This is a genomic window from Micromonospora sp. WMMD737 (assembly GCF_049179055.1).
In the GTDB taxonomy this organism is placed as follows: domain Bacteria; phylum Actinomycetota; class Actinomycetes; order Mycobacteriales; family Micromonosporaceae; genus Micromonospora; species Micromonospora reichwaldensis.
Genome location: NZ_JBMHMH010000001.1, coordinates 4,819,658 through 4,931,653, shown reverse-complemented (window position 1 = coordinate 4,931,653; position 111,996 = coordinate 4,819,658). Strand labels below are relative to the sequence as shown.

At 73.1% G+C, this 111,996-nt stretch carries 108 protein-coding genes and 2 pseudogenes (2 of these 110 only partly in view); 40 read left to right on the top strand and 70 right to left on the bottom strand.

What is annotated here, in order from left to right:
• Both ACN27A_RS21715 and ACN27A_RS21710 read right to left on the bottom strand, forming a co-directional pair.
• Positions 1-651, bottom strand: the start of a protein-coding gene (locus ACN27A_RS21715) for a flotillin family protein (protein WP_101413437.1). It extends 867 nt beyond the left edge of the window; 651 of the gene's 1,518 nt are visible here — the first part of the coding sequence; the start codon lies at positions 649-651; the stop codon falls past the left edge of the window.
• 28 nt (positions 652-679) lie between these two features.
• Complete coding sequence (locus tag ACN27A_RS21710) at positions 680-1,201, bottom strand: hypothetical protein (protein ID WP_225852283.1); 522 nt, start codon at positions 1,199-1,201, stop codon at positions 680-682.
• Positions 1,202-1,294: 93 nt separating this feature from the next.
• On the opposite strand from ACN27A_RS21710, the gene ACN27A_RS21705 reads away from it, so the two are divergent.
• Positions 1,295-1,774 carry a methylated-DNA--[protein]-cysteine S-methyltransferase gene (locus tag ACN27A_RS21705; protein ID WP_421456368.1) on the top strand — a complete coding sequence of 160 codons (480 nt, stop codon included), beginning with the start codon at positions 1,295-1,297 and terminating at the stop codon, positions 1,772-1,774.
• Between the two features lie 26 nt (positions 1,775-1,800).
• Here the strand turns inward: ACN27A_RS21705 and ACN27A_RS21700 are convergent, their stop codons facing one another.
• The 3 genes from ACN27A_RS21700 to ACN27A_RS21690 form a co-directional block, all read right to left on the bottom strand.
• The gene (locus tag ACN27A_RS21700; protein WP_421456366.1) at positions 1,801-2,535 is read right to left on the bottom strand and encodes a hypothetical protein; all 735 of its coding nucleotides are present in this window, start codon (positions 2,533-2,535) and stop codon (positions 1,801-1,803) included.
• 143 nt (positions 2,536-2,678) lie between these two features.
• Positions 2,679-3,758 (bottom strand): inositol-3-phosphate synthase, encoded by a 1,080-nt coding sequence (locus ACN27A_RS21695; RefSeq protein ID WP_357577722.1) that lies wholly within the window; start codon positions 3,756-3,758, stop codon positions 2,679-2,681.
• Between the two features lie 23 nt (positions 3,759-3,781).
• Positions 3,782-4,420 carry a PadR family transcriptional regulator gene (locus tag ACN27A_RS21690; RefSeq protein ID WP_121397428.1) on the bottom strand — a complete coding sequence of 213 codons (639 nt, stop codon included), beginning with the start codon at positions 4,418-4,420 and terminating at the stop codon, positions 3,782-3,784.
• Between the two features lie 174 nt (positions 4,421-4,594).
• Here ACN27A_RS21690 and ACN27A_RS21685 point away from each other — a divergent pair, with 174 nt between their 5' ends.
• From ACN27A_RS21685 to ACN27A_RS21670, 4 genes are all read left to right on the top strand, one after another.
• Positions 4,595-5,062 (top strand): DUF5318 domain-containing protein, encoded by a 468-nt coding sequence (locus ACN27A_RS21685; RefSeq protein ID WP_311409953.1) that lies wholly within the window; start codon positions 4,595-4,597, stop codon positions 5,060-5,062.
• Between the two features lie 197 nt (positions 5,063-5,259).
• Positions 5,260-8,199, top strand: a complete 2,940-nt coding sequence (locus ACN27A_RS21680; RefSeq protein WP_421456363.1) for a transglycosylase domain-containing protein — start codon at positions 5,260-5,262, stop codon at positions 8,197-8,199.
• Between the two features lie 117 nt (positions 8,200-8,316).
• Positions 8,317-9,870, top strand: coding sequence for a glycosyltransferase family 87 protein (locus ACN27A_RS21675; RefSeq protein WP_421456360.1), 1,554 nt, complete (start codon positions 8,317-8,319; stop codon positions 9,868-9,870).
• Positions 9,871-9,915: 45 nt separating this feature from the next.
• Positions 9,916-10,083 (top strand): hypothetical protein, encoded by a 168-nt coding sequence (locus tag ACN27A_RS21670; protein ID WP_421456357.1) that lies wholly within the window; start codon positions 9,916-9,918, stop codon positions 10,081-10,083.
• 12 nt (positions 10,084-10,095) lie between these two features.
• Here the strand turns inward: ACN27A_RS21670 and ACN27A_RS21665 are convergent, their stop codons facing one another.
• Together ACN27A_RS21665 and ACN27A_RS21660 are read right to left on the bottom strand one after the other, a co-directional pair.
• Positions 10,096-12,465 carry a hypothetical protein gene (locus tag ACN27A_RS21665; RefSeq protein ID WP_421456355.1) on the bottom strand — a complete coding sequence of 790 codons (2,370 nt, stop codon included), beginning with the start codon at positions 12,463-12,465 and terminating at the stop codon, positions 10,096-10,098.
• A complete protein-coding gene (locus tag ACN27A_RS21660; protein WP_421456354.1) occupies positions 12,462-13,253 on the bottom strand; it encodes a deoxyribonuclease IV in 792 nt (263 codons plus the stop codon). Before ACN27A_RS21660 ends, ACN27A_RS21665 begins: the two co-directional genes overlap by 4 nt.
• Positions 13,254-13,893: 640 nt before the next feature.
• Here ACN27A_RS21660 and rpsF point away from each other — a divergent pair.
• The 4 genes from rpsF to rplI all read left to right on the top strand — a co-directional run bounded on the left by rpsF (position 13,894) and on the right by rplI (position 15,544).
• Entirely contained in the window at positions 13,894-14,184 is a 291-nt protein-coding gene (rpsF, locus tag ACN27A_RS21655) for a 30S ribosomal protein S6 (RefSeq protein WP_121397433.1), read from the top strand.
• 81 nt (positions 14,185-14,265) lie between these two features.
• The gene (locus tag ACN27A_RS21650; protein WP_172896610.1) at positions 14,266-14,802 is read left to right on the top strand and encodes a single-stranded DNA-binding protein; all 537 of its coding nucleotides are present in this window, start codon (positions 14,266-14,268) and stop codon (positions 14,800-14,802) included.
• A 41-nt stretch (positions 14,803-14,843) separates the two neighbouring features.
• Positions 14,844-15,083, top strand: a complete 240-nt coding sequence (gene rpsR / locus ACN27A_RS21645) for a 30S ribosomal protein S18 (protein ID WP_007073789.1) — start codon at positions 14,844-14,846, stop codon at positions 15,081-15,083.
• 14 nt (positions 15,084-15,097) lie between these two features.
• The gene (gene rplI / locus ACN27A_RS21640; RefSeq protein ID WP_421456350.1) at positions 15,098-15,544 is read left to right on the top strand and encodes a 50S ribosomal protein L9; all 447 of its coding nucleotides are present in this window, start codon (positions 15,098-15,100) and stop codon (positions 15,542-15,544) included.
• A gap of 208 nt (positions 15,545-15,752) precedes the next feature.
• Here rplI and ACN27A_RS21635 read toward each other — a convergent pair whose 3' ends face one another.
• Positions 15,753-17,378 (bottom strand): hypothetical protein, encoded by a 1,626-nt coding sequence (locus tag ACN27A_RS21635; protein ID WP_421456347.1) that lies wholly within the window; start codon positions 17,376-17,378, stop codon positions 15,753-15,755.
• 377 nt (positions 17,379-17,755) lie between these two features.
• Between ACN27A_RS21635 and ACN27A_RS21630 the strand changes: the two genes are divergently transcribed.
• Entirely contained in the window at positions 17,756-20,458 is a 2,703-nt protein-coding gene (locus ACN27A_RS21630; protein WP_421456344.1) for a replicative DNA helicase, read from the top strand.
• Between the two features lie 15 nt (positions 20,459-20,473).
• Here the strand turns inward: ACN27A_RS21630 and ACN27A_RS21625 are convergent, their stop codons facing one another.
• The 5 genes and pseudogenes from ACN27A_RS21625 to ACN27A_RS21605 form a co-directional block, all read right to left on the bottom strand.
• The gene (locus ACN27A_RS21625; RefSeq protein ID WP_421456341.1) at positions 20,474-21,154 is read right to left on the bottom strand and encodes a maleylpyruvate isomerase N-terminal domain-containing protein; all 681 of its coding nucleotides are present in this window, start codon (positions 21,152-21,154) and stop codon (positions 20,474-20,476) included.
• Between the two features lie 119 nt (positions 21,155-21,273).
• Entirely contained in the window at positions 21,274-21,690 is a 417-nt protein-coding gene (locus tag ACN27A_RS21620) for a zf-TFIIB domain-containing protein (RefSeq protein ID WP_421456338.1), read from the bottom strand.
• A 22-nt stretch (positions 21,691-21,712) separates the two neighbouring features.
• On the bottom strand, positions 21,713-22,345 hold the full coding sequence (locus tag ACN27A_RS21615) for a phosphoribosyltransferase (RefSeq protein WP_132235514.1): 633 nt from the start codon (positions 22,343-22,345) through the stop codon (positions 21,713-21,715).
• Positions 22,335-23,659: pseudogene (locus tag ACN27A_RS21610) on the bottom strand (glycosyltransferase 87 family protein); the annotation flags it as partial. The pseudogene ACN27A_RS21610 and the gene ACN27A_RS21615, both read right to left, overlap by 11 nt.
• 65 nt (positions 23,660-23,724) lie before the next feature.
• Positions 23,725-26,196 (bottom strand): putative bifunctional diguanylate cyclase/phosphodiesterase, encoded by a 2,472-nt coding sequence (locus ACN27A_RS21605; protein ID WP_421456335.1) that lies wholly within the window; start codon positions 26,194-26,196, stop codon positions 23,725-23,727.
• On the opposite strand from ACN27A_RS21605, the gene ACN27A_RS21600 reads away from it, so the two are divergent.
• The 6 genes from ACN27A_RS21600 to ACN27A_RS21575 all read left to right on the top strand — a co-directional run bounded on the left by ACN27A_RS21600 (position 26,150) and on the right by ACN27A_RS21575 (position 32,912).
• Complete coding sequence (locus tag ACN27A_RS21600) at positions 26,150-26,281, top strand: hypothetical protein (protein ID WP_421458749.1); 132 nt, start codon at positions 26,150-26,152, stop codon at positions 26,279-26,281. The genes ACN27A_RS21605 and ACN27A_RS21600 overlap by 47 nt on opposite strands.
• A gap of 496 nt (positions 26,282-26,777) precedes the next feature.
• Positions 26,778-29,852, top strand: a complete 3,075-nt coding sequence (locus tag ACN27A_RS21595) for an AfsR/SARP family transcriptional regulator (RefSeq protein ID WP_421456332.1) — start codon at positions 26,778-26,780, stop codon at positions 29,850-29,852.
• A 313-nt stretch (positions 29,853-30,165) separates the two neighbouring features.
• Positions 30,166-30,657, top strand: a complete 492-nt coding sequence (moaC, locus tag ACN27A_RS21590) for a cyclic pyranopterin monophosphate synthase MoaC (RefSeq protein WP_357577733.1) — start codon at positions 30,166-30,168, stop codon at positions 30,655-30,657.
• Positions 30,654-31,124 carry a MogA/MoaB family molybdenum cofactor biosynthesis protein gene (locus ACN27A_RS21585; protein WP_421456329.1) on the top strand — a complete coding sequence of 157 codons (471 nt, stop codon included), beginning with the start codon at positions 30,654-30,656 and terminating at the stop codon, positions 31,122-31,124. Before moaC ends, ACN27A_RS21585 begins: the two co-directional genes overlap by 4 nt.
• Positions 31,125-31,206: 82 nt before the next feature.
• The gene (locus ACN27A_RS21580; protein WP_421456326.1) at positions 31,207-32,466 is read left to right on the top strand and encodes a molybdopterin molybdotransferase MoeA; all 1,260 of its coding nucleotides are present in this window, start codon (positions 31,207-31,209) and stop codon (positions 32,464-32,466) included.
• Positions 32,463-32,912, top strand: coding sequence for a molybdenum cofactor biosynthesis protein MoaE (locus tag ACN27A_RS21575; RefSeq protein ID WP_421456323.1), 450 nt, complete (start codon positions 32,463-32,465; stop codon positions 32,910-32,912). The genes ACN27A_RS21580 and ACN27A_RS21575 overlap by 4 nt, the downstream gene beginning before the upstream one ends.
• A 16-nt stretch (positions 32,913-32,928) precedes the next feature.
• On the opposite strand, the gene ACN27A_RS21570 is transcribed toward ACN27A_RS21575, so the two are convergent.
• On the bottom strand, positions 32,929-34,371 hold the full coding sequence (locus tag ACN27A_RS21570) for a glycosyltransferase 87 family protein (protein WP_132235524.1): 1,443 nt from the start codon (positions 34,369-34,371) through the stop codon (positions 32,929-32,931).
• Between the two features lie 215 nt (positions 34,372-34,586).
• A complete protein-coding gene (locus ACN27A_RS21565) occupies positions 34,587-35,132 on the bottom strand; it encodes a DoxX family protein (RefSeq protein ID WP_357577737.1) in 546 nt (181 codons plus the stop codon).
• 125 nt (positions 35,133-35,257) lie between these two features.
• Between ACN27A_RS21565 and ACN27A_RS21560 the strand changes: the two genes are divergently transcribed.
• Positions 35,258-35,812: a GNAT family N-acetyltransferase gene (locus ACN27A_RS21560; protein ID WP_421458559.1), complete on the top strand. Its 555-nt coding sequence runs from the start codon at positions 35,258-35,260 to the stop codon at positions 35,810-35,812.
• A gap of 65 nt (positions 35,813-35,877) precedes the next feature.
• Here ACN27A_RS21560 and ACN27A_RS21555 read toward each other — a convergent pair whose 3' ends face one another.
• The 3 genes from ACN27A_RS21555 to ACN27A_RS21545 all read right to left on the bottom strand — a co-directional run bounded on the left by ACN27A_RS21555 (position 35,878) and on the right by ACN27A_RS21545 (position 38,798).
• The gene (locus ACN27A_RS21555; protein WP_421456320.1) at positions 35,878-37,119 is read right to left on the bottom strand and encodes an AAA family ATPase; all 1,242 of its coding nucleotides are present in this window, start codon (positions 37,117-37,119) and stop codon (positions 35,878-35,880) included.
• A gap of 141 nt (positions 37,120-37,260) precedes the next feature.
• Complete coding sequence (locus tag ACN27A_RS21550) at positions 37,261-37,746, bottom strand: LppU/SCO3897 family protein (RefSeq protein WP_421458558.1); 486 nt, start codon at positions 37,744-37,746, stop codon at positions 37,261-37,263.
• A gap of 509 nt (positions 37,747-38,255) precedes the next feature.
• Positions 38,256-38,798 (bottom strand): LppU/SCO3897 family protein, encoded by a 543-nt coding sequence (locus ACN27A_RS21545; protein WP_421458557.1) that lies wholly within the window; start codon positions 38,796-38,798, stop codon positions 38,256-38,258.
• 227 nt (positions 38,799-39,025) lie between these two features.
• Here ACN27A_RS21545 and ACN27A_RS21540 point away from each other — a divergent pair, with 227 nt between their 5' ends.
• Together ACN27A_RS21540 and ACN27A_RS21535 are read left to right on the top strand one after the other, a co-directional pair.
• A complete protein-coding gene (locus ACN27A_RS21540) occupies positions 39,026-40,054 on the top strand; it encodes an EamA family transporter (RefSeq protein ID WP_421456317.1) in 1,029 nt (342 codons plus the stop codon).
• A 9-nt stretch (positions 40,055-40,063) separates the two neighbouring features.
• A complete protein-coding gene (locus ACN27A_RS21535) occupies positions 40,064-40,786 on the top strand; it encodes a prepilin peptidase (RefSeq protein ID WP_421456314.1) in 723 nt (240 codons plus the stop codon).
• Positions 40,787-40,919: 133 nt separating this feature from the next.
• On the opposite strand, the gene ACN27A_RS21530 is transcribed toward ACN27A_RS21535, so the two are convergent.
• The 6 genes from ACN27A_RS21530 to ACN27A_RS21505 form a co-directional block, all read right to left on the bottom strand.
• The gene (locus ACN27A_RS21530) at positions 40,920-44,114 is read right to left on the bottom strand and encodes a UvrD-helicase domain-containing protein (protein ID WP_421456311.1); all 3,195 of its coding nucleotides are present in this window, start codon (positions 44,112-44,114) and stop codon (positions 40,920-40,922) included.
• A 100-nt stretch (positions 44,115-44,214) separates the two neighbouring features.
• On the bottom strand, positions 44,215-45,459 hold the full coding sequence (locus ACN27A_RS21525) for a metallophosphoesterase (protein ID WP_421456308.1): 1,245 nt from the start codon (positions 45,457-45,459) through the stop codon (positions 44,215-44,217).
• A 13-nt stretch (positions 45,460-45,472) separates the two neighbouring features.
• Positions 45,473-45,712, bottom strand: a complete 240-nt coding sequence (locus ACN27A_RS21520; protein ID WP_151454019.1) for a MoaD/ThiS family protein — start codon at positions 45,710-45,712, stop codon at positions 45,473-45,475.
• 134 nt (positions 45,713-45,846) lie between these two features.
• Positions 45,847-46,860, bottom strand: a complete 1,014-nt coding sequence (gene moaA / locus ACN27A_RS21515; RefSeq protein ID WP_421456305.1) for a GTP 3',8-cyclase MoaA — start codon at positions 46,858-46,860, stop codon at positions 45,847-45,849.
• Positions 46,857-47,771: a fructosamine kinase family protein gene (locus tag ACN27A_RS21510; RefSeq protein WP_421456302.1), complete on the bottom strand. Its 915-nt coding sequence runs from the start codon at positions 47,769-47,771 to the stop codon at positions 46,857-46,859. The genes moaA and ACN27A_RS21510 overlap by 4 nt, the downstream gene beginning before the upstream one ends.
• A gap of 97 nt (positions 47,772-47,868) precedes the next feature.
• Positions 47,869-50,028: a sigma-70 family RNA polymerase sigma factor gene (locus tag ACN27A_RS21505; RefSeq protein ID WP_421456299.1), complete on the bottom strand. Its 2,160-nt coding sequence runs from the start codon at positions 50,026-50,028 to the stop codon at positions 47,869-47,871.
• A 495-nt stretch (positions 50,029-50,523) separates the two neighbouring features.
• Here ACN27A_RS21505 and ACN27A_RS21500 point away from each other — a divergent pair, with 495 nt between their 5' ends.
• Positions 50,524-51,861 (top strand): RICIN domain-containing protein, encoded by a 1,338-nt coding sequence (locus tag ACN27A_RS21500; protein ID WP_421456296.1) that lies wholly within the window; start codon positions 50,524-50,526, stop codon positions 51,859-51,861.
• A gap of 167 nt (positions 51,862-52,028) precedes the next feature.
• Positions 52,029-53,069, top strand: a complete 1,041-nt coding sequence (locus ACN27A_RS21495) for a DUF4192 domain-containing protein (protein ID WP_421456293.1) — start codon at positions 52,029-52,031, stop codon at positions 53,067-53,069.
• 146 nt (positions 53,070-53,215) lie between these two features.
• Here the strand turns inward: ACN27A_RS21495 and ACN27A_RS21490 are convergent, their stop codons facing one another.
• Entirely contained in the window at positions 53,216-54,058 is an 843-nt protein-coding gene (locus ACN27A_RS21490; protein ID WP_421456290.1) for a helix-turn-helix domain-containing protein, read from the bottom strand.
• A gap of 25 nt (positions 54,059-54,083) precedes the next feature.
• Between ACN27A_RS21490 and ACN27A_RS21485 the strand changes: the two genes are divergently transcribed.
• Positions 54,084-54,590 (top strand): VOC family protein, encoded by a 507-nt coding sequence (locus ACN27A_RS21485; protein ID WP_421456287.1) that lies wholly within the window; start codon positions 54,084-54,086, stop codon positions 54,588-54,590.
• Between the two features lie 70 nt (positions 54,591-54,660).
• Here ACN27A_RS21485 and ACN27A_RS21480 read toward each other — a convergent pair whose 3' ends face one another.
• Together ACN27A_RS21480 and coaD are read right to left on the bottom strand one after the other, a co-directional pair.
• Positions 54,661-55,911 carry an MFS transporter gene (locus ACN27A_RS21480; protein ID WP_421456284.1) on the bottom strand — a complete coding sequence of 417 codons (1,251 nt, stop codon included), beginning with the start codon at positions 55,909-55,911 and terminating at the stop codon, positions 54,661-54,663.
• A 154-nt stretch (positions 55,912-56,065) separates the two neighbouring features.
• Entirely contained in the window at positions 56,066-56,512 is a 447-nt protein-coding gene (gene coaD, locus ACN27A_RS21475) for a pantetheine-phosphate adenylyltransferase (protein ID WP_421456282.1), read from the bottom strand.
• A 53-nt stretch (positions 56,513-56,565) separates the two neighbouring features.
• Here coaD and ACN27A_RS21470 point away from each other — a divergent pair, with 53 nt between their 5' ends.
• Complete coding sequence (locus ACN27A_RS21470) at positions 56,566-57,354, top strand: class I SAM-dependent methyltransferase (protein WP_421456279.1); 789 nt, start codon at positions 56,566-56,568, stop codon at positions 57,352-57,354.
• A gap of 117 nt (positions 57,355-57,471) precedes the next feature.
• Here ACN27A_RS21470 and ACN27A_RS21465 read toward each other — a convergent pair whose 3' ends face one another.
• The 3 genes from ACN27A_RS21465 to ACN27A_RS21455 all read right to left on the bottom strand — a co-directional run bounded on the left by ACN27A_RS21465 (position 57,472) and on the right by ACN27A_RS21455 (position 59,669).
• Entirely contained in the window at positions 57,472-58,347 is an 876-nt protein-coding gene (locus tag ACN27A_RS21465) for an alpha/beta hydrolase family protein (RefSeq protein WP_421456276.1), read from the bottom strand.
• A 396-nt stretch (positions 58,348-58,743) separates the two neighbouring features.
• Positions 58,744-58,938 (bottom strand): DUF397 domain-containing protein, encoded by a 195-nt coding sequence (locus ACN27A_RS21460; RefSeq protein WP_421456273.1) that lies wholly within the window; start codon positions 58,936-58,938, stop codon positions 58,744-58,746.
• A complete protein-coding gene (locus ACN27A_RS21455; protein ID WP_421456270.1) occupies positions 58,926-59,669 on the bottom strand; it encodes a Scr1 family TA system antitoxin-like transcriptional regulator in 744 nt (247 codons plus the stop codon). Before ACN27A_RS21455 ends, ACN27A_RS21460 begins: the two co-directional genes overlap by 13 nt.
• Before the next feature lie 208 nt (positions 59,670-59,877).
• Here ACN27A_RS21455 and ACN27A_RS21450 point away from each other — a divergent pair, with 208 nt between their 5' ends.
• From ACN27A_RS21450 to ACN27A_RS21440, 3 genes are all read left to right on the top strand, one after another.
• Positions 59,878-60,186: a hypothetical protein gene (locus ACN27A_RS21450; RefSeq protein ID WP_421456267.1), complete on the top strand. Its 309-nt coding sequence runs from the start codon at positions 59,878-59,880 to the stop codon at positions 60,184-60,186.
• Positions 60,183-60,428 carry a flavin reductase gene (locus ACN27A_RS21445; protein ID WP_421456264.1) on the top strand — a complete coding sequence of 82 codons (246 nt, stop codon included), beginning with the start codon at positions 60,183-60,185 and terminating at the stop codon, positions 60,426-60,428. Before ACN27A_RS21450 ends, ACN27A_RS21445 begins: the two co-directional genes overlap by 4 nt.
• Positions 60,429-60,569: 141 nt before the next feature.
• Positions 60,570-61,265, top strand: coding sequence for a GAP family protein (locus tag ACN27A_RS21440; RefSeq protein ID WP_421456263.1), 696 nt, complete (start codon positions 60,570-60,572; stop codon positions 61,263-61,265).
• 5 nt (positions 61,266-61,270) lie between these two features.
• On the opposite strand, the gene fdhD is transcribed toward ACN27A_RS21440, so the two are convergent.
• Entirely contained in the window at positions 61,271-62,125 is an 855-nt protein-coding gene (gene fdhD, locus ACN27A_RS21435) for a formate dehydrogenase accessory sulfurtransferase FdhD (protein ID WP_421456260.1), read from the bottom strand.
• A gap of 132 nt (positions 62,126-62,257) precedes the next feature.
• Between fdhD and ACN27A_RS21430 the strand changes: the two genes are divergently transcribed.
• Positions 62,258-62,875 (top strand): LuxR C-terminal-related transcriptional regulator, encoded by a 618-nt coding sequence (locus ACN27A_RS21430; protein WP_421456258.1) that lies wholly within the window; start codon positions 62,258-62,260, stop codon positions 62,873-62,875.
• A 17-nt stretch (positions 62,876-62,892) separates the two neighbouring features.
• Here ACN27A_RS21430 and ACN27A_RS21425 read toward each other — a convergent pair whose 3' ends face one another.
• Positions 62,893-63,150 carry a hypothetical protein gene (locus ACN27A_RS21425; protein WP_421456255.1) on the bottom strand — a complete coding sequence of 86 codons (258 nt, stop codon included), beginning with the start codon at positions 63,148-63,150 and terminating at the stop codon, positions 62,893-62,895.
• Between the two features lie 143 nt (positions 63,151-63,293).
• On the opposite strand from ACN27A_RS21425, the gene mobA reads away from it, so the two are divergent.
• The 3 genes from mobA to ACN27A_RS21410 all read left to right on the top strand — a co-directional run bounded on the left by mobA (position 63,294) and on the right by ACN27A_RS21410 (position 65,430).
• Positions 63,294-63,980, top strand: coding sequence for a molybdenum cofactor guanylyltransferase (gene mobA, locus ACN27A_RS21420; RefSeq protein WP_421458555.1), 687 nt, complete (start codon positions 63,294-63,296; stop codon positions 63,978-63,980).
• Positions 63,977-64,243 (top strand): DUF6457 domain-containing protein, encoded by a 267-nt coding sequence (locus ACN27A_RS21415; RefSeq protein WP_132240493.1) that lies wholly within the window; start codon positions 63,977-63,979, stop codon positions 64,241-64,243. Before mobA ends, ACN27A_RS21415 begins: the two co-directional genes overlap by 4 nt.
• A gap of 80 nt (positions 64,244-64,323) precedes the next feature.
• Positions 64,324-65,430 carry a T3SS (YopN, CesT) and YbjN peptide-binding chaperone 1 gene (locus ACN27A_RS21410; RefSeq protein ID WP_421456251.1) on the top strand — a complete coding sequence of 369 codons (1,107 nt, stop codon included), beginning with the start codon at positions 64,324-64,326 and terminating at the stop codon, positions 65,428-65,430.
• A 106-nt stretch (positions 65,431-65,536) separates the two neighbouring features.
• Here the strand turns inward: ACN27A_RS21410 and ACN27A_RS21405 are convergent, their stop codons facing one another.
• Both ACN27A_RS21405 and ACN27A_RS21400 read right to left on the bottom strand, forming a co-directional pair.
• Positions 65,537-67,420, bottom strand: a complete 1,884-nt coding sequence (locus ACN27A_RS21405) for a beta-propeller domain-containing protein (RefSeq protein WP_421456249.1) — start codon at positions 67,418-67,420, stop codon at positions 65,537-65,539.
• 78 nt (positions 67,421-67,498) lie between these two features.
• Positions 67,499-67,957, bottom strand: coding sequence for an Lrp/AsnC family transcriptional regulator (locus ACN27A_RS21400; RefSeq protein WP_421456246.1), 459 nt, complete (start codon positions 67,955-67,957; stop codon positions 67,499-67,501).
• A gap of 59 nt (positions 67,958-68,016) precedes the next feature.
• Here ACN27A_RS21400 and ddaH point away from each other — a divergent pair, with 59 nt between their 5' ends.
• Entirely contained in the window at positions 68,017-68,850 is an 834-nt protein-coding gene (gene ddaH / locus ACN27A_RS21395) for a dimethylargininase (protein WP_421456243.1), read from the top strand.
• 216 nt (positions 68,851-69,066) lie between these two features.
• Here ddaH and ACN27A_RS21390 read toward each other — a convergent pair whose 3' ends face one another.
• Positions 69,067-70,260: an ABC transporter substrate-binding protein gene (locus ACN27A_RS21390; protein WP_421456241.1), complete on the bottom strand. Its 1,194-nt coding sequence runs from the start codon at positions 70,258-70,260 to the stop codon at positions 69,067-69,069.
• Positions 70,261-70,339: 79 nt separating this feature from the next.
• On the bottom strand, positions 70,340-71,137 hold the full coding sequence (locus tag ACN27A_RS21385; protein ID WP_421456238.1) for an alpha/beta hydrolase family protein: 798 nt from the start codon (positions 71,135-71,137) through the stop codon (positions 70,340-70,342).
• Between the two features lie 82 nt (positions 71,138-71,219).
• Between ACN27A_RS21385 and ACN27A_RS21380 the strand changes: the two genes are divergently transcribed.
• Positions 71,220-71,828 (top strand): bacterial proteasome activator family protein, encoded by a 609-nt coding sequence (locus ACN27A_RS21380; protein ID WP_132240499.1) that lies wholly within the window; start codon positions 71,220-71,222, stop codon positions 71,826-71,828.
• 33 nt (positions 71,829-71,861) lie between these two features.
• On the opposite strand, the gene ACN27A_RS21375 is transcribed toward ACN27A_RS21380, so the two are convergent.
• On the bottom strand, positions 71,862-72,674 hold the full coding sequence (locus ACN27A_RS21375; RefSeq protein ID WP_421456234.1) for an HAD family hydrolase: 813 nt from the start codon (positions 72,672-72,674) through the stop codon (positions 71,862-71,864).
• A complete protein-coding gene (locus ACN27A_RS21370; RefSeq protein ID WP_421456231.1) occupies positions 72,674-73,495 on the bottom strand; it encodes an HAD family hydrolase in 822 nt (273 codons plus the stop codon). The genes ACN27A_RS21375 and ACN27A_RS21370 overlap by 1 nt, the downstream gene beginning before the upstream one ends.
• A gap of 195 nt (positions 73,496-73,690) precedes the next feature.
• On the opposite strand from ACN27A_RS21370, the gene ACN27A_RS21365 reads away from it, so the two are divergent.
• Positions 73,691-74,212 (top strand): GNAT family N-acetyltransferase, encoded by a 522-nt coding sequence (locus ACN27A_RS21365; RefSeq protein WP_421456228.1) that lies wholly within the window; start codon positions 73,691-73,693, stop codon positions 74,210-74,212.
• Between the two features lie 97 nt (positions 74,213-74,309).
• Here ACN27A_RS21365 and ACN27A_RS21360 read toward each other — a convergent pair whose 3' ends face one another.
• Positions 74,310-75,095, bottom strand: coding sequence for a hypothetical protein (locus ACN27A_RS21360; protein ID WP_421456225.1), 786 nt, complete (start codon positions 75,093-75,095; stop codon positions 74,310-74,312).
• Between the two features lie 112 nt (positions 75,096-75,207).
• On the opposite strand from ACN27A_RS21360, the gene ACN27A_RS21355 reads away from it, so the two are divergent.
• The 3 genes from ACN27A_RS21355 to ACN27A_RS21345 all read left to right on the top strand — a co-directional run bounded on the left by ACN27A_RS21355 (position 75,208) and on the right by ACN27A_RS21345 (position 77,011).
• Entirely contained in the window at positions 75,208-75,639 is a 432-nt protein-coding gene (locus ACN27A_RS21355) for an OsmC family protein (protein ID WP_121397474.1), read from the top strand.
• Between the two features lie 239 nt (positions 75,640-75,878).
• Positions 75,879-76,223: a metallopeptidase family protein gene (locus ACN27A_RS21350; protein WP_172896728.1), complete on the top strand. Its 345-nt coding sequence runs from the start codon at positions 75,879-75,881 to the stop codon at positions 76,221-76,223.
• A gap of 65 nt (positions 76,224-76,288) precedes the next feature.
• Positions 76,289-77,011, top strand: a complete 723-nt coding sequence (locus tag ACN27A_RS21345) for an AIM24 family protein (RefSeq protein WP_421456222.1) — start codon at positions 76,289-76,291, stop codon at positions 77,009-77,011.
• A gap of 126 nt (positions 77,012-77,137) precedes the next feature.
• Here ACN27A_RS21345 and pheA read toward each other — a convergent pair whose 3' ends face one another.
• The 5 genes from pheA to ACN27A_RS21320 all read right to left on the bottom strand — a co-directional run bounded on the left by pheA (position 77,138) and on the right by ACN27A_RS21320 (position 80,768).
• The gene (gene pheA, locus ACN27A_RS21340) at positions 77,138-78,091 is read right to left on the bottom strand and encodes a prephenate dehydratase (RefSeq protein WP_327029996.1); all 954 of its coding nucleotides are present in this window, start codon (positions 78,089-78,091) and stop codon (positions 77,138-77,140) included.
• A 9-nt stretch (positions 78,092-78,100) separates the two neighbouring features.
• Positions 78,101-78,580 carry a hypothetical protein gene (locus ACN27A_RS21335; protein ID WP_421456219.1) on the bottom strand — a complete coding sequence of 160 codons (480 nt, stop codon included), beginning with the start codon at positions 78,578-78,580 and terminating at the stop codon, positions 78,101-78,103.
• 347 nt (positions 78,581-78,927) lie between these two features.
• Positions 78,928-79,317 (bottom strand): ACT domain-containing protein, encoded by a 390-nt coding sequence (locus ACN27A_RS21330; RefSeq protein WP_121397477.1) that lies wholly within the window; start codon positions 79,315-79,317, stop codon positions 78,928-78,930.
• 75 nt (positions 79,318-79,392) lie between these two features.
• A complete protein-coding gene (locus tag ACN27A_RS21325; RefSeq protein WP_421456217.1) occupies positions 79,393-79,851 on the bottom strand; it encodes a hypothetical protein in 459 nt (152 codons plus the stop codon).
• Positions 79,852-80,027: 176 nt separating this feature from the next.
• Positions 80,028-80,768: a hypothetical protein gene (locus ACN27A_RS21320; RefSeq protein ID WP_327029993.1), complete on the bottom strand. Its 741-nt coding sequence runs from the start codon at positions 80,766-80,768 to the stop codon at positions 80,028-80,030.
• A 163-nt stretch (positions 80,769-80,931) separates the two neighbouring features.
• On the opposite strand from ACN27A_RS21320, the gene ACN27A_RS21315 reads away from it, so the two are divergent.
• Positions 80,932-82,167, top strand: coding sequence for an arginine deiminase (locus ACN27A_RS21315; RefSeq protein WP_421456214.1), 1,236 nt, complete (start codon positions 80,932-80,934; stop codon positions 82,165-82,167).
• 96 nt (positions 82,168-82,263) lie between these two features.
• Here ACN27A_RS21315 and ACN27A_RS21310 read toward each other — a convergent pair whose 3' ends face one another.
• The 18 genes and pseudogenes from ACN27A_RS21310 to ACN27A_RS21225 form a co-directional block, all read right to left on the bottom strand.
• A complete protein-coding gene (locus ACN27A_RS21310; protein ID WP_421456211.1) occupies positions 82,264-83,148 on the bottom strand; it encodes a DUF5926 family protein in 885 nt (294 codons plus the stop codon).
• Positions 83,149-83,208: 60 nt separating this feature from the next.
• On the bottom strand, positions 83,209-83,658 hold the full coding sequence (locus ACN27A_RS21305) for an ATP-binding protein (RefSeq protein ID WP_421456208.1): 450 nt from the start codon (positions 83,656-83,658) through the stop codon (positions 83,209-83,211).
• A gap of 36 nt (positions 83,659-83,694) precedes the next feature.
• Positions 83,695-85,152: a PAS domain-containing sensor histidine kinase gene (locus tag ACN27A_RS21300; RefSeq protein WP_421456207.1), complete on the bottom strand. Its 1,458-nt coding sequence runs from the start codon at positions 85,150-85,152 to the stop codon at positions 83,695-83,697.
• A gap of 73 nt (positions 85,153-85,225) precedes the next feature.
• Entirely contained in the window at positions 85,226-86,017 is a 792-nt protein-coding gene (locus ACN27A_RS21295; RefSeq protein WP_421456204.1) for a glycerophosphodiester phosphodiesterase, read from the bottom strand.
• A 10-nt stretch (positions 86,018-86,027) separates the two neighbouring features.
• Positions 86,028-86,363: a rhodanese-like domain-containing protein gene (locus ACN27A_RS21290; RefSeq protein ID WP_132240515.1), complete on the bottom strand. Its 336-nt coding sequence runs from the start codon at positions 86,361-86,363 to the stop codon at positions 86,028-86,030.
• Between the two features lie 53 nt (positions 86,364-86,416).
• On the bottom strand, positions 86,417-87,355 hold the full coding sequence (locus ACN27A_RS21285; protein ID WP_421456201.1) for an LCP family protein: 939 nt from the start codon (positions 87,353-87,355) through the stop codon (positions 86,417-86,419).
• Positions 87,356-87,635: 280 nt separating this feature from the next.
• Positions 87,636-88,850, bottom strand: a complete 1,215-nt coding sequence (locus tag ACN27A_RS21280) for an LCP family protein (protein WP_421456198.1) — start codon at positions 88,848-88,850, stop codon at positions 87,636-87,638.
• A gap of 232 nt (positions 88,851-89,082) precedes the next feature.
• Positions 89,083-90,321 (bottom strand): LCP family protein, encoded by a 1,239-nt coding sequence (locus ACN27A_RS21275; RefSeq protein WP_421456195.1) that lies wholly within the window; start codon positions 90,319-90,321, stop codon positions 89,083-89,085.
• 75 nt (positions 90,322-90,396) lie between these two features.
• On the bottom strand, positions 90,397-91,374 hold the full coding sequence (locus tag ACN27A_RS21270; protein ID WP_132240518.1) for a UDP-glucuronic acid decarboxylase family protein: 978 nt from the start codon (positions 91,372-91,374) through the stop codon (positions 90,397-90,399).
• 104 nt (positions 91,375-91,478) lie between these two features.
• Positions 91,479-93,152, bottom strand: a complete 1,674-nt coding sequence (locus tag ACN27A_RS21265; protein ID WP_421456192.1) for a cation acetate symporter — start codon at positions 93,150-93,152, stop codon at positions 91,479-91,481.
• On the bottom strand, positions 93,130-93,501 hold the full coding sequence (locus tag ACN27A_RS21260) for a DUF485 domain-containing protein (protein ID WP_357580133.1): 372 nt from the start codon (positions 93,499-93,501) through the stop codon (positions 93,130-93,132). Before ACN27A_RS21260 ends, ACN27A_RS21265 begins: the two co-directional genes overlap by 23 nt.
• Positions 93,502-93,698: 197 nt before the next feature.
• Positions 93,699-94,250, bottom strand: a pseudogene (locus ACN27A_RS21255) (flavin reductase family protein); the annotation flags it as partial.
• A 98-nt stretch (positions 94,251-94,348) separates the two neighbouring features.
• The gene (locus ACN27A_RS21250) at positions 94,349-94,756 is read right to left on the bottom strand and encodes a protease complex subunit PrcB family protein (protein WP_421456189.1); all 408 of its coding nucleotides are present in this window, start codon (positions 94,754-94,756) and stop codon (positions 94,349-94,351) included.
• Between the two features lie 119 nt (positions 94,757-94,875).
• Positions 94,876-95,370 (bottom strand): SRPBCC family protein, encoded by a 495-nt coding sequence (locus ACN27A_RS21245; protein WP_421456187.1) that lies wholly within the window; start codon positions 95,368-95,370, stop codon positions 94,876-94,878.
• Positions 95,371-95,393: 23 nt separating this feature from the next.
• Positions 95,394-97,094, bottom strand: coding sequence for an ABC transporter permease (locus ACN27A_RS21240; RefSeq protein ID WP_421456184.1), 1,701 nt, complete (start codon positions 97,092-97,094; stop codon positions 95,394-95,396).
• A complete protein-coding gene (locus tag ACN27A_RS21235) occupies positions 97,079-97,843 on the bottom strand; it encodes an ABC transporter ATP-binding protein (RefSeq protein ID WP_311409885.1) in 765 nt (254 codons plus the stop codon). Before ACN27A_RS21235 ends, ACN27A_RS21240 begins: the two co-directional genes overlap by 16 nt.
• A gap of 154 nt (positions 97,844-97,997) precedes the next feature.
• Positions 97,998-99,638: a cation acetate symporter gene (locus ACN27A_RS21230; RefSeq protein WP_421456180.1), complete on the bottom strand. Its 1,641-nt coding sequence runs from the start codon at positions 99,636-99,638 to the stop codon at positions 97,998-98,000.
• Position 99,639: 1 nt separating this feature from the next.
• A complete protein-coding gene (locus ACN27A_RS21225) occupies positions 99,640-100,029 on the bottom strand; it encodes a hypothetical protein (RefSeq protein ID WP_421458554.1) in 390 nt (129 codons plus the stop codon).
• Positions 100,030-100,330: 301 nt separating this feature from the next.
• Here ACN27A_RS21225 and ACN27A_RS21220 point away from each other — a divergent pair, with 301 nt between their 5' ends.
• Positions 100,331-100,852 (top strand): RNA polymerase sigma factor, encoded by a 522-nt coding sequence (locus tag ACN27A_RS21220; protein WP_421456176.1) that lies wholly within the window; start codon positions 100,331-100,333, stop codon positions 100,850-100,852.
• On the top strand, positions 100,839-102,071 hold the full coding sequence (locus ACN27A_RS21215; protein WP_421456173.1) for a hypothetical protein: 1,233 nt from the start codon (positions 100,839-100,841) through the stop codon (positions 102,069-102,071). The genes ACN27A_RS21220 and ACN27A_RS21215 overlap by 14 nt, the downstream gene beginning before the upstream one ends.
• A gap of 56 nt (positions 102,072-102,127) precedes the next feature.
• Here the strand turns inward: ACN27A_RS21215 and ACN27A_RS21210 are convergent, their stop codons facing one another.
• From ACN27A_RS21210 to ACN27A_RS21190, 5 genes are all read right to left on the bottom strand, one after another.
• A complete protein-coding gene (locus ACN27A_RS21210) occupies positions 102,128-102,790 on the bottom strand; it encodes a DUF5701 family protein (protein ID WP_421456171.1) in 663 nt (220 codons plus the stop codon).
• Positions 102,791-103,358: 568 nt separating this feature from the next.
• On the bottom strand, positions 103,359-104,120 hold the full coding sequence (locus ACN27A_RS21205; RefSeq protein ID WP_421458553.1) for a LytR/AlgR family response regulator transcription factor: 762 nt from the start codon (positions 104,118-104,120) through the stop codon (positions 103,359-103,361).
• 17 nt (positions 104,121-104,137) lie between these two features.
• Positions 104,138-105,388, bottom strand: a complete 1,251-nt coding sequence (locus ACN27A_RS21200) for a sensor histidine kinase (protein WP_421456168.1) — start codon at positions 105,386-105,388, stop codon at positions 104,138-104,140.
• Positions 105,389-105,427: 39 nt separating this feature from the next.
• Positions 105,428-106,999 (bottom strand): sugar transferase, encoded by a 1,572-nt coding sequence (locus ACN27A_RS21195; RefSeq protein ID WP_421458552.1) that lies wholly within the window; start codon positions 106,997-106,999, stop codon positions 105,428-105,430.
• 264 nt (positions 107,000-107,263) lie between these two features.
• On the bottom strand, positions 107,264-108,124 hold the full coding sequence (locus ACN27A_RS21190; RefSeq protein ID WP_421456166.1) for an Fpg/Nei family DNA glycosylase: 861 nt from the start codon (positions 108,122-108,124) through the stop codon (positions 107,264-107,266).
• A gap of 24 nt (positions 108,125-108,148) precedes the next feature.
• Between ACN27A_RS21190 and ACN27A_RS21185 the strand changes: the two genes are divergently transcribed.
• Complete coding sequence (locus ACN27A_RS21185) at positions 108,149-109,408, top strand: glycosyltransferase (RefSeq protein WP_421456164.1); 1,260 nt, start codon at positions 108,149-108,151, stop codon at positions 109,406-109,408.
• 321 nt (positions 109,409-109,729) lie between these two features.
• On the opposite strand, the gene ACN27A_RS21180 is transcribed toward ACN27A_RS21185, so the two are convergent.
• The 3 genes in view from ACN27A_RS21180 to ACN27A_RS21170 are tightly spaced (each overlapping or abutting the next) and all read right to left on the bottom strand, a layout consistent with a single transcriptional unit that may run on beyond the window.
• Positions 109,730-110,452: a CDP-alcohol phosphatidyltransferase family protein gene (locus ACN27A_RS21180; RefSeq protein ID WP_421456161.1), complete on the bottom strand. Its 723-nt coding sequence runs from the start codon at positions 110,450-110,452 to the stop codon at positions 109,730-109,732.
• The gene (locus ACN27A_RS21175) at positions 110,427-111,494 is read right to left on the bottom strand and encodes an iron-containing alcohol dehydrogenase family protein (protein ID WP_421456159.1); all 1,068 of its coding nucleotides are present in this window, start codon (positions 111,492-111,494) and stop codon (positions 110,427-110,429) included. Before ACN27A_RS21175 ends, ACN27A_RS21180 begins: the two co-directional genes overlap by 26 nt.
• On the bottom strand, positions 111,482-111,996 hold the 3' portion of the coding sequence (locus ACN27A_RS21170) for a phosphocholine cytidylyltransferase family protein (protein WP_132240563.1). 217 nt of this gene lie beyond the right edge of the window; 515 of the gene's 732 nt are visible here — the last part of the coding sequence; the start codon falls outside the window, past its right edge; the stop codon is at positions 111,482-111,484. The genes ACN27A_RS21175 and ACN27A_RS21170 overlap by 13 nt, the downstream gene beginning before the upstream one ends.

Genomic DNA, 111,996 nt, shown 5'->3' with positions numbered 1-111,996 from the left:
CCGCGCCTCGGCGATGGCCGCGTCCTTGAGCACCCGGGCGGCCTCCGGCCGACCCAGGTCCTGGAGGTAGGAGCCCTCGGCCAGGATGTCCTGGAGCTGGAAGGTGTCCAGCACGAGGCCCTGGTTGGTCATCGAGTGCTCGGCCTCCTCGGCGACCGCGCTGGCGAACGCCGCCCGGTCCCGGATGACCTCCTCGACGGTGAGCCGGCCGACGATCGAGCGCAGCGCGCCGGCCAGCACCTCCCGGGTGAAGTCCTCGATCTCGTCCTGCTGGTGCAGGAAGCGCTGCGCGGCGGCGCGGATGGCGTCCTCGGTGCCGCCGACCTTGACGATCGCGACGCCGTGCAGGTCGGCGCGGATGCCCTGCTTGCTGACCGCGCCCTTGATGCCGACGTCGATGCGCCGGCTGGACAGGTCGAGCGACTGGAGCTTCTGCACCACGGGCAGGACGAAGACGGACGCGCCGAGCACGACCTTCTGCCCGGAGTTGTCGGTCGACCGGCCACCGTCGGCGGTCTGCGTGGTGCGGCCCTTGCGGCCGGTGACGATGAAGGCCTCGTTCGGCCCGGCGACCTTGATGCGGGAGAGCACGAAGAGCACGAGCACGAGGACGAGGAGGACCGCGCCGCCGATGGCGATGAGAAGGGGCATGTGACCGTCCTGTTTCTATGAGGGGGGTTCAGTAGGTCTCGACGTGCACGCTGGTCTCGCTGAGCGCCTCGACCACGAAGATCTGGGCGCCGACCGGGATCGGTCGGTCGGCGCGAGCGTTGAGCTTGACCGGCTGGCCGGCCACCCGGACGCGGACCTCGCCGTAGCCGTCGGCGGGCACGGGGGTGACCACCAGGCCGAGCGCGCCGACGAGGTGGTGGCGGGTGGGGGTGGGGTCGGTGCGCATGTCGCGCGCCGCCCGGCTCAGCCGGGCCGCGGCCCAGGCGGTGGGCACGGCCGCGACGACGCCGCCGGCCAGGGCCACGGCGATCATGCCGGGCGTACGCCCACCTACCAGCTCGTTGACGATCGCGGCGCCGAAACCGAGCGCTCCGGTGAACCCGGCGACCGCCTCCACCGACACCGGACCGTCGAAGTCCGGGTTGCCGAAGTGGAGCAGCTCGCCGCCGAGCAGGGCGAGCGCCAGCACCGCTACGCCCGCGCCGCCGATGATGAGGAAGATCAGCGTCCCCGTGGCCACGGCCTGCACGGTATCGGTGCCCCGCAACGTCGGCCGGCAGGCAAAGGGCTCAGCGGGACCGCGACGTGGGGCAGTTCACCGGGCACCGGGGACAATGGGCGGATGCGCTGGACCGTGCTCGACTCCCCGATCGGCGAGTTCTCCGTCGCCACCGACGGCACCCGCGTGTGCCGGGCCCACTTCGGCCGGGTCGACGCCGCCGCCGAGGAGCCGGGCGACGAGGCGGCCCGACAGGCGTTGGCGGAGCTGCGGGCGTACTTCGCGGGCGAGCTGACCGGGTTCGCGGTGCCGCTGGCCGCGCCGGGCGGGTCCGACTTCGAACGGGGCGTCTGGCGGGAGATGACCCGCATCCCGTACGGGGAGACGCTCACCTACGGCGAGGTGGCCCGCCGGCTCGGCGACCCGGGTGCCGCCCGCGCGGTCGGGGTGGCCTGCAACCGCAACCCGATCCCGGTGCTCGTGCCGTGCCACCGGATCGTCGGCGCCGGCGGCAAGCTTGTCGGTTTCGGCGGCGGCCTGGACCGGAAGGTGAAGCTGCTGGAGTTGGAGGCCGGGGTCGCCCTGCGTCGCGCCTGGTCCTGACGGGTTGCCGTCCGAGCCCGCCCGGTTCAGCCCGGGGCAGGCAGACAGCCGCCGTCGGCGATGCGGGCGCCGATCTCCACGGTGACGTCGCCCGCCCGGACGCTGCCGAAGACGCACGCCCGGCCGGTCCAGCCCGCGAAGACGAGCCCGTCGGCGGGGCCGAGGTCGAGCCGCCCCGGCGTCCGCACGGTGACCTCGGTCAGCCCGATCGCCGCGACCATCCGACGGACTGCCTCCTGTCCGGGCTGGTCCCGGCCGCCGGCGGTCAGCAGGTCGAGATCCCTGCTGAGCTTCGCCGCGCAGGCCCGGGCGCCGCTGGCCGCCTCCTCGTCGAGCGTGCCGCGCTGCCGGAAGCCGTCGTTGGCCGCCTGCTGGCGGAGGAACTCCGCCGCGCGGCGCTGCTCGTCGGTCAGCGGCTGTCCGGTGCCGGGTGGACGCGACGTGGCGGCCGGGACCCCGCCAGCGGACCGGGCGGCCTGCCCGGGGCGCCTGACCGGCGTGCCCGCCCTGGCGCAGCCGGCCTCGGGCTGCGCTGTGGAGGCGGCCGGGCGGGCCGAGCCGACGCCGCCGTCCGGTGCCGTGCTGGCTACCGGTGCCGTGCCACCGGCTGTCGTGGTGCCGTCGGCCGGTGCCACGCCGCCGGCCGGCGCGGTGGTCGGGTCGGATCCAGGTGCCGCGCAGCTGACGAGGACGGGAAGGAGCACCGCGACGGCGAAAGCCCCGACGGCCCGTCGCGCGCCGCCGTGAGGGAGGAATGCCACGTCGGTCAGCGTAACGGCGCGTCGCCGTCCGTTCGACCCCGTGTGAGGCCGGTGGCCTGTGCGCGTACGGCTGCGGAAGGGCCGGACGCGGCGAGGGCCGGATCCGTGCGGACCCGGCCCTCGACGGTGCTGCTGTCGGCGCGTCAGCGCTCGGCGTCACCGGCGATGAACGCCTCGACGGCGGCGTGCGCGTCGTGGTCGGCGTACTGCACCGGCGGGGACTTCATGAAGTACGACGAGGCCGACAGGATCGGGCCGCCGATCTTCCGGTCCAGCGCGATCTTCGCGGCGCGGACGGCGTCGATGATGACACCGGCCGAGTTCGGCGAGTCCCACACCTCGAGCTTGAGCTCGGCGTTGAGCGGGGTGTCGCCGAAGGAGCGGCCCTCCAGGCGGATGTACGCCCACTTGCGGTCGTCCAGCCACGGCACGTGGTCCGACGGGCCGATGTGCACGTCGCTCTTGCTCATCTCGTGCGGGATCTGCGAGGTGACCGACTGGGTCTTCGAGATCTTCTTCGAGACCAGGCGGTTGCGCTCCAGCATGTTCATGAAGTCCATGTTGCCGCCGAAGTTGAGCTGGTACGTGCGCAGCAGCTCGACGCCCCGGTCCTCGAACAGCTTCGCCAGCGCGCGGTGCACGATGGTGGCGCCGACCTGGCTCTTGATGTCGTCACCGACGATCGGCAGGCCCGCGTCCTCGAACTTCTTGGCCCACTCCGGGTCGGAGGCGATGAAGACCGGAAGCGCGTTGACGAACGCGCAGCCGGCGTCGATCGCGGCCTGGGCGTAGAACTTGTCGGCCTGCTCCGAGCCGACCGGCAGGTACGAGACCACGACGTCGACCTGCGCGTCGCGCAGCGCCTGGGCGACGTCGACCGGCTTGGCGTCGGACTCCTCGACGATCTCGCGGTAGTACTGGCCCAGACCGTCGAAGGTCGGACCGCGCTGCACGGTGACGCCGGTCGGCGGCACGTCGCAGAGCTTGATGGTGTTGTTCTCGCTGGCGACGATCGCCTCGGCGAGGTCCATGCCCACCTTCTTGGCGTCCACGTCGAACGCCGAGACGAACTGCACGTCCGAAACGTGGTAGTCGCCGAAGGTGACGTGCATGAGACCCGGGACGCGGTCGTTCGGGTCGGCGTTCCGGTAGTACTCCACGCCCTGTACGAGGGACGAGGCGCAGTTACCCACACCGACGATGGCGACGCGGACGGAGCCCATAGCGTCTGCCTCCTTCTTCTTCATCACGGCCGCTCTTTCCTGGACTCTCCAGGCGGAGGCGGGCTGTTGTCTTCTCGTCGGCCGCCGGCCGTCCCGGTTGACGGGACCGTCGGGGCACGGCCGGAGCGCTCGTTGGCGATGAGCTCCTCCAGCCAGCGGACCTCGCGCTCACAGGCGTCCAGGCCGTGGCGCTGCAGTTCCAGCGTGTAGGCGTCGAGCCGCTCGGCCGCCCGGCCGAGCACGTCGCGAAGCCCTTCACGGCGTTCCTCGATCTTTCGCCGGCGACCCTCGAGGATGCGGAGTCGGGTCGCCTGGTCGGTCCGGGCGAAGAACGCGAAGTGCACGCCGAAACCCGTGTCGTCGTACGTCTCCGGCCCGGTCTGCGCGATCAGTTGGGCGAAGCGTTCCTTGCCCTCCGCGGTGATCTCGTAGACCACCCGACCTCGTCGGCTGGTGAGCGCGGGAACCTCCTCGACCGTGGCGGGTGCCTCCGCGGCCTCGGTGATCCATCCCGCCGCCTGCAACCTGCGCAGCGTGGGATAGAGCGAGCCGTAGCTGATCGCCGCCCTGATCGCACCGAGCTTGGCGGTCAGCTCCTTGCGCAGCTCGTAGCCGTGCATCGGAGACTCCTGCAGGAGGCCGAGGATGGCGAGCTCGAGCACGGGCCATCCTCTCTGTACCCTCTACGCGGAGCGGTAACCGCCGCGATGTATCGGACCGATACATCGCACGCTAGCGGATCGCCGTGATCAGGGCAAACCCCCGCTCCGAGGTTCTTCGGTCACGCATCGTCACCGTGGTCGCCCCGTCCGACGAGACCGCGTACCCTTCTCCGCATGCGTACGCAGCGCCAGGTAGTCGACTACTCGCTCCGGAAGCGAGCGGTGCTGCGTGAGCTCCTCGCGGGCCGGGTCGGCACGTACGACGTCTGCGACGCCTCGCCCTACCTGAAGAACGCCGCCCGCTTCCACGGTGAGCCGACCGACGAGCGGTGTCCGATCTGCCGGAGCGAGAACCTGACCCACGTCCACTACATTTACGGCGACGAACTCAAGCAGTCCGCCGGCCAGGCCCGGACACTGGCCGAGTTGCCGGTGCTGGCGATGACGGTGCGTGAGTTCCAGGTCTTCGTGGTGGAGGTGTGCCTCGGCTGTGACTGGAACCATCTCGTCGAGCAGTACCTGCTCGGCCGGGACGGCCTGGCCGGGAGCCCGGAGGGTGGGCAGGAGCAGGACGCGGTGGGCGGCGCGGCCGCCTCGGGCAACGGTGCGGGCAGTCGACGGAGGCGAGAGGCGCAACGGTGATCTTCGCTCGATCGGCCGACCCCGGCCAGCGCACGCACGCCTGGGGAGACCGACGGATCGTTGGTCTGATTGGCCCGATTGATTCGCAAGTGGCACCGGTCGACCGGCACGCACGTGCCGCCCTCGACAGGTGTCCCATCTCACGGCAAACCGGTGGCGGCGCAGTCGCGTCCCACCGCGACGGCAGGGTGTGAGGAATGAACTCGTACGGCGATTCCAGTTCCCCGCGCGGGCGGGCCCAGATTCCGGGCCAGCACGGCGACCCTGGCGGTGACGCCTCCGGGGGCGGCTGGTCGGCTGCACAGGACGGTACGGCACCCGCGGGCCGCGCCTCGGTCGCGCCCCGCGCCGCCGGCGGGCGGGCCTCGGTCGGCGGCTCGGCCGCCGTTCCGCCGCGCGGCGGTTCCGTCCCCGGTTCGGCGTCCGCAGCCGTCCCGCCGCGCGCCGGAACAGCCTCGGTGGGCTCCGCCTCGGTGGGTTCGGCCTCGGTCGGTCGGGCGGCGCCGGGCCGGGCCGTGCCGGTCCCGCCCGCACCCGGCGCCGGCCGGGCGGCGGGCTCGGGTCGCGCTTCGGTGCCGGTCTCCCCGGCCGGCGGGCCGGCGGGTCGCGCCTCGGTGGGCTCCGCCGCCGTCGGCGCCGCCCCGGCCGGACGGGCCAGCGTCGGATCGGCGGCGGTCGGCGGCGTCAGCGGTCGTGCCTCGGCCCGGGCGAGCGTCTCCCCGGCCGCGGGCGGCCCGGGTGGGCCCGGCGGGCCGACCGGCCCCGGTCGGCGCGCACGCGGCGCGGGCGACCCGGCCGGTTCGTCGCGGGCGAAGAAGCGCAAGCGGGTCAACATGCTGATCGCCGCCTTCGCCGTGTTCATCATGCTCGCCGGGCTCGGCGTCGTCGGCTTCACCTACTACTCGACGAACGTGGTCCTTCCGGAGGACACCACGCCGCCGCAGGCGACCACCCTCTACGCCTCCGACAACAAGACGATCATCGCGAAGGTCGGCACGCAGAACCGGACCCTGGTCACCATCGACCAGATCCCGAAGTGGGTGCAGGACGCCGTCGCCGCGGCCGAGGACCGCAACTTCTACGAGCACTCGGGTGTGGACTACAAGGGCATCGTCCGGGCCGCGTGGAACAACGTCTCCGGTGGCAGCAAGCAGGGCGCCTCGACGATCACCCAGCAGTACGCCCGCAACGCGTTCGACAACCTGAAGGACGACACCTACGCCCGGAAGGTCAAGGAGGCGATCCTCGCCTCCAAGCTGAACGACGAGTACACCAAGCCGCAGATCATGCAGCACTACCTGAACATCATCTACTTCGGGCGGGGCGCGCACGGCATCGAGGCGGCGGCGCAGACGTACTTCGGCAAGCCGGCGAACAAGCTGAGCGTGGCCGAGGGCGCGGTCCTCGCCGCGCTGATCAAGCAGCCGGAGGCCGGCGCGGGCCACAAGGGCTACGACCCGGCGGTGAACCTCGCCGAAGCCAAGTCCCGCTGGGAGTACGTGATCGGCGGCATGGTCGCCGAGGGCTGGCTGAACGCCCCGGGCAAGCCGGCCGCGCCCACCCTGGCCGAGTACCCGACCAAGACGCTGAAGAAGCCGAGCCAGGGCGGCGCCGGCATCGACTTCGGCGTCAACACCCCGTACGGCAACGTGATCAACTACGTCAAGCAGGAGATGCGGGACAAGGGCCTCTGCGTCGACAAGGAGGAGCAGGTCACCGACGCCAAGCCGCTCTGTTCCCAGGCGCTCATGTCGGGTGGCTACAAGATCCGTACCACGATCGACACGAAGATCCAGGAGGCGGCGGTCGAGACCGCCCAGCGCAGCAAGAAGGGGTCGGAGCTCTCCGACCAGCCGCCGAACCTGATGGCGGCGGTGGTGGCCATCGATCCGAAGAACGGTCGTGTGCTCGCCTACTACGGCGGTGACAACGGCACCGGCACCGACTACGCCGGCAAGAACATCGACTCCTCCGGTAACCCCTACGGCGGTCACCCGCCGGGCTCGAGTTTCAAGATCTACACCCTGGCGGCGGCGCTCAAGGCGGGCAAGGCCCTCGAGTCGCGCTGGAAGGGCAAGGCCTTCACGCCCGAAGGCACCAAGTTCAAGGTCAGCAACGCCGGCGTGGACAACCCCGAGTGCGGCAACTCCTGCACCCTGACGGTCTCCACCCTGAAGTCACTGAACGTGCCCTTCTACCACGTCAGCCAGGACATCGGTCCGGACAAGGTCGTCGACATGGCGGCAAAGGCCGGGGTCAGCATGATGTGGCGGTCGGACACCAACCCGCCGAAGGGCTACGACCTCACCAAGACCGACCCGAAGGACATCGCGCCGAACCCGTTCTTCCACGTCGTCGGCTACGGCCAGTACCCGATCACCGTCCTGGACCACGCCAACGGCGTCGCCACCTTCGCCAACCAGGGTCGCTACCACAAGGCCCACTTCCTCTTCTCCGTCGAGAAGCGGGACGAGGTGACCGGCAAGTGGAAGAAGATCGCCGACGAGGGTTCGCTCAAGGGTGAGCAGCGCATCGACAAGGACGTCGTGGCGGACGTGACCTCGGTGCTGGAGCAGTACCCGGCGCGGGTCAACCACAAGCTCGACGACGGCCGGAAGGCCGCCTCCAAGACCGGCACCTGGGAACTCAAGGCGAAGAGCGACGACAACGGCGACGCCTGGATGATCGGCTACACCCCGCAGATCGCCACCGCCGTCTGGGTCGGCAACGTCAAGGACCGCAAGCCGCTCAAGCTGAAGAACGGCGACAAGATCAGTGGCGGCAACCTGCCGGGCACCATCTGGGAACGGTTCATGGACGAGGCACACAAGGTCAAGAAATGGGAGAAGAAGGACTTCCCGCCCGCGGCGAACGTCGGCGACCCGAACACCGGCAACGGTGAGGCGCCCCCGCCTCCGCCGCCTCCGCCGGGCCAGTCGAACTGCGGTCCGCTGGACCTGCTCTGCCCGCCCGGCGGCAACAACGGCGGTGGAAACAACGGCGGCGGCACCCCTCCCGGCGGCCCTGGTGGCCCCGGTGGCCCCGGCGGACCCACCCCGATCGACCCGCGCCCGGGTCGGGACGGTGGCGGCGGTGGGCTGCTACCGAGCCTGACACCCAGGCCGGACAACGACTGATCGACGAACGCCGCCGGCGGCCGGAGCAACTCTCCGGCCGCCGGCGGCGTTCCACGTATCGACATGTCGTGAGAGGGAGGGGACGCGGAGGCCCGATGTACGGCAGGATGCACCCTCATGAGCACGCAGTCGACGCGAGGCATCGACGACGCCGGTGCCCCTGACCATCCGTCCCGCTCCGACGGCTTCGTCCGGGGCGTCTCCGGCGCGATCGGCGGGCCGCTGGGCGACCACGCCGTCGCCCTGGACCGGCCCGCCGGGCGGGAGAGCCGGTTCTGGACCGCGACCCGCATCGTCCTGGCCCTGGTCTGCCTGACCCTGGCGTTGCACTGGGTGCAGAAGTCGCCCTGCCAGGACGGCGCCTGGCAGAACAACGTGCAGTACACCCGCTTCTGCTACACCGACGTGCTGGCGCTCTACTACGCTGAGCGGCTCAACGAGGGTGCGGTGCCCTATCAGGACCATCCCGTCGAGTATCCGGTGCTCACCGGGTACTTCATGGGCGCCCTCGGCCTGCCCGTGCACGCCCTCGGCCAGAACGACCCGGGAATCAACCAGGGCATGTGGTTCTACAACCTCAACGCGCTGGTGCTCGGCGCGCTGGCGGTCGCCACCGTGGCGGTGCTCCTCGCCCTGCGCCGCCGTCGACCATGGGACGCCGCGCTCTTCGCGTTGGCCCCCGCGCTGATGCTCACCGCCACGGTCAACTGGGACCTGCTCGCCATCGGCCTGGCCGCGTTCGGCCTCTTCGCCTGGGCCCGCAGCCGACCACTGGTGGCCGGCGTCCTGCTCGGTCTCGCCGGGGCAGCCAAGATGTGGCCGCTGTTCATCCTCGGCCCGATCCTGGTGCTGGGGCTGCGCGCCGGGCGGCTCCGCGCCGCCCTCACCGCCTTCGGCGCGGCCCTCGTCTCCCTGGTCCTCGTGAACCTTCCGGTCGCCATTCCCTACCGGGAGAACTGGGACCGCTTCTTCGAGCTGAACTCGACCCGGCCCATCGACTGGGGCACCCTCTGGTACATCGGCCGCTACCTGGACGGGAAGTTCGGCAACGCCGACCCCGCCGACCTCGGGCCGTTCGAGTGGCTGAACGCCAACATCCCGACGCTGAACACCCTGTCGTACGCCCTCTTCGGGCTGGCCTGCCTCGGGGTGGCCGCGCTGGGGCTGCTGGCCCCGCGCCGGCCCCGGCTCGCCCAGCTCGCGTTCCTGGTGGTCGCTGCCTTCCTGATCTTCAGCAAGGTGTGGTCGCAGCAGTTCGTGCTCTGGCTGCTGCCGCTGGTGGTGCTCGCCCGCCCGAAGTGGGGCGCCTTCCTCGCCTGGCAGGTTGCCGAGGTCTGCTACTTCGTGGCCTTCTACGGCGAGCTGCTCGGCGCGGCGACCAGCCGGCCGGTCTTCCCGGAGGGCGTCTTCGTGCTGGCCTCGACGCTGCGCCTGGCCACCGTCGTGCTGCTCTGCGTGCTGGTCGTCCGGGAGATCCTGAACCCCGAACTGGACGCGGTCCGCAAGACCTATCCGGACGATCCGGACGGTGGCGTGTTCAACGGCACCAGGGACGCACCCTGGGTGGCTCGCTGGCGTCGACCAGCCCCGGCCTCGCCGCAACCGACAAAGCTGGCGGCCAGCCCGGCCCCGGCCGGCGGCGGGGGCGGGCGGACGGTGGCCGGCGAGTGACGTCCTGATGGCGTCCTGTCGGAAGTCCCTGACCCGTCGACCGGTGTGAGCGCCGTCGACGCGATCCTGCCCCGCGCTGCTCGTCACGGTCTGGCTCGGCGGTTGAACGGGCTGTTCGGGCTGTTCACGGTCGTCGTGTTGGCGATCCTCTCCGCTGCCCGCAAGCTCTACGGGAGACTGGACGACCGGGAGGCTGCTTCGAGGCCGACGTGAGGATGACGAGGGTCACAGGCGGTAGACCACGATGTTCCCCATCTCCTCGCGGGTGATGCCGAGCCCGTCGACCGGCGCGTCCACCGTGACCTCCCACGGCGTGCCGGCGATGTGCTCCCGCATCAGCAGCACGTTGCGTACGCCGAGGACGCGCAGGTAGTCGACGCTGGTCTGGTCGGGGAAGGCCAGCGTCACCCGGCGCACGTCGTCGAGTTGGCGCGGGGTGAAACCGCTGCCCCCGTTGACCACGTCCTGGAACCTGCTGGTGGACCAGAGCATCACCGGCTGGTCGAGGCTCTGGCTGCTCGGCAGCACCAGCAGCGGCCCGTCCACGGTGCGCATCGCGGCCGGCTGCGGCGGCACGACCGGGTGCGGCGTGGCGTTCAGCCCCTCGCCCAGCACCAGCACCAGCGGCAGCAGCGTGGCCAGCCGCAGCCACGGGCTCGGCCAGGAGGGGATCCGCTCGGCGTAGACCTCCCGGACCCGGGTGGCGAACGCGCTGACCGCGCCCGCCGCGAGCAGCCCGAGCAGCAGCGTGGTCCAGAGCATCAGCCGGCCCGGGGTGCGGATGCCGTTCCAGCCGGGCAGGTGGTCGAACAGCGGCACGTAGGTGAAGGTGCCGTCGAAGAACCGGGTGCCCATGGCGAGCACCATCGTCACCACCACCCCGACGAGCAGCAGCAGCCGGTGGCGCAGCTTCCACACCGAGAAGAAGAGCCCGCCGGCGGCGAGCGCGTAGAGCACGAAGCCGGGCAGCAGGGTCATCTCCGGGTGCCAGGGCAGCGCCGCCCGCGCGCCCTCGTGCAGGGCGCCCCAGACCCGCGACTCGGCGGGTGCCGTGAAGAAGCCGGCCGCTGGCGGCGAGTAGACGCCGATGTCGCCGATGGAACGCTCCGCCTGCGGGTGCGCCCCCGCCACCTTGAAGTACGGGATGGCCAGCAGGCCGCCGACACCGGCGAAGAACAGGCCGCCGACCAGGTCCGCGATCAGCAACCGGCGGCCGAACGGGCGCTTGACCGGCCGGACGACCCACCGCCGCAGGAACCAGGTGACGGTCGCGACCAGCACGGTCCCGGCCAGGAAGTACGCGAACGGCAGCCCGATGCCGAAGCCGAGACTGAGTTGCCAGGCCGCCACGAACCAGCCGGCGTAGACCCAGCCGTCGTGCCGGCGCTCGGGACGGTACCCGTGCCGCAACGACCAGCCGTGCCCCCGGGCGAGCATCGCCAACGCCAGCGGGATGCCGCCGTTGGAGATCACGTGCAGGTGCCCGGCCTGGGCCAGCAGCCACGGCGCGTACGCGAAGCTCGCCCCGGCCACCGCGGAGCCGATCCGGCCGGCGCCGAGCTGACGGGCCAGCGCGTACGCCCCGAGCATGGCGAGCGCGTGGGCCAGCACGAACATGATGTTGTAGCGGAGCACGGCGGCTTCGGGACCGGTGCCGATCATGCCCGCCGGGGCGTAGCCGAGCAGGGTGTCGGAGAAGGCGAAGCTCCAGGACTCCGGGAAGAAGGTGTTCGACTGCCACAGCTGCCCCGGGTTGGTCAGCAGGATGTGCCCCGACCAGGCCATCTGCCACGCCTGGAGGCTGGGGTCCCAGTAGTCCTGCGGCAGGGTGTGTCGCGGGTAGCGCAGCGTGGGCCAGGTCAGCAGCACGGCCAACGCCAGCGAGGCGAGCGTCGCGAGCGTCCACTCGTGGATCAGCAGGCGGCCCACCGCCCGCGCGGCGCGCCCGATCCGGGAGGGCACCGGTTCGGGGGCGGACGCGAAGGCATCCCACCGGTCCGGCTTCCCCTCCTTGTCACCCCCGTCCTGATCCTTGCCGGCCGCCTTGTCGCCGCCCTTGCCCGCGCCATCGGCCCCGGCCACACCGGCTGAACCCGCCTTGGCGTCCGGCTTGTCGGCTACACCCGCCTTGGCGCCGTCCTTGTCGGTTCCGCTGGCCTTGGCGTCGTCCTTGTCGGCTGAGCCGGCCTTGGCGTCGTCCCTGCCCGCCTTTGTTGCGGTCTTGTCGGCCCCGCCCGCCGTGGCGTTGGTCTTACCGTTTCCCGTCTCGGTCGCGCCGGTCCCGGCGGCCCCGACCGTCCTGGCTTGTGCCCCTGCCTCGGCCTGGGCCTCGGCCCCGGCCTGGGCCGTGCCGGCACCGGGCAGGGCTCCACCAGCTTTGGGTTCGGCCGCTCCGGGCTTGGGCTCGGCTACTTCAGCTCTGGATTGGGTCCCGCCGGTCCTGGGTTCGGCCCCGGCGGTCCCGGTGGCGGCCGAGCCGGGCGTGGCGCCGGTCGTGCCGGTCTTTCCGGCGGCTTCCGTCTTCCCGGCAGTGTCGGCCTTCTCGGCGGCTGCGTCGGGACGGGGACTGCCGGAGGCGGACTGCTCGGTCGTCATGCCGCCGGGCTCCCCGCGCCCAGCCGGTCGCGCAGGAAGGCGATGTCGGCGCCCTGACCGTCGACCCCGCCCGGGGTCTCGACGATGACCGGTGCGCCGGCCGCGCGGATGACCGCCACCACCAGCTCCGGGTCGATCGTGCCGCCGTCGAGGTTGTCGTGCCGGTCCTGGCCGGAGTTGAACGCGCCCTTGGAGTTGTTGGCGTGCACCAGGTCGATCCGGCCGGTGATCGCCTTGACCCGGTCGACGAGCCCGAGCAGCTCCTCCCCGCCGGCGTGGGCGTGGCAGGTGTCCAGGCAGAAGCCCACCTCGTGATCGCCGACGGCGTCCCAGAGGCGGGCGAGCGCGTCGAGCCGCCGGGCGCAGGCGTTGTCACCGCCGGCGGTGTTCTCGATCAGGACGGGCACGCCGAAGCCGCCGGAGTCCGCCGCGTACGCGAAGGTCTTGCGCCAGTTGTCGAAGCCGACGGCCAGGTCGTCGCCGGCGTTGACGTGCCCGCCGTGCACGATGAGCCCCTTGGCGCCGATGGCGGTGGCCGCCTGGGCGTGCCCGAGCAGCAGCTTGCGGCTGGGGATCCGGATCCGGTTGTTCAGTGTCGCGACGTTGATGACGTACGGCGCGTGCACGTAGAGGTCGACGCCCGCGGCCCGCAGCCGGTTCGCGTCCTCGCGCGGCTTCGGCGCCTTCCACCCCTGGGGGTCGGAGAGGAAGAACTGCACGGCCTCGGCCCCTCGGGCGGTCGCCTCCGCCACCGGGTCGGTCGAATCGACGTGGGCTCCGATACGCATGCAGGGGAGCCTACGTCGCGTCGCCGACAGCCGGGATGACGGCGGTGGCGGACTCGCCGTTCCTCGCGTCACCTCCCGGCGGCGGTGGTCGTTGATGCGAGTGGGATCCACGGTTGCCGCAGCCGGCCCGGAACGGCCGCTGGTCGGCCTGTCCCGGAGGCGCGTCGAACCGCCCGAGAGCGGGGGCACCCCCGTCGCGCGGCCCGGCGCGGCGGGGGCCCGCCCCGACAGAACCGGGCTCATCGGGGAATTTGTCGGAGAATTCCGCCATTTCCCCCGACAAGGGGCAAGAGCCGTTGTAACGTCAGGTAACAACACGATAAAGCTCCGCGGGGCGTCCCCGGTCCAACCTCATCGGTGTGGTCGTTCCTCCCCAGGTCCCACCCAAGGAATGCGGACGGGACGCCCCGCGGCCTCGTGTACGGGGGCTCGCATCGACAGCGACGTCGATGCGGGCCCCCGTCGCCTCGCCCGGTGGAAGGGCGCCGCCGACCACCCCGGGCATGATCGTCGGGACCGGGTATCCTGGTCCGGTTGTCCGCGTACGGCCGGGTTCCCCCGGAACCGGCGCGGGCCACGACGCACGACCTCCTGCCACGGAAGGACCGTGGCCGCTTAGCCCACAGGAGGTGAGCACGTCTTGCGTCATTACGAAGTCATGGTGATCCTCGACCCCAGCCTCGAGGAGCGCACCGTCGCCCCGTCCCTCGACACGTACCTGAACGTGATCCGGACTGCGGGTGGCTCGGTCGAGAAGACGGACGTGTGGGGCCGCCGGCGCCTCGCGTACGAGATCAACAAGAAGGCCGAAGGCATCTACGCCGTCATCGACCTGCAGGCGACGCCCGCAGCGGTGGCCGAGCTGGACCGTCAGCTGCGGCTCAACGAGTCCGTGCTGCGCACCAAGGTCATCCGGCCGGAGATGCGCTAAAGCATTCAACCCCGGTCCACCCGGATCAGCCTCATCGGCACTGTCGGAGGGCTCTGAGAGCCTGTACGGCAGAACTGATGAGTGCGCGAGGAGATGGTCATGGCAGGAGACACCACCATCACGGTCATCGGCAACCTGACCGATGACCCCGAGTTGCGGTTCACCCCGTCCGGTGCGGCGGTCGCCAAGTTCCGGGTCGCTTCGACGCCCCGGTTCATGGACAAGGCCTCCGGCGAATGGAAGGACGGCGAGCCGCTCTTCCTGGCGTGCACCGTGTGGCGGCAGGCGGCGGAGCACGTCGCCGAGTCGCTCCAGCGGGGCGCCCGCGTGATCGTCTCGGGCCGGCTGCGTCAGCGGTCGTACGAGACGCGCGAGGGCGAGAAGCGCACCGTCATCGAGCTCGAGGTCGACGAGATCGGCCCGTCGCTGCGCTACGCCACGGCGAAGGTGCAGAAGATGTCCCGCTCCGGCGGCGGTGGCGGCGGCTTCGGCGGTGGTGGTGGAGGCGGCCAGGGCGGCGGCGGAGGCAACTTCGACGACCCCTGGGCCTCGGCTGCACCGGCACCCTCGCGCGGTGGTTCGGGTGGCGGCAACTTCGACGAGGAGCCCCCGTTCTAATGGCGCCGAGCGCCCGCGATCGCAAACCAGGAGCACGAGCAATGGCCAAGGCCGCTGCACTTCGCAAGCCGAAGAAGAAGGTGAACCCGCTCGACAAGGACGGGATCACCTACATCGATTACAAGGACACCGCGCTGCTGCGCAAGTTCATCTCCGACCGCGGCAAGATCCGCGCTCGGCGGGTGACCGGCGTGACCTCGCAGCAGCAGCGGCAGATCGCCCGTGCGGTCAAGAACGCCCGTGAGATGGCGCTCCTGCCGTACACGGCCACGGCCCGCTGAGAGGAGGCACCGATATGAAGATCATCCTGACTCAGGAGGTGTCCGGCCTCGGTGCCCCGGGCGACATCGTCGAGGTCAAGAACGGCTACGGCCGTAACTACCTGCTGCCGCAGGGCTTCGCGATCGCCTGGACCAAGGGTGCGGAGAAGCAGGTCACGGTCATCAAGCGGGCCCGTTCGGCCCGCGAGATCCGCGACCTCGGCCACGCCAACGAGGTCAAGGGCCAGCTCGAGGGCCTCAAGGTCAACCTGAAGGCCCGCGCCGGCGACGGCGGTCGGCTCTTCGGCTCGGTCACCCCGGCCGAGATCGTCGACGCCGTCAAGGCGGCCGGTGGTCCGGCCCTCGACCGTCGTCGGCTGGAGCTGTCCGGTCCGATCAAGTCGACCGGCTCCTACCCGGTGCAGATCAAGCTGCACCCCGAGGTGAGCGCCAAGTTCGACCTCAACGTCGTTCAGGGCTGACACCTCACCCGAGCACCACGACAGGGCCCGCACCGACCGGTGCGGGCCCTGTTCGTGTACGACCTGCGGCGTACGCTCCCGCTCGTGCCGTCGCGGTGCGGACCGACCAGGGCGGCCGTGCGCCAGCCATCGGGCGGCCACGCTGATCACCAGCCGACAAGCCGGCCGGCGCCTTCGGCGAGCAGCGGCACCATGGTCGCGCTGATCGTCAGCCGATCGGCTGGCCCGTCACCGCGCTGATCATCACCGTCGAGAGGCCGCCGCCGACCACGGCCGCCGCCAGCGCGACGCTGGCCGAACGCCACGTCGTCCCGACCCGGCGCAGCAGCAGCGCCACGACCAGGCTGCTGGCCAGCGCCAGCCCGAAGCGCGGCAGGCCCGCTGCCAGCGAGCCGAGCGCCCGCGCCCGGGGCGAGTCGCAACCCCCTCCGCTGATGTCGGTGACACACCCCGCCGGCACCTGCCCGTCCAGGGTCAGCAACCAGACGAAGATCAGCACCGCCGGCACCAGGTAGCACGCGACCGTGTAGAGCAGCGACCGCCACGGCCCGCCCGGATCGGGATCGAGCAGGTCGTCCTCGATACGACGGCCCCACGCCCCGGCGGTCCCGGCCCGACGGCGTACGGCCGACGCCGTCGCGGCATCGACCGGCTCGGCCACGCGCCGACGCGGCGCCGCACGCGGCCGCGGCGCGGAGTAGGGCACCACGGGTGACCGGGGCGCCGACGCCGGCGGGTCCATCCAGCGGGGATCGTCGCCCGCCAGCCGGGTGCCCGACCAGAAACCCTCGCTCCGCTCGTCCCGGCCCGGCCATGGCCATTCCTGCACGGCGCCCTCGCCGGAACCCGGCGCGGTCCTGTCCCACCCATCGTCGTCGGAACACCGCTCCCACGCGCCGGTGTCGTCGGACCGGCGCCACTCACCGGTACCGTCGGTCCGGTCCCACTCACCGGTGCCGTCGGTTCGGTCCCACCGACCCGCGCCGTCGCTTCGGTCCCAACTGCCGGTGTCGTCGGACCGGTCCCACCGGCCAGTGCCGGTGTGGTCCCAGCGGTCGACCTCACCGGCCGGGTGCCACGCGTGCACACCCGACGCGTCCCACGCGTCCACCGCCGGAGGCGAGGGCGCGCTCTCGGACGCGGCGAGGTGCGACTCCCGGTCCCAGGGATCGACGGCGGGGCGGTCCTCCGCCGCCCGCCGGCCCCGGCGGGCCGGCCGCTCGGCCTCCCCATCCGGTACGGGCCCGGACGCGTCCGCCTGCTCCAGGCCGGACCAGACGACCTGCGGGCGTTCCGACGGCAGGCGCCTCGGCCGGCTCGGCGGCGCCGACCCCGAGACGGGGTCGTCCTCGGCCCGCCGCCGCCCGGAGTATCCCCGCTCCTGCGGACGGTCGAACGTCCACTCCCCGGTGTGCTCCGACTGCGGGACAGCGCCTGACGTCCACTCCCCGGTCTGCTCCGACTGCGGCGCCGCGCCGATCGCCGGGGACTCGTGCCAACTCGTCTCGCTGACCCGGTGCCAGCTGCTCATGGTCTCCGTGGCCCGCCAGGCACCGGGGTGCGGTTGCTCGGCCTCGGTCCCCACTTCGTCGGGCGCGGCGTGGCGGCCACCGCCGTCGGCGCTGCGGATCCCCGACTCCAGGGCCCAACGCGGCAGGTAGCTGTCGACCGGCTCCCGCTGCCCGCGCTCGACGGCCCGGCGCCGGCTCGGCGTGCGGTGCCGCGCGGGAGCGCGCTCGTACGAATCGACCGGTGCCGGGTCGGCGGGATCGTCCCAGGGGGCGACCGGCTCGCGCGGACCGCCATCTCCGCGTCCCCAGTCCCGGTTACTCACGGCCGGAGCGTGACCCTTCTCAACCGATGGCGCAATCCGCTGTGCAGGTGTAGCCGTTCGCTGGAGATAGTACGGGACGTTCGACCGCGCAGTTCGACCGAAAACTTGCCGTCCACAGGCTGGGGATTGTGTTTCCGCAGTTCAGCGCCTTGCGGCGGAGAATTCCCCAGCCGTTGTCCACAGGCTGTGCACACCCTGCGCACATGCTTGTCCCCCGGCGTCCACAGGTTGTCCCGAGGCTCGTCCACCGACGTGGTTGAGGGGCTGACCTCGGGTTCCGTATGGTTGGCCCCCGACCGGTCGTGCGATGACCCCCGATCGACCGGCAGGTCGAGGTTGTCCATCCCGGCGACAGGGCTGGATCCGGATCCGACGCAGTGGAGGGGGGACCCGTGTCGGTCACCGACGACATGCGGGCGGACTCGCGATCGGGCGGGGGGCAGGCGTTCCCGCCACCGCAGCGCGACGGCCAGTTCGACAAGACCCCGCCGCAGGACGTCGCCGCCGAGCAGTGCGTCCTCGGCGGCATGCTGCTCTCCAAGGATGCCATCGCCGACGTCGTCGAGATCCTCAAGACCAACGACTTCTACCGGCCGGTGCACGCCACCATCTTCGACACCATCCTGGAGATCTACGGCCGGGGCGAGCCGGCCGACTCCATCACCGTGGCGGCGGCCCTGGCCGACTCCGGCGATCTGGTGCGGATCGGCGGCGCCCCCTACCTGCACACGCTGATCGCCAGCGTGCCGACCGCCGCGAACGCGGCGTACTACGCCCGGATCGTCAGCGAGCGGGCGGTCCTGCGGCGCCTGGTCGAGGCCGGCACCAAGATCGTGCAGCTGGGCTACGGCACGAGCCAGGGCGGCAGCCGCGACGTCGACGACATCGTGGACCTCGCCCAGCAGGCGGTCTACGACGTCACGGAGCGCCGCGTCAGCGAGGACTTCGCCGTACTCGCCGACATGCTCCAGCCGACTCTGGACGAGATCGAGGCGGTGGGCGCCCAGGGTGGCGTCATGACCGGCGTCCCCACCGGCTTCACCGACCTGGACCGGCTGCTCAACGGCCTGCACGCGGGGCAGCTGGTGATCGTTGCCGGACGCCCTGGGTTAGGCAAATCGACAGCAAGTATGGATTTCGCCCGAAACGCTGCAATTCGGGCAAATCAAGCGTCTGCCATCTTCTCGCTGGAAATGAGCAAGGTCGAGATCGTCATGCGGCTGCTGTCGGCCGAGGCGCGCGTGCCCCTGCACGTCTTGCGCAGCGGCCAGCTCTCCGACGACGACTGGACCAAGCTCGCCCGCTGCATGGGCGAGATCAGTGAGGCGCCGCTCTTCGTCGACGACACGCCGAGCATGAACCTGATGGAGATCCGGGCCAAGGCGCGCCGGCTCAAGCAGCGGCACGACCTCAAGCTGATCGTGGTCGACTATCTCCAGCTGATGACCTCTCCGAAGCGCACCGAGAGCCGGCAGCAGGAGGTCGCGGACCTGTCCCGTGGCCTCAAGCTGCTCGCCAAGGAGGTGGAGTGCCCGGTGATCGCGGTCAGTCAGCTGAACCGTGGCCCGGAGCAGCGCACCGACAAGCGCCCACAACTGTCCGACCTGCGTGAATCAGGTTGCCTGACGGCGGAGACCCGGCTGATCCGGGCCGACAACAACTCCGAAGTGACCCTCGGCGAGCTGCTTGCCGAGGGTGCCAGGGAAATCCCGGTATGGGCGCTGGACGAGACTCTTCGCTACACCCCGCGAACGATGACGCACGTATTTCCGAGCGGCAATCGGGAAGTGTTCCGCCTGACGCTGGCATCGGGTAAGCAGATTGACGCGACGTCGAACCATCCCTTCCTCACCTTCGCTGGATGGGTGCCGCTCGGAGAGTTGGCGCCGGGAATGCGCCTTGCCACACCCCGGCATGTGCCACCTCCATTCGCGATCCGACCGTGGGCGGAGGCCGAGGTCGTCCTGCTGGCGCACCTTCTGGGCGACGGCTCGTTCGTACGCCGTCAGCCGATTCGGTACGCGAGCCGCGACGAGGACAATCTGCAGGCCGTGGCGGAGGCAGCCAAGCATTTCGGCATAACCGCCATTCGTGACGACTACGAAGTGGCCAGAGTCACCACCCTGCGGCTTCCCGCTCCCTACCGTCTCGCTCGCGGCCGGCGCAATCCGGTCGCCGAGTGGTTGGACGGTCTGGGGCTGTTCGGCCTGCGGTCGCACGAGAAGTTCATCCCGGCGTCGGTCTTCGGCATGCCCAAGGAGCAGATCACCCTCTTCCTCCGGCACCTGTGGGCCACAGACGGCTCGGTGAGCGTGAACAAGTCCGGTCGCGGTGGTCGTGTCTACTTCTCGTCGACAAGTCGCCGGATGCTTGAGGACATCTCCCGGCTGCTGCTGAGGTACGGCATCACCACCCGCCTCAGGGTGGTGCCTGTCGAACGTCACCGGCCTCAGTACACTCTCGACGTCTCCGGGCGAGATGACCAGTTGCGGTTCCTCCGGGAGATCGGCGTGCACGGCGACAGGGCACGCAACTGTGCCGACCTGCTCGCATCCCTCGCGGCGATGCAAAGCAACACCAACGTCGACACGGTGCCGCGCGAGGTGTGGAGTCGGGTCCGGGAGATCCTGGCGGAGAACGGCATGACCCACCGGGAGTTCGCGACGGCGATCGGTTCCCAGTTCTGTGGCAGCGCCCTGTGGAAGCACGCACCCAGTCGATCCAGGCTTGCGAAGATCGCTTCGGTTCTCGACGCCGCCGATCTGGACCTGCACGCCACGAACGACATCTTCTGGGATGAGATCGAGTCCATCGAGTCGATCGGCGAGCAGGATGTCTTCGACGCCACTGTCCTCGGTACCCACAACTTCATCGCCAACGGCATCGCCACCCACAACTCGATCGAGCAGGATGCCGACGTCGTGATCCTGTTGCACCGCGACGACTACTACGACAAGGAGTCGCCGCGTGCCGGGGAGGCGGATTTCATTGTTGCCAAGCACAGAAATGGTCCGACCGACACGGTGACGGTGGCCGCGCAGCTCCACCTGTCGCGCTTCGTGGACATGGCCATCGTCTGAGGACGGCCGCGCCGGTCAGCCCAGCAGCGGGAACCAGCCGGCGACCTCGCCGAGTTCGAGCTGGTCGCGGTCGGTGAGCGGCAGCCGGCCGGTGGCCTTGAGCAGGTACTCCGCGTCGCTCCACGAGGCCGGTCGGACGGCGTCGTCGCTGAGCAGGCCGTCCATGGTGGTCACGGCGACCCGCGTGGCCAGCACCCCGGGCAGGGGCGCGTCGGGCAGGTCGAGGACCAGGTCCAGGTGGTGCACGACAGCCTCGGTGGTCAGGGTGGCGAGCAGGTCCGGAACCCGCAGCACGTGCCCCTGGGTGGTCACGTGGCCGTCGGGGTCGGCCGCGCCCGCGGCGCGTACGGCGGCGGGCGCGGTGTCGGTCCAGAGCCGGACGATCCCGCCGGGGCGGTCGAAGGCGGCTGCGGAGCGGCGGGCCCACCAGGCGTGCCGCGCGCCGTCGCCGTTCCCTTCGGACGGGAACGCGCGCCAGTAGGTCACGTCGTCCACGTCGGCCGGGCCGTCGGCGGGGCTGGCCAGCGCGACCAGCGCTCGCTGGGCGTCGCAGAGGACGTGGAACAGCAGGTCCGCGACGAGCCAGCCCCGGCACCGGGTGGGCCGTTGCAGGTCCGCGTCGTCGAGGTCGGCGACGACGCGGGTGATTCCGTCGTACGCCTGCGCCAGCGCGAGGTGTCGTCCGCGGTGCGTCATGGAGCGCAGCGTCGCACGGCCGCCGCCGCTCGGCACGGCGAACGGCGGTGGCGCGGGGCGTGGAACAGAACCACGGGTGACCGGGCCGGTCGAGGCGCCGGCCCGGTCGACGGGGTGGCTCAGCCGAACATCTCGTCCAGGAAGCTCTTGTGCTTCTTGCGCTTGTAGTGCCCGTGGTAGCCGTGGTGCTGCTGGCCGTAGGCGGGGGCCGGCGGGTAGCCGTGCACCGGCGGGGGCGGCGGCGGGACGGCGCCATAGCCGGGCTGGTGCGGGGCGGGAGCGGGCGGCGGGGGCGGCGGGGGCGGGTAACCGCCCTGCTGGTGGCTCGGCTGGCCGGGGTAGCCGCCCTGCTGGTGGGTGGGCTGTGCCGGGGCCGCGCCCTGCTGGCGACTCCAGTTGGCCTCCGCCTCGAACAGCTTCTCCAGCTCACCGCGATCGAGGAAGATCCCCCGGCATTCGCCGCACTGGTCGATGGTGACGCCGCTGCGCTCGTACTGGCGCATTTCTCCGTGACACTTGGGACAGGTCAGGCTCATCCTCCGACCGTACCCGGTCAGGTCACGCAGTCGCTGTCAGCGCTTCCGTGACTTCGGAGTCGGCGACCTCGTGGAAGTCCTCGTAGTAGGTGCTCACCGCCATGAACTCCGGCGGGTGCTGGGCGCAGACGACCTGGTCGGACTCGGCGGCCAGCATCTCGTAGGCCTCCTGGGAGCCGACCGGGACGGCGACCACGACCCGGCGGGCGCCGAGGTGACGGGCGACCTGGACGGCGGCGCGGGCGGTGGCCCCGGTGGCCAGGCCGTCGTCGACGATCACGGCGGTGCGCCCGGTCAGGTCGAGCGGCGGCCGACCGGCGCGGTAGAGCCGTTCCCGTCGTTCGAGCTCGGCCTCCTCGCGGCGGACGACCTCGGCGACGTCGTCCTCCGTGAGCCGACTGGCGACGACGTCGTTGAGGACGCGCACGCCGCCGGGGCCGAGCGCGCCGAAGGCCACCTCGGGCGCCCACGGCATGCCGAGTTTCCGGACGACCAGCACGTCGAGGGGTGCGCCGAGCCGCTCGGCGACCACCCGGGCCACGGGCACGCCGCCGCGTACCAGCCCGAGGACGATGACGTCCGGTGCGCCGATGAGTGCGGTGAGCCGTTCGGCGAGCGTCCGGCCCGCCTCTTCGCGGTCGCGGTAGGTGGTCATGCCTCAGGTCTACGCCGTGTCGCCGGCCTCCGCCCGCCGGTTCGCGGAAACCGGGGGGTGCAGGGCGGGGGCCCACGCGAGGAGGGCGAGCGGGTAGAGCAGGTAGCCGAAGCGGGTCGTGGGCATCAGCAGGATCGCGGCGAGCAGGCCGTACCCGCAGATCAGGGCGGTGGCGGCGGCGGTGCGGGGCGGGCGGCGGGCGAGCCGGACGGCGATGGCCAGGCCGGCGGCGAGCAGGAGGGCGACGGCGACGGCGCGGCCGGCGGGCAGCGCGGTGGCGATCAGGTGGCCGGGGAACGGAGACTGGGCGGGGCTGGTCACCAGGCCGTGCCCGAGCGGGAAGCGGAGCACGTTCTCGACCAGCGCGTCGCGGTCGACGAGCAGGGCCGGCAGCAGCGCGGCGGCGGGCACGCCGATCGCGCCCGCGGCGACCCGCAGGCCGGCCCGCCGGGTCAGCCCCCAGATGATCAGCACGAGGGCGACCGGCCAGGCGAAGAGCTTCAGCGCCCCGGCCAGGCCGACGGCGAGACCGGCCCGGCCCGGCCGGCCGGCGGCGGCGAGGGCGAGGGCGAGCAGGCAGAGCGCGAGTACGGGCAGGTCGTCGCCGCCGGTGGCGAGGGTGAGCGCGCAGATCGGGAGGACGGTGGCGGCCTGTACGCCCCGGAGCAGGGCGGCGCCGGTGTGGTCGTCCGCCCTGCGGCGTATGCCGCGGGTGAGGGCGCGGACGGCCAGGGCGAGCGCCAGCGCGGTCCCGACGGCGAACCAGACGCGGGCGTCGGTCCACCAGGCGTCGACGGCCGCCCGGGGCAGCCCGAACAGTGCCATTCCCGGCTGGTAGGGGGTGTAGCCGAGCAGTTGTTCGCCGGATGGCAGGGCGGCGATCGCGTCGTGCCCGAGGTACGGCGTGCCGGTGTCGACGAGCCGCCGGCCGGACTCCTCGACGACCAGCACCTCCTCCTGCGCCCGGTCGGTGCGTCCGCCGGCCCGTTGGATGCTCTGCCAGGCCAGCGGCAGCAGGGCGGTGGCGAACCAGGCGAACCCGGTGACCGCCCAGCGGGCCCGCAGCCCGGCCGCCGGCGTTGCGGGCTCGCGCCGCCGCAGCAGGAGCTGGCCGGTCGCGGCGAGGGCCGCGAGGAGGTATCCGATGGCGGCGACGGCGCCCCAGGCCCGGTGCGGGAGCAGGGTGGACGTGGCGGCGGTGATCGCGGCGAACGCCGCCGACCCGGCGTACAGGCCGAGGTCGAGGGCGAGGCCGCCGGCGGCGGAGTCGAGGCGCTGCCAGCCACGGCGGCGGGCGGTCGGGGCGGCGGTCACGCGGGCCAGTCTGGCAGCAGGTGCGCGTCGCCGCGTCAGGTGGGCGGACGGCGCCTGCCGCCGCGTCAGGCGGGCAGGTGGCGGTCGGTGCGGCCGCGCCCGCCGGGCCGGCGGCCCGGGGCGAGCCGGATCACGGCTCCGGCGTCGTGCAGTGGAGGGGCGAGGGTGCCGGGGCTGCCCCCGGAGCCGCGCCGGAACGCCGCGAGGAGCGTGCCGGCGGGCACCGGCCGGGCGAAGAGGTGCCCCTGGCCGGCCGTGCAGCCCAGCTCCCAGAGGGCCCGGCGCTGCGGCTCGCTCTCCACGCCCTCGGCCACCACGTCGAGCCCGAGGCTGCGGCCCAGGTCGAGGGTGGAGCGGATGACGGCGGCGGCCTCGGCGGAGGTCTCCATGGCGGTCACGAAGCTGCGGTCGATCTTCAGCTCGTGCACGGGGATGCGGGAGAGCAGCGACAGGGAGGAGTAGCCGGTGCCGAAGTCGTCGAGCGCCAGCCGGACCCCCTCGTCGCGCAGCCGGCTGAGCACCCGGTCGACCACGTCGAGCTGGCTGAGGGTGAGCGTCTCGGTCAGCTCCAGCACCAGCCGGTCGGGGGGCAGGTCGTGGGCCCGCAGCCGGGCCAGCACGGAGCCGGGGAAGCGGGCGTCGAGGAGGCTGCGCGGCGACACGTTGACCGCCACGGGCACGTCGAAGCCGGCGTCCCGCCAGCTGCCCGCCGCGAGCAGGGCCTGGTCGAGGATCGCCTCGGCGAAGGCGGGGAGCAGGCCCGAGCGTTCCACCGCCTCCAGGAAGCGCAGCGGGTCGATCATCCCGTGGGTGGGGTGGTGCCAGCGGGCGAGTGCTTCGGCGCCGGTGACCCGGCCGGTGCCCAGGTCGACGATGGGCTGGAAGTTGACGGTGAACTCGTGGTCGGCGACGGCGCGCGGCAGTTCGCCGCCGAGGGTGAGCCGGCCGAGGTCGGCGGTGTCGCGGGTCGGTGCGTACGTCGAGGTCCGCTGACCGGCCCGTTTGGCCTGATACATCGCCACGTCCGCGCGGCGCAGCAGCTCCGGCATGCCCCCGGTGGCGGGTGCGGCGGCGATCCCGCCGCTCGCCTCGACGCTGATCCGCATGCCGTCGAGGTCGAACGGCTCGTGCAGCGTGGCGAGCAGGGTCTCCGCGCGGTGCGCGGCCACCGCGGGGGCCGGCAGGCCCCGCAGGAGTACGGCGAACTCGTCGCCGCCGAGCCGGGCCACCAGGTCCCCCTCCTGGGCGGCGTCGCGCAGCCGCTCGGCGACCTGCACCAGGACGTGGTCCCCGGCGGCGTGCCCGAGGGTGTCGTTGACCTCCTTGAAGTGGTTGAGGTCGATCAGCACCAGCGCGGTCACCCCGTCGGCGTGCCGGGTGTCGAGCTGTTCGGTGCCCTGGTCGAGCAGGTGTCGACGGTTGGCGAGCCCGGTCAGCGCGTCGTGGGTGGCGGCGTACGCGTGCTCGTCGGCGACCCGGGCCAATTCGGCGTACGCCTGCGCGTTGCGCACCGCCGTGCAGAGCGCCGAGGCGAAGGTGCGCAGCGTGTACTGCTCCCGCTCGGAGAGCTGCACGGGCCCCCGGAACCGCAGCCGCAGTATGCCCACGTCGACCGTCCGGTCGTGCCCCTCCAGGGCGGCGGGGACCACGGTGCCGTCCACGGCGGTCGGCTCGCCGGCCGGCCCGTCGTACGTGATGGCGACGGCACCGCCGCGTACTGTCCGGCCGCCGTCGCGCAGCTCGATCTCCACCTCGTCGGCGGAGAACAGCTCGGCGGCCTGGGTGACCGCCGTGGTGAGGACCTTGTCCAGGTCGACCACGTTGAGCGCGTCGGTGGTGCGGGCCAGCCGCTGCCACGCCTGCTGCTCGGTGCGTCCGCGGACCCGGGTCGAGTAGGCGAGGTGCAGGCTGAGGACCAGGGGCGGTACGGCGAGCAGCATCAGCGGGTCGGCGCGGAGGATCAGCAGGGTGGCGAGGGCGACGAGGAACCGCACGCCGATGCCAGCCAGCCGCAGGTCGAGGTCAGTGCGGAACTGGTCCCAGGGCCGGGTGCCCGTGGCGACGGCGATCACCGGGATCGCGAGTACGTCGTCCAGGAGGGCGGCGACCACGTAGACGAAGCCGAGCTGGACGACCAGGCCCCCCAGGTCGGGTGCGGGCCAGCGGTCGGCCAGCAGCACGATCATCGCCGCGGCACCGCCTGCCACGAGGGTGTGTTTCGCGACTCCGAAGACGGTCTTGATGGGCGGCAGCCGGGTGACGGACGCGCAGGCCACTCCCGCTCCGGTCGCCAGGATCACCCAGGGCGCCGGGGCCACCGCCAGTCCGATGATGATGGCGGTCTCGACCCACGCGATCGCGAGGGTGTTCGATCGGATCCGGATCGGTGCCTTGACGACCGCGCCAAGGGCGGTCATCAAGGTGATGGCGACAATCGTCGCAGCGTCGCCTACGGAACGCGGTGGTGTGCGTAGGGCTGCGGAGAAGGCGATGATCGCGACGACGCTCGCTGCCGTCACCGCCGCGCTCACGAGCATCAGTAGGCGCGTATCGGTGTTCCGGCGACGATTCGTGGTCCTGCTCACCCCGCCTCACCTGTCGCTGACCGTCATTCCTCAATGACCGGCAGCGTACCCGGTGGGTTCTCTCCGCGGTAAGGCTCAGTTCCATTCGGTGCTGCGCATCGGACACTCCTCCTCGGGAGATCGGGCACCTGGATGCCGTTCCTGTGTTGAGGAGGAGCTTAAGAGCGTAAGGAGCCATTGCGAAGGAATAAATGTCGGTATGCGCGATATTAGCCAAGGCTGGTACGTCTTGTAACGTTCTGTCCATCCCGTCTGGACGGAGCGCGCAGGTGGAGCGTCCGCGAGGGGCGAGGGTTGCCGGCCTGTGCCTGATCATCCCAGCAGGGAAGGCGGATGTCTTCCGCTGGTCGAATTGCTTGGCGGTCCCACTCGTTCAGAGCCGCGCGAGCCGCGACCGACAATGGTCACGTCTACCACCTGTTGTGGCCGCGTTACGGTCATGGGCGGCAAAGCGGCGAATCGCTCGATATGCTGTGCCCTGCTCACCGACTTCTGATTGATCATTTGGATACGGAATCAGTCACGGGGGACTGGTGCGGATTTGCGTCCTGGGTGGCCTGACGGCTTGGCGACCCGAAGGGACCCTGCGTCTGGGCACTCCCAAACAGCAGGCGGTCCTCGCCATGTTGGCCGTGCAGCCTGGACGGCTGGTCACCACCGACGAGCTGATCGACGAGCTGTGGGTGGACGACCCACCACGTTCCGCCGTGCCGAACCTGCGTACCTATGCCGCCACGCTGCGCCGGACTCTGGGCTTGACCGGAGAGGGGCGGCCGTTCATCGTCCGGTCAGGCAGTGGCTACCGCTTCGACCTCGCGACGGACCGGGTTGACCTCATCTGTTTCAGTGCTGAGTACCACCAGGCCCGGACTCTGGCCCGGGCGGGAGAGCTGGCCGACGCGGATGCCCTATTGCGTCGATCCCTGGCCAGGTGGCGGGGATCGATGCTTGCCGGAGTCCCTCTCGGACCCGTACTTACCGCCCGGGCCGCCGCCGCCGAGGAGGAACGGCTCCTCGCGGGGGAACTGCTCGCCGAGGTACGCCTCAAGGCGGGGCAGCCGGAGCAGGCAATCCCGCTTCTGCGGGAGTCCATCGCCGCCAACCCCCTGCGGGAGCCGGCTCAGCTTCTCCTCATGCGGGCACTTCGGGAGCACGGCGATGCCGCCGGTGCGATCGCCGCGTACCACGCCGCAGCCCGTGCGTTGCGTCAGCAGCTCGGTGTCGGGCCCAGCTCGGCACTCCAGCGTCTCCATCAGGCGATCCGGCGCGGCGCCACGAACGAGGAGTCTCGACCGTTGCGGGTGGCACGGCTGCGCGGCGTCTCCATCGGGCAGGCCCGACTGGGCGGAATCCCGCCAGACGGAAGACACGGCTCGCGCGACTGGTTGCCCCGGTCCGTCGCCGACTTCGTCGGACGGCGGGACGTGGTGACGCGGCTGATCGAGGAAACCTGCCGCCCGCGGCCGGACAGCGCGGTGCACCTCATCGACGGTATGGCGGGTAGCGGTAAGACCACCCTCGCGGTTCATGTCGCGCGGCTCCTGTCGAAGGACCACCCGGACGCGCAACTCTTCGTGGATCTTCGTGGACACGGAGACCACAGTCCGGTGGATCCCACCTCGGCCCTCGTGACCCTTCTCCGGCAGCTCGGTGTCCCCGACGGACGTATCCCTTCCGACCTCGACCAGCGGGTGGAACTCTGGCGTGGTGAACTGGCCGTCCGCCGAACGGTCGTCGTGCTCGACAACGCCGCGGACAGCCAGCAGGTGAGTTCGTTGCTTCCCACAGCCGGCGGGTCCGTCGTGCTCGTCACGTCCCGTCGTCGGCTTACCGGCCTTGACCTGGGACCACCACAGTCGCTGTCGGTCATGTCGCTTCAGGAAGGGTTGGCCCTGTTGGCTGCCAGCGCGGGCGCCAAGCGGGTCGTGGAGGAACCGGAGGCAGCCGCAGAGGTCGTCCGACGGTGCGGACATTTGCCGTTGGCGATCAGACTCGTCGGATCGCAGCTCGCCCATCGCCCTGCCCGCCGGATGGCGGATCTGGCCCGTCGCCTCGCCGACGACGTTCCGGCGTTGGGTCACCTCGCGGTGGGCGACCGCACTGTCGCGGCGGCCTTCGCGGCCTCGTACGAGCCGCTCGAAGCTGAGGCGAAACGGATCTTCCGATTGCTCGGCCTCCATCCCGGCGAGCACGGCGCCGACATGGTGGCGGCCCTGGCTGATCTTCCCCTTGCCACGGCCTCACGTCTGCTGGACGAGCTGGTGGACTGCCACCTGGTCGAGGAGACCGAGGGAAACCGGTACCGGTTGCACGATCTGCTGCGGCTGTACGCGAGGGAACAGTCCCGCACGTCGGACCTGCCGGAAGCGCGCGAGGCCGCGGTGGGGCGTCTTCTCGACTTCACGCTGCACGCCGCGCTCCGGGCCGCCGAGGACCTGCACGAGGCGATCGACGTCCGCACCGAGATCGGGGTCGCAGATCCGGCCCGGCCGGATCTGCTCGAAGAGACGGAGGCGCGCGGAGCCGCATGGCTGGAGGAGGAACGAGCCAACCTCGTGTTGTTGGTAGCGCTGGCCACGGAGCACGGGCACCACGCATACACGTGGAAGCTCGCGCGGGTCCTGTGGCGCTTCTGCTACATACGACGGTACTTCGACGACATTCTGTGCACCCACGAACTCGGCTTGGCTGCCGCAAAATCGCTGGGCGACAGGTCCGCCGTGGTCTCCATGAGTAACTACCTGGCATCCGCTCTGGTCAAGACGGGGTCCTATCGGCAGGCGTCCGGTTATCTCGCCGACGCTGTCGGGCTGTGCCGAGAGATGAAGGACACCGCGCGGCTGGCGAAGATCCGGGCCAACCTCAGCGTCGTCCACTGGTTGAGCGGCAACTTCACCCAATCCGCCGCGCTCTCCGTCGAGGGCCTACGCGAGGGCCGCCAGGTGGAGGGATCCATAGCGAACTCGCTGCCGAACCTCGGTCTTGCCCTCACCTCGCTCGGACGGTACGAGGAGGCTCTTCGCTTTCACCGCCGGCACCTCTTCCAGGGCCGGGCCGTGGGTGACTACTTCCACATGGCAAACGCACTGAGCCACCTGGCGTCCGTCAGGGTCCGCACCGGCCAGTACGAGCAGGCGGTACGCCTGCTGAAATCGTCCCTCATGCTCTATCGGCGCACCGGCCATCGTTACGGTGAAGCCGAAGCGCGGAACATCCTCGGCGTGGCCTACCGTGGCTGCGGACTGTTCGATCAGGCGCGGCAGCAGCACGAACTTGCGCTCGAACTGTCGGCCGACTCGGGCGAGAGACACGCCGAGTGTGGCGCGCTGAACGATCTGGGTCTCACCCTCGCCCGTTCCGGCGACCCGGTCGGAGCCGCCGACGCGCACCAGCGGGCGCTTCGGCTCGCGACCCGCATCGCTCAGCCGTACGAGCAGGCCCGCGCGCTGACCGGCATCGCCGCGCTCCGTGCCGGCAGTGACCTCGCCGAGGCCCGGCGGCACTGGGAACGGGCGCTGGTCCTCTTCCGTCGCATGGACGTACCCGAGTGCTCCGAGGTGGAACGGCGCCTCGCGGAGACCGGGCCGCGGCCCGCGGAACGCCGCTGAACCACGGAGACCACTTATCGATTTCTTATCGCCGGTCCCGATAGCGTCCTGCGCGTTCGGCGACACGGGGGAGGTTCTGATCCGGGTCAGGACCGGTTCGTCGAGACTCCCGCCGTCGGGTCCCCCCAGTGACCTCAACGGCGGGCAGATGAGGGAGGAGCGGCGTGCGGCGAGGCCGCCGGGACGGCCGCACCACGGCCCGGTGACTGCCGCGCCGCTCCTCCCGAACGTCCGCAGACCGGCCCCGGACGGTGGCCGGGCGGGTCGGGCCGTGACGGGCGGTCGTGCGTACCGGAAAGATAGGCTCGCGAGCGTGACCGAACCCGCGCAGCTCACCCACGTCGATCCGGCGGGCGCGGCCCGCATGGTCGACGTCTCCGCGAAGGCGGTCACCGGCCGCCTGGCCGTCGCCGCCGGCCGGCTCCGCACCACGCCCGAGGTCGTCGAGCTGCTGCGCCGCGACGGGCTGCCCAAGGGCGACGCGTTGGCGGTCGGCCGGCTCGCCGGCATCATGGGCGCGAAGCGCACCCCCGACCTGATCCCGCTCTGCCATCCCATCGCCCTGCACGGCGTCACGGTCGACCTGACGCTCACCGACGACACCGTCGAGATCACCGCCACCGCGCGGACGGCGGACCGCACCGGCGTGGAGATGGAGGCGCTGACCGCGGTGGCCGTCGCCGGGCTGGCGCTCGTCGACATGGTCAAGGCGGTCGACCCGGCGGCCAGCGTCGACGCGGTCCGGGTGCTGCGCAAGGAGGGCGGCAAGACCGGCCTGTGGGTCCGCCCGCAGGAGCGGCCGTGATCCGGGCCCGGGTGGTCGTGGCGTCCAACCGCGCTGCGGCGGGGGTGTACGCGGACACCAGCGGCCCCCTGCTCGTCTCGGGCCTGCGCGACCTCGGCTGCGAGGTGGACGGGCCGGTGGTGGTGCCCGACGGCGAGCCCGTGGGCGAGGCGCTGCGCGCCGCCCTGGCCGACGGGATCGACGTGGTGCTGACCAGCGGCGGTACGGGGATCAACCCGTCCGACCGCACCCCCGAGGTGACCCGGGCGCTGCTCGATCACGAGATTCCCGGCATCGCCGAGGCGATCCGGGCGCACAGCCGCGACAAGGTCCCCGCCGCCGCGCTCTCCCGGGGGCTCGCCGGCGTCGTCGGTCGGATGCTGGTGGTCAACCTGCCCGGGTCGACCGGCGGGGCCAGGGACGGCCTCGCCGTGCTCGGGCCGATCCTCCGCCACGCCGTCGACCAGCTCCGCGGCGGCGACCACTGACGACGCGGGAGGGCCGCGACCAACCGGTGGGCGCGGCGCCGCTGACGGCGCGGCCGGCATGCCGCACCGTTAGGCTCGGCCGGTGAGCACGGAAACCGCCCCGGCCGCCGAGCCGGCCACCGCGCCCCCGCCCGCCGGCTGGGAGGAGGCCCGCTCCCGGGTGTACGCGGTCGGCCTGGCCGCCGCGCTCCCCGCCGTCAGCCGGCCGCTCGCCGACATCGACGGGCACACCCTCGCCGAGCCGCTGGCCACCCGTACGGACCTGCCCGCCTTCCCCACCTCCAGCGTCGACGGCTGGGCCGTGCGCGGCACCGGGCCGTGGCGGCCGGTCGGGCGGGTGCTGGCGGGCGGCACCCCGGCCCCGCTGACCGACGACGGGACGACCGTCGAGATCGCCACCGGCGCGATGGTGCCGGAGGGCACCACGTCCGTGCTGCGGGTGGAGGAGTCCCGTCGTACGCCGGAGGGCCTCGTCGACGGCACGCCGCGGCCGGCGCCGGAGTGGCGTGAGCCGGGCGAGGAGGCGTACGCCGGGGAGGAACTGGTCCCCGCCGGCACGCCGGTGGACCCGGCGCTGATCGGCCTGGCCGCCTCCTGCGGGCACGACAGCCTGCGGGTGCGGCGGCAGCCCCGCGCCGCGCTGCTGGTCTTCGGCGACGAGCTGCTGACCGCCGGCCCGCCCGGCGCCGGACGGGTGCGCGACGCGCTCGGGCCGGCGGTGCCGGCCTGGCTGCGCCGGTACGGCTGCCTGGTCCGCCCGTCGGACGTGGTCGGACCGGTGGCGGACACGCTCCCCGCGCACGTGGCCGCCCTGCGCGCGGCCCTGAGCACCGCCGACCTCGTGTGCACCACCGGCGGCACGATGCACGGGCCGGTCGACCACCTGCATCCCGCGCTGGAGGCGCTCGGCGCCGACTACGTGGTCAACACGGTGGCGGTGCGGCCCGGTTTCCCGATGCTGCTGGCGCGGCTGGCCGACGCCGACGGCCGGGTCCGGTTCGTCGCCGGGCTGCCCGGCAACCCACAGTCCGCCATCGTCGCCCTGGTCTCGCTTGTCGCCCCGCTGCTGGCCGGCCTGGCGGGCCGCCCGATGCCGGTGCTGCCGCACGCCACGCTCGCCGAGCCGGTGCGCGGCCGGGGCGGGTACACCCACCTGGCGCTGGTCCGGTTGGACCGGACCGCCGGCACCGCCCACCCGGTCCGGCACGTCGGCTCGGCGATGCTGCGCGGGCTGGCGGGCGCCGACGGGTTCGCCGTCATCCGCCCCGGCACCTCCGGCGAGCCGGGGGACCGGGTGCCGGTCGTACCGCTGCCGCTGCTGCCCGGGGAGCGTGCGTGGTGACCACGCCGACGGCCGACACGTCGGGCCGGTCCACGACGTTCGGCGAGGTCACCGACCGGCCGCTCGACCTCGCCGCGCACGAGGCGGCGGTCGCCGACCGCCGGGCCGGCGCGGTGGTCTCGTTCCAGGGGGTGGTCCGCGACCACGACCACGGCCGTGCGGTGACCAGCCTGGAGTACGAGGGCCACCCGAGCGCCGGGCGGATCCTGCGCGAGGTCGCGGCCGAGATAGCCGCCGACCCGGACGTGTACGCGGTCGCGGTGTCGCACCGGGTCGGCCCGCTCGCCATCGGCGACGCGGCCCTGGTGGCGGCCGTAAGCACCGCCCACCGGGCCGCCGCGTTCGCGGCCTGCGCCCGACTGGTCGACGAGGTCAAGGCGCGACTGCCGATCTGGAAGCGGCAGGTCTTCGCCGACGGCACCGAGGAGTGGGTGAACTGCCCCTGAGGGGCGGCCCACCCGGTCAGCGGCGCAGGCTCGGCGCGGCCTGCCGGCCGAACCGGTCGGCGTAGAAGGCCGGCTCGGCACCGGGACGCCACGGCAGGGCGGCGACCAGCAGGATCAGGGCCAGCGCCAGCGAGTTCTCCATCAGGGCGCCGAAGAGGCCGTCCTGGTAGTGCGACACCTCGGGGAGCTGGTGCTCGTAGGGCCAGATCGGGGAGACCAGGAAGAGCAGGTAGAGCCCGACGGCGGCGACGCCGTGCCGGAGCCCGGTCAGCGTCGGGTACCAGATCGGCGGGCGCAGCCCCGTCACCCCCGGCGGCCCGCCGTACCCGCCCTGACCGGCCCGCTGCGCCAACCCTCGGCTGGCCTCGCGACGGCGTACGGCGGCGTCGGCCAGCACGATGATCGCCGGGATCACCCAGACCAGGTGGTGCGTCCAGGAGATCGGGCTGATCACGTTGGCGGTGAGGCCGACCAGCGTGAACGCGGTCAGCTCGTCGCCGTCGGCGCGGGCGTTGACGGCGCGGGAGAGGCCGACCGCGAGCATCAGCACCGAGAACGCCAGCCAGAGCAGGCCGGGCGTCTCGATCGAGTCGTACAGCCGGGCCAGCAGCCCCGCCAGCGACTGGTTGGGCGTCATGTCGGCGGCCCCGACGCGCTCGGTCTGCCAGAGCACGCCGCCGAAGTAGGCCCGCGACTCGGTGCCGACGACCGCGAAGGAACCGACGGTCACCGCGATCACCGTGCCGATCGCGGTGGTCGCGGCACGCCACTGCCGCGTGATCATCAGGTAGGCGATGAACAGCGCCGGGGTCAGCTTGACGGCGGTGGCCAGGCCGATGCCCACGCCGGCCCACGCCCCGCTGTAGACGAAGCGCAGCAGCGGGCCGTCGGTCGGGGGGATGTGGGTGCCCCGGCGGGCCCGCCAGCGCAGGCCGATCAGGTCGGCCATGATCAGTGCGAAGAGGAGCAGGTTCACCTGGCCGTAGCCGAGGGTCTCCCGGGCCGGCTCGATGGCGACCGCCAGCGGCGTGGCGATCCCCACGGTGAACCAGAGGGGCCAGCCGAGCCGGTCGACGATCGGGCGGAGCAGCCCGGCCAGCACGACGGCCAGGGCGGCGATGCTGGCGAGCGCGTTGACCATCCCGGCAAGCTCGACAGGCAGGTGCGCCATCGGCAGCATCACCAGGCCGCCGAACGGCGGGTAGGTGAAGCCGAGGGTGGTGCCGGGTGCGATGAACTCGTAGAGCTCGTGACCGCTCGCCCACCACACCACCGCGCCGTGGTAGATCTTCATGTCGAAGAAGTTGTACGGCCGCCCGAAAGCACCGATGGCGAGCCATGCGGCATAGGCGACGGCGGCCACGATGCCAGCCCGTACGACTGTCCTACGATCGATCCCACGCGTTACGCGACGGACTGGGGCGAGGCGGTCCACCCGTCTTCCGACGGTCGCCGGCATGGCGTGGCCACCCCCGTACCAAGGTCGTCCTACCCGTCCAGGTCCTGCACGGAGCCTAGAACGGCGCCTCACGTTAATGCCTCCCGCGTTATGCGACCGTGTCCGATCCCACACATGTTTTTGACATTTCCACCGCGTTAACGCCTGTCGGGTGGTTCAGGTGATTCGCGGCGTTGACACGTGAAGGCCCGGGCGGGGGGAGGTATCGACGCAGGTCAGCCAGGCAGTCGACGGGCCGTCGCTGCCGATCGTACGGCGATCCGGGCCTCCCTGCGGGCGGTACGGACGGCTCGCTGCACGGAACGTCGGGAGTGGCCGATCCGGTGGCCCGTCCGCCACCGCAGCCCGGGCTTGCCGCCGGTGTCGGCGGCGGCGAGCAGCAGCCCGCCGAAGAGGCCGAGGTTCTTCAGGAAGTGGATCTGGTTGTTGCGCCGCGCCGCCGGGTCGTCGTTGTTCCAGAAGGGATGCCCGGCGAGGGTCACCGGGACCAGCGTACCGGCCAGGACCAGCGCCGCCGGCCGGGCGAACCGTCCGGTGGCGAGCATCAGCCCGGCGCCGACCTGCACCGCCGAGTTGACGCGGATCAGCGTCTCGGTGTCGGTGGGGATGCGGGGGTCGGTCTTCTCCAGCAGCGGAGTCACCCGGTCCGTCACGGGCTTCGCGGCCGGGACCAGCCGCCCGGGGTTCCGGAGGTTGGTGAACCCGCTGACCACGAAGATGCCGCTCAGCATGGCGCGGGCGAGGGAACGTACGGGTTTCATGGGTCAGTCATACCCCGTCGTCGGCCCGGCTACCCCCGCAACCGCCGATCCGGATCGGCGGACGTGCACCTCGCGCCACGCCGATTCGAGCGACCGTCGCTGATGGACGGCCCGTGAGGGGTAACGTGCCCCGCGTGACGACGCTGCGGCTGCGACCCGAGGACCCGGCCGACACCGGCGCGGTCCGGCGGGTGCTGGCCGGAGCGTTCGCCCGCCCCGACGTGACCACGCCGCCCGAGGTGGGGCTGGTCGAGGAGCTGCGGGACAGCGACGCCTGGCTGCCGGAGCTGGCAATGGTCGCCGAGTACGGCGGCGAGGTCGTCGGCTACGCCCTGCTCACCCGGGTCCGGGTCAAGTCCGACGACCACACCGCGCCGGCGCTGGCGCTCGGCCCCGTGGCGGTCGCGCCGCACCGCCGGCGGATCGGGCTCGGCACGGCGGTGGTGCAGGCCGCCATCGAGGCGGCCACGGAGCTGGGCGAGCGGCTGGTGGTGGTGCTCGGCGACCCGGGCTACTACCACCGGTTCGGCTTCGGCCGGGCCGACCGGATGGGCCTGACCAGCCCCTGGTCGGGTCTCGGCGACCCCTGGCAGGCGCTGGTGCTGCCGCCGGCCACGAGCGGCGAGGGTCCGCCGCCGCGCGGCGAGGTGCTCTTCCCGCCGCCCTGGTCCAAGGTCTGACGCCCACGCCGCACGCCGGCAGGTCCCCGCGTCGCCCCGACCGCCACGACGCTCGTCGCGGCCGGTCAGGCCGGTTGGGTACGCAGGTAGCGGCCGAAGTGCGGGACGGTGAAGGCCACCGTGCCGCGTTCACCGGAGTAGATCAGGCCCTTCTTGATCAGCGCGTCCCGGGCCGGGGAGAGGCTGGCCGGCTTGCGCCCCAGGGCCCGGGCGATCTCCGCCGTCGGTACGGCGGCGTCCATGTCGTCGCGGCCCCCGCCGTCGACCTCGCCCTCCACCAGGGACAGCGTGGCCATGGCCCGCATGTACTCGCGTTCGGCGGGGGTGGCCCGTTCGAAGCGGGAGCCGAAGAAGCCCACGGCCAGCTCGGCCTCGGCCTCGGGCGCGGCGACCCGTACGTCGGCGGCGGTTATCGGCGAGCGGGGCGCGTGGTCCCAGGTCGCCTTCCCGTACGCCTGGACGAAGTAGGGATAGCCGCCGGACTTCTCGTAGAGCAGGTCGAGCGCCTTCTGCTCGTACTCGACCTCCTCGCGCTCGGCCGGCGCGCAGAGCGCCTGGTCGGCGGCGATCCGGTCGAGCCGGTCGATGCGCTGGTAGCGAAAGAGCCGCTCCGAGTACGACTTGGCTGCGCTGAGCACGGCCGGCAGGTGCGGCAGCCCGGCGCCGACCACGATCAGCGGCGCGCCGAGCTGGGACAGCTCGTGGCAGGCGGCGCAGAGCGCGGAGACGTCCTCCGGGCCGAGGTCCTGCATCTCGTCGATGAAGATCGCGATGCCGGTGCCGACGTCGGCGCCCACCGCCGCGGCGTCGGTGAGCAGCTCGACCAGGTCGATCTCGATGTCGCCGGAGTCGGCGCGGCCGCTGGCGGCGGGCACGTCGATGCCCGGCTGCCACCGGTCGCGCAGCTTCGGGGCGGCGGTGCCGCGACCGGTCGGCGCGGTCCGCTGGGCGAACGCCTTGAGCACGCCGAGGAAGGCGTCGATCCGGTCGGGCGCGCGGTGCCGGGGCGCCAGTTCCCGGACGGCCATGTGCAGCGCGGCGGCGATCGGGCGGCGTAGCGACTGGTCGGGTCGGGCCTCGATCTTGCCGCTGCCCCAGAGGTGGTTGATCGCCTGGGAGCGGAGGGTGTTGAGCAGCACCGTCTTGCCGACCCCGCGCAGGCCGGTGAGCATCAGGCTGCGTTCCGGCCGGCCCCGGGCGATGCGCTCCAGCACGACGTCGAAGACGTCCAGCTCGCGGCCCCGCCCGGCGAGTTCGGGGGGACGCTGACCGGCGCCCGGGGCGTACGGGTTGCGGACCGGATCCACGCATCGCACAGTATCGGGCCGTCTAGCTGGGGGACTAGACATCCGTAGATGGGGCAACCGGCGTGTCGGGTCACCGGGATCGGTCTCGACACAAAACTAGGGCTGTCTAGCGTCCATGCTAGACAGCCCTAGTTTTGGTAATCAGCGCTTCTTCAGGCAGAGCACGTAGTCGAGGAAGTCCAGCGAGTTGTCGTGCACGTAGTTCGCGGTCGCCTCCGGGGCCCGGGTCTTGCACCGGTCGCCGTCCGCCGTACCCGGGATCCGCAGGAGCACCTCGTACGTGTTGGGGCCGCAGGGCACCTTACGCAGCTCGGCCTTGCTGGCCGTGCCGTCGTTGACCACGCAGTCGCCCTTGGCGAACACCTTCCTGCTGGGGCTCGGTGCGGCGGTGGTCGGCTCCACGCTGGGCTCGTCCGTCGGTTCCTCGGTCGGCCGGCCCGTCGGCTGGCTCGTCGGGCCGGCGGTGGCGTTCACCGTCGGGGCCGCGACCGGGTCGTCGTCGCCGGCCTGCCAGAATCCCCAGCCGGCGAGGCCGAGGCACGGGCAGAGCAGGAGCACCGCCACCAGGCCGATGATCAGCGCGACCTTGCCACCGCTCTTGTTCGCGGGCGGAGCGGCCGGCGGCATCGCGTACCCGCCGGGCCCCGGCGCCGGGGTGCCCCACTGGTTGCCCGGCGTGGGTGCCGGCCCGGCCGGCGGATACGGTCCCGCCTGCGGGTAGCCACCCTGGCCAGCCGGCGGCTGCACCCCGGGCGGCGGCGGGTAGCCGGCCCCGGATGAGGGCGGCGGGTAGCCCGCCCCCGAGGTGGGCGGCGGGTATCCGGCCCCGGAGGAGGGCGGCGGGGGGTAGCCCGGTTCCGGCGCCGGCGGCTGCGCGGGCTGGTTCCACGCCGGGTCCTGCTGGCCCCACTGCGGGGTGGCCGGCGCGTCACCCCCGTACGGCGGCTGGCCCCACTGCGGTTCGCCGCCGGGCTGCGGCTGACCCCACTGCGCGGCGGCAGGCGGCTGCCCCCACTCCGGCAGGGTCGGGTCGATGGGGGGCGGGCCGCCCGGGGTGCCGGGCGGGCGCTGGTAGGGGTCGTCCGGCTGTGCGGGTGATCCGTAGGTCGTCATCTCTTCCTCAGGGGTGCGGTGGCTCAGCGCTGCTTCAGGCAGAGCACGAAGTCGAGGGTGTCCAGCTCGCTGTCGAAGAAGTACCAGTTGGTGTAGCCGTCAACCTTGGCGCACTTCGCCGCGGCGTCCTTCTCACCGCTGGTCGCCCCGTCGATCCGGCGCAGCACCTCGTACGTCTGCGGCGCGCAGTCGCTGATCAGCAGCTTGGGCTTGCCGCCGGCCGGCCCGTCGTTGCGGACGCACTGGCCGGCCTTGACGAAGCGCGGATCGGTGGAGGACTCGGGGGCGGGTGTGCTCGGTGCGGCGGTCGTCGCGCCCGCCGGGGATTCCGGCGGGTCGGTCCGGGCGGCGGGCGCGGGGCCGCTCGGCGTGGCGGCGGGCTTCCTGTCGTCCTGGTCGAGCAGGTAGAGCGCCGCGGCCCCGCCGACCAGCACCAGCAACGTCACCGTGGCCAGCACCGCGACGACCGGGGCCGTCCGCCCGCGCCGCCGTCGCGGTGGCGGGGCGGGACCTCCCGCGTACGGGGAGGGGACGGCGGTGCCGTCGCTTTGGGCGGCGTACGGCACCGGGCCGTGCCCCGGTGAGGGCGGGCCGTACGCGTCCGCCCAGGGCTCCTGCCCCGCGGAACCGGCCGACGGACCGTACGACTCGTCGGGGTGCCGCCCGTGCCACGGGTCCGGGTCGCCGCGACCCGGTGCTCCGTAGTTCGCCATGCACGCCTCCCGTGCGAGTGGTGAGAGGCCGGCCACCAACCAGGGACGCCGACGCCGACGTCACCGTAGCGTGTCCACCGATGAGCCCACCTCCACCGAGTGCGCAGCCGCCCGTCGACGCAGGTACCCCGCCCGGCCCGGTCGCCGGGGCGGGTCGTACGGCTGCTGCCGCGCCTGCCCTGCTCTGGACCGCGCTGCTGCTGGTCTACGTCCTGTGGGGCTCCACCTACCTGGGCATCAAGATCGTGGTGGAGTCCATGCCGCCGCTCGGCTCGGCGGCCGCCCGGTTCGCCGCCGCCGGCCTGGTGCTGGCGATCGTGCTGCGGGCGCTGCGGGGGCGGGGCGCGCTGCGGGTGGACCGGCGACAGCTCGCCTCGGCCGCGCTGGTCGGGGTCCTCCTGCTGGCCTGCGGCAACGGACTGGTGGTGCTCGCCGAGTCCGGTCCGGTGGGGGTGGCGGTGCCGTCCGGGGTCGCCGCCCTGCTGGTGGCGACCGTTCCGCTGCTGGTGGTGCTGCTGCGTACGGTCACCGGCGACCGACCCCGGTCGTGGACGCTGGCGGGGGTGACGCTGGGCTTCGTCGGCCTGGTGCTGCTGGTGCTGCCGACCGGCGGGGCGGACGCCGTGCCGCTCACCGGGGCGCTGACCGTGGTCGCGGCGGCCACCTGCTGGTCGATCGGCTCCTTCCTCTCCGGGCGGATGCGGATGCCCGCCGATCCGTTCGTCGCCACCGTCTACGAGATGTTCGCCGGGGCGGCGGCGCTGGCCCTGCTCTCGGTGGGCCGGGGCGAGCTGCGCGGCTTCGACCCGGGCGCGGTGACCACCCGGTCGTGGCTCGCGCTCGCGTACCTGATGGTCGCCGGCTCGCTTGTCGCCTTCACCGCGTACGTCTGGCTGCTGCACCACGCCCCGATCTCGCTGGCCGCCACGTACGCCTACGTCAACCCGGTGGTCGCGGTGGCGCTCGGCGCGTTGTTCGCCGCCGAGCCGGTCACCGCGCGGGTGGTGCTCGGCGGCGCGGTCATCGTCGCCGGGGTGGCCCTCGTGGTGAGCACCGAGAGACCGCGACGTCCCGTCCGGGGGGCCACGCCGGAGCCGTCGCGCCGGTAGCGTCCGCCCGTGTCGACCGGGCTGCTGGCATGCGTGGCGCTGCTCGGCGCCCTGGCCGGCCTCGCCGCCCCCCGGGTCGCCCGCCACTTCACCGCCCCGCTCGCGCCGCGCGTCGCCGGCACCGTCCCGGACGTCCTGCGGGACGCCGGGTCCACGCCGCGCGTCGTCGAGGCTGCGCCGGGCGCGGAGCGCGTCGCCGGGGCGGTGCCGTCCGCCGGGTGGGGCGCGGCGGCGGGTGCGCTCGCGTTCGCCGGGCTCGCGGTGGCCCTGGGGGCGGATCCGGTGCTGCCGGTCCTCCTCGTGCTGGCCGCCGTCGGGCTGGTGCTCGCCCTGGTCGACCTGGCCTGCCTGCGGCTGCCCGACCCGCTGGTCGGGGCCGCCGCGCTGGTCGCCGCCGTCGGGCTGACCGGCGTGGCGGCGGCGGCCGGTAGCCCCGGGCGCCTGCTCGGCGCGGTGGCGGGGGCGGCGCTCTGCTTCGCCTGCCACGTGGTGCTGGCGCTGCTGCCGGGCTCCCGGCTGGGCTTCGGCGACGTGAAGCTCGCCGCCGTCCTGGGCCTGCCGCTCGGCTGGCTCGGCGGGTCGTCCCTGGCGCTCGGGCTGCTCCTGCCGCACCTGCTGCACGGTGTGCTGGTGCTCGGCCTGCTGGTGGCCGGCAGGGTGCGTCGCGACACCCCGCTCCCGCTGGGCCCGGCCCTGCTCACCGGCGTCTGGCTGGCTGCCCTGGCCGCCTGAGGCCGCCGCACCGACCGGCGCGCCGGCGCCTGACGGCCTGACGCCGCCCCGCACGGACAGGCACACCGGGCCGCCCTGACCCGCCTGAGCGGTCACCCCGCGGCCGGAAGGACCCACAGCCCGACGGGGTGGCTCAGATCAGGCGGAGCTGGCGGTCGCGGGGGCGGCGGGGCTCGGCCTCGCCGAAGCGCTCGAAGAGGCCCGGGTCGATGACGTCGAGGAACGGCGACGGGGCGCACTCGCGTTCCGTGCCGTGCCGGCTGCGGCGGGCTGCGTGGGTCACGTACAGCCGGTCCTGGGCGCGGGTCAGCCCGACGAAGAAGAGCCGTCGTTCCTCGGCGATCGCGTCGTCGTCGGGGGTGCTGCCGGGCCAGCGCAGGGGAAGCAGCCCGTCCTCGGCGCCGACCAGGAAGACCACCGGGAACTCCAGCCCCTTGGCGGCGTGCAGGGTGAGCAGGGTGACCGCCTCGGCGCGCGGGTCGAGCGCGTCCACCTCCGCGCCGGTGGCGAGTTGGGAGAGGAACAGCGGCAGGTCGTCGCCGCAGCGGCGGGCCAGCGGGGTGAGCAGGTCGACGGCCGAGCGGACGTCCTCCGGGCGTACCGCGCCGGCACCGTCCAGCGTGGGCACCGCGAAGCGCTCCGCCAGCACCTGACCGGCCAGCCGGACCCGGGCGGCCAGCGAGCCGTCGAGCCCGTCGGCGTGGCGCAGCTCGCGGGCGATGGCGGCCACCCCGGGCCGGTCCCGCAGCCGGTCGTGCGAGCGCTTCTGCACCGGGATGTTCGCCCGGGCGAGCGCGTCCACGATCGGTGCGGCCTGCGCGTCGGTGCGATAGAGCACCGCGATGTCGGAGAAGGAGAGTGCCGTCGACCGGCCGTCGATCCGCCCCGAGTCCAGGGACCGGTGGGAGAGGCCACCGACCAACTCGTCGATGGTGCGTACGACGAAGTCGGCCTCGTCGGCGACGGACGCCGCCGGGTAGCGACCCACCAGCGGGGCCTCCGGGTCGAGCCGGGCCGGGTCGAGCCGGCGGCCCCGCACCAGCGACGACGGCGCGATGGCCTGCACGGCGGCGGCCAGGATGGGCGCGGAGGACCGGTAGTTGCGGTTCAGCCGGACCAGCCGGGCGTCGGTGAAGTCCTGCGAGAAGCGCAGGAAGTAGCCGACGTCGGCGCCCCGGAAGGAGTAGATCGCCTGGTCCGGGTCGCCGATCGCGCAGAGGTTGCCGTCGGCGGGGCTGAGCAGGCGCAGCAGCTCGTACTGCACCTCGTCGACGTCCTGGTACTCGTCGACGAAGATCCAGCGCCAGCGGTCCCGGTAGTGCCGTACCAGCTTCTTGTCGGCCCGCAGCAGCGCGACCGGCAGGGTCAGCAGCTCGTCCAGGTCCACCAGGTCCTGCTTGCGCAGCAGCGCCGCGTAGCCGGCCTCGTCGTCGCCGGCCTCGGCGCGGGCCTCCGCCCGCTGGGCGTCGTCGGCGATCCGGAAGTCCTTCGGCAGGCCGGCGGCGTCGGCGTTCTCCCGCAGGATCGTCAGGCCCAGCGAGTGGAAGGTGCCGACGGTGACGTCCTCGGCGACCGGCCCGAGCAGGCCGTCGAGGCGGTGCCGCAGTTCCTCGGCGGCCCGCCGGGTGAACGTGATCGCCAGGCACTGCTCCGGGAAGACGTTCAGCTCCGCGCAGAGGTAGGCGATCCGGTGGGTCAGCGTCCGGGTCTTGCCGGTGCCCGGCCCGGCGACGATGAGCAGCGGACCGCCCGGCGCGGAGGCCGCCACCCGCTGCATCGCGTCCAGGCGGTCCAGCAGGCCGGTGCCGACCTCCTCCATGCCGGCCAGCATCGGCTCGAACGGCTCGTGCGGCGAGGGCGTGGGCGCGATCGGGGGCGGGGGCGCGGCCGGCGCGGCCTTGCGCTTCGGTTCGGGCTTGGCCGCCGCCGGGCGCTTGGCCCGGGGCTTCGGCGCCGGCTCCGCGGGGGTGCGCTGCGCCGGCACGGGTACGTCGAAGAGTGTCTCCTGGGCCCCGCCGGCGTTGCCGCCCAACTCGGCCGGGTCGAAGAGGGTGATGACGCCGTACTCGCCGTCGTAGCCGGGGACCCGGCGCACGTCGCCCCGGCGCAGCCGGCCGATGCCCTCGGCGAGCAGTTCCCCGCCGACCCGGCCGATCTCGTCGAGCGGCGTGCTGGTGAGGATCTCCAGCTCCGGGCCGAGGGCGGCGATCAGCTCGTGGAGCTTCCCCTCGACCCTCTTGGACCGGGCGCCCACCTTGTTGATCTCGCCGAGGATCTCGGCCAGCGGCACCAGGTGGGTGACGTCGGGGGCGTGCGCGGGGCGGTGCCCCGACGGCCGGTCGGCCAGCTCCTCGATCCGGCTCAGTACGCCGACGGTCAGCGGCTTGCCGCACTCCGGGCAGCGGCCGGCGGCGGCCCGGGTCTCCTCAGGCGACCAGTTGACCCCGCAGAGCCGGTGCCCGTCCGCGTGGTACTTGCCCTCCTCGGGGAAGAACTCGATGGTCCCGGCGAGCCCGTCGCCGGTGCGCAGCGCGTCCCGGATGGCGAAGTAGTCCCGGGCGGTGGCGAAGACGGTGGCCTCCCGGGCCAGCGCCGGCGGCGAGTGCGCGTCCGAGTTGGACACCAGCCGGTAGCCGTCCAGGCTGCCGACGCGCCAGTTCATCTCGGGGTCGGAGGAGAGGCCGGTCTCCACGGCGAAGATGTGCCCGGCCAGGTCGGCGTAGCAGTCGGCGATCGCGTCGAAGCCCGACTTGGAGCCCAGCGCGGAGAACCACGGCGTCCAGATGTGCGCCGGCACCAGGTAGCCGTCGGCGCTGGCTTCCAGGGTGATCTCCAGCAGGTCCCGGGAGTCCAGGCCGAGGATCGGCCGGCCGTCCGAGCCGAGGTTGCCGATCCGCCCGAGCGCCGTGTTGAACCGGGCCACCGCGTCCAGGTCGGGCAGGTAGATCAGGTGGTGCACCTTGCGGGTGCGGTCGTCCCGCTTGTAGATCGTGGAGATCTCCACGCTGAGCATGAACCGGACCGGGTCCGCCTCCGCCTCGCTCGCCAGCCGGGGCGGCAGCCGGCGGGCGATGTCCCGCTCCGCCTCCGGGCTGAGCCGGTGCAGGCCGGGCTCGGCCGGGTGCAGCGTCTCGCGGAGGTGGTCGTACCAGGCGGGGTGGGTGAAGTCGCCGGTGCCGAGCACCCCGATGCCCTTGCGCCGCGCCCACCAGCCGAGGTTGGGCAGGGTGAGGTCGCGGCTGCACGCGCGCGAGTACTTCGAATGGATGTGCAGATCCGCGACGAACGGCGGGACGCCGCCGGGGGGTGCGGGACTGAACGGAGGCACGCCGCATCCTGTCACGTCCGCGCCATTACCCACCCGTCGCCACGCACACCCGTGACCTGAGCATCCGGTGCTGGACAACGCCGGCCGCCCGCGCTATGGGTCAGCGGGAGCGCAGCTCCACCAGGGTGATCTGCGGTTCGGCGCCGACGCGGACCGGCGGGCCCCAGAATCCGGCGCCGTTGGTGACGTAGACCTTGGTGCCGTCGACCTCGCCGAGGCCGGAGACCACCGGCTGCTGGAGCTTCACCAGCAGGTTGAACGGGACCATCTGGCCGCCGTGGGTGTGCCCGGAGAGCTGGAGGTCGACACCGAACTTCGCCGCCTCCGTCGCCGCGACCGGCTGGTGGGCGAGCAGCACCACCGGGCGGTTCGGGTCGCGGTCGCCGAGCGCCGCCGCGTAGTCCGCCGGGGCCGCCAGACCGGTGCCGGCGGCGGTGACGTCGTTGACCCCGGCCAGGTCGAGCACGCCGCCCCGGGCCTGGATCTCCGTCCGCTCGTTCTGCATGACCCGCAGGCCGAGCCGGTCCAACTCCTGGACCCACTCCTCGACGCCGGAGTAGTACTCGTGGTTGCCGGTGACGAAGTAGCTGCCGTGCCGGGAGCGCAGGCCGCGCAGCGGCTCGGCCGCCTCGCCCAGCTCGGCCACCGAGCCGTCGACCAGGTCGCCGACGACGGCGACGATGTCGGCGTCCAGGCGGTTGATCGCGGCGACGATCCGCTCGGTGTGCGCCCGTCCGCGCAGCGGACCGAGGTGGATGTCGGAGACCGTGGCGATCCGCAGGCCGTCCATGCTGCGGGGGAGCTTGGCCAGCGGGATCTGCACCCGGTCGAGCTGCGGCGGGCCGAGGGCGGTGCGGATGCCGTACCCGGTGAGGCCGGTGGCGGTGAGCCCGGCGAAGATCGCCGTCCCGCGGGCGAGCAGCAACCGGCGGGAAGGGTCGTGGTCGGGCTGCGCGACGGCGTCGGCGGCCGGCGGGTCCGCCGGCCCGGCCGCTCCCACCATGGCGGGCTCGGGCGCGGCGGCGGTGGGCTCCGCGGCGGCGACCCGGCGACGCAGCACGAGCTTCGTCACCGCCATCGGCACTTCCAGCGCCACGAGCAGGACCAGCAGGTAGAACATGACGGCGAGCCAGAGGTAGCCCGGCCACGCGAGCCAGTAGAGGCCCGCCTGGGTGCCGGCCATGGTCGCCGGTACGAGCAGCGCGAGCACCAGGGCGGTGATCCCGCCGACCCGCCGCCAGCGGCCCGGGGCGGTGGTGTCCCGCACCAGGCGCTTCCAGAGGTAGAGGTGGATCAGGCCGGTGACCAGCGCGATGGTGGCGACGAACGCCAGTGCCGCCAGCATGTGTGCGCCTCCCTCAGCCGCCCGCGAAGGGCGGCAGGACGTCGATCGTGGCCCCGGCAGGTAGCGGTGCCCGCCGATCATGACAGGTCACGCCGTCGACCAGGAAACTCGCCGCCTTCAGGACGACGGCGAGCCGCTCACCGTGCCGGGCGGTCAGCTCCACGACGAGTTCGTCCAGGGACCGCCCGGCGGATGCGGTCTCCTCGGTCCGGCCGGCGGCGGCCCGCGCCCCGGCGAAGTAGCGGACGGTCACCGGCGCCCCGCCGCCGGCGTCCTGGGCGGGCGGCCCGGTGCGGACCGGGCGTGCCTGGGCCGGCGGCCCGGTGCCAGCCGGGCGTGCCTGGGCGGGTGGCCCGGTGTCGGCCGGGCGCATCGGTTCTGCCATGGTCAGCCTCCGATCGCGGACATCGGCCGGGCGGGCTGGAGGAAGGTCGGGTCGTCGATGCCGTGCCCGGCCCGCTTGCCCCACATCGCGGCCCGCCAGCGCCGGGCCAGCTCGTCGTCGTCCGCCCCGGCCCGCAGGGCGCCGCGCAGGTCGGACTCCTCGGTGGCGAAGAGACAGGCGCGCACCTGCCCGTCGGCGGTGAGCCGGGTGCGGTCGCAGTCGCCGCAGAACGGCCGGGTGACGCTGGCGATCACGCCGACCCGGGCGGGGCCCCCGTCGACCAGCCAGGTTTCGGCCGGTGCCGCGCCGCGCTCCGCCGGGTCGGGGACCAGGTCGAACTCCCCGCACAGGGTGGCCAGGATCTCGTCGGCGGTGACCATGGTCCGACGGTCCCAGCCGTGCTGGGCGTCCAGCGGCATCTGCTCGATGAACCGCAGCTCGTAGCCGTGGTCGAGGGCGAAGCGGAGCAGCCGGGGCGCCTCGTCGTCGTTGACGCCCCGCATCAGCACCGAGTTGATCTTCACGGGGGTGAGCCCGGCGTCGGCGGCCCCGGCCAGCCCGGCCAGTACGTCCGCCAGGCGCGGGCGCCGGGTCAGCCGGGTGAACCGCTCCGGATCCAGCGTGTCCAACGACACGTTCACCCGGTCCAGCCCGGCGGCGCGCAGGCCGGGGGCGAGCCGGTCCAGCCCGATGCCGTTGGTGGTGAGCGAGATGCGGGGGCGCGGCTCCAGCGCCGCCACGGCGGCCACGATGTCGGCCAGGCCGGGCCGGATCAGCGGCTCCCCGCCGGTGAACCGGACCTCGGTCACGCCGAGCAGGCGCACCGCGACCCCGACCAGCCGGACGATCTCGGCGTCGCCGAGCAGTTGCGGGCCGGGCAGCCAGGCCAGCCCCTCGGCCGGCATGCAGTAGGTGCAGCGCAGGTTGCACTTGTCGGTGAGGGAGACCCGCAGGTCCCGGGCGACGCGGCCGTACCGGTCGGCGAGGGCGCCGTCGGTCGGCGGGGCGGCGGTCACCCGTCGACGGTAGCGCGCCCGAGCCCGGCCAGGGCCGACCGGGCGGTACGGGCGACCGCATCCCGGTACGCCGCGCCGAACAGTGCGGTGTGCACCAGCATCAGGTGGAGCTGGTGCAGCGGCACCCGCTCCCGCCACCCGTCGGCCAGCGGCCACTCCTCCGCGTACGCGGCGAGGATCCGGTCCAGGTGCGGCGCGCCGCCGAAGAGGGCCAGCTGCGCCAGGTCGGTCTCGCGGTGACCGCCGTGCGCGGCCGGGTCCACCAGCCAGACCCGGTCGTCGGCGCCCCAGAGCAGGTTGCCCGGCCAGAGGTCCCCGTGGATCCGGGCCGGCGGCTCGTCACCGCCGAACTCGTCGATCCGCTCGACGACCTGCTCGACCAGGCCGGCCTCGGCGCCGGTGAGCGCGCCGCCGTCGACCGACATCCGGAGGTACGGGACGACCCGGGCCCGCGCGAACCAACCCGACCAGGGGCCGTCATCGGGCGTGTTGTCCGCCGGCAGCGCCCCGATGAAGCCGTTCCACCCGGCCCCGAAGGCCGACGCACCGGCCCGGTGCAGCCCGGCCAGCTCCCGGCCGAACCGCTCAGCCACCTCGGGCGTCGGCTCGCCGGGCTCGATCCACTCCAGCGCCAGCAGCCCGGGCAGCGCCACCACCACCTCCGGTACGGCGACCGTCCCGGCCTCGCGCAGCCAGCCCAGGCCGGTCGCCTCGGCGGCGAAGAAGCCCTCCGGCGCGGGCCTTCCGGCGGCCTCCGGCCAGGTCTTGGTGAACACCGAGTGCCCGTCGTCCAGCGTCAGCCGGGACGCGGCACAGATGTCGCCGCCGGCGACCGGCGTCTCCCGGATCCGCTGGTGGGTCAGGAAGGTCGGCAGGTGCTCCGGGTGCGCCCGCAGGTACGCCAGATCCATCTGCGCAAGGTAACCCCTCCCGCCGGCCGTACGGGTGCCGGCCGCACGATGTCGGCGGCTCACCCCGCCGGCTGCGTCGGGTCGGGTGGCCCCGCCGTCACCGCATGTCGGCGCCCATCGCCGGATCGCGGCGGTTCAGCAGGAACGTGGTCTCCGGCAGCGCGCCCCCGGCACCCCGTGGCCCCTCGGCCGAGGACGGGTCGCCGCTGCGCAGGGTCGTCGTCGCCCAGTCCCGCTGGTTCCACGAGTTGTCCTCGTCGTCGACCGTCCCGCCGAGCCACGTCTCGTCGCGGTTGGCCAGGGCCAGGTTGTGCCGCAGCACCGACGGCGAGCCGACGAACGCGAACCCGGCCTTGCCGTTGCGGTAGGCCGTGCTGTTCGTGATCCGCAGCTGCCCGTGGTTGGCCGCCTCGGTGAAGCCGTAACCGGCGTTGTCCCAGGCCGCGCTCCGGGTCACCCGGTGGCGCACCTCGGGAGCGGGGTCACCGCCGCCGAGCTTGAAGCCGTTGCCGCCACCCTCGGTGAAGCCGGGGATCCCCCACCGGTCGACCCCGTTGCCGTACGCCCAGGACCGTTCGACGCTCACCGGGTCCGTGAACTCGCTGAGGTCCAGCCCGTCGGCCGAGTTGTGGTACATCCGGCAGCCGCGTACGAGGTTGCCGGTGCCCGAGCCGTACTTGAACGCCAGCCCGTCCGCCGTGCCGCCGTCGTCCGAGGTGTCGTGGTTGGCGTGGAAGTCGCTGTCCAGCACCTGGTTGCCCACCGTGCCCGGGTCGCGCAGCAGCAGGCCGATGCCCCCGTTGTCGTGGACCGACAGCCGGGAGAAGACGGTGTGGCGGCAGGAGACGCAGACGTACGCGTGGTCGGGCGCGTTCCTGATCTCCAGCCCGCGTACGGTCCAGTAGCTCGCCCGCTGCGTGATCGCCCACTCGCCGGCGGGCACCCGGCTCGCGTCGACCACCGCCCGCTCGTCGCGGTGGCCGCTGACGGTGATGCGTCTCTGCGCGGTGCCGCTGGTGGTGATGACCAGGGGCTCGGTGAGCCGGTGGGTCCCGCCGCGCAGCACGATGGTCTGGCCCGGGCGTACCGCCGCGACGGCCCGGCCCAGCGTGGCGTACGGGCGGTCGGCGCTGCCGGTGCCGGCGTCGGAGCCGCCAGGTGCGACGTGGATCTCGGCCCCCGCCGCCGGGGCTGCGGGGCGGGTCGGCCCGGCGGCGGTGGGCGTACCCGTGGGCCGGGACGGTTGCGCGGCCACCGTGGGGCCGGCCGGGGCGGGGACGCCGCCCGGGTCGGGGGCCTGGAGCACGGCGTAGCCGATGCCGCCGGCCGCGACCGTGGCGACCGTGGCGCCCGCCACGACCTTGTTGGCGAAGAAGCCCTGGACCACGGCCCAGAACGTCCCGGCGGCCGGGGCCGCCGGGACGCCCGCCACGAGCCCGGCGGCGACCGGGAACGTCGTCATGCCCGGCAGCAGCCGCTCCGGTGCCAGCAGCACGTGCCCGTGCGATCCGCACCGCGGGCAGCCCCGGCCGTGCCGGCTCAGCCGCTTGCGCCACAGCGGTCCGGCGGTGCCGTCCCAGCCGCGCAGCAGCGCGGCCAGCTCCGGGCAGCGGGGTGTCGCGCGCAGCGCGCGGACGATCAGCCGGCTCTCGTCCAGTCGCGCCCGCATCCGGCCCAGCCGCACCGCCGCGTGCTTCGGGCTGACCGACAGCGCGTCGGCCAGCTCGGCGCGGCTCAGCTCGCCGATCGCCTCCCGCCACCACCACCGCAGCAGCCGCCGGTCGTCGTCGTCCAGCCAGCCGGTGGCCTCGACCAGCTCCCGGCGCTGCTCGCTGAGGATCAGCTCGGCCACGGTCCGCTCGGCCAGGTCGCCGCCGGGGTCGGGCAGGTCCGCGTCGGTCTCCTGCTCGCGGCGCCGGGTCCGCGCCTGACCGCGCAGGTGGAGCTGCACCTGCCGGTACACGATGGACACCAGCCAGGCGCGGAACCGCTCCGGCTCCCGCAGGTCCGGCAGGCCCCGGATGACCCGGACCATCGTCTCCTGGACCAGGTCGTCCACGTCGGCGTGCCCGTTGAGCGCCCGCCCGACGATCCCGTAGACGAGCGGGAGGTGCGCGGAGACCAGCTCGGTGAGCGCCGCCTCGTCACCCGCGCGGGCGGCGGCGACCAGAGCGGGCACGTCCGGGTGGAACGGGTCGCGCGTCCCCGGGTCCAGTTCCGCGTCGTGGGCCGGCGCGTGGACGTCGCTGCCGGTCACGGTGGTGGTCCCTCCTCACGTCGCGGGTGGGCGGACCGACCGGATCGGCGCGCGCCTTCCGCCGCCCGGACCGGCGTCTTTCCGCCGGTACGGCAGCGGTGGACCACGCAGCTCACGGCATGCTCGCACACCGAAATGCCCCTGTAAAGATCGTCGCCCGTCACTGTCAAAGTAAGTAGGCGATCCAAACAAAGTTCTGAATTTCCGTTGTCGACGTGACCCTGCCGTCGTCTACGGAACCAGAGCGGGCCGACGCCGACCCGCCTGGCATCCGGCCCCGGGCAGCCGGCTGCCAGGCGGGCCACCACGCACCACCACCACCCGTACCCAGGAAGGAAGTCAATGCGACTCACCACCCATCCCCCCGACGAACGTCCGGCACCGGCGACCACCGCCGTCCGTCGCCTGTGGCGGCGTGTGGTGCCGTTGGCGGTGCTTGCCGTCGTGGCGCCGGCTGCTGTGGCGGTCGGCAGTGCTCCGGCTCAGGCGGCGGCTGTGGACACGGGCGCGTACTACGTGTTCGTGTCGCGGCACAGCGGCAAGGTGATCGATGTGTCGAACTATTCGACGAGTGATGGTGCGCCGATTCATCAGTGGACGCGTACGGACACGTCGAACCAGCAGTGGCAGTTCGTGCCGGTGGACAACGGTTACTTCCAGTTGCGGTCGCGGCAGAGCGGCAAGGTGTTGCAGATCGCCAGCGCCGAGGATGGTGCGGCGTTGACGCAGGAGTCGGCGGGTACGAACACGCGGCAGCATTTCGGGGTCGCGGATTCGGCGGACGGGTTCGTGCGGTTCGTCAACCGGCACAGCCGTAAGGCGTTGGACGTGTGGGAGTGGTCGACCGCGGACGGTGGTCGGATCTCCCAGTTCGCCGACCTCGACGGCTTCAACCAGCAGTGGCAGCTGGTCAAGCTCGGCTCGGGCGGCACCCCGTCGGTGCCGTACGGCAACGCGCCCGACGGGTTCGCCACCGGAGTGACCGGCGGGGCCGGCGGGCAGACCGTCACGGTGACCACCCAGGCGCAGCTCAACCAGTACGTCACCGCGTCGGCCCCCTACGTGATCCGGGTCGCCGGCACGATCAACATCAGCCCGAAGGGCACCGAGCTGCGGGTGGCGTCCAACAAGACGATCGTCGGCGTGGGCACCAGCGGCCACATCGTCGGCGGCGGGTTCTTCCTCGGCTCCGGGGTCAACAACGTCATCATCCGCAACCTGACGATCCGCGACACCCTGATGCCGGACGACGACCCGGGCGACGACGCCTACGACTACGACGCCATCCAGATGGACACCGTCAACCGCGTCTGGATCGACCACAACCGGCTCCAGCGGATGAACGACGGCCTGCTGGACAGCCGCAAGGACAGCACCAACATCACCGTCTCCTGGAACCACTTCGCCGACAACAACAAGACCTTCGGCATCGGCTGGACCGAGAACGTCACGGCCCGGATGACCATCCACCACAACTGGTTCCAGAACACCAGGACCCGCAACCCCAGCGCGGACAACCTGGCCAACCTGCACATGTACAACAACTACCTGCAGAACTGCGCCTCGTACGGCAACTACGTGCGCGGCCTCACCAAGGCCGTCATCGAGAACAGCTACTACGAGAACGTCCGCAACCCGTACTACGTCGAGGCGGGCGAACTCGTCCAGCGGGGCAACGTCACGGTCAACAGCCCGTGGGACTCGGGCAAGGTCAAGTCGAAGGGCTCGGCGTTCAACCCGAGCAGCTTCTACCCGTACACCCTGCACAACGCCGCCGACATTCCGGCGATGTTGCGTACCCACGCCGGCCCGCAGGCCGGAATCGGTAACTGACCGACCCGCGGTGGCACCGGCCGATCGGATCGGCCGGTGCCACCGTCGCGTTCCCGCACCCTCGGGAAACGGCGTGAGCTGCGGCGATACTCTCCGTGTCTGTGGACAACCCGCGTGTCGTCCACAGGCGTCGGCGACCGCGACGCCCCCGCCGCAGGCTGCCAGCCATGACCCCGACCGACCGCCCCCGGCTCGCCGTCCGTTCCCCCGCCGACCTCATCGCCGCCGTGCCCTACCTGCTCGGCTTCCACCCGACCGACAGCGTCGTCGTGGTGGCGATGCGGGACCGCCGGATCACCTTCGCCGCCCGCGCGGACCTGCCCGACCTCGCCGACCCGCGCGACCCCGCCGGCCACCTCGCGGGCGTCATCGCCCGGCAGCACGCCGAGACCGCCACGGTCCTCGGCTACGGCCCGGCGCCGCTGGTCACCCCGGCGGTCGACGCCGTGCGCGCCGCGCTCACCGCCGCCGGGCTCCCCGTGCTCGACGCCCTGCGCGTCACCGAGGGCCGCTACTGGTCGTACCTCTGCACCGAGCCGGCGTGCTGCCCGCCCGACGGCACCCCCTACGACGTCGGCGCCAGCGAGGTCAGCGCGGCGGCCGTCTTCGCCGGCCAGGTCGCGCTGCCCGACCGGGCCGCCCTGGTCGCGCTGGTCGCCCCGGTGACCGGTCAGGCCCGTTCGGCCGTACGCCGGGCCACCGCCCGCGCCGAGCGACGCCTCGCGGACCTGCTCGACCGCGCGCCCGCGACCGACCTGCGCAGCGAGCGGACGCTGCGGTCCGCAGGAGCGGCGGCGGTACGCACCACGCTGCGTCGGCACCGGCGGGGTCAGCGGCTCACCGACGACGAGGTCGCCTGGCTGAGCGTGCTGCTGACCCACGTGCCCGTCCGCGACCACGCCTGGGAGCGCACCGACGGGCGGGACGAGGACATCGCCCTCTGGACCGACGTGCTGCGCCGGGCCGAGCCGGAACTGATCGCCGTGCCGGCCGCGCTGCTGGCGTTCGCCGCCTGGCGGGCGGGGCAGGGCGCGCTGGCGGCGGTGGCCCTGGAACGGGCGCTGGCCGAGCACCCCGGCCACTCGATGGCGCTGCTCCTCGACGACCTGCTGCGCCGGGGCGTGCCGCCGTCCGAGCTGGACGGCTGGCCGGCGGTCGGAAACCCCGGAGTGCTACGCCGCCGGCGCCGCCGACGCGGCCCCCGCTGACCCTCCGTCAGAGCATCCCGAGCGCGGCGCCGTGTTCATGATTTCATGACATCGAGCCTCGTCTCCCGGTGCCGGCCGGGGCATCGGGGAGATTCCCCTGGCGCACCCGGATCGGACGACCGGGGAGAACCCGGTCATGCCTCCCGTCACGCCCCGCCGTCCTCGCGCGTGACCCGCCGCCGGTAGCTGCTCAGGGAGAGGCCGAGGACCGTCCGGAACTCGTTGGCGAGGTGGGCGTGGTCGCTGTAGCCGAGGTCGGCGGCGACGGCGGCCAGGGTCGTGTCCGGGTCGGTACGCAGGCGCTCGGCCGCCTCCTGTAGCCGGCGCCGACGGATCATCGTCGACGGCGGCAGCCCGACGTACCGTCCCGCGAGCCGCTGCAACGAGCGGGTGGACAGGCGCACGCGTACGGCGGCCTCCTCGACCGTCCGGATCGCCGGATCCGTGTCGATGGCCTCGGCCATCGCGTTGGCCAGCAGCGCCTCGTCGTCCGGCGGTGGGATCGCCTCGCTGAGCCACCCCGCGAAGGCGTCGACGGCCCGGCGGTGCCGGGTCTGCCGGTCACCCGGCCCGGTCATCTCGCGGTGCACCCGCTCGTGCAGGTCGGGCAGGTCCACGGCCTCGTAGCGGTCCCGCAGGGCCGCCGGATCCGCGACGAGACGGGGCACGGCCGCCGGCCGCAGTAGGGCGCCGACGGCCCAGCCCGTTCCGGTGAGGTCACGGTGCGAACTGCCGGTCGTCGGCCCGGAGATGCCGACCGCGTCCGGTTCGACGACGAGGTTGCAGGCGGGGAAGGCGATCAGGTGCTGCCGGGAGGACCGCCCCGGCTGGATCTGCCACTCCGGGATCCAGAACCACCGCACCAGCTGCCGCACCGCGTCCGGCGGCGGGAGCCGGTCGAAGGTGGGCAGCCGCGCCGGATAGAGGACACCCCGTGGGCTCGCCGCACCCGGGGCGGGCACCTGGCGCGAATCTTCAAGCCGGCCCACGCCCGCCGTTCCTACGATCGGTCACATGACTGCAACGACCCGAGCCGCCGACGGTGAGCACACCACGAACGGTACGCCGCACGGTGCCACCAGCCTGACCCCCTTCCTGGCGATCCCCGACGCGCGCGGCGCCATCGACTTCTACCGGGAGATCTTCGGTGCCCGGGTGGTCGACGTGACCGAGATGGGCGGGGTCGTGGCCCACGCCGACCTCGACTTCGGCCACGGGCTGCTGCAACTCGGCGAGCCGATGCCCGACTACGGCCTCGTCGCGGCCCCCGAAGGGGACCAGGACTGCTACTCGATGGGCCTCTACTGCCCCGACGTGGACGCCGTCGTCGCCCGGGCCGAGGCGGCCGGCGCCGTCGTCCGTGAGGCGCCGTCCACGTTCGTGTCCGGCGACCGGTTCGCCAGCATCAGGGACCCCTTCGGCGTACGGTGGTCGGTCATGACCCGGGTGGAGGACCTCTCCGAGGAGGAGAGCGCGCGACGGGTCGCCGAATGGGCCGAGCAGCAGAACCAGGCGAACTGACACGGGGGCACGGCATTCAGGCTGCGGCGGCGGAACCGGTGCTGTGCGTGGCGGCCCGGCCGCCACGAAGTCAGTCTGCCATCACCGGGTCCGCTGCCTCCGGCTCCGCCGCCCGCGTGGGCCGGGTGGGTAGCAGCACGGCGGCGAGCACCGCGCTGGCTGCCAACACGCCGACCACGAGCCAGACCGTGATGGTGAGGGACAGTTGTTGTCCGGCGACACTGCCCGCCGACGCGCCGACGACGGTTGCGGCCATCTCGGCGGCCGTGAAGGCGGATCCGACCCGACCGAGTTGGCGGTCCGGGGTCTGACGTTGCACCTGGACCTGGACCAGCATCAGCAGCGCGCCACCGGGCAGACCGGCCAGGGCGATGAAGACCAGTGCGGCGACGAAGTGGTGGATGAGGAAGAGCCCGGCGAAGCAGAGGGTGATCGCCGCCAGGCAACCGGTGAACGACAGCCGGAGAAGCCCGCTGCGGGACAGCACGTTGCCGACGTATGCGCTGGCCAGGAAGCCGACGCCGAGTGCCGCCATCAGGATGCCCACGTCGCCGGCGTCGCCGCCGAGGACATCGATGACATACGGCACCAGAAGTACGTTCAGAGCGGCGTTGGCCAACAGGAAGAGGCTGGAGACGAGGAGCGTCGCGCGGAGGACGGAGTGCCTGAACAGGAAGGCCAGGCCCTCCTGGACCTGCCCCCAGCAGGCGGCCAGCCAGGACGAGGTTTCCGGCTGGCGCCCGTTGTCGGCCACCCGCAGTGGGCCCATCCCGAAGATCAGCACGGCGGAGAGCAGATACGTCGCGGAGTCGATCAGCACCAGACCGTCGAAACCCACGAGGGCGTAGAGCGCGCCGCCCAGGGGTGCGCCGGCGAGGCGGACGATGCCGCTCGCAACCGTGTTCCAGGCGTTCGCCGCTTCCAGGTCACCGTCCCGACCGACGACTGCGGGCACCGCCGCCCGGGCCGCCGGCTGAAAGAAGTGCCAAATCGCGCTCTCGAAGAACATCGCCGTGTAGAGCAGCCACAGCATGCGCGGATCGTCGACCATGATCAGTGCCAGCACGATGACCATGCGCAGCAGGTCCGCTCCGACCATGACCGCTCGCCGGTCCCAGCGGTCGACCAGCACCCCGGCCAGGGGCGCGAAGGCGATCGCAGGCAGGGTCTGCGCGACGAAGGCGAAACCACTGCTGAATGTCGACCCGGTCATCGTGTAGACGTGGACCGGCACCGCGACGATCATCAGCCAGTTGCCCAAGTTGGACAGTAGCGTGCTGCTCCAGAGCAGGCCGAAACGCCGGTTCCTGATGAAGATCACCGCTCTCCTTCGCCCTCGGTGCCCCACGTCAGGGGCGACGACGGATGACGCGCCGTCTGGCATGCCAGGCCGGCAGTGCGGTACGAGTCAGGTCGTGGCGGTGGCAGAAGCCGCTAGCGGGACACCCGGCCGTCCTCGGCTGCGTGGACGATGATCACTTCTTCAGCGTGCGCACCGCGGTCGAGGACACCGCGGCCAGTTCGGGCTGCGCAGGCAGGAACACCGTGGGGACACCGAGCGACTCGTTCATCGCGGCGAGCCGGTACTCGCTCTGCAGGTCGGTGGTGTTCCGCAAGCCGCGGACGATCACTCCTACGTCGTGGCGACGGCAGTAGGCGGAGGTCAACCCGCTCCAGGCCGCAACGCTGACGGAGGTCCACCCGACCGGCAGAACGGCCCGGACGGCGGCCGCTCGCTCCTCTTCGTCGGTGCCCGGATCCTTGAGGCTGTTGATGGCGACGAGCACGACCACTTCGTCGAAGAGGCGGCGTGCACGGTCCACCACGTCCAGGTGCCCGGGGGTGAAGGGATCGAAGCTGCCGGGGTAGACCGCCCGCACGCCTCTGCCGGTGCTCATGGCCCGACTGTAGACATTGGCCATGCCCTGAGCAGAATCGCTCGCTTCCCGGTCTGCGCCGCGGGCAGGCTGTCGGGATGAAGGCGAGCTTCGGCGGTGAGGTGGCAACGTACTACGCGAGGCACCGGCGGGGTTATCCGCCCGAGGTGCTCGACGTCCTCGTCGGCGCGTTCGGCCTCAGCGCCGAGGACATGGTGGTCGACCTCGGCTGCGGCACGGGCCAGTTGAGCCTCCCGCTCGCCGCCCGGGTCGGGAGCGTCGTCGGCGTGGACCCGGAGCCGGACATGCTGGTTCTGGCCCGCCAGGCCGCCCTCGACGCCGAGACGGTCAACACCGTGTGGATGCTCGGCACCGACAACGACCTGCCCGCGCTGGGTCGGCTGCTCGGCGGAGGGACGATCGGCGCGCTGACCGCCGCCGTCGCCATCCACTTCATGGACCGCGACGCGCTGTTCAGGGCCGCCCGCCCGCTGCTGCGTACCGGCGGCGGCGTCGCCGTCGTCACCAACGGAGCGCCGCTGTGGCTCCAGGACGCCGACTGGTCCAGGGCGCTGCGCGACTGCCTGGAGCGGCTGCTCGGGCACCCCGTCACCGCTGCCTGCCAGACCGACGACGCCGGCCGCCTACGCAACCGGGACGCCCTCGTCCGCGCCGGCTACCGGTACGCGGAGTCGTCGGTGCAGTACGACGCACCGCTCACCGTCGATGACATGGTGGGCGGCGTCTTCTCCGCCCTGTCGGCCGACCGACTGCCTTCCACGCAGGGCCGAGCCACGTTTGCCGCAGAGGTGCGCGACGCCCTAGGCGGACGCGACGAGGTCACCGAGCGGGTCCGCGTCTGGCTCCAGTTCGGTACGCCCGACTGAAGGCGCGCCTCGCCCAGCCGAGCCTTCCATCTCCACGGCCCGCCGGCATCGGAGCGCGCCCCGGATGGTCCGGCCCGCTCGGCCAACTCGGCGACGAACGCGTGCCACGCCGCCACGTCATCCAACTGTGGGGAGCCGCCGGTCCAGCCAGGAGAGCAGGATCTGTGCGTACTGCGGGCTGATGCCGGCCAGGTTCTCGGCCTCGTGCAGGGTGGGCGCGTGGTCGCAGCCGGCCAGCCGGGCGATGGTCAGGTCTGCCGCGACGGCCGCCCGGCGCCACACCGTCAGGCTCTCCTCGATCGGGATCCAGGCGTCGGTGTCGCCGTAGCAGAGCAACACCGGGCAAGTCAGCGCCGCGAATACCGGTTCCGGATCGAAGTCCATGTCGGCCCAGGCGCCGGGCTCCGGCACCTCGCGTGGCAGGAACGCCAGCGGGAACCAGGGCCGCTCGCTGGCGGCGTGCAGCTCCGCCTGGGCGACCGTCCGGGACAGCCCGCCGCGAAGGTACGTCTCTGCGACCCCACGCAGCCGGTCCAGCTCGGCGAGGTCGGCGTCGCCGTACCCGTGGCGGCGAAGTTGCTCGGCGGTGCCGTACCGCATCTGTCGGGCGGGGCTGACCCCGCTGCACCCGACGAGCACGAGGAGGTCGACCGGGTGGCGGCTGGCGGTCAGCGCCGCCGCCCAGGCCCCCTGGCTGAACCCCCACAGTCCGACCGGGACGTCACCGACCTGCCGGCGCAGCACGTCCAGGGCCGCCGCCGCGTCGTCGGCCTGGGCGTTGATCGGCACGTCGCGTCCGTCGATCCTGGGGCGCCGGTCGTAGCGCAGCACCGCGATGCCGGCAGGCGGCAGCAGCCGGGCCAGGTGCTCATAGAGGAAGTACGACCGGTTGTCGGCGTGGGAGCCGTGCAGCACGGCGAGGGCGCCCCGGGCCGGCCCGGCCGGCAGGGTCAGGGTGGCGGGGAGTTGCTGCTCGCCGACGCTCAGCTCCATGCCGGGCAGCCAACCACCGCCCGGGCGTTTCCGTCTCGCCCGGTGAGGAGCTGGCGGCACGCCGATGCGGTCCACCGTCAGGATCGGGCGGCCCTTGCGGCTCGTGTGGGACTGTCGAGCTGATGTCGCAGACGATTCACCGCCATCTGGTGTCGCAGCGAACCAGGCATCGCCTGATGTCACAGACGACTCAGCTCGACAGCGTCGCGCGACCTGTTCGCCCGCGGGCGGGCTCCGCCACCGCCGCACGAGGCGCGAATCATCCGGTCAAGGCTGCGTGACGAGGCGCCAGCTCGACTGCTGGCGGTCACGAGCCGTCTCCCGCGCGGCGCTCGGGTCTGGCTGGGTGTCCGCGATCCTGCTCGCCCGCGCCGGGCGCGACGTGCGCTTCGGACGTCAGGCCCGCTCGGCCAGCTCGGTGACGAACGCGCGCCACGCCGCCGGTGCGAAGGTGAGCGCCGGGCCGGCCGGGTCCTTCGAGTCGCGGACGGCGACGACGCCGGGAAGATTGTCGGCGACCTCGACGCAGGCGCCGCCGTTCGAGCTGCTGCGGGTGCTCTTGCGCCACTGCGCGCTGGTCAGGTCATCCATGATCGCGCTCTCAACAGGTCGATGGTCTGGTCTCGCGGAAGCGCGACCGATCTCACGGTATCCCAGACCGCCCAGAGCGGAACAACGTCATTTGTGATGCGGCCGGTGGCTTGGTCATCGAGGTAGCCGACCTCGCCGTCGGGCGTGCTGGCGATGATGAACGGCCCAGCCTGCCCGGGGTGCAGCCCGGCACGGAGAGGAAGCACGTGGATCATGACGTTCGGACGCCGGGCAAGCTCGATCAGGTGATCAAGCTGCGGTTGCATGACCTCGGGCTCTCCCCGCAGGAGCGCAGCCTCGTCGATCACGAAGACCAGGAGAGGAGGACGTGGACGGTCGAGCACGGCGGCCTGCCGGCGTAGCCGGGCGTCGACATAGGCTTCCGCGTCAGCCATCAGCGGCCCGCTCGTGAGGACTGCCCTGGCGTAGTCCTCGGTCTGTAGGAGCCCCGGGAGGACGGCTGACTCGAACCACCGCAGCCCGGACGCCTCACGCTCGATCTCGGTCCACGGTCTGAACCACGCTGGCTCTCTTCGCTTCAGTGCGTCCGGCCAGAGCTCTTCTATGTCCTTGTTGAGGATCTCGGCGACCCGGGCACGGTGTCGGGTCTGCGGGATTCGTCCCTGGCTCACCCAGCGTGCCGCCGTCTTCGGGTCGACGCCGATCTGAGCTGCGAGGCTCTCCGCAGTCTCGCCGGCCTTCGCCATCGCCACCTGAACCGCCCGGTTCATCCCCGCTCCTCGCCTGAACATCCTGAATATCCCCGGTACAGACTGCTACGCGGTGTGATCGGCTGGCAACCCTCGGCAGGGTGCTTCGTAGACGGCGCGAGCCGGTGGGGGCATCCCGAGGCCCGCCGGTCGTGCCGCGAGGGGGTCGCCGCCGGGCGAGCATCCGTGGCGGCCCCCTCCTCCATACCGACGGACGAGGGGGAAGACCTTGCCGGAGCGCCAGCCGCCGCCAAAGCCGGACCCGAAGCCCGTGCTGCGGCAGATCAGGTCGGGTGACGTGCTGCACCTGTCCCGGTCCGCGAGCCCGCAGTTCGTCCGCCCGATCGTCGTACGCGTGATCCGGGTCCTGACCGACTGGCACACGTACCACGGTTGGTGCTGGATCGACGTCTACCAGCTGTGCGCGCGCGGCGACGCCGTGGACCGGCGCTCGCTCTACGTGTGGTGCGAGGGGGTTCGCTGGCGTACCGCAGCTCCGGCCTCGCCGGCGACGGCCCGCCGGCGGGTCCCGGCATGAACCGGCGCCGCGCCCACCTGCCCACCCGGCCTACCTGGCGCTGCGCGGCCTGCGGGATCGCCTGGCCGTGCTCGGCGGCGAAGCTGCGGCTGCTCGCCGAGTACCGGACGGACCGGCCCGCCCTGCTGATGCACCTGGCGACCCTCCAGGCCGAGGCGGGCGAGGAACTCGCCGCGCTGGACCATGCCACGACGCCGGCCGGTCTGACCGCCCGCTTCACCGCCTGGGCCCGCCCGCGCTGACCGCCGCCGAAGGCACCACCGGAAGCGACGGTGTGGCGTTCTCCGTCGAAAGATGTAGGAGATGTTCGTTCCGTAAGGCGAGTCGGTGGGTTCGACGCCGGCACAGAATGGGTCCGTGCCCCAACCCATCGCAAGCACCGCATGAGCGTCGGACTGCTGCTGTCGCTCGCCGGCCTGGCCCTGGTCGACAGCACGAGTATCGGCACGCTCTTCATCCCCGTCTGGCTGCTGCTCGCTCCCGGGCAGGTAAACGCCCGCCGGATCCTCGTCTACCTCGGCACGATCGCCGTCTTCTACTTCGGCGTCGGGCTGCTGCTCGCCCTCGGCGGCAGCCGGCTGGCAGACGTCCTCGGCGGGGCGATGGACAACCGGCCGGTGCTCTGGGCGCAGCTCGTCCTCGGGGTCGGGCTGTTCCTGCTCAGCTTCCGCTACGACAGCAAGCGGCGTCCGCGCAGCGGCGGGGTGCTGCGTTGGCGGGACCGGGCCACCGCCGGCGACTCCTCCGTGCGGTGGCTGGTGGGGCTGGCGCTGCTCGCCGCGCTCGCGGAGGTGGCGACGATGCTGCCGTACCTCGGCGCGGTCGGCCTGCTGACCACCTCGGGGCTCGGCGCGGCCGAGATGGTGGGGCTGCTCGCCGGCTACTGCCTGGTCATGGTCCTGCCGGCGGTGCTGCTGCTGGCGGCCCGGATGGCGCTGCCGAGGCTGATCGAGCCGGTGCTGGCCCGGCTCAACGCCTGGATCATGCGAACCTCGGGCAGCATGCTCGGCTGGATCCTCGGCATCGCCGGCTTCCTGCTGGCCCGCGACGCCGCGTTCCGGCTGGGGCTCTTCGGCTAGCGGGATCAGGTGGTGATCCGGTCGGGGCGGGCGTAGACGTTCATCGCCTCGCCGCGCAGGAAGCCGACCAGCGTCAGCCCGGCCTCCTCGGCCAGCTCCACCGCCAGGGTGCTCGGCGCGGAGACCGCCGCGAGCAGGGGCACCCCCGCCATCCACGCCTTCTGGGTCAGCTCGAAGCTCGCCCGCCCGGAGACCAGCAGGACGTGCCCGGCCAGCGGCAGGCGCCGCTCGCGGACCGCCCAGCCGACCACCTTGTCGACGGCGTTGTGCCGGCCCACGTCCTCGCGCAGCACCACCAGGTCGCCGTCGGCGGTGAAGAGGCCCGCCGCGTGCAGGCCGCCCGTGCGGTCGAATCCGCGCTGCGCCGCGCGCAGCCGGTCCGGCAGCGCGGTCAGGACCGCCGCCGGCACGGTCAGCGGGTCGTCGCCCACCGCGAAGACCGATCGGGTACGCACGGCGTCGATGCTCGCCTTGCCGCACACCCCGCAGGAGCTGGTGGTGTAGAAGTTCCGGGCCGGATCGACGGCGGGTTCGGGCACGCCGGGCGACAGCACCACGTCCACCACGTTGTACGTGTTGGGTGTCTCCGCGCCGGCGCAGAGCTGCGCGGTGCGTACGTCGTCGGCGGAGCGGATCAGCCCCTCGGTCAGCAGGAAGCCGATCGCCAAATCGAGGTCGTCGCCCGGCGTACGCATGGTCACCGCGAGCGGCCGTCGCCGGCCGGGACCGGCCGCACCGACCCGGATCTCCAGCGGCTCCTCCACGGCGAGGCTGTCCTGCCGGCGTACCGAGGCGCGGCCCGTCGCCGCCGCGTCGAGGTCGATGCGGAGCACGCCGCGCCGGTCAGTCGCCCGTCCCATCCCGCCATCCTGCACCCCGGGGTCGGGGCGCCACGCGGCGACGGCCCGTCCGTATCCGCGATGTACGCGGCCTGTACGCCGCCCGCCGTACGGTGTGACCGTCCGCAGGAGGAAGTCCGGAGAGGGTGGGCCATGACCGTCAGGGTCGCTGTCGTGGACGACGGGTCGCTGACCTTCCGTGGCGTTGCCGACGCCCTCCTACGGGCCTCCGGGGTGACAGTGGTCGGCGTGTTCCCCTCGGTCGAGTCGGTCGCCGCCCTGCGCGACGCCCCGCAGGTCGTCGTCGCCGACCGCTGCGCGGAGTCGAACGCCGGCCCGTGGTGGCCCGACGGGCCGGCGTTCGTCGTCCTCGCGACGTGCCAGGACGCGGTACGGGTGCGGGCCGCCCTGGACGCGGGCGCGCTCGCCTATCTCGGGCGGGACATCGACGAGGCCACCCTGCTGCGGGCGGTCCACGCCGTCGGGCGGGGCGACCTCTACCTCGACGGCGCGGCGCGGGTCGCCCTGCTGCCCGACGCCGTCGCAGACATCGGCGACGGCGGTCCGCCGCCCATGCTGACCGCCCGGGAACGGGACGTGTTGCGGCTCGTCGCCGAGGGCCTCACCCACCAGCAGATCGCCCGCAGGCTGTGCCTGTCCAAGTCGACGGTCGACACCTACACGCACCGCCTGCGCCAGAAGACGGGCGCGGTGAACAAGGCGGGACTGACGCGGATCGCGATGGCGTTGGAGGTCAGCCCCGCCGCCTAGGCCGGGTGGCCGGCGCGTCAGCCCCGGGTCTGCACGAGGAACGAGTAGCCGATCCGCTTCGTGCCGTCCCAGTTGTACATCGGGTAGCACGGTCCCGGCGACGTCCACGAGCTGACGTACGCCGGCCGGGCCGCGTTGCACGCCTTGAGCGTGGAGTAGAGCGGGCTGTTGTAGGCCGCCTGGGCGGGCGCGGCCAGGCCGAGCACGGCACCGCCGGCCACGGCGGCCACCGCGATCAGGCTGCGTACGCGCGGGCGGCGCGGAGTCTTCGTCATCGTTGCTCCCTTACTTCGGCAGATCTGCCGTGCCCGTCCCCCGTCGAACCCGTCGCTCGGGGAGGGCGCGCTACAGGACCAGGCTCCACCGGTGGCCGTCCACGATCACGTCCCACTTCTGTGTAGGCCGCTCCACACGGGAGATCCGGGCAACCCCGGTCCGTCGCCTCGCGTCTCCCGGCGAGGCGTCGGGCGGATACCGTGGCCCGGTGGACGCGTACGCGGCGGTGGTGCTGGCGGGCGGGGTCGCGCGCCGGATGGGGGGCGTCGACAAGCCCGCCCGGACGGTCGGCGGCCTGCCCATGCGGGACCGGGTGCTCGCCGCGGTCGCCGACGCCGCGCCGCGCATCCTGGTCGGGCCTGCCGCACCGGTGCCCGCCGGGGTGCGGGTGACCCGGGAGGAGCCGCCGGGCGGCGGCCCCGTCGCCGCCGTCGCGGCCGGGCTGGCCCTGCTCGATCCCGGTACGCCGGTGGTCGCCCTGCTCGCCGCCGACCTGCCCCTGCTCACCCGCGCGGCGGTCGGGGAGTTGCTCGGCCACCTCGACGCTGGTCACGACGGCGCCTGCTACGTCGACGGCGACGGGCGGCGGCAGACCCTCTGCGGCGTGTGGCGGGTGGCCGCGCTGCGCGCCGCCCTGGACCGCCTCGCCGCCGAGCGCGCCAGCGGGCAGCCCGAGGGGTCCGCCGCGCCGCTGGCGGGGGCACCGATCAGGGCGCTGCTCGCCGGGCTGCGGGTGCGCGAGGTGCCGTGGGCCGGTGCCGGCCCGCCGCCCTGGTTCGACTGCGACACTGACGAGGACGTACGCCGGGCGGAGGAGTGGGCGCGATGACGGTCATGGACGACTGGGTGACGGCGGCCTGTGCCGAGCTGGACCTGGATCCCGCCCAGGTGCCGGTGCCGGCCGTGCTCGACCTGGCCAAGGACGTGGCGCACCAGGTGCTGCGGCCGGGCGCGCCCGTCACCGCGTACCTGCTGGGGCTGGCGGTCGGGCGGGGCGCGGACCCGGCCGGCGCCGCGGCCCGGCTGAGCGCGCTGGCCGCCGCCTGGCCGGTCGGGCTCGGCGCCGAACGCCCGGGCGGGACACCCGCCTGACCTCCGCTGTCCGATCACGGTCGGGCTGATTGGTCTCCCCCGTCGCGTGGGTAGGGTGACCGTGACGGACGGAGGCGATCATGACGGCGGACCATCCCTCGGCGCCGGGCGGCGACTCGCCCGGCACTCTGCCGGCGCACCACGAGCCGATCCTGCTCGACGAGCCCAGCACGGCCGACCTGCGGGCCAAGGTCACCCAGGCCTGGCACGAGTTCGCCCGGGCACTCGCCGAGCGGTTGGCGGCGCTGCCCACGGGCACGCACGTGGAGCTGACCCTCGACCCGACGGCCTCCGGCACCGGCGACGCGGTCTACTCGGTCAGCATCGACATCGGCGAGGAGGACCGGCTGGCCGCCCGCGCGGTCGGCAACGCCACCCTGCCGGAGGGCTACCGGCTGGACCGGGCCGCCGTGGCGGACATGATCGCGCTCGGCTGGTCGCCGCCCGGCGTGGTGCCGGGCTCCGGCGAGCACTTCGGGCTGGACAGCGGCACCGCCGAGGCCACCCGGCTGGCCGCCCTGCTCACCCGGACGCTGCGCGACGTCTACGGCGCCCCGCACCCCGCCTTCCTCGTCTACCTCATCCACGACGCCGAGGGCGAAGCGCTGCCGGTGGAACCGCTGGGCACCGCGCGCAGCGAGTTCGGCCCCGACCGCAACGTGGAGGCCGACCTGGACGAGGCGCTCGCGGCGGCCGCCGCCGCCCAGGCGCCCGAGCACGACGCGGCGGCGCTCGCCGAGCAGGTCCGCACCGTCGTCTCGACAATGCTCAAGTCGGAGCCGGACCGGTTGCAGGTCGACTCCGACGGCGACATCAACATCCGCGCCGGCTCGGCGATGGTCTTCGTCCGGGTCCGCGACAACCCGCCGCTGGTGGACGTCTTCTCCCCGGTGCTGACCGAGGTCGAGCCGACCGAGCGGCTCTACGTGAAGCTCTCCGAGCTGACCAACCGGATGCCGATCGGCCGGCTCTACTGCGCCGACGACACCGTGTGGGCGTCCATCCCCGTCTTCGGCCGCAACTTCCAGGCCACCCACCTCATGCTCGCGGTCCAGGTGATGACCGGGCTCGCGGACGAGCTGGACGACCGCCTGCACGGCGAGTTCGGCGGGAAGCGGTTCTTCGGCGAGGGCGACAAGCCCGTCAAGCGGGACCAGGAGGAACACCGCACCGGCATGTACCTCTGATCCACGCCCCGCCACCGGTGGGCGGCGGGGTGGAGCCCGGAGCGGTGGTGGCGGGTGGGGCCCGGAAACCCCGAGAAACCGGGCCCCACCCGCCGGGGAGGGAGGATCAGGTCACGGGGAGCCAGTCGAGGCTCCGGGCGGTGGTCGGATCGGTGGCCCGCAGGCCGGCGGCGGAGACGGTCCAGAGCACGTCCCCGACCAGCAGCGACCGCAGGACCGGGCCCGCCGGGCCCGTGTGGGAGACCGTGCCGACCTCGCCGATGTCGGTCCCGGACACCCGCAGCAGGCGTACGTCGTCGCCGACCGGCAGCGCCACCAGGCCCGTCTCCGGGTGATGCAGGAAGGCGTGCGTGTCGTGTTCCAGCGCGGAGTACGCCCTCGGCACGTGCCACTGGTCGAGCCGGCTCGGCCGGGCCGGGTCGCGTACGTCGAACAGCGAGACCTGGAGCCCCTGCGCCCGTCCCCGCCGGTCGGCCTCCTGGCCCACCCCGAGCAGCCGGCCCTCCGGCAGCGGGTGCAGGTACGCCGAGTAGCCGGTGATCTTCAGCTCCCCGGTGACCCGGGGCGCGGTCGGGTCGGTCAGGTCGACCGCGTAGAGCGGATCGGTGAGCCGGAACGTGACCACGTACGCGGAGCCGCCGAGGAAACGTACGGAGTAGATCCGCTCGCCCGGGCCGAGGCCGGTGACCGCGCCCGTCCGGACCAGCGTGTCCCCGTCGGGACGCAGCACGTGGACGGCGGACTCCGAGTTCGGCCGGGTGCCCCAGGCCTCGCCCGTGGTGGTAGCCACCCGCAGGTGCCCCTGCCACTCCGAGAGGGCGTACTGGTTGACGAGCGACCCGGGCACCGAACCGGAGGCCACGTAGCGGGGACGCCCGGGCGCGCCGGTGTCGAACCGGTGGATCTCGGTGACCTGCGGGTCGGGCCGCCGGACGTCCCCCCGGAACGAGCCGGGCCGGGGCGGCACCGGCCGTTCCCCGGCGAGATAGAGGCTGCTCCCGGTGCCGTAGACGGTGGTGGCGTCGGCGGCGACGCTGACCGGGTCGCCGTCGCCGAGGCGGTCGCCGGCGAGGTCGAAGCTGAGCACGGTCAGCATCGACGTGCCGGACCAGGCGGGCGGCCGGCTCAACCGGTCGCAGCCGACCCGGCCGGTGTGCCGTTCCGCCCCGGCCGTCCACTCGTACGCCGGCAGCCACGCCTCCACTCCGGCGGCGGCGATCACCGCGCGGTTGGCGGCGGTCCGCGTCGCGTCGGTGCCCCGTTCGGCGTACGGGAAGACCAGTTGGGGGCGGCTGCGGACCACGACCCGGGCGGTGGCCCCGGTCTGCCGGGCGTCGACGAGGCTGCCGTCCATCCGGTAGGTGCCGAGCACCCGCGGCGTGCCCGCGAGGTCGACCAGGATCAGGCGCGGCGCGGTGCGGGCCCGCGCGGCGCGGGTCGCCGCCTGGAGTTCCGCGCCGATCTGGGTCAGCACCAGCGCCCGGTCGCCGTGCAACAGCAGGGTCGCCTGCTCACCCCACGCCAGCTCCGGCAGCGTCCGCGTGAGGTCGAGGCGACCGGTCTCCCGGCGGGCGGCCGGGTCCACCACCCGCAACACGCCCCGGGTGACGGTCACGATCCGCCGCCCGTCGGTCTTGACCAGGTCGGGTTCGTCCGCGCCGGCCTCGTGCACGTTGGTCGTGGAGTGCTCCTGGGCGGGCTGGGCGGACTGGGCTGACGCCCGGGACCCGGACGCGTCCTTGCCCACGTCGCCGAAGGCGGCCCCGGTGCGCCAGCCGTTGCCGAAGCCCCACGGGCCGACGGACGCGTCGGCGGCGGCGCGCAGCCCGTCCAGCGCCTGGGCGCAGGAGTCGTAGGAGACCAGCACGGGCGCGGCCGTCGGCTGCCCCGGGCGCGGTGGGTCGGGCGGCGCCGCCGGGATCGCGCTGCCGCCGAGCAGGGTGAGCGCGGCCAGCGTGCCGACCGCGAAGATGTGGGCTCCCCGTGTCATGGCCGGTTCGACGCGCCCGGCCGGCGGGTGGTTCCGGCCCTCCGCCGACCTTCCGCGCCGCGTTCCGCCGCGCCCGGGTCAGCGGGGCGAGGGGCCGACGCCGGGGGAGTCCACGAGCCGGGAGAGCACGATGGTGCTCCGGGTCGAGGTCACGAAGGACTCGGCCCGCAGCCGTTCCAGCGCCGCCTCCAGGTGCCCGATGTCGGCGGCCCGCAGGTGTACGAGGGCGTCGGCCTCGCCCGAGACGGTGTACGCGCCGACCACCTCCGGGTGCCGGCGGGTGGCGACCCCGATCTGGGCGGGGGTGGTCCGACCGGCGCAGAACAGCTCGACGAACGCCTCGGTGGTCCAGCCGACGGCGGCGGGGTCGACGACGGCGGTGAAGCCCCGGATCACGCTGGCCGCCCGCAGCCGGTCCACCCGCCGTTTGACCGCCGGAGCGGATAGCGACACCCGCTGACCGATGTCGGCGTACGAGGCGCGGGCGTCCGCGACGAGCAACGCAATGATCCGCTGGTCCACGTCATCTATCTGCAACGTTCCGCCTCTGGGAAGCAACGGTTGTGGCTGTTACCAAAGTTCGAGGGTACCTACCCTTGGTCATCGTGAACCAGCAGCGAGTCGCGCGAAAGCGGACATATCTCATGTGCTCGCCGGAGCACTTCGCGGTCGAGTACGCGATCAATCCGTGGATGGACGTGACCACCCCGGTCGACTCGCAGCTTGCGGTCAAGCAGTGGGACCGGCTGCGGGAGACCCTGGTCGGTCTCGGCCACGAGGTGCACCTGCTGACCCCCGGGCAGGGCCTGCCCGACATGGTCTACGCGGCCAACGGGGCGTTCGTGGTCGACGGCACGGTCTACGGCGCACAGTTCAAGCACGAGCAGCGGGCCGCCGAGGCCGCCGCGCACCGGGCGTTCTACGAGTCGCAGGGCTGGCGGTTCATCGCGCCGCTCGAGACCAACGAGGGCGAGGGCGACTTCGCGTACCTGCCGGAGGCGCACGGCGGGCTGATCCTCGCCGGGCACGGCTTCCGCACCGAGCTGCCGGCGCACGCCGAGGCGCAGGAGGCCCTCGGCCGGCCCGTGGTGTCGCTGCGCCTGGTCGACCCGCGCTTCTACCACCTGGACGTCGCGCTCGCCTCGATCGACGACGAGAACGTCGTCTACTACCCCGGCGCCTTCTCGGCCGCCAGCCAGCGGGTGCTCACGCAGCTCTTCCCCGACGCGGTGGTCGCCGACGCCGAGGACGCCCTGGCCTTCGGCCTCAACCTGGTCAGCGACGGGCTCAACGTCGTGCTGAACAGCGAGGCGACCCGCCTGGCCGGGAAGCTGAAGGCGGCCGGCTACCACCCGGTGCCGGTCGAGCTGGCCGAGCTGAAGAAGGGCGGCGGCAGCGTGAAGTGCTGCATCGCCGAACTCCGCCCCTAACCCCCACCCACCCACTCACCCACTCACCCACCCACCCACTCACCCACCCACCCACCCACCCACCCCACCCCGACGCCCACCCCCGATGACGCGTCGATCATGCAGTTGTGGTGCCGGCTGTATGCCGAATTGCGCATTCCATCCCCCACCACAACTGCATGATCGGCGGCGCGGGTGGGGTGGGGGTGGGTGGGGTGGGTGGGGGTGGGGTGGGGTTTAGCCGAGGGTGGCCAGCTCCGTTACCAGGACGTTGGAGAGCACCTGGCCGTCGAGCTGGACCTCGCGCAGGTACCACCGCTGCTGCGGCGTACGGGGCTGGTTGAACTGCCACACCCCGCGCGGACTGTCGATCTGGCCGATCTTGCCGAGGGCCAGGTTGACCTGCTGCGGGGTGGGCGACCCGCCGGCGATCCGGATCGCCTGGTCGAGCACCTGCGCGGCGTCGTACGAGGCCATCGCGTAGGTGGTCGGCGAGGTGCCGTGCTTCTTGCGGTACGCCGAGGCGAACCGGCGGTTGGCCGTGTTGTTCAGGTCGGACGAGTAGTTCAGCGCCGTCTGGATGCCCAGCGCGTCCTCGGCCTTGACGCTGCTCAGCACGGCGCCCTCGGTGAGGAAGCCGGGGGCGTAGACCTTGCCGGTGAACCCCTCGATGCGCAGCTGCTTGATGAACTCGACGGCGGCCGGCCCGGCGAAGAAGCAGAACACCGCCGTCGGGTTCCGGCCCAGCGCCTTGCGGATGTCGGCCCGGTACGCGGACTTCGACGGGTTGGTGAAGACCTCCGTCGAGACCACCGCGTCCTTGATCCGGGGGTCGGACTCGCCGAACTCCTGCCGGAAGCCCCGCACCACGTCCTGGCTGCCGACGCTGTCCGGCGCGATGATGGCCAGCCGCGCCGACGACTCCAACTGTTCGCGCAGGTAGCGGCCCAGCGCCCGGCCGGCCTCGTCGAGCACGTACGACGTCCGCCAGATGTAGACGACGCTCTGGAGGCTGGACGGCGAGGCGTTGGAACCGATCAGGGGCACCCGGGCCTGTTCGACGGTGTCCCGGATGCCGGACATGACGTTCGCGTCGACCACGCCGGTGAGGGCGAGCACGCCCTGCTTCAGCAGCCCCTCGACGGCGGCCTTGCCGGTCTTGACGCTCTCGCCCTCGTCGGCGGTGAGCAGGGTGGTGGGGTGCCCGCCCAGCAGCTTGTCGTTGAGCTCGAGGAAGAGCTGGAAGCCGTTGGTGATCTCGTCGCCGATCGCCTTGAAGCCGCCGCTGGTCGGCGCCACGAGGCCGATCTTGATCGGGCTTCCCGTGCCCGCCTCGCCGTCGGCGTCGTCGGTGCCGCACCCGGCGACCAGTCCGGCCGTACCGAGAGCGGCCAGCAGTTGGAGGGCCCGCCTGCGGTTCATCTGCGACACCGAGTTCCTTCCGGGGAGCGTTGCAGGGCGGATCACGCCCCCTCGGCGTTCTACCCGGTCAGCGACGCTGCGTCAATGCTTAGCGATCTTTCCGCAGCGATCGGAAAGCAGCCGTGATCTGTGGCCACGCGGCGGACTCCGGATCGATGAGCCCGAAATGCTCGCATTCCGGCAGCTCAACGAGGTGAACGTCGCCGCCCGCCGCCCGGCCGGCGGCAACGAACTCCCGACTCATCCCGACCGGGACGTGCTCATCGAGTGATCCGTGCGCGACTACTGTCCGTGTCGGGATAGGTACCAATGAACGTGGATCCGCCGCGGCGTACCGCTCGGGATGGTCCCCCGGGCCGCCGCCCAGCAGCGCGGCCACCGCCCCCTCGTCCAGATCCAGCCGGTACGCCTCCGCGAGGTTCGACACCGGGGCCAGCGCCAGCACGCCGCCGACGGCCTCCGGGGCGGTCGCCGCCACGTACAACGACAGGTGTCCCCCCGCCGAGTGGCCCACCAGCAGCGGCGGCCCGGCGGCGACCCGGCCGGGCAGCGCCTCGGCCGCGAGCCGGGGCAGCTCCGTCACGCCGGTCAGCACGTCGGTCAGCGTCGCGGGCCAGCCGCCACCCGGCTGCCCCGTCCGGCGGTACTCCACCTGCGCCACCGGGTGGCCCAGCCCGGCCAGCGCGGCGGCCAGCGGGTCGGTGTGCCGCCGGTCGTACTCGGCCCGCCAGAAGCCGCCGTGCACCACGACGACCAGCGGCCGGGCCGGGCCCGACCCGGCCGGGACGCGCAGGTCGGCGAGCTGGTCCGGGTGGTCGCCGTAGGAGACGGTGACGTCGGGGGCCGGAGCGGGGCGGCTGAGCACGTCGCGGGGGTCGGCGGGCATGGCGCGACCGTAGCGCGGATCACGCGCGGATCCGCCGTCGGGATCGGTCCCCGGGCGCATGGGCGCTCGCGGCTGGGTAAAGATGGGTCCCATGACCGAAGCGCACTCCGCTGGACAGAACGACGAGCCGGGCCAGGATGGCACCGGTCACTCCGGAACGGTGGTGGTGGTGGGCCCGGACGGGCGGCCCGTCGGCACCGTGCAGACCGACGAGGCACACGGCGAGGACCCGACCCGACTGGTCGAGCAGCCGGCCAAGGTGATGCGGATCGGCAGCATGATCAAGCAGCTGCTCGAGGAGGTCAAGGCCGCCCCGCTCGACGACGCCAGCCGGCACCGGATGCGGGAGATCCACCAGCGCTCGATCGTCGAGCTGAAGGAGGGGCTCGCCCCCGAGCTGCGCGAGGAGCTGGAACGCATCTCGCTGCCCTTCACCGAGGAGAAGGCGCCCAGCGAGGGCGAGCTGCGCATCGCGCACGCCCAGCTCGTCGGCTGGCTGGAGGGCCTGTTCCACGGCATCCAGGCGGCCCTGGTCGCCCAGCAGATGGCCGCCCGGGTGCAGCTGGAGCAGATGCGCTCCGGCCGGCAGGCGCTGCCCAGCGGCCCCGGCGCCGGCATGCTGCCGGGCATGCCGGGGATGGGCCAGCCGCCGCAGGGCGGCGAGGGGCACAGCACCGGCCAGTACCTCTGACCGCGCGGCCGGCCGGGGACGCCGGCCGGCCGCTCAGCCCACCCCGAAGACCTTCTCCAGGTACGCCGCCACGCCGTCCGCCGAGTTCGCCGCCGTGACCTCGTCGGCGATCTCCAGGACGGCGCGGTGCGCGTTCGCCACCGCCACTCCCCGCCCGGCCCAGGTCAGCATCGGCACGTCGTTCGGCATGTCGCCGAAGGCGAGCACGTCCCGGGCGTCGATGCCGAGCCGCGCGCAGTACCACGCCAGCCCGGCCGCCTTGGTCACGCCGGCGGCGGAGATCTCCACCAGCCCCGAGTACGACGAGTGGGTCGCCTCGGCCAGCCCTTCGAGGGCCGCGGCCACCAGCGCGACGAACGCGTCCGGATCCTGCTCGGCGGACCGGGCCAACAGCTTCACCGCCGGTGCCGCCAGCAGCTCCTCGGGGGTCTCGACCGCCCGGATCGCGTCGTGGTCGGCGTCCCAGCGCAGCGGGTAGTGCGCCTCGTGCCGCATCTGCCGGCTGTCGACGATCTCCACCGCGAAGCTGATCTCCGGCACCTCGGCGCGCAGCCGCCGGGCCACCTCGGCGAGCAGTTCCGGGGCGAGCGGGTCGGCCCGCACCACTTCGTCCGCGACCGGGTCGTAGACCACCGCGCCGTTGGCGCAGATCGCCGGCAGCGGCTCGGCGAGCTGCTCGTACACCATCTTGAGCCACCGGATGGGACGGCCGGTGACCAGCACGACCGGCGTGCCCCGCGCGGACAGCCGGGCCAGCACCTCGGCGGTGTGCGGGCTGAGCGTGCGGTCGTCCCGGAGCAGGGTGCCGTCGATGTCGGTGGCGATGAGCCGTGGTGCCTCTCCCATCAGCGGGACAGTAGCCGATCGAGGTACACCGCCACCCCGTCGTCGTCGTTGCGCAGGGTCACCTCGTCCGCGGCGGCGCGGACCATCGGGTGGGCGTTGGAGACCGCGACCCGGGCCCAGCCGGCCCACTCGAACATCGGCAGGTCGTTGGGCATGTCGCCGAAGACGAGGACCTCGGCCGGGTCGACGCCGAGGCGCTGCGCCACCACGGTCAGCCCGGTGGACTTGTCGACCCCCGGCGGGCAGATCTCGACGAAGCCCAGCCCCGCCTGGGTGAGCGTGGCGACCTCCGGCGGAACGATCCGCCGGGCGACCGCGAGCAGTTCGTCGACGTGGTGGTCGGCGGTCCGGACGAACGCCTTGATCACGTCGCACGAGAGGCACTCGGCGCGGCTGCGCGCCTCGAACTCGTGCTGGTAGGGCCAGCTCGGGTGGTAGTCGCCCCAGAGCGGGGCGCCGTGCTCGTCCGACGCCTCGACCATCACGGTCAGCGGCCCGACGGCCGCCTCCATGTCGGCCAGCAGCGCGGCCAGCACCTCGGCGGAGAGACGCTCGTCGCGCAGCACCACCGGCCCGGCCGGGTCGCTCTGGTCGACGACCCGGCCGCCGCCGGCCATCACCAGGAAGTCCGCGGCCCGGATGTCGTTGCGGGTCATTCCGGCCAGCCTCGGGCCGCGACCGGTGGCGCCGACCACCGGGATACCGGCGGCCCGCACCCGGTCGAGCACCGCGTGGGTGTACGCCGAGACGGTGTCGTCGCTGCGGACGAGCGTCCCGTCGAGATCCGTGGCGATCAGCTTGGGCAGGCCCGGGCGGGTCATCGTTCCTCCTTCGCCCGCCGCCGTCGCAGCCAGCCGTCTCGGTCCTCGGTGCCTCGACCCTGAGTGACGGCGGGCAGCAAACGTACCTCGCGGAACGGGCCCCCACCATGGCGTTGCGGCGAATGCCGTGCCAACGGTCGACGGCCCGCCGGTGTCCCCGTCCGGGGCCCTGCCGCGGGCCGTAGGGTGGGACGGATGGGAGATCGGGACTGGCCGGTGGCGGAGGCCGTCGACACCGAGCGGCTGCTGCTGGAGCCGCTCCGCGTCGACCACGCCGAGGAACTCGCCCCCCTCCTGGACGACCCTGCCCTGCACGAGTACATCGGGGGCAGCCCGGCCACCTTGGAGCAGCTCCGGGAGCGGTACCGCCGGCAGACGGCCGGGCGGTCGCCGGACGGTCGGGAGGGCTGGCTCAACTGGGTCGTCCGGCACCGGGACAGCGGCGACGCGGTCGGCACCGTGCAGGCCACCGTGCGGCTCGACGGTGACCGGCCGGTCGCCGAGCTGGCCTGGGTCGTCCTGACGCCACACCAGGGCCGCGGCTACGCCGGCGAGGCCGCCGCCGGCCTGGTCGGCTGGCTGGCGGAGCGCGACATCCGGGCGCTGGTCGCGCACGTGCACCCCGACCACCGGGCCTCCGCGCGGGTGGCCGAGCGGCTCGGCCTGCGGGCCACCGACGAGCGAGCGGACGGCGAGGTCCGCTGGGTGGCCCCCTGAGGGCCGCCGCCTTCGGTGACCGGGCGCGGGCGAGGTCGTCCTCGTCGAGCGGCCGGGCTGACGTTCGTCACCCTGGTCGTCGGTGAACCGGCCCCGGTCAGTCCGGGAGTTCGGGGCGGGCGAAGGGGGCGGCCGGCCCGACGGTGAGGTCGGCCGGCGCGGGCGGCAGCCCGTCGTCCGTCAGCTCACGCGACCTGCGGCGGCGCCAGCCCACCGGCTCCGCCCCCGCTCCGCCGTCCGCCCCGGTCCCGGCACCCGCCCCGGTCCCGCCTTCCGCCTCGGTCCCGCCGTCGGACTGCCCGGCGACCCGGGCCGTGCCCGCCGGGGCCAGCTTCAGCGCCGCCGCGAAGAGCGCACAGGCCAGGAACGCCGTCACCAGGCCCCGGCCGTACTCGACCTGGAACCCGTCGTCCGTGGAGTAGAAGAAGACGCGTTGGGCGGCCTCGTCGAGCGAGGCGGTGGCCGCGACCAGCAGCCCCAGCAGCGTCCCGGCCACGGCCAGCCCGGCGAGCCGGGCGTTCGGACGCACCGCGGGGGTGCCGCGCAGCGCGAGCACCACCGCGCAGACCAGGGCGAACAGCCCGACCAGGTAGCCCACCCCGAACCCACCGACGTCGGACACCCCGCCCGGCACCCGCAGCGGCGTGTTGCCCTGCGGGCCGCCGTTGGGGATGGTCATCACCTGCCACTCGCCGAGCATCGAGGCGAGGGCGGCCACCGCGCCGAGCGCCGCGAGCAGCACGGGCAGCCGGGGGTCCCGGCCCAGGCCGGAGAACGTACGCCCGAACCGCCCCGGCCTGTCCGGCTGGGCGGTGCCCCACTCCAGGACGGCGGCACCGTCGGACCGGTGTTCCTGCCGGGGAATGGGGGAACTCTGGGACATCGGCCACCCTTCCGCGTTCGCGGGCCTGCCCCGAATCATGACACAGTACGCACCCGGTGACGCGGAGCGTGAACGGTCGCCGGCGGGTGCCCGTTGGGCTAGCGTCGGGTGCATGCCTATCCGTACCGCTTCCGCACAATGGCAGGGCAACCTCACCGAGGGGTCCGGCACGATCCGCACCGGCAAGGGCGGGCTGGAGGGGAACTACTCCTTCAAGTCCCGTTTCGAGGAGGGTGAGGGCACCAACCCCGAGGAGCTGATCGGCGCGGCCCACGCCGGCTGCTTCTCGATGGCGTTCTCCAAGGCGCTCGCCGAGGCCGGCTCGCCGCCCACCTCCGTGGAGACCACCGCCAAGGTCCACCTCGACAAGACCGACGCCGGGATGACGGTGACCCGGATCGAGCTGGACACCGTCGGCCAGGTGCCCGGCATCGACGAGGCCCAGTTCACCAAGCTTGCGGAGACCGCCAAGGAGAACTGCCCGATCTCCCGCCTGCTGGCTCCGGGCGCCCAGATCAGCCTGACCGCCCGCCTCGCCTCCTGACCGTCCCCGTCGTCGGCGTCGACCGCCACGGGAACCACGCTCCCCGTGGCGGCCCGCCGAGCCGGGCCGGGCGCGCCGTCGGCGGGCTCCGGGCGGTCGGCCGCAGGCTCCGGGCCCGGGACGGGCGGCCGGCTGCCGGCTCCGACCGACCCCGGCGGCCGAGCCGGGCCGGCGCTCGGGCCGGCGGGCCTGACCGGCGCGGGCGGGCCGTGTCGTCGGGCAGAATGGGCGGGGTGCCGGTGGAGATGAGTCGCGAGCGCTTCGAGGAGCTGGTCGGCGACGCGCTCGACGAGGTGCCCGAGGAACTCCTCGCCCTGATGAGCAACGTCGTGATCCTGGTGGAGGACGACCCGCCCCCCGGCGAGGACCTGCTCGGCCTCTACGAGGGGCACGCCCTCACCGAACGCGGCTGGGACTACGCCGGCGTGCTGCCGGACCGCATCCTGATCTACCGCAACCCCATCCTGCGCATCTGCGACGACGACGAGGACGTCGTCGACGAGGTCGCGGTGACGGTGGTGCACGAGATCGCCCACCACTTCGGCATCGACGACGCCCGCCTGCACGAACTGGGCTGGGGCTAGCGGGCGGCGGTTGCCACCGTCGCCTACCGTCGGTCCAGGTACCGCGAACTCAGGAGGCACTTCCAATGCGCAGCGAGCTGTTCTCGGCGGAGAACCTTGAGAAGGAGTCCGCGCAGCCCGGCATGCGGCTGCAGAACTCCAAGATGTTGAAGGTCGAACTCAACGGCGAGATGATGGCCCGGGTCGGGTCGATGGTCGCCTACCAGGGGCAGGTGCAGTTCCAGGCGCTCGGCTCCGGCGGGCTCGGCAAGTTCCTCAAGCAGAAGCTGACCGGCGAGGGCGTCCCGCTGATGAAGGTCTCGGGCCGGGGTGACGTCTTCCTCGCCGACTTCGCCAAGGACGTGCACGTCATCGACCTGGAGCCCGGCGACGCGCTCTCCATCAACGGCTCCAGCGTGCTGGCCTTCGACTCCACCCTCCAGTACGACATCCGTATGGTCGGCGGGGCCGGCATGGCGTCCTCGTCGGGCCTTTTCAACTGCGTCTTCAGCGGTTACGGCCGGATCGCCATCACCACCAAGGGCACCCCGGTGGTGCTCAGCGTCGACGCCCCGACCTACGTCGACCCGCAGGCGGCGGTCTGCTGGTCGGCCAACCTCCAGACCGGCTACCACCGCGCCGAGCAGCTCGGCCTCGGCACGCTGCTGGGCCGGACCACCGGCGAGGCGTTCACGATGAGCTTCGCCGGCCAGGGCTTCGTCGTCGTCCAGCCCTCCGAGGAGCCGCCCGTCCTGGGCAGCGGCTCCCAGGAGCAGCAGGGCGGGCTCCTCGGCGGCCTGCTCAGCTGAGGCACGTCCCGCACGACCCCGCACCGCCCCCGCCCGCGTCGACCGGCCCCGCCGGATCCGACGCCGGTCGGGGGCGGTGCCGTTGCGGGGCCCGCGGTTGGCTCCGGGGCGGTCCCGGGCCAGCCGTCAGCCGAGGTCGCCGGCGCGCAGGCGGGCCAGCCAGGCGGCGGCGTCCGCGTAGTCGGCGTCCGAGAGGCCGGCGGGGGCCGGGATCGGGCGGTCGCCCGTCCCGGGGAACCGGTGCCGGGGGTACGAGCCCAGGAAGCGCACGTCGGCGCAGACCCGGCGTAGCCCTTGCAACGCCTCGCCGAGGCGTACGTCCGCCACGTGCCCGGCGCAGTCGAGGAAGAAGACGTAGCGGCCGAGCGCCTCGCCCGTCGGGCGGGACTCGATCCGGCTCATGTTGACCCCGCGGACGGCCAGCTCCATCAGCACCGACAGCAGCGCGCCCACCCGGTCGTGCGCGATGTAGACCGCCAGGGACGTCACGTCGTCGCCAGTCGGCGGCGGGGGCGGCCCGGGGCGGGACACCAGCGCGAAGCGGGTCACCGCGTCCGGGTGGTCGGCGATCTTGTCGGCGAGCACGTCGAGCCGGTGCCGCCCGGCCCCGATCGGGGCGCAGATCGCCGCGTCGTATTCGCCGGTGGCGGCTCCGGCGGCGGCCGCGCCGTTCGAGAGCACGTCGACCACGACCGCGTCGGGCAGGTGCGCGCGCAACCAACCCCGGCACTGGGTGGACGCCTGCGGGTGGGCGGCGACGCTGCGCACGTGCGGGAGCGTCGTGCCGGGCCGCGCGGCGAGCACGAACTCGACCGGCAGGACCACCTCGCGGGTGATCACCAGGGGTTCGCCCTCGGCGAGTTCGTCCAGGGTCACCCCGACGGCGCCGCCGATCGAGTTCTCCAGCGGCACCAGGGCCGCGTCCGCCTCCCCGGTCCGTACGCCCTCCAGCGCCTCGGGGACGCTGCGGGCCGGCGTGCGGCTGCCCCGCTCGGCGGCGGGGATGCTCTTCAACGCCTGCTCGGCGAAGGTGCCCTCCGGCCCGAGATAGACGAAGCGCGTCGGCGGTGTTCCCGGCATGGCGACAGCCTACGCACCCGGTACGCCGAGCGACCCGCCCTCGCAGACGCGCGTCCGGATGCCTGGCGGCCCGGCGGCGCGAACCTCGGCGGTGCAGACGTCGGTGCCGGCGGTGACCAGGCGCGGGGCGCCCGGCCGGCCCTGGGTGATCACCTGGAGCGTCTCGTGCCCGGTCACGTCGAGCACCGTGTAGTGCCACTCGCCGGCGCAGAGCGGCCCGGTCCGCACCCGGACCCGGACGCCGTTCGGCAGCACGCCACCCCGGCCCCGCACCAGGTCGACGATCCGGGCTCCCGAGGGGCCGTCCGGGCACGGGACCGCGACCAGGCCGGGGTCGACCGTGGGGGTGGGCAGGCCGGTGGCGGGCGGCAGGCTCGGCGCGGTGCTGGGAATGCCGGTCGGTGCGGGGCTGGCGGTGCGGGTCGGCGCGGTGGTCGGGGCGGGCTCCCGAAGCTCGGGCGGCGTGCCGCAGGCGGCCAGGGAGAGCATGGCCAGCAGCGCGGCTGCCGCTGCCGGTGCCGCCCTCAGCCCCGTGGCTGGCTGGACCGGCCGGTGCCGGCGCGGGTGGCGGTGATCGGTGGCGCGGGTAAGAGCGGGTCGCCGGGCAGCAGACGGGCGTGCCGTACCGGCGGGTGGCCGGGGCGTCACCGATGGTTGGTCCGCGTGGGCGTGCGGCCGGCCCGCTCCGGGGTGCCCGGCGTCGACGCCGGGCGGGCGGGCGGGTGTGGCGGGGCGCGAGGGGGTGGGCGGCACGGCCGATCCTCGGGACATCGGGGAGCGTCACTGCGGCCGGGAGGCCGAGCCCATCCTAGGAGGAACCGGCGGGCGAGTGAAGATCAGCCGAGGACGCGATGGCCGGCACGCTCCAGGGCGGCGGTCGCCTCGCGGAGCCGCACGGCGGGAACCAGCAGGTAGTCGGTGTCGTAGGTGGAGAAGGCGACCACGCTGACCCGGGCTGCGGCGAGGGGGTCGACCAGCGCGGCGAGGGTGCCGCTGACCGCCAGGTCGAGCGGTTCGGCGACCCGCAGGCAGCGCCAGGCGGTCTCGCCGACGGCCTGCTCGGGCGCCCGGTCGGCGGGGCAGATCAGCGAGATCCCGTCGGCCGTCCAGCTCACCGTGACGACGTCGCCGTTGCTCAGCCCGCCCGACAACTCGGGCGGCAGGGCGGAGCCGGCGGCCAGGCGGCACACGGCGTACTTCCCCGGCAGCAGAGCGATATCGAGCATGAGGGCACCTTACGGCCTCGGTACGGGCCCGCCCCAGATTCGCCGCGTGCGGCGAACGCCACATCCCGCCGCTGGTCAGACCGGGGAGAAGAACGTGAGTGAACCGGCGACCGTCCCGCTGGTGAACACCGGGGTGGAGATCGCGTCGACGGTCGAGTCCGGCGCGTCGGTCGACGCGGCCTGGACCCGGAGCAGCCCTCGGGCCAGGCGTCCGGAGGAGAGCGCCAGCAGCGGCGGGATCTTGTCGATCTCGGGCTCGGTCAGCTCGCAGCGGTTGGCGGTGAAGTCGAGCAGCCGTAGCCCGCCGTCGAGCAGCGGCAGCCCCGTCACGTCCTCCGGGTCGCCCAGGCAGAGCAGCTCGCAGCCGGCGACGGAGACGGCGACGACCCTCGTCCCGGCGTCGATCAGCAGGCATGGCTCGTCGGCGTGGGAGACGGTCGACGACCACCGACCGAGGTTGTCGAACTCCTGCCCTGTCGGTGTTCCCGCCGCCGGCACGAACACGTCAGAGAGCGAGAGTTCGACGTGGGCCACCGCGCCTCCTATGTACACCGACGGTCCGTCCACGCTAGCCGGTCGTCGCGGGTGACGCCGACCGCGCGTGGTCACCGGGCCGCCGGTGGGTGAGGGAATGCCCTGACCAGGCGGCCGGCGACGGCGCGACCGACGGGTGCCGACCGGCACCCGGGTGCGTGGCGTCGCCGGTGACGTTACCGTCGGTTGGCCGGCTTGTCAGCGGCCGTTCGGCCGCCCTCGTACCACCGGTAGTCCGCAGCCGGTCGGTACGCGCCGTTCACCCAGGTCTCCGGGTGCTGTGCGACCCGCGAGAGCTTCTCGGCCGTGGCCGGACTGATCCGGCTGCCCCCGGCGACGAGCAGGCGGTCCAGCTCGCGGTGGGTGGCCATGAGGCAGTCCTTCGGCAGGCCGTAGACGCTGATGACGCCGGAGCCGACGAACGTCAGCACCGGCGTCACCGGGATCGGCAGCCCCACGGCGTCGGAGAGGGCCTTGCTGGCCCGCTTGGCGTCGCGGCGGGCCTCGGCCACGTAGGGCGGGCGCTTGCCGTTGATCTGGACCACGTCGCCGGCCACCAGCACCCGGGCCCGGCCGTGGTCGGCGATGGTGACCGCGAAGAGCCCGCTCGGCCCGATGGCGAGGAAGCCGGCACGTTCGTCGCGCTCGTGGTCGAGCAGGAGATCGGCGGCGTCCGTGCGGGGCCACTCGATGACGTGCCACGCGGGCCCGAGATGGTCGAGCCGGCCGAGCGCCCGTGCCCCGGCCGCCTCCAGCCGCCGGGCGCCCCGCTCCGCCCTGCGGCGGCGGGCCCACTCCAACGGGGACGGACGGACGGGTGCGAGCACCCCCGGCGACTCCACGCGGGGGTGTGGCACCGCCGCGGGCGGCAGTGCCCGGGCGGACGGTACGGCTTGACGAGCGGGAAAGACAGTCATCGCGACCTCCGGCAAAAGGTCCCTCGAAGTTATGTCCTCACTACCCTACGTTGCCAGTCCCCTGTGTCGGCAAGTTGGAACGCCGGAGTGAGTGTGGATGAATGCCATATTCATCCACCCCTGTTTTATCGGATGCCGCCAAACCCTGCCCTACGCTGCGAGGGTGACCCACTACGTGGACAGCGAAGTCGGTCGGCTCGGGACGGTGCTGCTGCACCGCCCCGGTCCTGAGTTGGCCCGGCTCACCCCCCGGAACAACGACTCGCTCCTCTTCGACGCCATCCCATGGGTCGGACGGGCCCAGGAGGAGCACGACGCCTTCGCCGCCGCCCTGCGCGAGCGCGGCGTCGAGGTGCTCTACCTTGCCACCCTGCTCGCCGAGACGCTCGCCGTCGCCGACGCGCGGGCCGAGCTCACCGGGGAGGTGCTCCGTTCGCCCAGGCTCGGCGACTCGCTGCGCGCCCGGGTCGCCGACCACCTCGCGTACCTCGATCCCGTCGCGCTCGCCGACGTGCTCATCGCCGGGCTGGCCCACGAGGAGCTCCGGGTCAGCCGGGAGCGCCCGGGCGGCCTCGTCTACACCCTGATGGACCGGCACGACTTCGTCATCGACCCGCTGCCGAACCTGCTGTTCACCCGGGACTCCTCGTTCTGGGTCGGCGACCGGGTCGGGGTGACCAGCCTGGCGATGCCGGCGCGGCGACGGGAGACCACGCTGACCGACGCCATCTACCGGCACCACCCGCGCTTCGCCGGCACCGAGCTCGTCTACCAGCCCGGCCTGGAGCACCTGGAGGGCGGCGACGTGCTGCTGCTCGCGCCGGGGGTGCTGGCCGTCGGGGTGGGCGAGCGGACCACGCCCGCCGGCGCGGAACGCCTCGCCCGGCAGGTCTTCGCCGCCGGGCTCGCGCACACCATCCTCGTCGTCCCGATCGCCCAGGAACGGGCGACCATGCACCTCGACACCGTCTGCACGATGGTCGACGTCGACGCCGTGCTGATGTACCCGAACATCGCCCACACGCTGTCGGCGTACACGGTGATCGCCGGGGCGGACGGTGAGGACCCGCGGGTGGACGGCCCGGCGCCGTTCCTGCGGGCCGCCGCCGACGCGATGGACCTGCCCCAGCTCCGGGTCATCGACACCGGCCTGGACCCGGTGACCGCGGAACGCGAGCAGTGGGACGACGGCAACAACACCCTGGCCATCGCGCCCCGGCTCTGCGTGGGCTACGAGCGCAACACGGAGACCAACGCGCAGCTGGAGCGGGCCGGCATCGAGGTGATCCCGATCGCCGGCTCGGAGCTGGGCTCGGGCCGGGGCGGACCACGCTGCATGTCCTGCCCGCTGGTCCGCGAGCCGCTGGGCGTGCCGGTGTCAGGAAGGGCACCTTCCTGACGTATCCGGTACAGGAAGGGGCCCTTCCGCACACCGCAGCCGCCGCGCGAGTCGGGCGCGGCGGCTGCGAGGGCGGAGGGTGAGCGGGTGTCCGGCTCAGCGCAGGGTGAGTTGGCGGCCGAGCAGGCCGTGGCGGGCCCGCCGGCCGGCGGCGTCCAGCGGGGTGGGCTCGGCGAGCGCCTCCGCGTACCGCTTGGCGAAGTCGGCGACCGGCTGCTCCCAGTCGGCGGCCGGGACGTCCTCCGGCAGGTCCCACACGGGCACCAGCCGGCCGTGGGCCCGGAACATGCCCGCGAAGCGGGTGTCCTCGCCGAGCACCAGCGTGCCGGCGACGCTCAGCCGGGACAGCGCGTCCAGCGCGGCGTCCTCGTCGTCGGGCAGCACCCAGCGCACGTGCGCCTTCTCCGGCACCTGGCACCAGTACGCGGCCCGGGCGGCGGCGAGCCGTACGGTGGGGTAGATCGCGGCGTTCGCCCGCTCCAGGGACGCCTGCACGTTCGGGTCGTCGCCGGCCCCCGGGTCGAGCCAGAACTCGAACCCGTCGTGCATGCTGACCTCCAGCGGGCCGTCGGCGAGGACGTCCTGCAACCGGGGGCCGGGGCCGGGCAGCGGCGGCACGGGCACCGGTCGGCCCGGCTCGGCCCGCAGTGCGCAGAGCAGCGCCTCGGCCAGGTCCCGGGAGACGTCGCCCGACTGGAGGTGACGCTGGAGCCCGATGAGGACCCGCCCGTCCGGCTTGGTCATGGCAGGGGTGGCCATCGGCAGCACGGTGGCCAGGGTGACCTCCCGGTCGCCGAACTCCTCGACCAGGGCGGGGGCCAGCCGCAGCGGCGCGGAGGCGGCCGGCACCAGTTCCCGCAGGGCGATCCACTCCGGCTCGTCGGTCAGCCCCTCGAACGGTCGGGGCACGAAGATGTCCCGTACCTTCTCCCGCTTGGGGGTGGCTTCGGCGGCCCGCTGGCTCTTTCGACGCTTGCTCACGGCGACACAGCCTAGAGGCCCCGGCGGCCCGGCGGGGGCGGGACCCGCCCTCGCGGTCGGTCAGCCGGCCACGGCAAGGTCCGACCGGGTGACGCCGGTGGGGTCGAACTCGGCCCACACGCTCTGGCCCAGGCCGTCGCGCTCGACGCCCCAGCGGTCGGCCAGCCCCGAGATGATGTGCAGCCCCCGGCCGTCGACGGCCTCGGTGTCGGCGATCCGCATCGTGGGGCCCGCGGCGGCGCCGCCGTCGGTCACCCGGATCTGCACCTGCTGGCCGCCGGACGAGTCGCGCAGCCGCCAGGCCACCCGGACCACTCCGCCGGGCAGCGGGTCGGCGTGCCGGACCGCGTTGCCGACCAGCTCGGCGAGGACCGCGACGAGGTCGGCCAGGAGCGGCGGGGGTACGACGTCGGCCAACTCCTCGGCGAGGCGTCGCCGCGCCACCCGCGCCCCCGCGGCGTGGTGGGGGACCACCACGCACCATGCCCGATCGGCAGCTCCCGTCGACACCTTCGTCCCTTTCCCGCCCCCGTTGCCCGTCGCCGGTCACCCGCGGGGCAGCCGCACCTCTGCGACCGTACCGCCACCGGCCCTCGGCCGTAGGGATACCCATCCATTCTGCTGTTCAACGATCCGACGGACGAGATAGAGGCCGAGCCCGGCCCCGGCGTAGCGGCGGCGGTCGCCCGACTCGCCCTGCCAGAACCGGTCGAAGGCCCGCTCCACGTGTTCCGGCCGGATGCCGATGCCCCGGTCGCGTACCTGGAAGGAGACCGTCGACCCGTCCGCGTCGGCGGTGATCTCGATGAGCGAGCCGGGCTCGGAGTACTTGCCGGCGTTCGTGCAGAGCTCCGTGAGCATGGTGGCGAGGCTCAGCCGGTGGCCGAGCGCCTTGGGCAGGTCCTCGGGGAGGCGGAGGACGAGCCGCTGCCGCAGCTCCGCCGGGAGGTCGACCGCCGCCGCGCGCAGCGCGTCACCGAGGTCGTACGGGGCGGGAGGCTGGTCGCCCGGCCCCGCCTCGGCGGCGGAGGAGAGCAGCCGGTCCACCAGCCGGGCCAGCTCGTTGGCGCGTTGCCCGATCACGCGGGCGGCCTGCCGCCGGTCGGCCTCGGTCAGCGACTCCCAGTGGTCGGTGAGCGTGTCCGCATAGCCCTTGATCACGGTCACCGGCGTACGCAGCTCGTGGCTGGTCACCGCCACGAAGAGGTCCCGGTCGTGGTCGCGGCGCTGCTGGTCGGTGATGTCCCGGAAGGTGACCACTCGCAGGGTGCCGGGGCCGGGCAGCTCGCCGGAGGTGATCGTGAGCCAGCGGCCGTCCGGCATCCGGTGGTCGCGCACCTCCCCGGACGGGGGCAGCGGGAAGGGCAACGGCCGGTTGAGCGCCTGGGCCACGGAACGGCCGGTGACCCGGGCGGCGGCCGGGTTCCAGAGCCGGACGTGGTTGTCCCGGTCGACCACGGCCAGGCCGTCCGCCAGCGCCGCCACCACCGGCCCGTCGCCATGCACGGGCAGCCCGGTCTGGTCGCCGTACATGTGGGCGATGCAGGAGGCCAGGTAGCCCGCGACGGCGTGCTGCTCGGCGTCGGGCGGGTCGTCGCCGTCGGGGTAGAGCACGTGCAGGCTGCCGACCGTCAGCCCGCCGATCTCCGCGCGGGAGACCACCATCCGGAGCAGGCCCCGTTCGGCGAGCTCGGCGGAGAGCCTGCCGGTCAGCTCGTCCGTGCGGACCTGGCGCACCCGTGCGCCGGAGAGCAGGCAGACGGTGGCGGGGTCGTCGGCCGGCACGGGGTGGCCGACGGCCCACTCGGCGGCGCCGGTCGCGGCGATCACCCGGCCGCCGGTCGGCGCGAACTCGACGAACGCCGTGCCCGCCGCGCCGAGCGCCGACCGGGCCACGCGGAGCAGGTGGGTGAGCACCGGAAGGCCGGTGCCGCCCGAGTTGATCATTTCGATCACCGTGGTGTGGCCGGCGATGAGAGCGGAGAGGTCGGTGCGCTCCGGCATCCTCCGAGTGTGCCCCGCCGGCCAGTCCGGGGACACCCCTGCCCGACCGGGCCTCCGTGCGCTGCCACCCCGGTCAGCGGCCCAGGCTGGCCAGCGTGTGCGCCGGCCGGTCGGTGATGATGCCGTCCACCCCGGCGGCCAGGACGAGGTCCAGGTCCGCCGGCTCGTTCACGGTCCACACGAAGACCTGGTTGCCCGCCGCCCGCAGGGCGGGCACCAGCTGCGGGCGGGCGCGCACCAGGGCGACGCCGGGGCCGGCGATCCGGGTGCCGAACGGCAGCCGCCCCGGCCGCACCCAGCGCGGCAGCACGTCCAGCAGCAGCACCGTGGGCAGCGCGGGGGCCAACCCCCGGATCCGGCGTACGGCCAGCGGCGAGAACGACATGACGGTGACCCGTACCGGATCGTCCGGTTTCGGCTCGGTCAGGCCGTACCGGCGCAGCATCGCGACGAGCCGGCGCTCGACGTTCCCGCCGTGGCGGGAGGGGTGCTTGGTCTCCACCAGCAGCCGCACCGGCCTGCCGGCGGCCAGCACCGCGTCCAGCAGCCGTTCCAGGGGCAGCAGCCGGGTGTGCGACTCGTCCAGCACCTCGTCGCCGTCGGCGGGCGCGCAGCCGGGGTGCCAGGAGCCGAAGTCCAGCGCCTCCAGCTCCGCGAGGGTACGGGCGCTGACCAGTCCCTGGCCGTTGCTGGTGCGGTCGAGCCGGCGGTCGTGCACGCAGACCAGGTGGCCGTCCCGGGTCAGCCGGACGTCGCACTCCAGCCCGTCCGCGCCCTCGTCGAGGGCCCGCAGGTAGGCCGCGAGGGTGTGCTCGGGCAGGTCGTGGGAGGAACCGCGGTGCGCGAAGACGAGAGGGGCGTCCATCCCGACCGTCCTAGAGGACCCGGCCCGGCTGCCCGTCCTCGCGGACCACTCCTCGCCCGGCGGCGGCCCATTCGCCCATCCCGCCCTCGACGTTGCGCACCTGGTCCCAGCCGTTGCGCATCAGGTAGGCGACGACCTGTGCGGAGCGCCCGCCGGAGCGGCAGATGACGGCGACGTCGCGGTCGGTCGGCACCTCGGCGATCCGGGCCGGCAGCTCCATCATCGGCAGGTGGTGCGCGCCGGGAGCGTGGCCGGCGTTCCACTCGTCGTCCTCCCGGACGTCGAGCAGGTACGCGTCGTCGGCGATCTCGGTCACGGTCACGGTGGGAACCTGGGATCCGAACACGTGCCAAGCCTAGATCCTCGCCCGGGCGGCCGGCGGCGGGCCGCCCCCGGGCGTCACAGCCGGGTGACCCACCGCGGGTTGGCGCGCGCCCAGTCCGGCACGCGGGTGCCGCGTACCGCCTCGAAGAGGCCGTTCCCGCCGTTGTCGAGCACCACGTACGACACCTGGTCGATGGTCTGGGGGTGGGAGGGGACCTGAACGCCGCGCAGCGCGTCCGCCGGCAGGTCGCGCAGCGCGAGCACCAGGTCCTCCAGCCGTACGCCGTTGGTGTCCACGGTCAGCGAGCCGCCCACGGCGCGGATCACCTGGTCCAGCTTGACCGGATTGGTCCGCAGCGACGTCTCGCTCGTGCGCTCCAGCACCGCCCGGAGCAGTTGCTGCTGGTGGGTCTGCCGGTCGTAGTCGCCGTCCGGCAGGTCGTAGCGCTGGCGGACGTAGTCCAGCGCCTCACCGCCGTCCATCTGCTGGCAGCCGGGCGCGAAGACGCGGTCGGTGTGGATCGAGCGGACCTCGGTGTCGACGCACATGCGTACGCCGCCGAGCAGGTCGATGACCTTGCGGAAGCCGGAGAAGTCGATCAGGGCCGCGCCGTCGAAGCGGATGCCGGTCAACCGGGACAGGGTGGCCGAGAGCAGGCGGGTGCCCGGCTGGCCGCCGCCGCCGTGCTCGTACGCCGCATTGATCTTGTCTTGGCCGCCGCCGTAGCCGTTGCCGGCGGGGATGGCCACGAGCAGGTCCCGGGGGACGGAGACCAGGTACGCCTCGCGCCCGCCGGCGGGGACGTGCACGATGAGGATGGTGTCCGAGCGTCGGTCCGCCGCGCTGCCGCTCTGCCAGCGGTCGGTCCCCACCAGCAGGTAGTTCAGCGGCCCCTCGGGGTCGGTGCGCTTCTGGCGGGCGGTGGGGTCGAGCAGTTGCTCCCGGACGACGCTGCGGTCGTACCGGTCGCTCAGCACCTCCAGGCCCGCCACGGCGAGCCCGGCCAGCAGCACCAGGGCCAGGCCCAGGCCGAGCAGCAGCCGGGGCCAGCGGACGCGGGGCGGCCGGGCGGGCCGGGTGTCGGTCCCGGACCGGCCCCGACCGTCGCCCGTCGATCTGGACGTGACGCCTCCCCGCGACCCGTACGTGAATCCCTCTCACGTCAGGTTACGAGCCGACCACGGCGGTCCGGGCCGCTTCACCGACATTGCGCGGCCCCGGCCGCTTGCCGACGTCGGCCCGCCGGCCGGATCCCGCGTGAAGCCACCCGCCGGGCGGAACGCGCGGGCCCGGCTACTCGCGGTTGGAGACCACCTCGGGGTTGGCGAAGACGAATTCGGCCAGCTTGTCCTGTTTCACCGCGCGGAACATGTCCATCGTCTGGGCGCTGAGCGTCTCGCGGGTGCCGTCGCTGTGGAAGGTGCCGCCGTTCGTCTTCAGCATCACGAGGTCGTTGCCGGTCACCCCGCGCATGGTGAAGACGAAGTCGGGGACCGGCACGCCGGCGGTGTCGAGGATGAATGCCTTGCCGGCCGCGTCGATCAGCTTGTTCAGCTTGATCGGGTTGGTCAGCGTCCCGTCCTGGGTGGCCTTCTTCGCCATCGCCTTGATCAGCTGCTGCTGGTTCTGCTGCCGGTCGTAGTCGCCGTTCTTGAGGCTCTTGCGCTGCCGGGAGTAGTCCAGCGCCGCCCAGCCCTCCATCTCGCGGCAGCCCTTCTTGTGCACCACGGGCGTCCGCTGCTTGCCGGTCTTCTTCGCGTCCGCGTTCCACATCGGCTTGCCGTCCACGTACGACATGTGGATCGACTCGACCTCCTGCTTGACGCAGATGCGCACGGTGCCGAGGGCCTCGATGACGTTCTTGAATCCGCCGAAGTTGATGATGGCCGCGCCGTCGAAGCTGATCCCGGTCATCTTCTTGATCGTCTGCGCCATCAACTGGGCGCCGCCCTCCCAGCCGCCGCCGTTGCGGGCGCCGGCCTGGAACGCCGCGTTGATCTTGTCGGTGCCGCCCTTGTAGCCGCTGGGCCTGAAGGCCGGGATCTGGGCCTCGGTGTCCCGGGGGATCGAGATCAGGTACGCCTGGTCGTGCGTCGCCGGGATGTGCAGCACGATGATGCTGTCCGCCCGCACGTCGTCGGCGGCCCACCGCTCCCGGGCGTCCACACCGAGCAGCAGCATGTCGATCGGGCCGTCCAGGCTGGCGCCACCCTCGGCGTCGGTCTTGCCGGCGTCACCGAGGAGGTTGCGCTGGGCGATGTTGCCGGTGGCGCTGCTGATCAGCGCCTTGCTGCCGACGATGGCCGCACCGCTGGCCACCATCAGCACGGCGCCGAAGATCAGCGTGAGTCGGGCCCAGAGCGGGTCCTTGCGGCGCGACCGCTTCTTCGCGGACCCGCCACCGGGCCTGCCGCCCTTTACGGGCTGCTTCGGGATGCTCGTGGAGGCCCGGACCGGGCCACGGGGGGACTCCAGCGCCGGAGGGCGACGGCTGGTCTGAACCGGCATGCGTGCTCCAGCTCGCGTTTGTCAGGGGGCGGGATCACTTTACGGACGCTTTCCCGTCCTGGCGAGGTCGTCCGACCGTCAAATACCGTTCGTACGGCCGTCATCCAGGAAAACTGACCGAACGGACAGATCGATACGGCTGGTCGGCGGTTGGCTCACAGGAAGCGCTCGGCCGGCCCTCCGAATCGTGATGACGTCCGTCGATCACGGGAGGGCCGGCCGGCGGAGCTGGTCAGTTTCCGGCGCCGTCCTTCTTCTTCTGGTTGGCCTCGACCCAGGCCGTCATGGTGTCGGCCGACATCGCCTTGTACATGGTCAGCGCCTTCTCCTTGTCCGAGACCACCACCGACTCACCGTCGATGGTCTGGCTGCCGACGTGCGGGCTGGTCACGAAGGTGAGGTTCTCGCCGCGCAGGTTGCGGAACTGGATCCCCATGTCGACAAGCGAGAAGCTCTGGTCGACGGTGACCGCGGCGGTGACCGACTTGAGGAAGTCGTTCAGCTTCTTCGGATTGGTCAGCGTGCCCGTGCTCGCCGCCTTGTCCATCAGGGCGCGGAGGAACTCCTGCTGGTGCCGCATCCGGGCGAAGTCGCCGTCCGGGAACTGCTTGCGCTGCCGGATCCAGTCCAGCGCCTCGGCGCCGTCCATGTGGTTGGTGCCCTTGGTGAACGTCCGGTACGGCTTGTGGATCGAGGTGACGGTCCGCTCGACCTTCAGGTCGACGCCGCCGAGGGCGTCGGTGACCTGCTTGAAGCCGGCGAAGTCGATCGCCATCACGTGGTCGAGCCGCACGTCGGTGAAGCACTCCACCGTCCGGACGGCCAGCGGCAGCCCGCCGAAGGCGAAGGCGGCGTTGATCTTCCCCCGCTGGCCGCTGCCGCAGTCGGCGTTGGCGCCCTCCGGGATCGGCACGTAGAGGTCACGGGGGATGGAGACGAGGTAGGCCTTCTGGTGGTCCGACGGGATGTGCATCACGATGATCGTGTCGGCCCGCCACTTGCTGGACTTGTCCACCGGGGCGTCCGGGTCCCGGGAGTCGCTGCCCACCAGCAGGATGTTCAGGGCGCCGTCCACCGCCTTGGCCGGGCGGCCCCCCGTGATCTCCGAGAACGGGTCGGTGCGGGCCAGGTCGTCGTCGAGGCCGCGGGCGTAGAACCAGGCGCCCACCCCGCCGAGCAGCGCGAGCACCAGCACTGCCACGCCGGCCACCAGGGCGATCCGGCCCCAGCGGGGGCGGACGCCGCCCCGGCCCGGCCGGTCCGGTCCGGTCGGTCCGCCTGGCCCGGTCGGTCCGCCCGGCCCCGCGGGACCGCCGGGCCCGCCGGCCCGTGGCTCGTCCGCTGCCGGGGACCAGCGGGCCTCGGCGGGCCGGGCGCGTCCGGCGTCCCGGCCGGGGCCGGGCACCGAGGCGCGACCGGCGCTGCGGTGCAGGTGCGGGAGTGGAACTCCGGCGGGCATGGTCGCTGACATGTAACTCAGGGTACGTACGCGTAGCCACTGTCGCCCTGTGGCGCCGCCGACGCGTGCGTCGGCGGCGGGCGTTCGCTAGACCATCCGCTCGCGGAAGTACTCGATCGTGCGGCGGAGGCCGTCCTCGGGCGCCACGGTCGGCTCGTATCCGAGCAGCTCGCGGGCGAGGGTCAGGTCCGGGCGGCGCATCTCCGGGTCGTCGGCGCTGCGGGTGATGTAGGTCACCTCGGAGCTGCTTCCGGTGAGCGACACGATCGTCTCGGCCAGCTGCCGCATGCTCATCTCGTGCTCGGTGCCGCAGTTGATCGGCCCCGTCTCGCGGGAGTCGAGGAGCAGCAGGATGCCGTGCACCAGGTCGGACACGTAGCAGATCGAACGGGTCTGGTTGCCGGTGCCGTGCACGGTGATCGGCTCGCCGCGCAGCGCCTGCGAGATGAAGGTCGGGATGGCCCGGCCGTCGTCCGGGCGCATCCGCGGGCCGTACGTGTTGAAGATCCGGACGATGGCCGTGTCGAGCCCCCGGCTCCGGTGGTAGGCCATGGTGGCCGCCTCGGAGAAGCGCTTCGCCTCGTCGTAGACGGCGCGGATGCCGATCGGGTTGACGTTGCCCCAGTACGACTCGGGCTGCGGGTGCTCCTTCGGGTCCCCGTACGCCTCGGAGGTGGAGGCCATCAGGAAGCGGGCGCCGTCGGCGACCGCGCGCTCCAGCAGGTGCAGGGTGGCCACCGAGCCGACGCGGAGGATCTCCACCGGCAGCTTCTCGAAGTCGGTCGGGCTCGCCGGCGAGGCCATGTGCAGGATGGCGTCGAACCGCTCGGCCATCGCCGGGTGGTGGGTCGGCAGACCATCGGAGATGTCGGCCTCGACCAGGGTGAAGTTCGGCTCGTCCAGCAGGTGGGCGACGTTCTCCTTCGACCCGGTGATGAAGTTGTCGAGCGCGACCACGGTGCAGCCGCGAGCGATCAGGGAGTCCACCAGGTGCGACGGTACGAAGCCGGCGCCGCCCGTGACGAGGATGCGGTGACCGGGTCCGAAGCGGGCAACAGCGTTCATGCCGGTCAGCCTACCCACTGCCCCGGGCCGCCCTGACGCAAGGAAGGGCCCCTTGTCCTCGGCCAGGCGATGACAAGGGGCCCTTCCTTGCAGCCGTCGGGTCGTCAGTGGGCGCCGGCGCCAGTGACGGAACGCACCTCCAGCTCCGCGTACTTCTGCTCGTCGTGCTCCTTGGAGATCACGGTGCCGATCCACCCGCACAGGAAGCCGAACGGGATGGACAGGATGCCGGGGTTGGACAGCGGGAACCACTGCCAGTCGTGCTCCGGGAACATCGAGGTGGCCGCGCCGGAGACCACCGGCGAGAAGAACACCAGCAGTACGGCGGAGAGCAGGCCGCCGTAGATGGCCCACACGGCGCCCGAGGTGTTGAACCGCCGCCAGAACAGGCTGTAGAGGATCGCCGGCAGGTTGCCGGAGGCGGCCACCGCGAACGCCAACGCCACCAGGAAGGCCACGTTCAGGTTCTGCGCGTAGATCGACAGCACGATCGAGATCGCGCCGATCACCAGGGCGGAGACCCGGGCGACCCTGACCTCCTGCCGCTCGGACGCCTTACCGTCCTTGATCACGTTGGCGTAGAAGTCGTGCGCCAGGCTGGACGAGGACGCCAGGGTCAGGCCGGCCACCACGGCCAGGATCGTGGCGAAGGCGACCGCCGCGATGACCGCGAGCAGGGTCGCCCCGCCGAGATCGCCGCCGAGGAATTCGATGCCGAGTGCCTCGGCGAGCTGCGGCGCGGCCGTGTTGCCGGCCTTGTCCTGCGCGGTGATCGCCTCGCTGCCGACCAGCGCCGCCGCGCCGAAGCCGAGGGCCAGGGTGAGCAGGTAGAAGGTGCCGATGATGCCGATCGCCCAGAGCACGCTCTTGCGGGCCGTCTTCGCCGTCGGCACGGTGTAGAAGCGGATCAGGATGTGCGGCAGGCCGGCGGTGCCGAGCACCAGCGCGATGCCGAGCGACAGCAGGTCCATCTTGTTGTAGAAGGTCTGCGTCGCGTCGCCGGCCACCTCGACCCCGTAGCGCAACCCCGGCCCGAGGAGCGCGTCGCCCTTGCCGGAGGAGGCCGCGGCGGCGCCGAGCAGCTCCGACAGGTTGAAGTTGTACTTCGCCAGCACCAGCACCGTCATGATCGTCGCGCCGCCCATCAGCAGGAACGCCTTGACGATCTGCACGTAGGTGGTGCCCTTCATGCCGCCCACCGTGACGTAGACGATCATGAGCGCGCCGACCATGATGATGGTGGCGACCTTGGCGGTGTCGGCGTCCATGCCGAGGAACGTGGTGCCCGGCTTGATGCCGAGCAGCAGGGCGACCAGCGCGCCCGCGCCGACCATCTGCGCCAGCAGGTAGAAGATCGACACCGTGATGGTGGAGACGGCGGCGGCGGTCCGCACCGGGCGCTGGCGCATCCGGAAGGCCAGCACGTCGGCCATCGTGTACCGCCCGGAGTTGCGCAGCAGCTCCGCGACCAGCAGCAGCGCCACCAGCCAGGCGACCAGGAAGCCGATGGAATAGAGGAAGCCGTCGTAGCCGTAGAGGGCGATCATGCCGGCGATGCCGAGGAACGAGGCGGCCGACATGTAGTCGCCGCCGATGGCCATGCCGTTCTGGAACCCGGAGAAGGACCGGCCACCGGCGTAGAAGTCGGTGGCGGTCTTGGTCTGCCGGCTGGCCCAGATGGTGATGGCCAGGGTCACCGCCACGAAGACCAGGAAGAGCGTGATGGTGAGGTTGCGGGCGGTGGTGCTGCCCGCCTCAGCCGCGAGGACCGTGTTCATTGCTCACCTCCCCCATCTCGGCGCGGATCCGGTCGGCGACCGGGTCGATCTTGCGGTCGGCGAACCGCGAGTAGAGCCAGGCGATGAGGAAGGTCGAGACGAACTGGAGCAGGCCGAAGACGAGGGCGATGTTGATGTTGCTGCCGAAGAGCTTCGTGCCCATGAAGTCCCGCGCGTACGCGGACAGGATGACGTAGAGCGCGTACCACAGGAAGAACGCGACGGTCATCGGGAAGATGAAGCCGCGCAGCGTGCGCCGCAACCCGGCGAACTCGTCCGACCGCTGCACGGCCAGGTACCGGTCCGCCGCCGAGGTCGACGGCGTGGACGCGGGTGTGTCCGTGGACATTCGTGGATCACCACCTTCACAGGCGTGGGGAGTTTCGCGCACGGTAGAAAGCGCGCTCCCCGCCACGGAAGGGCGAGATCGACGCCGGTCGGCGGCTGCGCCGAACGGCACGGTGGCTGCGCCGAGTGACGCAGCTCACTCCGTTCACCGGTAGCGGGTGTCGCCCGGGTGGGCCGGACGGTCGCCGGTGACGGTCGTCAGGTCAGCTCGCGGTAGCGGCCCCGGTAGTGCAGCAGCGGGTCCGTCTCCCCGGTCAGCTCGACGGCCTCGATGGTGGCCTCCACCAGCAGGCCCCAGCCGTACTCGCGGGCGGAGTCGAGCCGGCACCCCGCCCAGCCACCCGCGTCGGCCGGCACCGGGCCGTAGGGGGTGTCGGTCCACGCGCCGGTGGCGAACAGGCCGCCGGGGGACGGGAAGAGGCCCGCGAACCGGTCGGCGAGCTGCCGGTGCGCCGGGCCGAGCGGGGCCACCGCGAAGCGGCCGGCTGACTCGACCGCCGCCCACAGGTCGGACTCCGGGTCGACCAGGCCGAGCAGCCGGTCCGGCTCGCCCTCCGCGACCAGCGTGGAGGAGACCGTCAGGCCCGCCGGCTCCGGCGCCGTCCAGAGCGTCACCGGCGACGCCAGCCGACCCCGCAACCGGCGTACGGGCGAGCGTTGGTCGGCGGGCACGGCGAACGGGTCGATGTGGTGGATCTCGGCGCCCGGCTCATGATTCACGTGAAACATTGTGCGGCCTGCCCCGCCCCGACGGGCCCGGATGTGGCCCCTGGCGTCGACGGACGGCGCTGTTGTCGGCGATGCGGTGCGGTGCGTGCCGCCCTTCCGCGGTCCTCCGTGCCACCGGATCACATGATCTCAGCGGGCTTGATGTGCAGGTTCAGCAGCATGTCCTCGAAGGCCTCGGGGCCGAATCGTGCCGCCACTATGTGCACCGGTGAACAGACCATGTCCAGTGTTGCCATGCCCACGGGGCGACTCTCGACGCCCGTCACCACCAGGGTCGTCTCCCGCACGGTCACGTCCTCGATCGTGACGTCGTAGCCCAGCACGGGGCGGGTCCCTACCGAGAGGATGATGACCGTCTCACGTGCGAGGTCGACCAGCGGCGGTGGCGGGACAGGCTGCACTCCCCGATTGACCGATGCCCAGTGCTGCGCCCACGACCCTGATCGGCGGATCAGAAACAGGCCGTAACCCGAGCTGGCACCGGATGCCTGCCCGTGGTACAGGGTGCGGAAGTTCGCGCGGCTCACCCGCCGACCCTACCGGCATCGACCCTCGGCGCAGCTGGTTGAGATCTTGGAGGTTCTGCGCCCTTCCGAGGGCCGCACCCCGCCAAGATCCCGGCGGGGTGCGCGTACCGCGGGAGGGGTCAGTCGTCGGCGGTGAGTGACCGGCGGGCGGCGGCCAGCACCTCGGGGTCCGTGCAGCCGGCGGCGTACCCGGCGATCCGGCGGCGGATGTCGCGGCCGAGCAGCCAGGAGCCGATCCGGTCCGCGACCGGGCGGAGGAACGCGGGCCGGCAGCGGAAGCTGTACCGCCAGGTGGCGACGGTGTGGCCGGGCTCCGGGGCGGGCGCGAACCGCCAACCGCCGGCGAACATCTCGAAGAACCACGGCCCGCGGACCATCTTCATCCCGACGTGGCTGGGCGGGGCCCAGGAGACGTACTCGCTGACCATCACCAGGCCGTGCCGGGACCGGGTGAAGGTCCGCACCCCCTTGCCGGGCCGGGTCGCCCCGTCGGTGAAGTGCTGCTCCCGCACGAACGGGTCCCACCGGTAGCGCACGGGCGCCGTGGTCTGGGAGACCGCGAAGGCCAGCTCGGGTGGGACCGGCACGGTGATCACCGCTTCGACGACGGGCATCAGGCCATTGTCCTGTCCGATCGTCAGCGGCGCGGGGTCACCGTGGCGAGCAGTTCCGGCATCCGGCGGTCCAGCACGTCGCCGGCCAGGTACGCGCCGAGCAGCGCCGCCCCCAGGCCGTACGCGGCCCCGAGCGGCAGGGCCAGCCAGAGCCACACGTCGCCGAGCAGCCCGGCGGCCACCACCATCGGCACCGCCGCCACCGCGGTGGCGAGCATCGCCAGCAGGGTGAGGAAGCTCTTCGCGATCCCGGCACCGGTGTTCAACGCGAACGGGTTGCTCGTCTCCGGCAGCGAGTACGCCCCGAGTACCGAGACGAAGCAGTTCACCGCCAACCCCGCGCCGTAGGTGCCGAACAGCGTGCCCGCCATCAGCCCGATCCAGCCGGGTTCGCCGACGACCACCGCGACGACCACGGAGATCACCGCCAGCATCGGCAGCACGTAGAGCGAGAACGCGGCCATCCGGGCGCGCAGCTCCTGCTGGCCGGAGACGCCCGCGACCACGTTCGCCGCGTACGCGCTGCCGTCGAAGCCGAACTGGTTGGCCAGGGTGACGGCGGCGAGCAGCCCGACGAAGAGCATCGACAGGCTGGACAGCACCGGGGACGCGTCGGAGCTGGGCGTGAACCCCTCCGCGCCGTCGATCGTGAAGCCCGAGCCGCCCAGGTTGACCATGACCGGCACGAAGAGACCGACGACCGCGACGGTGATCAGGTTGGCCCGGCGTCGGGCGTCCCGCCACCAGTAGCGGGCCTCCCGGGCGACGAGGGCGCCGAACCGGTCCCGCCGGGCCCAGCCGAGGGCCCTCGGGAAGAGCTGGGCGACCGCCCCGCCGGTCGTACCACGCTGGGCGCGGGCCGGCCCGGCGCTGGCCGCGCCCACCATCGCGGACTCCAGCGAGCGGGACCACCAGGCCAGCAGCGCCACGATCGTCGCCGCGGTGATCAGCAGCTTCACCGGCGCGGCCCAGACGCGGCCCTCGGCCACGTCGATGCCGGCCGTCCAGGGAGCGCCGAACGGGGTCCAGGCGACCACCTCGGCCACCCCCTGGAGGCGGTCCCAGTCGGCGTCGGAGAGGGCGGCGATGCCCAGGAGCTGCAACGGCCCGAGCAGCGCGGCGAGTACGGCGAGCAGCACGGCGGCCAGGTCGCGGACCCGGCGGGACCGCAGCGCGGTGGCGAAGGCGCTGGTCACCGCGCGGGCCGCGGCGACGCAGAGCAGCAGCCCGCCGACCACCCCGACGAAGGCGACCGCCGCGGCAGACCAGCCACCCAGCGCCCCGGCGGTGACCACCAGCCCGCACAGGGCCAGCAGCACCGAGATCGTGGGGACGCTGACGAAGGCGGCGGCGAAGAGCCCGGTGACGAGCGTGCGGCGGGGCAGCGGCAGCAGCGCGAACCTCGCCGGGTCCAGCGTCTCGTCCACCCCGAAGAAGACCAGCGGCAACAGCAGCCAGCCGAGCACCGTCAGGCCGCCCCCGAAGGCGGCCACCATCAGCGCGTAGCGGCTCTCGTCGGCCAGGCCGGGCGCGGCGAAGAGGAAGAAGCCGGTGCCGGCGAACCAGAGCCCGAGCACCGCGCCGCCCACGAAGAGGGCGACCCGCCAGCCCTGACCCCGGAAGTTGTTGCCCATCACGCGCAGCTTGAGCCGGACGAAGTGCCGGGCGGAGACCCGCCGGGCGGGCCGGGCGGAGACGGTCGGTCCGGTCACTGCGACAGCCACGCCAACTCCTCGCCGGTCGCCGTACGGCCGCCGACCACCTCGACGAAGACCTGCTCCAGCGAGCGGCCGCCGCGCACCTCGTCGATGGGACCGACCCGCTTGATGGTGCCGGCCGCCAGGATCGCCACGTGCGAGCAGAGCCGCTCGACGACCTCCATCACGTGGCTGGAGAAGACGACGGTGCCGCCCCCGGTCACGTACCGGTGCAGGATGTCCCGGATCAGCGCGGCCGAGACCGGGTCGACCGCCTCGAACGGTTCGTCCAGCACCAGCAGCCGGGGCCCGTGCAGCAGCGCGCAGGCCAGGCCGATCTTCTTCTTCATGCCCGCCGAGTAGTCGACGACCAGCGTCCGGCCGGCGTCGCCGAGCGCGAGCACGTCCAGCAGCTCCGCCGCCCGCTGGTCGACCACCGCCGGGTCCATGCCCCGCAGCAGACCGTGGTACGCGAGCAGCTCCGCGCCGCTGAGCCGGTCGAAGAGCCGTACGCCGTCGGGCATCACGCCGAGCAGCTGCTTCGCCCGTACCGGGTCGGCCCAGACGTCGTGCCCGAGCACCCGGGCGCCCCCGGCGTCCGGCCGGAGCAGCCCGACCGCCATCGACAGGGTGGTGGTCTTCCCCGCGCCGTTCGGGCCGAGCAGGCCGTAGAACGACCCGGCCGGCACGTCGAGGTCGACACCGGCGACGGCGACCTTGCCGTCGAAGTGTTTCGCCAGGCCACGCAGGGAGAGCGCCGGGTGCTCAGCAGTCATGCGTCGACCGTATCCGGCCCGGACCAGCGGCTGCTCCGGCCGCAGGATGATCCCCGGTCATCCCCGAGTCGTACCCGTCCGCGCCGCTGAACGCCCGGCCCGCCTGTCAGGAAGGGCCCCTTCCGCTACCGCAGGCGTTGACAGGGGGCCCTCCTTACAGCCGCAGCGCCTCCGGGGCGTGCAGGCGGAGCATGGTGGCGCCGATGTCGGCCGGCGCCCGGCGGCGGGTCGCCATCGAGACCGCCACCATCACGGTGAAGGCGAGCGGCACCGTCCAGGCGGCCGGCTGGGCGGTGAGCGTGGCCGGCCAGCCGGACAGCGGCGGGCCGAGCACCGTGACCAGCACCGCCCCGACCGCCGCGCCGCCGCCGACCAGGATCCCGGCGGCGGCACCGAGGTCGGTCAGCCCGCGCCACCAGATGCCGAGCACCAGCAGCGGGCAGAAGCTGGACGCGGCGACCGCGAAGGCCAGCCCGACCACCTGCGACACGTCCAGCCCGGCGAGGTTGAGCGCGAGGACCGTCGGCACGGCCCCGGCGATCACCGTGGCGAGCCGGAAGCCGCGTACCGAGCCGCGCCCCAGCACGTCCGTCGAGATCACCCCGGCGACGCTGGTGAGCAGCCCCGACGAGGTGGAGAGGAAGGCCGCGAACGCGCCGGCCGCGACCAGCGCGGCGAGCAGCCGGCCGGCGGTGCCGTCGCCGAGCGCCGCGCCGGGCAGGAGCACCACCACCGCGTCGGTCTGCCCGCTGAGCAGCAGCTGCGGGGTGTAGATCCGGCCGAGCACCCCGTAGATGGTGGGCAGCAGGTAGAACGCGCCGACCAGGGCGAGCACCACCAGCGTGGTGCGGCGGGCGGCGGCGCCGTCGGGGTTGGTGTAGAAGCGGACCAGCACGTGCGGCAGGCCCATCGTGCCGAGGAACGTGGCCAGGATCAGCGAGTACGTGGCGAACAGCCCCCGGTCGTCGTCCCCGGCGCCGCTGGGCAGCAGCCAGTCGGCGGCGTCGGTGGCGACCCCGGACACCTCCGGCACCGGGTCGCCGGCGGCGAAGGAGAGCTCGTCGCCGGGGCGTACCTCCTGGATCCGGCCGTCGGGGAGGGTGAGGGTCGCGCGGTGCTCGACCACGACGGTGGTCGCGGTCCGGAACGTCGGCCCGTCTGGCGGGGTCACCGCCGGGCGGGCGTCGGCCTGCCACTGCAACGCCAGGAAGATCGCCGGTACGGCCAGCGCGGTCAGCTTCAGCCAGTACTGGAAGGCCTGCACGAAGGTGATCGCGCGCATGCCGCCGAGCGCGACGTTCGCGGTGACCACCACGGCCACCAGCAGGGCCCCCAACGGGTACGGCGAGCCGGTCACCGTGGCCAGCGTCAGCCCTGCCCCCTGGAGCTGCGGCACGAGGTAGAGCCAGCCGATGAAGATCACGAAGACGGTGGCGAGGGTACGCAGCCGGCGCGACCCGAGCCGCAGCTCACAGAAGTCCGGCAGCGTGAACGCGCCGGAGCGGCGCAGCGGCGCGGCCACGAAGAGCAGCAGCGCGAGGTACCCGGCGGCGAAGCCGACGGGATACCAGAGCACGTCGACGCCGTACTTGAGGATCAGCCCGGCGACCCCGAGGAAGCTCGCCGCCGACAGGTACTCCCCGCCGATGGCGGCGGCGTTCCAGGTGGGGCTGATCGCCCGCGAGGCGACCAGGAAGTCGGAGGTGGTCCGCGCCAGCCGCAGCCCGTAGAAGCCGATGCCGACGGTGACCAGGGTGACCGCCACGATCGCCGGTACGACGAAGCCGTTGCCCACCTCAGCGCTCCGGCCGCTGGACCAGGTCGGTGAAGTCCTGCTCGTTGCGTTCCGCCAGCCGCACGTACGCCCACCCGACAGCGATCAGGAACGGGAACGACGCCACCCCGAGCAGCAGCCAGGGCAGGTTGACGCCGAGCACGGTGACCCGGCCGACGGCGGGCGCGACGGCGAAGAGCCACGGCAGCCCGCCGAGCCCGATCGCCACCACCAGGGAGAGCCGCAGGGCCAGCGCGAACTGGGCCCGGACCAGCCCCCGTACGAGCGCGTCGCCGACCCGGGTCTGCTGGGCCAGCTCGGCGCGGGTGCGTTCCGCGCGGTCCTCGCGGCGGGACACCTCGGCCAGCACGATCCGCGTCCGGGGCTGGGCGACCGGGGCGTGCGGCGGCACCCCGGGCCGACCCGCGTGCTCGGGCGACCCGGACCCGCCCGCGTGCTCGGGCGTCCCGGACCCGCCCTGCCGGGGCGCGGGTAAGGGATCGTCGGCAGCGGCCACCCCGGCAGTCTCGCCCGATCGCCGCGATTGTCAAGGGCCTGCCGGCGTCGTGCCCAGCGCGGACCGTGCTGTCCACACCAGGGCTGTGGACAACCTGTGGAGAACGGGTCACCCCTGTGGATAACTCTGTGGGAACCGCGTCGCCGGAACCTTCTTCGCCGCCGGGGAGTGGGAGAGATGGAGAAGGGAGGTGACGGTGTCCGACGGTGATCCGATCTCGGAGGTGTACGCCGGTTGTTTCCGCCGGCTCGTGGTCCAGCTCTACGCGATGACCGGCGACCTCAACGAGGCGCAGGAGGCGGTTCAGGAGGCATTCACCAGGGCGCTGGCCACACCCCGGCGCTTCGCCCGGCTCGAGAACCCGGAGGCGTGGCTGCGCCGGGTCGCGGTGAACGTGGCGCGCAGCCGGTACCGGCGAAGGCGGGTGCTCGACGGACTGCTGCGCCGGATCGGCCCGCCACCGGTAGTCGCCGACACCGCGCTGGAGCACCTGGCCCTGCTCACGGCCCTCCGGGAGTTGCCCGCCGGGCAGCGGCACGCGCTCGCCCTGCACTACCTGGTCGACCTACCGGTGGACGAGGTGGCGGCGACGCTCGGCGTCTCCGCCGGCACCGTCAAGTCCCGCCTGTCTCGGGGCCGGCAGGCGCTGGCGGCGCTGCTCACCGACTCCGACGCCACCGACAGCACGCAGACCGGGAGGATCGATGTCCGATCGTGAGTTCACCGGGTTCGTCGTCGAGACCGTCGCCGACGCCGTTCGCCAGCCCCCGCTCGGCGACCTCCGGCGGGCGGCCCGGGGCCGACGGTGCCGATGGGCGACCGGGGCCGGGCTGGCCGTGGTGGTTGCCCTCGCGGGGGTGGCCCTCGTCCCGTCCGTGCGCGATCCGGGCGGCGGGGACTGGGCCGCCCCGGACCCGTCCGAGCAGCCGATCGAGGGGGTGGTCAGCGAGCTTTTCCTGCTCGCTGAGCGGGTCGCGGTCGGCGTCGAGGTACGGGATCCCTGCCGGATCAGCTTCACGGCCACCGAGGACGCCGGCCGGACCTGGTCGCCGTGGCGGACGGCCGCGTACGACGGTGCCTGCGTCACCACCCCCGACGCGGACGGGTTCGGGGTGTCCGATGTCCGGTACAGCGTGCTGGACCAGCGGACCTATCTGGTGAGCGTTGACGGCCAGGCGGTCCTCTCGACGGACGGCGGCCGGACGTGGCGGGACGTCGAGTCGGCGGTGATCGACGTGCCGGCGTTCCCGGCGCGGGCGCGGCCGGTGACCTGCCAGACCGGCTGCGGGGCGATGAAGCGACCGCTCGCGGTCGAGCCCGGCACCGGCAGGGTCTACCGGCTCAAGAACCTGCCCGCGACCCACGCGCGGGTCAGCATGGACCGGAGCGGCGACGGGGCGCTCTGGTTCGTGCAGTCGTCCCCCGAGTACGGGGGCGCCGCTCATGTCGCACACAGCGTTGACCGGGGTGCCACCTGGATCTCGTCGCAGGTGCCGGAGGGCGTGACGGCCGTGGCGCTCGCGGCGGTCAGCGGCCAGGAGGCGTACTTGTTGACCGAGCCCCGGCCAGCGAGCGGGAACGGCCCACCGACCGGCTCGTCCCGGTTGCTGCACACGACGGACGCCGGCCTGTCCTGGACCGACGTCGGGACCGACCTCCCCGCCAATTCCATTCTGCGGCCGTTCACGATCGGCCGGGACGGGATTCTCCTCGTCGGTGAACCGTTCGCGGGCGGTGCCACCGGGTACGTCTGGGTCAGCCGGGACGGCGGCCGGCACTTCACCCGGAGCGAGCGGTCCGGCACCGAGGGGACCGTCGGGGTGGCACCGGGCCTGATCTGGCTCGGCGGCCGTGACGTGCTGAACCTGCCAGCGACCGCTCATGTCCAGGTGAGTGCCGACGGGGAGACGTGGAGCCGGCTGCCGCTGCCCCGGTGACCGACGCGCGGCGGCACGTCGGTGCGGCCTGGCATGTCCCGGCCGCACCGACATCCTCAGCCCAGGCCGACGCGCTCGGGACGGGCGGAGGCGGAGCCGAGCCAGGTGTGCGGGTTGCCGTACCAGCACCAGCCGAGCTTCGGCGCGTTCTGGCTGATCCAGAGCGCGGGCACCCGCTTGTCGCCGCAGCGGGAGCCGACCAGCGAGAAGCACTTGTTCTTCGCCAGCGCCTCCGGGTACAGGGTGACGAAGGCGAGCCCCTCGTCGATGGTGAGCGGCAGCCGGTCCTGGCCGGTGATCACCTCCATGGCGGCGGCGGGCGCCAGGTTCAGCGTCTCCTCGCCCCGGTCGACGTCGAAGAGCAGGTACGCCGGCCCGGCCGGCACCTCCAGCTCCTTGATCGGGTCGAACTTCGGCAGGTCACCCTCGGCGTAGTGCCGGTCGACGATCCCCGGCTTCCGCTTGCCGGCGAGGGTCGTCAGCGCGACGCGCTCCTCCACCGGCACCAGGTCGCGGGTGACCACCAGGAGGAAGGGCACCCGCCCCTCGGTCGGGGCGGGCAGGTCGGCCGCCCCGGCGACGGCCGCCGCGCGCAGCGGCGCGACCAGGTCACGGAAGGCGTCCTCGGTCAGCTCGGCCAGGGTCGGGTAGCCCAGCTCCACCAGCCGGTCGAGCTGGCGGTCGAATTCGGTCGCGGCGTCGAACAAGGCGGCCTCCAATTGTCGTACGGAGTACCGTACAGCGTACGACCGTGCGTGCGTATTCCCGTTGGCGAAAGATTTCCGAGGGAGGGGCGCGAGCGCTGGGAGCCGGGGCGAGGGTAAGGCCTCGGCTGCGCTGTCGAGCTGCCCCATCCATAGGACCGGCCCGTGAACCACGGGACGGCCCCACAAGGGGGACGGCCCCACAAGGGGGACGGCCCCACACGGGGGACGGCCCCACACGGGGGACGGCCCCACACGGGGGACGGCCCCAGGCGGGACGGCCTACCGCGGGACGGCCTACCGCGGGACGGCCGCGTCTTGGGCAGGCCGCCTCATGGGCAGGCCCCCGTGGTGTCCTCCGGTCGCACAGATGGGGCAGCTCGACAGTGTCCACTGGGTCACCTGCCAGCCGCCCCCTCGCCCGAGCGGAGGTGTGGAAGCCGCTTTCCGGCGGTGGGGCCGCCGCCCGTGAGAGGTTGTCGGCGTTGGTGGTGCGGGCGTTGGAGGCGGTGGATCGAGGTTTCCGCCAGGCCGCGCGCGTCCGTCGGCGGCGAGCCGCAGCGATGCCCGCCGACGGGGTGGGTCAGCGGCTCCAGTCCTGCTTCGCCGCGCGGACCAGCTTGTCCTTCAGCTCGCGGGTGTGCCGGCGGCTGACCGGCAGTTCCGCCGAGTCGACCACCACGACGTAGCCGGAGTTGACCAGCCGCAGCTCGGCGATCAGCTTGAGCTGCACCAGGTAGGACCGGTGGATGCGGACGAACCCGGCGTCCGCCCAGCGCTCCGCGAGCGTCGCCAGGGACACCCGGACCAGGTGCGAGCCGTCGGCGGTGTGCAGGCGGGCGTAGTCGCCCTGCGCCTCCACCCAGCGCACCGCCGAGCGGGGCAGCATCCGCGTCGTGCCGGCCAGCTCGACGGGGATGGTCGGATCCTCCTCCGCGCGGGCGAGGGCCGCCGGGTGCGACGGCACCACCCGCGAGCCGATCACCCGGCGCAGCGACTCGGCGAGGCGCTCGGCGCGTACGGGCTTGCGGACGTAGTCGGTGGCGCCCAGGTCGAACGCGTCCACCGCCCCGTCGTCGTACGCGGTGACGAAGACGATCGCCGGTGGCCGGGCGAAGCGGCGCAGCACCCGGGCCAGCTCCATGCCGTCCAAACCGGGCATCCGGATGTCGAGGAAGACCACGTCCACGTCGCCGTCGCGGAGCACCCGCAGCGCCTCCGTCGCGTCCCCCGCCGTGTGCAGCCGGGCCACCCGGGGGTCGGCCCGCAGGTGGTACGCCAACTCGTCCAGCGCCGGTGGCTCGTCGTCGACCGCCAGCACCCGCAGGAACCCGGCCGCCCCCACCTCCACGGCACGCTCGATCACGAGCCGGCCCGTACGCCGGGATGGAACTTCGGCACCCGCATGCTCACCTTCGTACCCGAGCCGAGGCCCGTCTCGACGACCAGGCCGAAGCCGTCCCCGAAGACCGACCGGAGCCGCTCGTCGACGTTGGAGAGCCCGACGTGCTGGCCCGGGTCGTCCCCCACGCCGGCCAGCGCGGCGTCGCCCGGGTCCCCGGCGGCGCCGGCCAGCTCGGCGATGCCGGCGGTCAGCGTGCTCGGATCCATCCCCACTCCGTCGTCCTCCACGGTGATGTGGCACTCGGTGCCCGCGTCCCGGGCCTCGATGCTCACCATGCCCGTGCCCGGCTTGCGGGACAACCCGTGCCGGACGGCGTTCTCCACCAGCGGTTGCAGGCAGAGGAACGGCAGCGTCACGGGCAGCACCTCCGGGGCGATCTGGAGGCGCACCTGGAGCCGGTCGCCGAACCGGGCCCGCTCGATGGTCAGGTAGCGGTCGATCGAGCGCAGCTCCTCGGCCAGCGTGGTGAACTCGCCGTGCGCCCGGAACGAGTACCGCGTGAACTCGGCGAACTCCAGGATCAGCTCCCGGGCCCGGTCCGGGTCGGTGCGGACGAACGAGCCGATCGCGGTCAGCGCGTTGTAGATGAAGTGCGGGCTGATCTGCGCGCGCAGAGCGCGTACCTCGGCGCGGGCCAGCCGCTCCCGCGAGGAGTCCAGCTCGGCCAGGGCGAGTTGGTTGCCGGCCCAGTGTGCCGTCTCCAGGGTGGCCTGCACGAGGCCCGGCTCCGGCTGGCCGTCGGCGACCGCGACCAGCACCCCGACCCTGCGCCCGTCCGCACCGGTCAGCGGGGCGACGACCGCGCCGCGTACCGGGCAGTCGACCCGGTCGCAGTGCAGCTCCGGCTCGCCGAGGACGGTCGAGCGGCCCGTCGCCACCGCCCGCCGGGCCGCCGCGACCAGTTGCGCGTGGTGGTGCCCGCCCCGCCCGTCGAGGGCGAGCAGGCTCTCCCGGTCCGTCAGCGCCAGCCCGGCCGCGCCCACCAGCGCCCGCAGATGGCGTACGGCCTTCGCCGCGTTCGCGGTGCTCAGGCCCGCGCGCAGCGGCTCGGCGGCCAGCCCGGCGGTGTGCAGCACCTCGTACGTGGCCCGCTGGGTGGCCGTGGCGATGCCCCGCCGCGCGCGCAGCCGGACCACCGCGAACAGGGCCGCACCCAGCGCGGCGAGCAGCGAGACGACGCCGAAGACGCCCGAGAGGTTGCCACCCACGCAGCGATCCTGGCCCCTGCCGGCCCGCACGCCAAGGGGTCAGTACGCGCCCTTGCGAGCGAGCACCACCCCGACGGTGCGCCACAGGATGCTCAGGTCGTACGCCAGCGACCAGTTGTCGACGTAGTAGAGGTCGAGCCGGACCGCCTCGTCCCAGGACAGGTCGGAACGGCCGGAAACCTGCCACAGCCCGGTCATGCCCGGCCGGACCAGCAGGCGGCGGCGCACGTCGCCGAGGAAGTCGCCGTCGTCGGCGGGCAGCGGGCGCGGCCCGACCAGCGACATCTCGCCCTTCAACACGTTGATCAACTGCGGCAGCTCGTCCAGCGAGGAGGCGCGCAGGAAGCGGCCCACGGGGAAGACCCGGGGATCCTCCTTCATCTTGAACAGCATGCCGTCGGTTTCGTTCCGGTCGACCAGGCTGGCCAGCCGGTCCTCCGCGTTCACGTACATGGTGCGGAACTTCCAGACCCGGAAGGTGCGGCCCTCGTGGCCCACCCGGGGCTGGCGGAAGAAGACCGGGCCCGGGTCGGAGATCCGGATCCCGATCGCGATGAACAGGAAGACCGGGACCAGCAGCAGCAGGCCGAACCCGGCGGCCACCCGGTCCATCAGGTTCTTGGCCAGCAGCGCCGGCCCGGAGAGCGTCGGCTCCTCGACGTGCAGCAGCGGCAGGCCCTCGATCGGCCGGATGTGCACCCGGGGGCCGGCGATGTCGGTCAGCTGCGGGGCGACGACCAGGTCGACGCCCGAGCCCTCCAGCTGCCAGGCCAGCCGGCGCAGCTCGCCCGGCTCGGAGCTCGCCGAGCCGCAGACCGCGATCGTGTCGCCGCCGACCTCCCGGACGAGGGCGAGGACGTCGCGCCCCGCGTACACCGGGACCGGGGTCTCGATGCCCTTGGCCGCCGCGTAGCCGTCGGTGATGTGGATGGCGACCGGCATCAGCCCGGCGGCCGGGTTGCGGGTGACCGCCGTGTAGACCTCCAGGCACTCCGGCAGGGTGCCGATCAGCACCATCCGGTGACCCGCCTGGCTGATGTTGCGCCGGACCACGTGCAGCACGAAGCGGCAGAGCATCCGGTTCAGCAGGATCAGCAGCAGCGCCGCGAGCAGGGCGGTGCCGACCGTGTAGCGGGACAGGTCGGTCTTGGTGGCGAAGGCGAGGAAGGACACCGTCGCGGCGACGGCGACGCCGGCCCGGATCACCCGCTTGTACTCGTCGGGGCCCAGGCCGAGGTAGCGCCGGTCGTAGGCCCGGTTGGCCCAGAGGCTGACGAGCCAGCCGAGCGGCAGGAGCCCGAACGCCACCGTGTGGAACCACGTCGGGTCCTGCTCGGCGTTGTAGAAGCCCGCCCGCGACTGGTCGAACGTCTCGATGGCGATCAGGCTGGCGACCGCGGCGGCTGCGAAGTCGAGCAGCAGCAGGAGCGTGATGTAGGGGCGGTGCCAGCGGGACACGCGACGGCGGGCCCGAGCCCACGCGGACCGGGGTACGCCGTTGTGGGACGGCGGTGCCGGCGGCTGGATCTCGAAGCTGTCGACGTGCCGCACGAGTTTGCTCCGGCCTGTGTTGGTTACCGGGCGCTGGAGGCTTGTCGTCACCTCACCCATGTCCTCCCGCATGACACGAGCCGCTCACTCACCGTGAGGGCCCGGTCGCCCACCGTCCCAGTCTCCCACGCGGCGCCGACCCGTGCGCTGACCCGGGGGACAACGCGGCGGGTGTGGTGCCGCTGGGCGTCTGGCCGGCTCCGCGCCATTTCAGAAGCCGGGGACCGAGCCACTATACCGATGGATGACGGGCCCGGTAGAGCCGCAACTCAGACCTTCGGCGCGGGATGGCCGATTCCGTTCCGTAGTCGGCAGTGTCGTCACTCACCGTACGAGCCGCGACAACCGCCGGTCAGCGAGCGGCTTCCCGCCGGTCTGGCAGGTCGCGCAGTACTGGAGGCTGGAGTCGGCGAACGAGACCTCGCGGACGGTGTCCCCGCAGACCGGGCAGGGCTGCCCCGTCCGGGCGTGCACCTTCAGCCCCGAGCGCTTCTCGCCCTTCAGTTCGGCCGCCTTCTGCCCGACCGAGCGGCGCACCGCGTCGCCGAGCACCTCCCGCATCGCCGTGTGCAGGGTCGCCAACTGCTCGTCGGTCAGCCGGCTGGTGATCGCGAACGGGGACAGCTTCGCCGCGTGCAGGATCTCGTCGGAGTACGCGTTGCCGACCCCGGCCAGCACCGTCTGGTCGGTGAGCACCCCCTTGACCTGGCCCTTGCGGCTGCGCATCCGCTCGGCGAAGGTGGCCAGGTCGGCGGCGAGCGCGTCGGGGCCGAGCCGGGCCACCCCGGGCACCGCCTGCGGGTCGGTGACCAGGTAGACGGCGAGGCTCTTCTGGGTGCCGGCCTCGGTCAGGTCGAAGCCGGAACCGTCGTCGAGGCGTACCCGCAGCGCGATCGGGCCCTTGCCGGGGCGCAGCGGGGCGGCGGACGGAAATGCCTCCCGGTAGTGCAGCCAGCCCGCCCGGGCCAGGTGGACCACCAGGTGCAGGTCGCCGTCGAGCACCACGTCGAGGAACTTGCCGTGCCGGCGGGCGTCCGTCACGGTCCGCCCGGCGGCGGCGGTCGGCGCCGGGTCGTACGTCTTCAGGGCGCTGATCGCGGCGACCTCCAACCGGTCGACGCGCCGCCCCACCGCCCGCTCACGCAGGTAGTCCGTGAGCGCCTCAACCTCCGGTAGTTCGGGCACCAGCCAACGGTAGCCTTCTTTCCCGTGAGAATCGTGGTGGCGCACAACCGGTACCGGGAGGCTCAGCCCTCCGGTGAGAACACGATCGTCGACGCGGAGATCGCCCAGCTCACCGCGGCCGGGGTGGAGGTGCTGCCGTTCATCCGCAGCTCGGACGAGATCCCGACGATGTCGAAGTCGGCCAAGGCGCTGCTGCCGATCTCGCCGATCTGGGCGCCCCGCGCGCAGGAGGACCTGAGCCGGCTCATCACCGAGCACCGGCCGGACGTGCTGCACCTGCACAACCCGTACCCCCTGATCTCGCCCTGGATCGTGCGGACCGCGCACCGGCACGGCGTGCCGGTGGTGCAGACGGTGCACAACTACCGCCAGGTCTGCTCCTCGGGGCTCTACTTCCGCGACGGGATGATCTGCCAGGACTGTCGGGGCCGGGCCCTGGGCGTGCCGGCGATCGTGCACCGCTGCTACCGGGGCTCGCGGGCGCAGAGCGCCCTGATGGCGACCACGCTGGCCGTGCACCGGGGCACCTGGCGCTCGGTGGACCGCTTCGTCGCGCTCACCTCGGCGGTCGCCGACCACCTGCGCGACTACGGCGTCCCGGCCGAGCGGATCGTGGTGAAGCCGAACGGCATCCCCGACCCGGGAACTCCCGCGCCGCTCGGCGACGGCTTCCTCTACATGGCCCGGCTCTCCCCCGAGAAGGGGCTGGGCCTGCTGCTGGACGCCTGGCGGCGGCACCCGGACGGGGCGCTCGGCCCGCTGCGCATCGCCGGGGACGGTGAACTGCGCCCGCTGGCCGAGGCCGCCGCCGCCGAGCGCGCCGACGTGACCTACCTCGGGCCGCTGGACCGTGCCGGCGTGCGCGCCGCGGTCGAGGCCAGCGCGGTGATCATCGCGGCGTCCACCTGGCACGACGTGCTGCCCACCGTGATCATCGAGGCGTTCGCCGCCGGCCGTCCGGTGCTCGGCACCGCGCTCGGCGGCATCCCGTACCTCGTCGGCGCCGACGCGCCCCGGGAGCCGGCCGGCACCGGCCCGGCCGCCGTCGCCACGGCCGCCCCGGGGGAGGGCCGCGTCGCGCTGCCCGCCGGCGTGCAGGCGGGCGAGGCGGGCTGGGTGGTGCCCCCGGAGCCGGCCGCCATGGCCGCCGCCCTGCCGGTGGCCCGGGCCGGGGCCGCGACGCTGGCCCCGGCCGCCCGGCTGCGCTACGAGCGCACGTTCCACCCCGACGTGGTCACCGAGCGCCTCCTCGACGTGTACGCCGACGTCGCGCGCCGCCACTGACCGACCCGCCGCGAGGACTGCTCGGGACGCTTGCGACATGCGGGCAGCCCCGGCCCGGATTCGCTCACTTTCCGGGAATCCCGTCCTGCTCTTTGAGATGGCCGGAGACCTTGGTAGGAAAGTGCCCCTGGAGGGGCGCTCTCTTACCAAGATCTCCGCCGCCACGGTGAGGGCTGCGGCGCCTCACGTGCGGTCCGGCTTGGGCGGGGCGTGGCGGGGCGTGGCGGGGCGTGGCGCCGGAGCGGTCGCACAGACGGGGCAGCTCGACACTGGCCGAAGGAGGGTAGGCCGGCCCGGTGCAGGCCGGCCGGGCGGCACGCCTCAGCGGAGGGAGGCGCGGGCCGAGAAGGCGATGCTGGCGAGCAGGAAGCCGCCGTTGACGATCGTGAACGCGACGATCACCCAGAGGACGAGGGCGGGGGCGAAGGCCAGCACCAGGCCGGCGGCGAAGATGACCGCGCCGTAGTCGCGGACCAGCTTCACCAGGCGTACGGGCAGCGAGGTCGAGGTGACCATGCTGGCGGCGTTCGGGCCCGCCTGCATCACGGAGGTCACCAGGTTGACCATCCAGGTGCCGGCGAAGATGGCGACCAGCCAGCTCGGCGTCGACGGCTCCTGCGCCACGGCCGTCGCCGACAGGGCGGCCACCAGGGCGATCTGGGCGGCCACGTCGCAGAGCACGTCGACCCGGGCACCGGCGGCGCTGCCCTGGCCCGTCACCCGGGCGAGCTGACCGTCGGCGCAGTCCAGGGCGTACGCCACCTGCCAGCCGACCAGCGCGAGCAGCCCGACCGCCCAGGCCGGCACGTCACCGGCGGCGACCCGCCCGGCGAGCGCGACCACGGTGACCGAGGTGGCCAGGCCGAGCACCAGGTTGGCGATGGTCAGCGCGGTCGGGCGCAGCCCGAGGCGCTGGGCGACGAGCGCGAAGACCGCGCCCAGCCACTGGCTGATCGATTCGCTGAACAGGCCGCCGCCCCGGTTGACCCGGTGGAAGTCGGCGACGGTGGGACGGGGCTCAGCCAAGGTGGTCGCGGATTGCACCGGCGTAGTCTGCCAGCCGTTCCCGCGTCTCGGTAGGCGACATCGCCAGGTGTTCGAGGATCGTGTAGCGATCCGGCCGGGTCTGCGGCGCGAACTGCACGGCATCGACGAACTGCTCGTCGCTCAGGCCCAGGTCGCCCGGAGTGGTGGCGAGGCCGTGCCGGTGCAGGCAGTGGGCGAGTCGACCGAACCGGTCGGTGTCTCCGCGCAGGAAGGTGCAGAAGAGGGCACCGAGCCCCACCTGCTCGCCGTGGGCGGCGGTGCCGGGGTGCAGCCGGTCGATCGCGTGGGAGATCTCGTGGTCGCCGCCGCTGGCGGGGCGCGTCGACCCGCACACCGAGCTGGCGATGCCGCCCATGATCAGCGCCTCGGCCAGCGTGGTGAGGAAGCTGTCGTCGGTGATCTTTCCGGGGTGGTTGAGCAGCGCCTCGGCGCCCGTCCGGGCCAGCGTCACCGCGAGCCCGTCGATGGGCTCGCCGCGTACCTCGTGCGCCAGCTCCCAGTCGGCGCAGGCGTTCAGGTTGCTCACCGCGTCGCCGATGCCGGCCTGGGTCTGCCGGTCCGGGCCGTTCTCCACGAAGTCGAGGTCGACGATGACCGCGATCGGGATGTGCACCCCGTAGGAGCCCTTGCCGCCCTCGTGGTCGAGCGAGGCGGTGGGGGAGGCGATGCCGTCGTTCGCCAGGCTCGTCGCCACTGTCACCATCGGGATCCCGTAGCGGGTGGCCGCGTACTTGGCGGTGTCGATGGTCTTGCCGCCGCCGATGCCCACCACGGCGTCGTAGTGGCGGCGGCGCAGCCGGTCACCGAGGTCGTTCGCCGCGTCGATGGTGCCGCCGGCGACCGTGAAGACGTCGGCCGCGCCGAGCGACGGCCGGCACAGGTCGACGATCCGTTCACCCTGCCCGGGGCCGACCACCACGGCCACGTCCCCGCCGGCCGAGATCCGCCGGTCGGCCAGCAGCGGCCCGAGGTCGGCCACCGCACCCCGCCGGACCTCGATCACCAGCGGGGTGTTGACCGTACGGGCTAGTAGTGGCACGCGATCTCCCGCGCCCGGGCCAGGTCGGCGTGGTTGTCGACCTCGACCCAGGAGACGTCGCCGATCGGCGCCGCCCGCACCTCGCCACCCCGGTCGGCGAACTCCTGGTAGCCGTCCTCGTAGTAGAGGTTCGGGTCACGCCGCCACGTCGCCTCCAGCGCGTCGGCGAGGGCGTCGGCCACCTGCGGCTCGATCAGCGTCGCGCCGATGTACTCCCCGTACGCCTCGCCCGGGTCCATCAGCTTGGTGATCCGGGTGAGCTGGCCGGCGGCGTCGAAGGTGGTCTTCATCTCCTCCTCGGCCAGCGGCTTGATGGTGTCGACGGCGAGCAGGATGCCCGGGCCGCGCTCGGCCAGCAGGGTCTTCTCCACGCTCACCGGGTGCACGGTGTCGCCGTTGACCAGCAGCACGCCCCGGGCGAAGTGCTCCCGGGCCAGCCAGAGGGAGTAGGCGTTGTTCCACTCCTCGGCCTTGTCGTTGTGCACGAGGGTGAGCGTGACGC

Excerpts from the sequence above, each read along its gene's own strand:
- ACN27A_RS21705 (WP_421456368.1), top strand. The coding sequence starts at position 1,295 with ATGCGCTGGACCGTGCTCGACTCCCCGATCGGCGAGTTCTCCGTCGCC.
- ACN27A_RS21695 (WP_357577722.1), bottom strand. The coding sequence starts at position 3,758 with ATGGGCTCCGTCCGCGTCGCCATCGTCGGTGTGGGTAACTGCGCCTCG.
- ACN27A_RS21685 (WP_311409953.1), top strand. The coding sequence starts at position 4,595 with ATGCGTACGCAGCGCCAGGTAGTCGACTACTCGCTCCGGAAGCGAGCG.
- ACN27A_RS21680 (WP_421456363.1), top strand. The coding sequence starts at position 5,260 with ATGAACTCGTACGGCGATTCCAGTTCCCCGCGCGGGCGGGCCCAGATT.
- ACN27A_RS21675 (WP_421456360.1), top strand. The coding sequence starts at position 8,317 with ATGAGCACGCAGTCGACGCGAGGCATCGACGACGCCGGTGCCCCTGAC.
- ACN27A_RS21665 (WP_421456355.1), bottom strand. The coding sequence starts at position 12,465 with ATGACGACCGAGCAGTCCGCCTCCGGCAGTCCCCGTCCCGACGCAGCC.
- ACN27A_RS21660 (WP_421456354.1), bottom strand. The coding sequence starts at position 13,253 with ATGCGTATCGGAGCCCACGTCGATTCGACCGACCCGGTGGCGGAGGCG.
- rpsR (WP_007073789.1), top strand. The coding sequence starts at position 14,844 with ATGGCCAAGGCCGCTGCACTTCGCAAGCCGAAGAAGAAGGTGAACCCG.
- rplI (WP_421456350.1), top strand. The coding sequence starts at position 15,098 with ATGAAGATCATCCTGACTCAGGAGGTGTCCGGCCTCGGTGCCCCGGGC.
- ACN27A_RS21625 (WP_421456341.1), bottom strand. The coding sequence starts at position 21,154 with ATGACGCACCGCGGACGACACCTCGCGCTGGCGCAGGCGTACGACGGA.
- ACN27A_RS21620 (WP_421456338.1), bottom strand. The coding sequence starts at position 21,690 with ATGAGCCTGACCTGTCCCAAGTGTCACGGAGAAATGCGCCAGTACGAG.
- ACN27A_RS21615 (WP_132235514.1), bottom strand. The coding sequence starts at position 22,345 with ATGACCACCTACCGCGACCGCGAAGAGGCGGGCCGGACGCTCGCCGAA.
- ACN27A_RS21600 (WP_421458749.1), top strand. The coding sequence starts at position 26,150 with ATGATCGCGACGACGCTCGCTGCCGTCACCGCCGCGCTCACGAGCATC.
- ACN27A_RS21605 (WP_421456335.1), bottom strand. The coding sequence starts at position 26,196 with ATGCTCGTGAGCGCGGCGGTGACGGCAGCGAGCGTCGTCGCGATCATC.
- ACN27A_RS21570 (WP_132235524.1), bottom strand. The coding sequence starts at position 34,371 with ATGCCGGCGACCGTCGGAAGACGGGTGGACCGCCTCGCCCCAGTCCGT.
- ACN27A_RS21565 (WP_357577737.1), bottom strand. The coding sequence starts at position 35,132 with ATGAAACCCGTACGTTCCCTCGCCCGCGCCATGCTGAGCGGCATCTTC.
- ACN27A_RS21550 (WP_421458558.1), bottom strand. The coding sequence starts at position 37,746 with ATGCCGCCGGCCGCTCCGCCCGCGAACAAGAGCGGTGGCAAGGTCGCG.
- ACN27A_RS21540 (WP_421456317.1), top strand. The coding sequence starts at position 39,026 with ATGAGCCCACCTCCACCGAGTGCGCAGCCGCCCGTCGACGCAGGTACC.
- ACN27A_RS21525 (WP_421456308.1), bottom strand. The coding sequence starts at position 45,459 with ATGCTGGCGGCACTGGCGTTCGTCGCCACCATCGCGCTGGTCACCGGC.
- ACN27A_RS21510 (WP_421456302.1), bottom strand. The coding sequence starts at position 47,771 with ATGGATCTGGCGTACCTGCGGGCGCACCCGGAGCACCTGCCGACCTTC.
- ACN27A_RS21495 (WP_421456293.1), top strand. The coding sequence starts at position 52,029 with ATGACCCCGACCGACCGCCCCCGGCTCGCCGTCCGTTCCCCCGCCGAC.
- ACN27A_RS21485 (WP_421456287.1), top strand. The coding sequence starts at position 54,084 with ATGACTGCAACGACCCGAGCCGCCGACGGTGAGCACACCACGAACGGT.
- coaD (WP_421456282.1), bottom strand. The coding sequence starts at position 56,512 with ATGGCCAATGTCTACAGTCGGGCCATGAGCACCGGCAGAGGCGTGCGG.
- ACN27A_RS21470 (WP_421456279.1), top strand. The coding sequence starts at position 56,566 with ATGAAGGCGAGCTTCGGCGGTGAGGTGGCAACGTACTACGCGAGGCAC.
- ACN27A_RS21465 (WP_421456276.1), bottom strand. The coding sequence starts at position 58,347 with ATGGAGCTGAGCGTCGGCGAGCAGCAACTCCCCGCCACCCTGACCCTG.
- ACN27A_RS21460 (WP_421456273.1), bottom strand. The coding sequence starts at position 58,938 with ATGGATGACCTGACCAGCGCGCAGTGGCGCAAGAGCACCCGCAGCAGC.
- ACN27A_RS21455 (WP_421456270.1), bottom strand. The coding sequence starts at position 59,669 with ATGAACCGGGCGGTTCAGGTGGCGATGGCGAAGGCCGGCGAGACTGCG.
- ACN27A_RS21445 (WP_421456264.1), top strand. The coding sequence starts at position 60,183 with ATGAACCGGCGCCGCGCCCACCTGCCCACCCGGCCTACCTGGCGCTGC.
- ACN27A_RS21440 (WP_421456263.1), top strand. The coding sequence starts at position 60,570 with ATGAGCGTCGGACTGCTGCTGTCGCTCGCCGGCCTGGCCCTGGTCGAC.
- fdhD (WP_421456260.1), bottom strand. The coding sequence starts at position 62,125 with ATGGGACGGGCGACTGACCGGCGCGGCGTGCTCCGCATCGACCTCGAC.
- ACN27A_RS21430 (WP_421456258.1), top strand. The coding sequence starts at position 62,258 with ATGACCGTCAGGGTCGCTGTCGTGGACGACGGGTCGCTGACCTTCCGT.
- ACN27A_RS21425 (WP_421456255.1), bottom strand. The coding sequence starts at position 63,150 with ATGACGAAGACTCCGCGCCGCCCGCGCGTACGCAGCCTGATCGCGGTG.
- ACN27A_RS21415 (WP_132240493.1), top strand. The coding sequence starts at position 63,977 with ATGACGGTCATGGACGACTGGGTGACGGCGGCCTGTGCCGAGCTGGAC.
- ACN27A_RS21410 (WP_421456251.1), top strand. The coding sequence starts at position 64,324 with ATGACGGCGGACCATCCCTCGGCGCCGGGCGGCGACTCGCCCGGCACT.
- ACN27A_RS21405 (WP_421456249.1), bottom strand. The coding sequence starts at position 67,420 with ATGACACGGGGAGCCCACATCTTCGCGGTCGGCACGCTGGCCGCGCTC.
- ACN27A_RS21385 (WP_421456238.1), bottom strand. The coding sequence starts at position 71,137 with ATGCCCGCCGACCCCCGCGACGTGCTCAGCCGCCCCGCTCCGGCCCCC.
- ACN27A_RS21380 (WP_132240499.1), top strand. The coding sequence starts at position 71,220 with ATGGGTCCCATGACCGAAGCGCACTCCGCTGGACAGAACGACGAGCCG.
- ACN27A_RS21375 (WP_421456234.1), bottom strand. The coding sequence starts at position 72,674 with ATGGGAGAGGCACCACGGCTCATCGCCACCGACATCGACGGCACCCTG.
- ACN27A_RS21370 (WP_421456231.1), bottom strand. The coding sequence starts at position 73,495 with ATGACCCGCCCGGGCCTGCCCAAGCTGATCGCCACGGATCTCGACGGG.
- ACN27A_RS21365 (WP_421456228.1), top strand. The coding sequence starts at position 73,691 with ATGGGAGATCGGGACTGGCCGGTGGCGGAGGCCGTCGACACCGAGCGG.
- ACN27A_RS21360 (WP_421456225.1), bottom strand. The coding sequence starts at position 75,095 with ATGTCCCAGAGTTCCCCCATTCCCCGGCAGGAACACCGGTCCGACGGT.
- ACN27A_RS21355 (WP_121397474.1), top strand. The coding sequence starts at position 75,208 with ATGCCTATCCGTACCGCTTCCGCACAATGGCAGGGCAACCTCACCGAG.
- ACN27A_RS21345 (WP_421456222.1), top strand. The coding sequence starts at position 76,289 with ATGCGCAGCGAGCTGTTCTCGGCGGAGAACCTTGAGAAGGAGTCCGCG.
- pheA (WP_327029996.1), bottom strand. The coding sequence starts at position 78,091 with ATGCCGGGAACACCGCCGACGCGCTTCGTCTATCTCGGGCCGGAGGGC.
- ACN27A_RS21335 (WP_421456219.1), bottom strand. The coding sequence starts at position 78,580 with ATGCTCTCCCTGGCCGCCTGCGGCACGCCGCCCGAGCTTCGGGAGCCC.
- ACN27A_RS21330 (WP_121397477.1), bottom strand. The coding sequence starts at position 79,317 with ATGCTCGATATCGCTCTGCTGCCGGGGAAGTACGCCGTGTGCCGCCTG.
- ACN27A_RS21320 (WP_327029993.1), bottom strand. The coding sequence starts at position 80,768 with ATGACTGTCTTTCCCGCTCGTCAAGCCGTACCGTCCGCCCGGGCACTG.
- ACN27A_RS21300 (WP_421456207.1), bottom strand. The coding sequence starts at position 85,152 with ATGCCGGAGCGCACCGACCTCTCCGCTCTCATCGCCGGCCACACCACG.
- ACN27A_RS21295 (WP_421456204.1), bottom strand. The coding sequence starts at position 86,017 with ATGGACGCCCCTCTCGTCTTCGCGCACCGCGGTTCCTCCCACGACCTG.
- ACN27A_RS21280 (WP_421456198.1), bottom strand. The coding sequence starts at position 88,850 with ATGCCGGTTCAGACCAGCCGTCGCCCTCCGGCGCTGGAGTCCCCCCGT.
- ACN27A_RS21275 (WP_421456195.1), bottom strand. The coding sequence starts at position 90,321 with ATGTCAGCGACCATGCCCGCCGGAGTTCCACTCCCGCACCTGCACCGC.
- ACN27A_RS21270 (WP_132240518.1), bottom strand. The coding sequence starts at position 91,374 with ATGAACGCTGTTGCCCGCTTCGGACCCGGTCACCGCATCCTCGTCACG.
- ACN27A_RS21265 (WP_421456192.1), bottom strand. The coding sequence starts at position 93,152 with ATGAACACGGTCCTCGCGGCTGAGGCGGGCAGCACCACCGCCCGCAAC.
- ACN27A_RS21260 (WP_357580133.1), bottom strand. The coding sequence starts at position 93,501 with ATGTCCACGGACACACCCGCGTCCACGCCGTCGACCTCGGCGGCGGAC.
- ACN27A_RS21245 (WP_421456187.1), bottom strand. The coding sequence starts at position 95,370 with ATGCCCGTCGTCGAAGCGGTGATCACCGTGCCGGTCCCACCCGAGCTG.
- ACN27A_RS21235 (WP_311409885.1), bottom strand. The coding sequence starts at position 97,843 with ATGACTGCTGAGCACCCGGCGCTCTCCCTGCGTGGCCTGGCGAAACAC.
- ACN27A_RS21215 (WP_421456173.1), top strand. The coding sequence starts at position 100,839 with ATGTCCGATCGTGAGTTCACCGGGTTCGTCGTCGAGACCGTCGCCGAC.
- ACN27A_RS21195 (WP_421458552.1), bottom strand. The coding sequence starts at position 106,999 with ATGGGTGAGGTGACGACAAGCCTCCAGCGCCCGGTAACCAACACAGGC.